Consider the following 113,270-nt stretch of genomic DNA (forward strand, 5'->3'; position numbering starts at 1 on the left):
TTAATATCAAGCAATGCCCCCAGCTCGATAGAGTTGGGGGCATTTTGCGTTTTGGACTAGTTTTTTAACTCTCTCGGGCGCCTTCCCGAACATGGCTTCGTAAGCGTCCGGCCAACCCATCTTGAATCAGCCCGTCCGGTCTGCAAGGATCGTGTCCACTTAGCAATAGATGGACATGATGACAACAGACAAGACAGTTAAACGGCGCCAGTACAGCGACGAACTCAAGGCCAGAGTCGTGGCCGAATGTGATGAAGCTGGAGCCTCAGTGGCTAAGGTGGCGATGTCCCATGGTATCAATGCCAACATCGTGCACGGCTGGAGGCAGCTGGCTCGGGCAGGCCATCTGGCCTTGCCGACCAAGATGGTCGGCTTCTTGCCCCTGCCGCTTGGTGCCATGTCCAAACCCACTGTGCCGACCGACATTCGCATTGAACTGCGGCGCGGCGACACGACGATCAGCATCGCCTGGCTGACCTCCGCAGCCGCAGAGTTTGCGGCCTGGACGCGCGAGTTGCTGCGCTGATGCAGGGCCTGATTCCTATCGAAGCCGTGTGGCTGGCGACAGCGCCGATGGACATGCGCGGCGGCTCCGAGGCCGCATTGGCGCGGGTCGTCCATGTCTTCGGCGCCGCGCGGCCGCACCACGCCTATTTGTTTGCCAACCGCCGCGCCAATCGGATGAAGGTGCTGGTACACGACGGCATCGGGGTGTGGTTGGCAGCGCGGCGCTTGAACGTCGGCAAGTTCGTTTGGCCGCAGCACGGCGACACGCTGGCCCTGACGCGTGCGCAGCTGGATGCCCTGGTGTTGGGCCTGCCGTGGCAGCGCATCGGCGAGGCCGGCGTCATCAGGGTTTTGTAGTTAGGAAGTAGATCAAGACTGGCGGCTTGCATCAATTGCGGGATGTGCTGATGCGCATTGGCGAGGCCTTCGGCATCATCTGTTCTGTGATGACCGCACCCTCCATTGAATCGCTGAACCCTGAGCAAATGCGCCAGATGCTGCTGGCCTTGACCCGCGACATGGCGGCCAAGGAAGCGATCATTCAACGACAGAACCACGACCTCACCTTCAAGCAAGCGCTCATCGACAAGTTCACACACGAGATGGCGGTGCTCAAGCGGCTGAAGTTCGCGGCCCAGTCGGAGGGCGTCAACGCCGAGCAGCGCAGCCTGCTGGATGAAACCATCGACACCGATCTGGCCGCGTTGGCCCAAGAGATCGAGGCCCTGATACCGGCCAAGGCGCCAACGCAAGACAAGCAAACCCCCAAGCGCCAGCCTTTGCCCGAGCACCTGCCGCGCCGCGAGTTCGTGCATGAGCCCGAGAGCACGACATGCCGCTGTGGCTGCCAGTTAAAGCGCATCGGCCAAGACGTGGCCGAGAAGCTGGATTACTAGCCCGGGGTGTTCACGGTGGAGCGCCACATCCGTGGCAAGTGGGTCTGCGACCAATGCGAGACGCTGGTGCAGGCGCATGTTGCCGCGCACATCATCGACAAGGGCCTGCCCACTGCCGGTCTGCTGGCGCAAGTGCTGGTGGCCAAGTTCTTAGACCATCTGCCGCTGTACCGGCAGGAACACATCTTCGAGCGTGCCGGGTTTGCGATCTCCCGCTCAACCTTGGCGCAATGGGTGGGCGAATGCGGCGCACAGCTGCAGCCCTTGGTGGATGCGTTGTCCGCCGAGCTGCTCAGCCACGGCGTGCTGCATGCCGACGAGACGCCGGTGGCGATGCTCAAGCCCGCAAACCTCAGAGATGGCAAGACACACCGCGCTTATCTTTGGAGTTACTGCACCACGCGCTTCAACGCCACCCGGGCGGTGGTGTTCGACTTCGCGGACAGCCGCGGGGGCCAGCATGTGCGCAGCTTCCTGGGCTTGCCCGATGCGGACGACCGTACCGACACAAGAAACACCAAGCCCGGCTGGCAGGGGCGTTTGGTGACCGACGACTTCAGCGGCTACAAGGCTTGCTATGCGATGGGCGTGATCGAGGTGGGCTGCATGGCCCATGCGCGGCGCAAGTTCCACGAATTGTGGGTGCACCACCAAAGCACGGTAGGCGAGCAAGCGCTGAAGCTCATCGGCATGCTCTATGACGTGGAGCGCGAAGTTCAGCAGTTCAGCCCGGCGCAGCGCCAGGCCGAGCGCCAATCGCGAGCCAAGCCGGTGGCTGACTCGCTGCACCAATGGCTGACGCTGCAGCGGCAAAAAGTGCCCGACGGCTCGGCCACCGCGAGAGCCATCGATTACAGCCTGAACCGATGGACAGCGCTCACGCGCTACATCGACGACGGGGAATTGCCAATAGACAACAACTGGGTCGAGAACCAGATTCGTCCCATCGCGCTGGGTAGGAAGAATTGGCTCTTCGCGGGCTCATCGCGCGCGGGCAAACGGGCGGCTGCGATCATGAGCTTGGTGCATTCCGCGCGTTTGAACGGGCATGAGCCATACGCCTATTTGAAGGATGTGCTGGAGCGCCTGCCGACCCTGCCGGCCATACGCATTGAGGAATTGCTGCCTCACCGCTGGCGACCCGGTGAGCTGCCTACCTGAACGGCACAGGCGTATTCAAGACGGGTTCGCCGGACGGATACATGGCTTCGGCAAATTTTTGCTCCCGTTCTTGTACTGTATGGAGAAATTCAGCGGCACCTTTCATCGCGCGAAAAGTGTCGAAGCCAGATTCTAGAAAAGCCTGCAATTCACCCATGCCCGCGCCTGTGGCCGGGCCGCGCATGAGCCGCAACGCATGCCTTAGTACTGGTTTGCGGGTGAGTCGCTCTAGCGACTCACCAACAGCGACCGTCAACTGAATCTGCAGTTGGCGTGACCCTTGCTCTTGGCAGGCCTGCCACGCATGCTGATAGCTTTGGGCATCGATGTACTCCGAGTTCAATTTGTCGGCCATCAAAGTGTCCAATCGCTCCGAAATCGCGTGCAGCCGGGCGAGGCGCGCGACCGTGTCGACTACTTCGGCGGGGAAGAGTTTGACCAGGGCCGGCACTACACGCGCAAATTGAGCGTCACGACGGGTGTAGTCGCCAGGGCCATAGAGCTCTTTCAAAAAAAACTCGGCCGCTCCTTGGTAGCGAGTGGAAATCAAGAGGTCGGCATAGGTGTTTGCGAAACGCTGTTGCTGATAGCGTTTCAATGCCTGAACCTTTGCCCCCAAGCCAGGTTGTTGTTCGCGCAGCAAGCGCTGCGCATCGACTTCGCGAAGGTGGTTCAGGATCTGTTCGTCTATTGCTGAATCCATGGCAACCGAGCTGGTTTGAATGGCTCGATTGTGACGCCACTACACTGAGCTGATGAATGCATGGATTCAACGCGGGCTGATGGGCTTGAAGCTGCTGTTGTGTATGCTCGCCCTGCTTTGGGGCTGGAACAGCGGCTCCGTGGCGCTCGGTATTTTCCTTGTCGCGCTCATATTCGGTCTTGGCGGCGCGGTCATATTTTTGAGCTTCGCTGCTCTTTCGCGAATCAATCGCCTCGCTGCAATATTTCGACCCGCTCCGTTGCTGCGTGCATGGTTGCGCGAATGGTTGGCATGCGAACGGGTTTTCTCTTGGCAGCAGCCTTTCGCGGAATTTCGCTATCCCGACAACTTGCCTGCCGGAGCAAGTGAACGGGGCGTGCTCTTGCTACATGGGTTCACTTGCAATAGAGGTTTGTGGAATCCCTGGATGAGGGGTTTACGTAAAAAAGGCACGCCATTTGTGGCGCTGACGCTTGAACCGGCGTTTGGTTCGATTGATGCCTATGCCGACCAGATCGAGGTGGGCGTGCAGGCTTTGCTGGCCCTGAGTGGCCTGCCTCCGGTGATTGTTGCCCACAGCATGGGTGGGCTAGCTGTGCGTGCATGGTTGAGGCGGTATGGGCATTCCCAGCAAGGCGCGGCCCCGGCCGCACATATCATGACCTTGGGCTCGCCACATTCCGGCACCTGGATGGCGCAGTTTTCGCCCGCAGTCAATTCGCGACAGATGCGTCGCGGCAGTATTTGGCTGGCAACGCTTGCTCGGGACGAGTCGCCGGAACTAGCGGCGCGGTTTACTTGTTACTTCAGCTATTTTGATCAAGTGGTTTGCCCGGCGAGAGCCGATGTCTTGCCCGGTTCCCGTTCGATCGAGGTGGCCGAAAGCGGGCATTTGTCCATGCTGTTTGATGATCAGATATTTTCAGACCTGCAGCATTTGCTGAGCGAAAAAAGCCCTGAAGCAAGTGGCTAACAGGGCTTTCTATTGCGGGCCGAATTTAGGCGGCTGATTCGTCCTTCAGCACGCCACGGCGGATCTGATCAAGTTCGATGCTCTCAAACAGGGCTTTGAAATTGCCTTCGCCGAAGCCTTCATTGCCCTTTCGCTGAATGATTTCAAAGAAGATCGGTCCGATCACTTCCTTGGTGAAAATCTGCAGCAATAACTCGTTAGGCGCGTCCAGATGGGCTGCGCCGTCGATCAGGATGCGCAGGCGGCGCAGTTCCTCGACGCTCTCGCCATGGCCGGGCAGGCGCTTGTCGATCAGGTCGAAATAGGTGTTGATGGTGTCTTGGAAATTGACGCCGGAGTCGCGCATGCGCTCGACCGTGCCGTAGACGTCATCGGTGCCCATGGCCACGTGTTGGATGCCTTCGCCGTGGTAGATGTCCAGGTACTCGGCGATCTGGCTCTTGTCGTCGCTGCTCTCGTTGATCGGGATGCGGATATTGCCGCAAGGGCTGGTCATCGCCTTGCTCTTGAGACCGGTCAACTTGCCTTCGATGTCGAAGTAACGCACCTCGCGGAAGTTGAAGAAGCGCTCATAGAAGTCCGCCCATTCCTTCATGCGGCCACGGAAGACGTTGTGTGTCAGATGGTCGATATAGGTCAGGCCCAGGCCGACCGGGTTGGACGGTACAGGCTTGCCTTCGCCGTCCAGCAGCGGCACGAAATCCACGTCGTAGATGCTGATGTTGCCGATGTCGCCGGGGGTGGCATCGTTCTTGCCTTGCCAGCGGTCGACGAAATAGATCAGCGAATCACCAATTCCCTTGATGGCCGGGATGTTCAGCTCCATTGGGCCGGCCTTGTTGTCAAAGCCCCAGGCACCCAGCTCCAGCGCGCGCTTGTAGGCGAAGGCTGCGTCGTTCACGCGGAAGCCGATGGCGCAGATGGACGGGCCGTGCAGCCGCGCGAAGCGCTGCGCGAAGGAGTCCAACTCGGCGTTGATGATGAAGTTCACGCCGCCCTGGCGATACAGCGTTACGTTTTTGTGCCGGTGCTTGGCCACGGCGGTGAAGCCCATGGTCAGGAACAGCTCGCCAAGTTCGGCCGGATTGGGGGCTGCGAATTCGATGAATTCGAAGCCAGCGGTGCCCATTGGGTTTTCCCAGGGAGTGAATGCCATATCTTGTCTCCAAAAAAGAGTCTTGCGATGGGTCAAGACTGTAGGTTGTTTGGGGCGCAGGATTCATGCGATCTCTGGCGCAAGGGCGCCCGTAGACGCAGGAGTCCTGCGAGAATCCGAAAGATGGGAATTGATCTACAGCTCGATACGATTGATAGACGCATTTTGAGGGCGTTGCAGATTGATGGCCGGGTGACCTATGACGCCTTGGCCGCACAGGTCAGTCTGTCCGCATCGGCGGTGCTGCGGCGGGTGCGACGGCTCGAGGAATCTGGCGCGATCTCGGCCTATGTGGCCTTGGTTCCGCCCGAAAAGGTCGGGCTTGGACTGACCGCCTATATCAATGTGCGACTCGAAAAACACACCGAAAGCCATCAACGCAATCCGATGGAGCTATTCCGGGTTGCCGTGCAAGCTTGGCCCGAAGTGGTCGAATGTGCGGCGCTGACTGGCGATATGGACTATTTGTTGCGTGTCTTGGTGCAGGACATGGCGCACTACGCGCGCTTCATCACCGAGACGCTGCTCAAGCACCCAAGTGTCCAAGATTGCAAGACCAGCTTTGTGCTTGATCGCTTGAAGAACACCACGGCCGTGCCGGTTTGACGAGTTTGCTTTGGATTGGCGGATTTGTCGGTGATTCAGCGTCGGGTCAGCACCACGGCCAACTCCGTCCAACCTTGCGCGTGGGCGTGGGCCGCATAGGGCGGGGCAGGCCAGTCCCAGCGATCAATCGGGAACAAGGCGCGTACCGCCTGAATATCGCAATGGTAAGGTGGGCCTTCAAGTACGCCGACTCCGGCACTCTCACGCCGGGCCTGCATCAGCAAGGCAAACAAGCGCCCGCCGGGCTTGAGCCAGCTGTGAAGTTGGTCGGCATAGCGGCGCCAATGATCCGGGTGCAAGGCGCATAGACAGGTTTGTTCGTAAATCGCATCGAGTGCAGCCTCGGCTTGCCAGGTCAGCACATTGGCCTGCTCCACTCGTGCCAAACCGGATGCATCGTGGGCCGCAAGTTGGGTGCGTGCCAAATCCACCGCAGCAGGCGCATAGTCAAGTCCGAGCACTTTGACGCCGGCCTTGGCCAGCAAGAGCAATTCATGACCGCGCCCGCAGCCGGGTACCAAGAGACTCTGCCCCGGCGTGATCAGCCCCTGTGCCAGCCATTGCTTCAGTTGGGGCTGGGCTTCGCCGCGGTCCCATGGGATTTGGCCGGAGACGAATCGCTGCTGCCAAAATTCTTGCGTGGGTCCGGCCACCTTAGCTATTCCGATGGAGCTGCATATTCAGTCGAACTCGTGCAAGAGCTTGAGCGTGGCTTCTTGGCTCAGATTGAGCAGCCTGGAGATGTCCAGCAAGTCATCGGGCACGGCTTCGTCGCTCCAATCCTCGGCGGTGTGGCGCGCCAAGCGTATCGCCAGTTTGACGCATTGCACCTGCGGGTCATTGGCTCGCTTGTCATTGGTGATGTGCTGAAGCAACTCGGGTAAATGCCAGGCTTGCATCAGCGCCTGCTCCAGATCGCTCAATTCAATATGCAAGATCTCGCGCTGCACCGCCGAGCTGCGCAGGTGTCGATCGGCCGCTTGCCGATCACGGATCTGCTGCGCCAAATCCGGCGCGTTGACCCATAGCAGCATTTCGGCGAAGTCATGCAGCAGGGCCGCACTGTGGATCACGGCCGCATCTGGATCGCGCCTGTGGATGGCAAAGCACAGCGCAAATCGGGCCGCACGCTCGGCACGGCGCAAGACCCGCTGCAGGCCATCCAGCGCATGAGCTTGGGCGGCCAGCCGGTCTTCAACCGTTGGCTGCGCGCCGAACTCACGGAAGAAGGGTGTGATGCCCATCAAGACCAAAGCGGCGGTGACGGTTTCGGCGTCGGTCAGTAAGCGGCTGGAACGATGGCTGGCGGCGTAGGCCAGCACCTTCAAGGTCATCAGTGGGTCTGTCGCGATCATTTCACCCAGGCTGTTCGCATCCACGGCATCTTCGTTGCCGCGCAAAAGCTCGAGTGACTCGGCCGTCTCGGCCAGCACCGGGATTTCCGCATTGCAGAACAAAGCTGTCCATGCGGCCAAGTCCGGAGGGGCTTGGCGAACGGCGGGGAGTGGTAGGGGCGCGGACATGATGCTGCTGCTTGTCGAGTGATGCGTAATCGTAAAGCGCCTCGGCCTTTTAAGTGCCAAGAAAAGCGGCAGAATTAGCCCGCTTGCCGTGGAAAAACACCGACCCGGCTCGCGGCTTGAACTGCAAATCGAGGTCGGTGTTTGCTTCGCTGAATTACAGGCGGGTGATGCCGGAAAGGGTGCCAATACGCCGCCCGTCCGCGTACAGCGCACCTTCCGGCGCGCCGGCCTCGGCATAGAACTCCAGTTCCGGTCTACGCGTTGGACGGGCGCTTCGTGTCAAGCGTGTCGCCAAGCGGGCCAATAGCGCGCTGCTGGTTCGCAGGGTTAGGGCAAGGCGCAGGCGCCAGGCTTCATGGGTCCATTCGTATTCGGCCGCGTTCGCGTCGGGCCCCCGCAATTCTGTCAATCGCATGATCTTTCTCCTTGCCGGCCCAGATTGCTGATGGGCCGGTTGATTCAGGCGCCGCCGTCCGGCCGCGTCATTTCCAGGGTTTGCTTGTGTAGTTCGCGGCGCGCTGTTTGGCGCTGGCCGCTATTGCTGCCGAAATGGCCGTGCTTGCCGGCCTGGCGCATCAATGCATGGGCCACCAGCGGATTGCGGGGCTTGCGCAGCTTCATATTGAGTGGGCGGGGGCTGGTGAATTGAGTCATATGCAATATTCCTTGGCGAGCTTGCTCGCTAGAGTCTTGAGGCATGCAGCGGCTCTACCTTGGGCGGTAATGCGCCACTGCGGCGTGATTAATGGCTGACAAGGGCCCAGGGGCGGCCTTGGAAAATGCAGCGGCTCCCAGATCTGTGTTGCTGATCCAGTGATTGGCTACGGATGACGAGGTTCTCGGCGGAGCCGAGTCGGGTGGGTGCAGGGCCGGCCTTGCTGAGTGCTCTGAAAAATTGTGTCGGCCGATGAGGCGGGCACAACTTCGAGTTTCAGTCCAGCGGGGTGCGCCCGGTTAAGGCGTTGAAGATAGGGCGTTCGCCGCAACGCAGAACGCCGCGACTTGTGCAAATGATAAACGTTTGTTTATCTTGCGCAAGTACTTTGTATCTTTTTTGATAAAGAAACCAAGGTCAGCGTTTCTTCGGTTTCAAGGGCGCAATGCCTTGCTGGATGCGTCGCCACTCGTCCAGCTCGGCCGCGCCGCCCGAGGCCGCTGGCTTGGGCTGAGAAGTCAGTGGCTGAACCGCCGCGGTCGAGCGCTTCGGCGTGGCGACCGGTGCTGGTGCTGGTGCCGGAGGCGTCAGCACCTCGCCCAGCAGGTCCAGCAAACGGGTGCGGGCGCGCTGCGGGTGACGGCGATAGTAGGTCAATACCAAGCCAACAATGAAGCGCTCGTCATCGTCCTGGGGCACGCTGGGCGTGCTGTCTTGCACCGGCACCGTCGCCAGTCCGGCCTTGCTCAGATGGGGAATGTCCATCCAGCCGGCCGGCTTGTGGAACAGCTGCTCAAACTGGCGCGCCAAGCGTTCGCCGATCTGCCTTGAGCGGCTCTTGATCTGGCTCCAATAGCTGGGCTGGATTTGCAGGCGCTCGGCAAAACGCCGCTCCAGCCCACGCAAGGCGGCTGCATCGGGATGTTTGACGGCGGCGGTGACGAACTCTTCGAACAGGAGCATCGCGTTGTCCAATCGGATCTGGGCGACGTCCACAGGGGCGGATGACATCTGCGTATGATAAAGCTTCGGTGCTCGCGGCCGCCTACGGCAACGCAATTCAGCGGCTAAAGATGTAGCCTCTTGCTCACATTCCGGCGCAGGTTTCCCTCCCCCTCGGCCACTCAGTCCTGCTCGTCAGCGGTTTTGTATGCGGCGATCAGCTGCGCCTGAGTATTCGGCGGCAGCACCTCATAGTGCGACAGCAGCAAGGTGTAGCGGCCTTGTCCGCTGGTCATCGCGTTGAGGCGGGTCTGGTAGCTGGACAGTTCGGCCAGGGGTGCCAAGCCCTGCACGATGAGGGTGCCGGGTACGGCCGAGCTGGTGCCGTTGACCTGACCCCGGCGGGCGGCCAAGTCGCCGGTGATGTCGCCTATCGCCGTGGCGGGCGAGCTGATTTCGATCTGCACCATGGGCTCCAGCAGCAACGGACGCGCTTCACGCACGGCGGCGATAAGCGCGCGCCGGCCGGCGGTGACGAAGGCGATTTCCTTGCTGTCGACGGAATGATGCTTGCCATCAAACACCGTGACACGCAAATCGACCAAGGCGAAACCGGCCACCACCCCGCTTTCCAGCGCGGAGCGCACGCCTTTTTCCACCGCCGGCATGTACTGAGCCGGAATGGTTCCACCCTTCACCGCATCGACGAACTCGAAGCCCGCGCCCCGCGCCAGCGGTTCCACCCGCAAATAGACCTCGCCAAATTGCCCGGCGCCGCCGCTTTGCTTCTTGTGCCGGTAATGGCCCTCGGCCGCCGTCGAGATGGTCTCGCGATAGGCGACGCGGGGCGGCTGCGTCAAGACCTCGAACTTGTAGCTCTCGCGCAGCCGCTCCAGCAACATGCGCAGATGCAGCTCGCCCAGGCCGTAGACGACGGTTTCATTGGTCTGGCCACTGTGCTCGAGCTTCAGGCAGGGGTCTTCGTCAACCAGGCGGCCGAGGATCTCCCAGAGCCTTTGTTCGTCACCATGGCGGGCCGGGCTGATGGCCAGTCCATGTACCGGCACCGGAAAGCCCAGCGGCTTCAAAAAGATATGCTCATCCTCGGGCGCGTCGTGCAGCACCGCGTCGTAATGCAGCTCCTCGACCTTGGCAATCGCGCAGAGGTCGCCCGGCAAGGCCTGCTCGACCTCGATGTGCCTATTGCCCTGCAGCATAAAAAGGTGGCCGACGCGAAAGGGCTTGCGGCCGTGGCCCACGAAGAGCTGGCTATTGCGCGTCAGCGTGCCCTGGTGCACGCGCAGCACACCCATCTTGCCCAGGTAGGGGTCACTCACCACCTTGAAGACATGGGCCAGCACATGGGCGCTGGGGTCGGGTCTTGCCTGCATGCGCTGGTTAGCCGGCTCGGCCTCGCCAGCGCCTGTGGCGCGCAGGAATTGTGGTGGATTGCCCTCGGCCGGATTCGGCAGCAGGCGTTCGATCACATCCAGCAACTCGGCCACGCCGGCCCCGCTGCGCGCCGAGGTGAAGCAGACCGGGATCAGATGGCCCTCGCGCAAGGCCTGCTCAAGCGGGCCATGCAACTCGCGCGGGTCGATATCGCCTTCGTTCAGGTAACGCTCTACAAAAGCGGCATCCACTTCAACCACCTGCTCGACCAAGGCCTGATGCGCGATTCCCACCGATGAAAAATCGGCCCGGCCGGTGATGTTGTAAAAGCAGTCCAGCACGCGGCTGCCGCCGGCCGCGGGTAAATTCAAGGGCAGGCATTGGCGCCCAAAGACCTCGCGCAGCTGCTCCAGCAAGGCGGGCAGATCCAGCTCGAGTGCGTCGATCTTGTTGATTACGATCAGCCGGCACAGGCCGCGCTGGGCGGCGGTCTCCATCATCTTGGAGGCCATCATTTCAATGCCGTTCTGGGCGTTGATGAGCACCACCGCCGTGTCCGCCGCCTCCAGGGCAGGCAGTGATTGGCCAATGAAGTCGGCCGCGCCGGGCGTGTCGATCGCGTGAATACGAATGCCGCCGTGGTCGATATGCACCAGCGCCGTGTGCAGCGAGTGCTGCAGCTTGCGCTCGAGCGGGTCGTAGTCGCTGATGGTCGTGCCGCGCTCGACACTGCCGGCCTGGGCAATGCTGCCGGCCTGCAGCAGCAGCGCCTCCAGCAAGCTGGTCTTGCCGGCCCCGGCCGGCCCGACCAAGGCCAGCGTGCGAATCGCCGCTATGCCAGGGCTGCTGCTACTCTGCGTTGAAGGACTGCTGGGACTGGGCATGACGCGCTCCTTTGCGATCGGATGCATGGACATCTATTCCAGTGCCGGGTCAGTCAAGCGGCTCCCCGGCGCAAACTCCAGCGTAGAGTAAGCGCGGCCAGCTTACAAGTACGGCTGCTCGCTATTTGAGCGGAATTGGCGTGCCGCGATCGACCGGCACGGCGCTGATGCTGTTCTGCGGCGAGCCTTCGATCACGCGGTCGGAGTAGGTCAGATAGACCAGCGTGTTGCGTTTCACGTCAACCATGCGAACTATGCGCAGCCTTTTGAAGATCAGCGATGCACGTTCATTGAAAACCTCCTCCTGCTGCGGCAATGCCTTGGCAAAAACGATGACGCCGGTTTGGCGGCAGGCAATCGAGGCCTCGGACTTATCTTCTGCCAGACCGAGGCCACCCTTGATGCCGCCGGTCTTGGCCCGCGATACATAGCAGGTGACGCCGGCTACCTTGGGGTCGTCATGGGCGTCGACGACGATTTTGTGATCGGGGCCTATGAATTTGAAGACGGTATCGACCTCGCCGATCGCGTCAGCCGCCACATAAGCCGGCCAAGCCAGCGCCAGCAAGACTATCAATTTCGCTCGCATAAGAGATCCTCCGTGGACCTTGAGCGTATCAGTCGTTCGGGGCTGAATGGACGCGGCGGCTATCGCTAGGCGCCTGTTCACGTTGATGCAGGCCGTAGTCGCGTTGCACCTCGGCCACGCGCAGTCGGTAGTCGGCGAACACATGGCCTCGTCCCAATGCCTGCGTGCTGCGGTGCTGTTCCAGATTGCGCCAGGCGGCCACGGCCGCCTCGTCGCGCCAGAAGGACAGCGACAGCAGCTTGCCCGGCTCGCTCAGGCTGCTGAAGCGCTCGATGCTGAGGAAGCCATCGATCTCTTGCAGCAAGGGGCGCAACTCGGCGGCCAGATCCAAATATTCTTGATAGTGTTCGGGTCGGGGGCTGACTTCGAAGATGACGGCGATCATGTCTGCTCCTGCTCGGATTCGAAGTTGTTCAAGATGGGAATGCGGGCATTGGCCAGCGCTTGAAAGCCTGCGCACCGCGGCGTTTGTTGAGGGGTAGGTTGCTGCATGGCGAGCCATAAAGCCACCGCGCCGGCGTTCAGGGTCAGCGTGATGCCGGGGCAGCGGTGGCGGCCGCTGCCAAAGCCCAAGGGCTCGGCTTTGGGGTCTGCTCCGCCGACCAAGATCACCAACAGGGCGTCACCGGCGCGCAATGGCTGGCCGGCCAGCACGCAGTCGCGCAAGGCCCAGCGACGGGTGTGATGAATGGCGCCGGGCTGGCGGCCGACGGTCTTGAGCAAGTCGGTGCAGGCCGCCAAATCTCGCGGGGCGGAGGCGCTTGAATGGGTGGCTGCCAACAGGCCAAGGCCGAGCAGGCCGGCTCCGGCCTCGTAGCCTTGCCACAGCAAGGCCAGCGCTTGCGCCTGCCACCAGTCGGCGGTCTCGGCCAAGCCCATTAGCCGCGCCTGGGCTTGCAGCGCCTGCGCCAAGGGGCCCGGCGCCGCGCCGTCAAGCAAGGCCAAAATAGCGGCCATGGCCCGGTCGCCTTGCTCCAGTGCGGCGGGGTCCGCTTGCGGCTTCAAGGCGAGCGCCAAGGCCGCCAAATTTGCCAGCAGGGCTTGCTGCTCGGTCGCGTGGCTGAAGGTGGTGCCAAGCAGGCCGGCCACCGTGCAGGGCAGGCTGGCCCATTGCCAGTGGCGCCAGTCCAACTGCAGCGCCAAGCCGGCTTGGCGCTCGGCGACTTGCCGCACCAGGGCAGGTTCAAGGCCATCAAGCGCCGCTTGCACGGCAAGCTTCTCGGCTTCGCGCGGTCCGTCATCACGCATGCGCAACCAGCGGGCGAAGACGGCGCCGAAAGGCCGGCCTTGCAGGTTGGGTGGAACGGCTTGTCCCGGCGGGCGTACGCCCAAATCATCGTGCTGCAGCGCGGCCAGCGCCAGTTCCGGGCTGGCGGCGATCCAGCAGCTTGACGCCGGATCAAACTGCAAGGTACTGCGCTTGCTCAGCTCGCGATAAAAGGATTGCATCGCGGCGGTGTCGGGCGACGCGGCGGCGGTCAGCGCGGTCAGCGCAGGGTGGGGGGCTTGGTAGGGGCAGGTCATGGAGTCAGTGTCATCTCTTTGGCAGCGCGACGCTTCGTTTAGCATCGAAGCATGGATGACAAGCAAAACTTTGCCGACATGGCCTTGGCCGAACTGGCCCAAAGCATGGCCGAGCCGGCGCGGGCGCGCATGCTCTGCTGCTTGATGGACGGCCATGCCCGTACGGCCACCGAGTTAGCGGCGGTGGGCGAGGTGGCGGCCTCGACCGCAAGCGCGCATCTGGCGCGCTTGAACAGCGCCGGCTTGATCGAATGCCAATCGCAGGGGCGCCACCGTTACTACAAGCTGGCCGGTGGCGAGGTTGGGGCGGCCTTGGAGGCGATGCTGGTGCTGGCAGGGCGTAGCGCCGGCAGCGCGCCGAAGGCGTTTGAGCCAAGCACGCCGCCAGCCATGCGTGAAGCTCGCCGCTGCTATGACCACCTGGCCGGCGAATGGGCCGTGCGCCTGCATGACCATGTTTTGGGCAAGGCCTGGTTGGAAGTCGATACCGAACTGCCGCGCGCCTACACGCTCAGCGGGGCCGGCGAAGCAGGTTTTGCCGCGCTGGGCCTGGATGTCACGGCCGCCCGGTCTACAAGGCGGCGGCTCGCCTGCGCCTGCATGGATTGGAGCGTGCGCAGCCCGCATCTCGGCGGGGCTTTGGGCGCCGCCTGGCTGCAGCTAATGCTCGCCGAGGCTTGGGTCGAGAGCGAGTTGGACAGCCGCGCCTTGCGCCTTACCCAGCGTGGCCGCAGCGGTTTGCAGCGTTTGCTTGGATTGAGTTCGCATGAATTCTAAAAAATATTTGTTGGGGATTTGCCTGCTGCTCGCAGCTTCCTGGTCCTGGGCGGCCGGTGATGTGCTGCGTATTGGCTCCAAACGTTTCACCGAGTCCTACATCTTGGCCCATGTGTTGGCGCAGACGGCACAAACGGCACAGGCGAATGGCGAGGCCGGCAAGGTCGAGGTGTTGGCCGGCCTGGGCAACACGGCCATCGTCTATGCCGCCTTGCAGGCCGGCAGCATTGACCTCTATCCCGAATATGCCGGCACCATAGACCAGGAAATTCTCAAGAACAAGACCCCGTCTACTTTGGCCGTCATGCGTGAGCAACTGAAACCGCTGGGTCTGGGTGTTGACATCGCTTTGGGTTTCAATGATGGCTATGCGCTGGCGATGCGGGCTGACCGGGCGCAGGCCCTGGGCGTGAGCAAGCTGTCCGATCTGGCCGGGCAGCCCGGCTTGCGTCTGGGCCTGAGCAATGAGTTCATTGGCCGCGCCGATGGTTGGCCCGGTTTGGCCAAGCGTTATGGTTTGCCGCAGCAGCCGACCGGCCTCGACCATGGCCTCGCTTACGATGCCTTGAGCGCCGGCCAGACCGACGTGATCGACATTTACACGACCGACGCCAAGATCTCGCATCTGGGCCTGCGTGTGCTGCAAGATGATGGCGCGTATTTTCCGCGTTATGACGCGCTTGTCTTGTACCGGCTCGATGTGCCTCGGCGCTTTCCCGTCGCTTGGCGCGCGCTGCAAGGCCTGGCAGGCAGCATCGACGAGGCCGCGATGATAGGCATGAATGCCAAAGCCGAATTGCAGGGTAAGAGCTTTGAGCTTATTGCGGCCGAGCGGCTGTTGCCGGCTGCGAAAACAGAGGCTGCCGAGGTCGGTTTTTGGAGCAAGTTGTTCGGGCCCGATTTACTCCGCTTGAGTTTGCAACATCTGAGCCTGGTCTTGTCCTCGGTTGGGCTGGCGAGCTTGGTCGGCTTGCCGCTGGCGCTGCTGGCGGCGCCGCATGCGCGTCTGCGTGGCTTGCTGCTGGGCGCTTGCGGCTTGCTGCAAACGGTGCCCTCGCTGGCGCTGCTGGCCGCGCTGATCTCCTGGGTCGAGCGCATCGGCAGCCTGCCGGCGATGCTGGCGCTGACGCTTTACGCCTTGCTGCCCATCATGCGCAACACTTGCACGGGCTTGGCCGAGGTGCCGGCGGGGCTCAAGCAGGCAGGCATGGCGCTGGGCCTGACGCCTTGGCAAAGCCTGCGCCTGATCGAGTTGCCGCTGGCCTTGCCGATGGTGTTGGCCGGCATCCGCACAGCGACCAGCATCGCGGTTGGCACGGCGACGATTGCTGCCTTCATCGGCGCCGGTGGCTTGGGCGAGCGCATCGTTACCGGCCTGGCCTTGAATGACCGCGATCTGCTGCTGGCCGGCGCCTTGCCGGCTGCCGCGCTGGCGCTCTTGTTCGAGGCGATGTTTGCCGCAATCTCGCTGGTACTGCGCCGGCGCAGCGGCTCTTGAGGTTTTTTGTCGGGGAAGCAAGGCTAGACTGCGCTGACTCTTTACTGATTCCCCGCCATGACCGGTCTCGCCCCATTGCTGAACATCGACGGCCACATCGCCCGCATCACCTTGCGCCGGCCGCGTTTGGCCAATCGCCTGGAGATCGAAGATTTGCGCACGCTGCGTGCACAGGTCGATCAGGTCAATCAGACGAGTGCGGTGCGGGTCTTGCTGCTGAGCGGTGAAGGCCGCTACTTTTGCAGCGGCTTCAATATTGCGGCAGTGCCCGGTGTGAATGCCGGTGCCTTGTTCGAGGCCTTGGCGGATGACTGGGAGGCGGCTAGACCGATCACGGTGGCCAAGATTCAAGGCGGACTTTACGGCGGCGCGACCGACTTGGCGCTGGCTTGTGACTTCCGCTTGGGTGCGGCCGCCTGCGAGATGTTTGTGCCGGCGGCACGCTTGGGCCTGCATTTCTACCGCGGCGGCCTGCAGCGTTATGTCAGCCGACTCGGCCTGCAATGGGCCAAACGGGTCTTGTTGGCCGGCGCCACGCTGGACGCCAAGCAAATGTTGGCCTGTGGCTTTCTTGACCAGATGTTGGCCGGCGGCGCCGAGCTTGATCAGGCGGCCGAGGCCTTGGTCGCCGATTTGCTGGCGATGGCGCCGCTCGCCTTGCTGGGCATGAAGAAGCATTTGAACGCGATTGCCTGCGGCGCCTTGGATGCGTCGGCGCTGCAGGCCGACATCGCCCATGCCAATCTTTCCCTCGATCTGGCCGAGGGCGTGGCGGCTTGGCAGGAGCGGCGAGTGCCGCATTTTATCGGCGGTTGAACCCGGGTCGGCGCCCGGTTGCCTCGTCGAATCAACTCTGAATTTGGCGCAACTAGGGAATCCCCTCCCTCGCTCTGAGGGGACTCGGAGCGAACTGGATGTGAGAACAGGCTCCAGATAGTGGAAAATAGGGGGTCTGCAAGATGCGCCGACTCGGATCGAGGAAAATCTGGGTGGGTGTTCAAGCTAGGCTCTTTCTAACTCACTATCAGGACCGACGTGGCCAAGGACAGTACTAAAACCACCATCGAAGCTGATGGACTGCGCTACCGCTCAAAAGCACCGGGTTCGCCATTTGCGGCGACCTCATCCTTTGGTGCCGCGACCATGTCGTGCTTTTTGTGCGGCAAACATCGTCCGCGCGCGATGCTCAAGTCCAAGAAGCTTTTGGGCAAATCTCAACCAGTGTGCTCCCCGACCTGCAAGGAGCTGGATGAGCTGTTGACCAAGCCGTGACGGCTTGACGATTGAACAAAACGGCCCGGCGAGGCCGTGTTCAATCAAAGCTGCCTGAAGCAGCGCCCACAGACGGCCCGGTAGCGGGCATTTCCGCCAATTTCGACCTGGTCCCCGACGGTGACCTTGCGGTTGTTGGCGTCGACACGCATATTCATTGTTGCCTTGCGCCCACAGTCGCAGATGGTCTTCATCTCGTCCATCTCGTCGGCCAAGGCCAAAAGGCTGGCCGATCCGGGGAATAACTCGCCCTGGAAATCGGTCCGCAGGCCATAGCAAATCACCGGCAGATTGTTGATATGTGCCAACTCATGCAGCGCCCAGACTTGCGCCTTGTTGAGGAACTGCGCTTCGTCTATCAACAGGCAGGCGACGCCGGGCCGCGCTGCATTGAGCGCCAGGAAATCGGTCTCGGGTCCAAACAACTCGGCCTCGCGCTGCGGCCCTAGCCGGGAGGTGATATGGCCGCCGCCATAGCGGTCATCTACTCGGGCGGTAAACAGGCGCACGCTATGCCCGCGCTCTTCGTAGTTGTGGGCCACCTGCAGCAGGGCGGTCGACTTGCCTGCATTCATTGCTGCATAACGAAAAAATAGCTTGGCCATGGAGGGGGTTCTAGGGGCTCAGGGAAGGGGGGGCGGTTCGAATATCTTTGCTGCCTACTTGCAAATTCGCTCGCAAAACAAGCCCCTCCATTGTGCGTGTAAAGGCGCAATGGCGGGACTTGGGCTTGCACTCACTCGAACCGCCGTAGTAATCCCCTAAATAGGCGGTATGACTTACCCGAATTGTGACAAAACATGGGGCAAGCGAGGTAGTCAATTGCCATATCTGCCGCCTACTATTGTGTTGAGGGATGGGAGTAGTCAACGCATATCGGGCCCGTCGCGCCCCTCGCGCCGCGGGTCGGCAAGGCTAAGGAGTGACAACAATGAGTAAAGACACCTACACCAGCGTCAGCGACAACGGCCTGCGCTATGAGTCGAAACTGGGCGGGTCGCCGTTTCTGGGCAGCGGTCATACCCGCTCTTGCTTTAAATGCGGCAAGCACCGCACGCCAAATAATCTGCAGTCCAAGCGTGTATTGGGTCGCACCGAGGTGGTTTGCAAACCCGGTTGCGCAAAACCCAAGGACAGTATTTAACCCGACCCACCACTGGGTTGTGGTGCGCAGGCGGGGCGCTTTGTCCTGCGAGCCGTCAGGCGCCTGCGCTGATCACCCGTTTAATGCCGGACTTGCGCAGACGCTCCAGCATGGCCGGCTCGGCTTGGTGGTCGGTCACCAAAGAGTCAATCGACGCAGCCGTGCAAATTTGCACCCGGCTGCCTTGGCCGAGCTTGTGAGCATTGGCCAGCATGATGCTGTGGCGCGCATGAGCGAGCATGGCTCGGGCCACGCTGGCCTCATGCCAGGCGTAGTTCAGCGCGCCATGCTCCGGGTTCAAGGCCGTGGGTGAAATCACCGCGTAATCGGCGTGAAAGCGGGCGATTTCGCTGACGGTGAATTCACCGCTGGTGGCGGGCACATCGGTTTGCAATTGGCCACCGAGCAGGTGAACCTCAATCGCGGTGCTGCTCGCCAGCGTTCTCGCCACCTCGACCGAATTTGTGATGACGCGGATCCCTTTGCTGCCCAGCATTGCCTGGGCCAAGGCGTTGGTGCTTGAACCCGCATCGATGAAGCAAGTGCTACCCGCCTCAATCAGTGCAGCGGCGGTGCGTGCGATGGCGCGCTTTTCGGCTTGATGCAGTCGCCCTCGCTCAAGGTAGCTGGCCTCGGCCAAGGTCTCGACCGGCTGCACGCAGGGCACGGCACCGCCATGCATGCGCTTGAGCTTGCCATTCGATTCAAGTTCAATCAGGTCCCGCCGAACGGTTTCCTTGGATACGCCCAGCTCAAGCGCAAACGCGTCGGTGGTCAGGCGCTGGCGTTGCTGCAAAAGCGAGATGATGCGGTCGTGACGTTCAGGAGTCCACATGAGAGCCGGTTTGCGCGAGCGGATGGAGGCGTCCACCGATTCAAGCGGCCGACGCAGGGCAGTCTGCCATTAGGGCGCAATTTGATGACGCGGTGATGACTCGCCGCTCGGACTCCGCTTAGTCGTCAAGCAGGCAGGCCAGCGGCGTGGGCTGCAATGGCGCCCGAACGCCGCGCCCCATTTGGGCTGCCGGCCAGCCGAGCAGGGTCTGCGTGATTGGCCCGCAAATACGGCCTTGGCAGGCGCCCATGCCGCAGCGCGTTTGCAGCTTGGCATCGCGCCAACTGCGCTGACTTTTCAGATCTCCCAGGCTGACATCCTCGCAGCGGCAGATCATTGTCTTGGCATCGGCCAATTGAAGCAGTTCGGGGCGCAGGGCAAAGGCCTTTTCCAAGGCCGCAGCGAAACGCCCGACCTGAATTCGGCGTCGTCTCAGGCTGCCGGATGTGTCTAACCGAGCAAGCAGGGCCAGGGCCACGCTTTGCCCCTCGACCAGCGCTTTGTCGACACCGCCAATGCCGGTGCATTCGCCGGCCGCGTAGACGCCTGCCATTGAAGTCTGAAAATTGCTGTCAATGGCGATCGCGCCGGCCTCGACGCGGCAACCCAGCAGCTCGGCCAACTCGGTGTTCGGCAGCAGGCCGAAGCCGACGCCGAGTGCCTCGCAGGGCAACTCCCATTGCTTGGCGCCGTCGCTCAGCAGCACGGCTTCGAGCTTCGCTTGACCGAGGGCACGGACGACCCAGGTGCCGGGCAAATAGGGCGTGCCGCGCAGCCGCCAAGCCAGGCCGGCCGCTTGTCCGAGCTTGGCCAAGGGGAGCCGGGCGGCAAAGCCGGCCAAGGACTTGCGGCTTGCCTGTTCGGCAACCAAGATCAGCTTGGCGCCGGCCGCGCGGGCGGTATCGGCGGCCGCCAGCAACAAGGGCCCGGAACCGGCCAACACGACGCGTTTGCCGGTTATCGGCCAACCGTTTTTGATCAAGGCTTGCAGGCCGCCCGCGCCGCTGACGCCGGGCAAAGTCCAGCCAGGAAAGGGCAAAAAGCGTTCCCTTGCGCCGAGTGCCAGCAGCGTTTGCGGCGCCTGCACCAAGACCGCGGCGGCGCCGGGATCAAGCAGATTTTGCAAACGCAGGCGCCCGCCGCCCTCGGCCGCGATGACCGCGTGGCCGAACAAGCAGCGCAGGGACGAATGCGGCAGCAGGGCGGCGAGTTGTTTCGCCCAGGGTTGGGCGACGCCGGCGCGCCAAATTTGCCCGCCCGGCCTGACGCCTTGATCGATCCAGATGACGCTGCGGCCGGCCGCTAGCAGCGGGCCAATGGCGGCAATTCCGGTCGGCCCGGCGCCCACGATGATCACATCTGCGCGCAGGGTCTTCATGTTTCGGTTTCGATCTTCATGCCGTCTTTCACCGGCGTTAGGCAAGCGAGTCGGTTAGCCATGCCGTCAATGCTGACGCGGCATTCCTGGCATTGCCCCATGCCGCAGAAGGCCGAGCGCGGCTGGCCCGTGAGCGAGCGGCGTGTGCCGTTCTGGCCCGCGTGGGCGAGTGCGGCGGCGACGCTGCAACCGAGTGGAACCCGGCTGGCCTGACCGTTGACGTGGACGGTGATTTGGGTAGTTAACAAGGGCTGATTCATGCGAAGCGACTCGGCGAAAACGGCGTCGCGTCAATTTGCGGCGCGGTGCCCAAACTCAACTCCGCCAGCATCTCGGCCGTGGCCAGCGAGGTCGTGATGCCCAGGCCTTCGTGGCCGGTGGCTAACCAGACGCGTTTGAGCTCGGGATGGGCGCCGATGATGGCTTGACCATCCCGGCTGGCGGGGCGCGCGCCGGTCCAGCAGCGCAGCAGACTCAAGTCGCGCAGACCCGGCAAATAGCCGCAGGCCTGGCGCAACATGTCTTGCAAGATGGCCGGGTCAAGCTCGCGGTCGCTGCGGCCAATCTGGCGTGAGGATCCAATCAGCAATTGCCCACCCGGGCGTGGCTGGACATTGAAGGACACCGTGTCTTGATCAGTCAAATGGGCTTTTTTGATATAGCCCAGCTCGACCAATTGATGACTGACCAGGCCCGGATAGCGCTGGGTAATGGCCAAATGGCCTTTCTTTGGCGTCAGCCAGCCGGGCGGCAACCAGGCTTGGCTGGCCAGTCCGGCGCATAAGACAGTCATCGCGCCCCACAGGCGACGGCCATCGGCCAGCAAGACGCTGGCGCCATCAAAGGACAAGACCTGACCCTCTATCACTTCGGCGCGGGCCTCGGCCAGCCAGCGAGCCGCCACCTTGGGCGGATAGACGCGCGCATCGCCGGGCACATGCAGCGCGCCGGCCAGGCCCTGGCGCAGCATCGGCTCGGCACGCGCCAAGTCGGCCGCGCTCCATATCTCGGCGGCCAAGCCACGCGCGGCCAACCAGGCTTGTTTGCGTTCGGCCAAGGCCAGCTCTTCGGCGTCGGCGGCAATCCACAAGGTGCCGCAGGCCTGATGCTCGGACTGCGCCGGGTGATCGGCGTTTTCGTCCAGCCATTGCTGCCAGAGTTGCTGGCTGCGCCGGGTCAGCTGGAATTCGGCGTCAGTGCCGCCAGCCTCGTCGTCGACGACCAGCAAATGGCCCATCGCTGCGGCCGTCGCGCCGCCGCCGATCGCGCCGGGCTCGATCACGCAGACCGACAGGCCAAGCCGCGCATAGGCGCGCGCGCAGGCAGCGCCGATGATGCCGGCGCCGACGATCAGCGCATCGGCCGTGCGGCGCTGCTTGATGCCGGCGCTGCTACTCAAACGGCGATGCCCCAGGCGAAGGGGTCACCGGCTTGGAACACCAGATTCGCATCCATATTGACGTAGGCGCGGCCCTGGATGCAGGGCAGGATTTCGGTCCCGCTGCCAGGACGGTAGTCGGCTACAAACACGCTGCCGATCACGCTCTCCTGGCGCCAGACCTGACCCGGTGCCAATTTGCCGTCAGCCGCAAGGCAAGCCAGCTTGGCGCTGGTGCCGGTGCCGCAGGGCGAGCGGTCATAGGCCTTGCCGGGGCAAAGCACAAAATTGCGGCCATCATTGGCCGGGTCTTGGGCCGGGCCGGTCAGCTCGATATGGTCAATTTCTTGGCCGTCGGCGCCGCAAATCCCTTGGGCTTGCAGTGCCTGACGGATGCGCCAGGCGAGGTCGGTCAAGTCCTCGGCATGGGCCAGACTGAGCGTCAAGCCATGGTCGGCGCAGAGAAAGAACCAGTTGCCGCCCCAGGCCACATCGCCATGCAGCAAGCCATGGCCGGGTACATCCAGCGCCACGCGACTGGCATGCCGATAGGACGGCACATTGGCGACGCTGACGCTGCCGTCGGCGGCCAGCGTGGCCGTGACGACGCCGACCGGGGTTTCGATGCGGTGCTCGCCCGGGCTGACGCGGCCCAAATAGGCCAGCGTGGCGATCAGGCCAATCGTGCCGTGGCCGCACATGCCCAAATAGCCGACGTTGTTGAAGAAGATCACGCCGCAGGCATTGGCCGGATCCACCGGCTCACACAAGAGCGCTCCGACCAAGACATCGGAGCCGCGCGGTTCGTTGACGACCGCACTGCGCCAGCGGTCATGCTGCTCGCGAAATATCGCCAGGCGCTCGGTCATGCTGCCCTGGCCCAGATCGGGGCCACCGGAGATCAAGATGCGGGTCGGCTCGCCGCCGGTGTGGGAGTCAATGAAGCGCATGGGTGTAGGTTAATTCATGGTTAGGCAATGACGGCCTGCGCGTATTTACGCAGATAGTCCATCAGCGCGTCGGACGCGGCGGCGGCCTTGGTCGGCTCACCGGCAGCGATGGCTTGCGCCAGCGCCAAATGGCAGCGTGCGCCCTCGCTCATATCGCCCTGGTGTTGATAGGCGTACCAAAAACGCCGGCATTGAATCGTCATCGGAATCACCGCCGCGACCGCAAACGGGTTGCGGCAGGCGGCATGGTTGACATGGTCAAGCGCCTGATCGGCCTGCATATAGGCCGTCAAATCCGAGGCCTGGGCCGCGGCCGCCATCTGCTGCGCGCAGGCGAGCAAGTCCTCGCGCTGCTGCGGCGTGGCGCGGCGCGCCGAGGTGCCGGCGATCAAGCGCTCCAGCACCCGGCGGGCTTCGATCAGGTCGAGGTGCTCGGCCAATCGAATGTCGCTGACTAATAAACCCCGGCGCGGTTGCTGCACGATCAGACCGCAGGCAACCAAGCGCATCAAGGCCTCACGCGTGGGCGTGCGGCCCAGGCCCGTGTGTTCGATCAACTCGGACTCGACGATGGGCGCACCGGGCCGCAATACCAGAGTCGAAATCATCGACTCAAGTTTGTCATAGGCCTGATCGGCATAACGACGCTTGTCGGGGGTGTCGCTCGTGTCGCTCATGTCGTGGGTGGGGGAGTTGCTTGCGGCTGATTTCATCGTGGCGACATCATCGCAGGCTCCGACCCACCCAAGGCAAGGCCGAGCTTAGGACAAACCTTAGAACAAACGGCTCAGGTCGGGCCTTGTATCGAGGCCGCGCTGAATGATGGCCGACACGCGTGCGCGCTCCTCGCCGACCAGGGGCAGGCGCGGACGGCGCACGTTTTCGTTGCCGACACCGGCCATCGCCTCGGCCAGCTTGATGTTCTGCACCAGCTTGGCATGCACGTCCAGATGCAGCAGCGGCATGAACCATTGATAGATCTTCAGCGCCTCGTCATAGCGCTTGGCGCGCATCAGCTTGTAGATGGCGACCGTTTCGGCCGGGAAGGCATCGCACAGGCCGGCCAACAAACCGTCGCAACCCAGTGCCAAGGCTTCGAAGCTGAGGTCGTCCACGCCGATGAAGAGCTGGTAGCGATTGCCCAGGACGTTGCGCAGGTCGGTGACGCGGCGGATGTTGTCGGTCGACTCCTTGATCGCGACCAGCCATTCGCAGTCGGCCAACTCGACCATGTCCTCCGGCTTCAGATCGACCCGGTAAGACACCGGGTTGTTATAGAGCATGGTCGGCAGCGCGGCGGCGGCGCAGATGGTGCGCACATTGGCGATCGCCTCGCGGGTATCGGCCGGGTACAAGACGGCCGGCATCAGCATCAGGCCCTCGACGCCGATGCGCGCAGCGCCCTCGACATAGCGCAGCGCGTTGCGGGTGCTGGTTTCCGACACATTGGCCAGGACAGGCACGCGGCCGGCGGCGACGCGGACCGCAATGGCCGCGACCTCAAGCTTTTCTTCCAGCGTCAGGGTGCTGGCTTCGCCGAGCGAGCCGCCGGTGACGAGACCGTCAACGCCGTTGGCGATCTGGAATTCGAAATGACGTTCCATCTCGGCGACGTCCAGATCCTCATTGGGCTTGAACTTGGTCGTGACGGCGGGGAAGACGCCGGTCCAGCGGGGCAGATTGGCTTTGGCTTGGGGCAGTGACATGATTTGCTCGCAGGTATGCTGTTGATATATTTAACTGTAGCCTTGCCGAATGCCTCTGTCAACCGCATATTGCTGCGGGTAAGTCGGGGTCTGAGCTTGGCCGGTCGACGGCCGCTCGCGCGCTTACAATCCGCCGTTCTTTCGCCTGCGGGCGGTGATCGCTGATCATTGCCCGTTCGGGGCGCATTTATACATAAGGGATCCGTCGTGTTTATTTCCAATGCTTTTGCCCAGGTCGCTCCGGCCGCTTCAGGTGGCACCGAGTCCAGTTTGCTGAGCATGCTGCCGCTGGTGCTGATGTTTGTGGTGCTGTACTTCGTGATGATCCGTCCACAGATGAAGCGCCAGAAAGAGCACAAGGCCATGATCGAAGCGATCGCCAAGGGCGACGAAGTCGTGACCACCGGCGGTCTGCTGGGCAAGATCACCAAGCTGGGTGAGAGCTTCATCTCGATCGAAGTCGCCTCCGGTGTCGAGCTGCAAGTGCAGCGCGGCGCGGTGGTGCAGGTCTTGCCCAAGGGCACCGTCAAGTAAGACCTTTAGCCATGCTGCCCGAATGCCGCTTGATCGGCCGGGCAGCGCCCCCAGCAACGCATGGTTTGGTGCAGCAGCGCCAAGCAGCCAGCGTGGCAGGGTCAGAGAGGAAGCACCATGAACCGTTATCCGCTGTGGAAGTACGCGATCCTTGTCTTCGCGTTGCTCGTTGGCACCATCTATACCTTACCCAATATTTTTGGTGAGGCGCCGGCTGTGCAGGTGTCGAGCGCCAAGGCCACGCTGAAGGTCGACTCGGGCCTGCAAAGCCGGGTTAGCGCCGCCTTGGCCGAGGCCAAGATCACGCCCGATTTTGTGCAGATGGAGGGCAACTCGATCAAGGCACGTTTTGCCGACCTCGACGCTCAGATCAAGGCCAAGGACGCGATCAGCAAGGCGATCAACACCGACCCGGCCGACCCGAGCTATATCGTCGCGCTGAACCTGCTGTCGCGCTCGCCGCATTGGTTGTCCAGCCTGCATGCCTTCCCGATGTATCTGGGCCTGGACTTGCGCGGCGGCGTGCACTTCTTGATGCAGGTCGACATGAAGTCGGCGCTGACCAAGAAGGCCGAGTCGCTAACCGGCGATGTGCGCACGATGTTGCGTGACAAGGGCATTCGCCACTCCGGCATCAGCCGTGACGGCAACAACGTGGTGGTGGCCTTCCGTGACGCCGCTGTGCTCAAACAAGCGCAAGACCTGCTTAGCGCGCAGCTCGGCGATGTGCTGTGGGCCGCTTCGACCGAAGGTCTGGAGCAACGTCTGACCGGCAGCCTCAAGCCCGCTTCAATGGTGGCCGTTCAGGACGCCGCGCTGAAGCAAAACATCAGCACCTTGCACAACCGGGTCAATGAGCTAGGGGTGTCGGAGCCGACGATTCAACAGCAGGGTCGTGACCGCATCGTCGTGCAACTTCCCGGCGTGCAAGATACCGCCAAGGCCAAGGACATCATCGGCCGCACCGCGACGCTGGAGTTGCGCATGGTCGACGACAGCGCCGAGGCGCAAGCCGCGCTGGCCGGCAGTGGCCCGGTGCCGTTCGGCACCGAGCGCTTTATCGACCGCGGCTTCGGCCCCATCATCGTCAAGAAGCAAGTGGTGTTGACCGGTGAGAACCTGACCGACGCACAGCCCGGTTTTGACGAGAATCAGCAAGCGTCGGTCGACCTGACGCTGGACGCCAAGGGCGCCCGCATCATGAAGGACATGTCGCGCGAGAACATTGGCAAGCGCATGGCCATCATCTTGTTCGAAAAGGGCAAGGGCGAGGTCGTCACCGCGCCGGTGATCCGCAGCGAGTTGAGTGGCGGACGGGTGAAGATTTCGGGCGCGATGAGCACGCAAGAAGCCAGCGACACCGCTTTGCTGCTGCGCGCCGGCTCCCTGGCCGCGCCGATGGAAATCATCGAAGAAAAGACCGTCGGCCCAAGCCTGGGTAAAGAGAATATCGAGAAGGGCATTCTCTCGGTGACCTGGGGCTTTGTCGCCGTGGCGATCTTCATGACGCTTTACTACCGTTTGTTCGGCGCGATTTCTTCGCTGGCGCTGGGCTTCAACCTGCTCTTGCTGGTGGCTTTGTTGTCGATGCTGCAGGCGACGCTGTCGCTGCCGGGTATCGCCGCGATCGCGCTGGTGCTCGGTATGGCGATTGACTCGAATGTACTGATCAATGAGCGCATTCGCGAGGAGTTGCGCGCCGGTGCCAGCCCGCAAGGGGCGATTACGATCGGCTACGAGCGCGCCTTCGCCACCATTCTTGACTCCAACGTCACCACCTTGATCGCCGGCTTGTCGCTGCTGGCTTTTGGTTCCGGCCCGGTGAAGGGTTTCGCCATCGTGCATTGCCTGGGCATCTTGACCTCGATGTTCTCGTCGGTCGTGTTCTCGCGTGCGCTGGTCAACCTCTGGTATGGCCGTCAGAAGAAACTCAAATCGCTGTCGATCGGACAGATTTGGATCCCACCCACCGAGGTTCTCGCGGCCGACCAGCCCGTGGCCAAGACCTGATTAGACGGAGCTAGAAAAATGGAACTGTTCCGTATCAAGCGGGATCTCCCGCTGATGAAGCATGCGTTGATTTTCAACGTCATCTCCTTCCTGACCTTTGCCGCTGCGGTGTTCTTTTTGATCACCCGCGGTTTGCATTTTTCAATCGAGTTCACCGGCGGTACGGTGATCGAGGCCGAGTACGCGCAGGCGGCCAATATAGAGAAGACCCGCTTGCTGGTCGAAAAGCTCGGCTTTGGCGAGGTGCAGGTGCAGAACTTCGGCAGCACGCGTGATGTGATGATCCGCCTGCCGCTGCGCGCCGACATCAAGCAGACCGAGCAGGTCGATCTGGTTTTCGGTGAGTTGTGCAAGGCCGAGGCGGGCACGATCAGCCAGCGTCAAAGCGTCAGCGACAAGGGCGAGTCCATCAGCAAGCAGGTCTGTTCGACGGCGGCCGGGGTGGAGCCCATCAAGCTGTCGCGCAGCGAAGTGGTCGGCCCAGCGGTCGGCGCCGAGTTGGCGCAAGACGCCGCCAAGGCCTTGCTGGCCACGGTGGTCGGCATCATGATTTATCTGGCCTTCCGTTTTGAATGGAAATTTGCCGTCGCCGGCATCATCGCCAACCTGCACGACGTGGTCATCATCCTGGGCTTCTTCGCCTTCTTCCAGTGGGAGTTTTCGCTCTCGGTGCTGGCGGCGGTGTTGGCCGTGCTCGGTTACTCGGTGAATGAATCGGTGGTTATTTTTGACCGGGTGCGCGAGGCCTTCCGCAAATACCGCAAGCTGACCACGCATGAGGTGATTGACCACGCCATCACCAGCACCATGAGCCGCACCATCATCACCCACGGCTCGACCCAGATGATGGTGTTGTCGATGCTGATCTTTGGCGGCCCCACGCTGCATTACTTTGCGGTTGCACTGACCATCGGCATCTTGTTCGGTATCTACTCCTCGGTTTTCGTGGCCGCGGCGATTGCGATGTGGTTGGGCGTCAAGCGCGAGGATCTGGTCAGCACGCCGGTCAACAAGGGTGATCCTGATGATCCAAACGCCGGGGCCTTGGTGTAGAGTGCTTTCAGCTTCATTCACCTTGCTTCGCTGCCCCCACTGAACTATGACCGTCGTCGCTCGCAACAAGGCTCTAGCTACTCAAGCGCGGCGAATCTACGTCGAGGCCTTGGTAAACGGGATCGTGACGTTGGGGCGGATGATCAATGAATCGGCCGCGAAGTTGCTGTTGCAGTCGGCCGAATATGCGGTGATGGTCGCGCGCCGTGATGGCATTCAGTCCTGGAATCGCCACGGCCCGGCTTGGCAGGCGGGGGTCATCAGCGGCATTCGTCATGCGGCCGTGTATGGCATCGTTGATGTGAGCAAGCCTGCCGATGGGGCGTCGTCCGCCGGCCCACTGAGCCTGGTCGACGACGACACCATTGAGCGGGAGATCACCGCCTCGCGCTTGGCGCTGGCGATGATGGACAAGGCAAGCTGGGAGTTCACGGATTTGCGTACGCGTATGCAAATCCTGGAGCAGCAAGACGAGTTGGCGCCGCAGGATTTGTTTCGTGCCAATGTGGTGGCCAAGCTGGTGCTGGATGCCTGGACCCGCAGCGGCCTGAGCAACTCCGACTGGCAAATGCTGCGCAATGATTTGCACCTGGAATTTGCCCAACTTTTGGGCGAGGCCTATCACGAGGTCAATGCTTGGCTGCTCGCTCAGTCGGTGATGCCCGAAGTTGATCTGCGGCCCTTTATCCGCCGTGCCGCTCAGGCGGCCGGCACCGCCGCTTATCCCGGGCAGTCGGCCGAGGCGCAATTCCGTGGCGGGGTAATTCGAGCCAATTCAGGCTTGGCGGCCGCCGCAGCGGACGCCCACCCGGCGGCGGCCGCCGCGCGCAGTCCGGTCAGCAGCCAAGCGGAAGAAGTATTGCAACTATTGCAGAGGATTGTGGGCGGGCAGGTGCCGGCCTTTGCGGCCACCCGACTGGACAACCCCGCCTCCTCGATAAGCGGTGGTGGGTCGGCCTTGGCGCCTATACCTGGATCGGGAGCGGGAGCGGGAGCTGGAGCTGGAGCGACCGGTCGCGGTCTTGCTCCGCGCCTGACTTCGGCCATCAAACATGCGCAAGAGGCCTTGCAACGCGCGCCGCTGCAGACGCCTGGTGCGCCGGAAGCCGCAGCGCCACAGATTCTGGAGGAGTTGCAGACCCGCAATCAAGCCTTCAAGCAAGTCCTCAAGCAGGCTGCGGAGACACCGGCCGAGCGCGCAACCATCGAATTGGTGGCGATGATGTTTCAAAGCATCTTGATGGAAGAGCGGATTCCGGCCACGGTGCGTGTGTGGTTCGCGCGCCTGCAGATGCCGGTCTTGCGGGTTGCGGTCAGCGAGCCCGATTTCTTTGCCACCATCGACCATCCTGCGCGTCAGTTGATCGATCGAATGGGTTCCTGCGTGATGGGCTTCAGCGCGGGTGGTGGAGTCGCCACCACCTCTGGCGCTGGTGCCGGGCCGGACCCGCTGGAGCGTGAAATCAAACGCGTCGTGCAGGTGGTCGAGGCCTACCCCGACACGGGCAGGCGCGTGTTTCAGACCGTGCTGACCGAATTCGAGAAGTTCCTCGACAACTATTTCGAGAACGAAAACCAGACCACCAAGCATGGCGTGTCCTTGGCTCAGCAGGTCGAACAGCGCGAGACGTTGGCGATTCAGTACACGATCGAGTTGCGCAAGATGCTCAGTGCGGTGCCGGTGCAAGACGGCGTGCGAGAATTTTTGTTCCACATCTGGGCCGATGTGCTGGCCGTGACGGCCGTGCGCGCCGGCGCGCAGTCGGAGCCGACACGTTTGATGAAGCGCGCCGCCGCCGACCTGATCTGGTCGGCCAGTGCCAAGGTTTCGCGCGAAGAACGCGCCGAGGTGATTCGCCGCCTGCCGCCTTTGCTCAAAACCCTGCGCGACGGAATGGGCCAGGCCGGCATGGCCATCGAGCGCCAGGACGAACAGGTGCGCACCCTCAATAACGCCTTGGCAGCCGCCTTCACCGCCAAGAGCGCGCAGATTCCACGCGAGCGTCTGGATGAGTTGATGGACCAACTGGAGACGCTTGAGGCCATGCTGCCCGAAGGCGGCGACGAGATCAACATCGACCAATCGATGGTGCGCGACCTGTCTGGCCATGAATCCGAGGGTATGGAAGTCGTGGCCGAAGGCGGCTCGGAGCCCAGCCCGGCGATGCTGGCCTGGGCCAAAGAGTTGCAGGTCGGCGGTTGGTATATGTTGGACTATCGCAATCGCAACGAGGCGGTGCAACTGGCTTGGCGTGGCAGCCGTCGCCAGATGGCCTTGTTCGTCACAGCCAGTGGGCGTGGGGTCTTGTTCCAGCTGAGTCGTATGGCTGGTTTCCTGCAGGCGGGTTTGTTGTTGCCGGCGCAGGATGAGTCCTTGACCGTCAAGGCAACCCGCAATGCGCTGGCCAAGCTGGATGTCGACCCTGCGCGCCTGCTGAGCTGAGCCGGGCTAGGCTGGGCCTCTCAGTGGATCAGCCTGTCCTCGGGCGCCACAAACAATTCGTCCAGAATCAGCGCATCGGGCTCTTCGCCGCGGCTCCAGAAGACCATCAGGACGATGATCTTGAGATCCTCAAGGTCCATGGGTGCGCCGGGGATGGCCATGCCGCGGTCAATCACCATTTCGCGCATCGGTGGAGGCAGCACGCCGGCCGACTCCAAAAAGCTGATGAAACCGACCGAGGGCTCGCCCAGATGGTCAAGTTCGGCTTCCGAATAGACCCGCAGACTCAAGGCACCTTGCTGGCCTTGATAGGACGCGGCGCCCTCGGCCAAGCCTTCCAGCCAAGACAGCGCCTCTTGAATTTCGTCGCTTTCGAAGCCAACGGCCGACAATTTGCGTGTCAATTGGGCATGATCCGGGCAGGCATCCGGACGCCAATAGGTTTCGTAGAGATAGACCAGCACGTCAAACATGGGCCAACTATACCGCAGGCCTTTTAGACCTTTTGCCCGAAAAATACCGTCTCAGCACGGTTAGATTGGCTTGAATTTGGGCTATCGATGAGTTTTATGCCTTCTTGCGACGTTGAAAAAGTTGCCCGGCCAAGCGCGCTATTTCTCCAGTCAATTCCAGCTCCAGCAAATGCCCGCTCAAATCGGCCACGGGCCAGCCACCACGCTGCGCCAGACCGTCCAATGAAATCGGATCGAAGCCCATCAGCTTCAAAATCTGCCCCTGCTGCGGGCTCAAATCGGCCTCGTGAGCAGGTGCCGAGAGTGGCTTGTTCGTCGCGTCCGGGCGGCTCGGCAGTTCTTCCAAAATGTCTTCCAGCCGTTCCACCAGCTTGGCGCCTTGTCGTATCAGCGCATGGCAACCCTGGCTCAAGGGGGAGTGAATCGAGCCGGGAATGGCGAATACCTCACGCCCGGCTTCGCTGGCGAGCCGCGCGGTTATCAAAGAACCAGACTTCAGCGCCGCCTCCACCACCAAGCAGCCAAGCGACAGGCCGGCAATGAGCCGATTGCGACGCGGAAAATTGGGCGGCAAGACCGGTGTGCCGAGCGAATATTCGCTGAGCAACAGGCCGCGCTCGATGATCTCTTGGCCCAGCTTCAGATGGCGTTTGGGGTAGATCTGGTCGAGCCCGGTGCCCAGCACGGCGATGGTGCTGGCGCCGCCTTCAAGCGCGCCATCCAAGGCGCCCTGGTGAGCGGCCCCGTCAATACCCAGGGCCAAGCCGGAAACGATGGTCAAGCCGGTCATGCTCAAGGCTTGCGCAAATTGGAGGGCATTGTCCGACCCTTGTGCCGTCGGGCTGCGGCTACCGACGACGGCCAAGGCCGGCGTCCCCAAGAGCTCTCGGCGCCCGTGCAGATAGAGCAAGAGTGGCGGGTCGGCCGTTTGCAGCAGGGCGCTTGGGTAGTCGGCATCTCCCAGCAGCATGATGTCGTGCGAGGAGTCGGCGTTCAACCATTCCCAGGTCAGCTCAAGCAGGGCGTCCAAATGCTCCGGCGGCCGGCTCAATGCTTCGCGCTGCGCCGAGTTCAAGGCGGTCTGCCAAGCATCGCCGGGCAGATCAAAGACAGCTTGCGCCGAACCGGCTCGAGCCAGCAACCGGCGCGCCGCTTCCAGGCCAATGCCCTGGGTCTCCAGCAGTCGAAGCCAAGCCGCTAATTCATCGCGAGCAAGCATGGCTTAGGTCAAAAGGTCAGGCTCTTGGGTCTCGTCAAGGCTGGCTGAACGAGTCCCCCGCCTTGACGGGGTCTTTGACCGAGATGATCAATGCGTACGAGACCCGCTCATAGACCTGAAACACGAACAAAACACCGTGGCGCTCGTCGGGGAGTTTGATGATTTCACGCTTGTCGCTGGTGCTGTCGACCATGCTGCGCCCCTGTTGCCATAGCGCCAGCACATGGCCGCGCTCCAGCCCATCACGGCGACCGCGGTTCAGGGCCACGATTTGGTTCTGCCCCGCATTCAAACCCTCGCCATAGATCGAAATAACCTGACCCTTGATCGGCGCGTTGGGCGCATGCGGTATATAGCGCGAGAAGCTGCGCTGAGGCATTGGCGATAGGCGGTCGCCAATGCCGATCTCCTGACGCACCGCCTTGATCATCAAGGTGGCGGGCACGATTTCGATCTTGCCGTCGGCCTGCTCACTATTTTGTTGCGGCCTTTTGAGCTCCGCCGTGCCCAAATAAGGGGCCTCGTAGCCGAGGATTTCTTGACTGATGGGGTCCAAAAGCGGACGAGTGTTGCGGAACACCCTGTAATCGGTGGCTTGGCTCAGATCGCCGCGCGCATAGGCCAAATCGCCACGCGACAACAGCACCCGGCCTTCTGGTGTGGCCACGATGCGCGGCGCGGTCGCCAATTCATCGGTGTCGAACACCACCGCATCGTTCAGAAAGGGCTCGATCAAATTGAGCGGAATCGCGGTAATCGCGTTGCCGTCAAAGTCACCGACGCGGATGCGTGGCGACAGCTTGCCCGACCCATCTGCGTCACTGGCCTGAGCGCCGACTCGCTGCTGCGCCAACTGGAGTTGCGCGCGGCCATCTATTTTGACCAGCACCAGCATTTGGCCCGGGTAGATCAGATGTGGGTTGCTGATCTGATCACGGTTCATCCCCCATAGCTCAGGCCAACGCCAAGGGTTGGTGAGAAACAACTTGGAAATATCCCACAGAGTGTCGCCGGGCTTGACGGTGTGCGAATCGGGTGCGTTGGGCGCCAACTCGCTCAAGGGTACGCCGGCCTGGGCCACCCGATCGGCGGTGGCACGTTGTTGCTCGGTGATGGGGAAGGATGAGGTTTGCGCCCAGACTGAGGGTGCGGAGCCCAAAAAACAGATGACAGCTGCTCGCAGGCTTAGGGCCAACAAAGAGCGACGGGGGAGATTCGTGTTTTCACAAAAAGGCATTGAGCACTCTCTACCGCTACAAATGCGGACCTGGTTAATTTGTTCGGTTGCGCAAACTGTGGGTGAATTGCCGCCCGCATAGACCTCGGAGCGGCCAAGCTTTCGCTTTTCAGCGAAAATCCGTCTGGCCGCGGTGATTCTGCCCCCAAAAACAGAGCATCGCAACGAACAAAACAAGGGCTTTCGCCCTCTTGCAAGCACTTACAAAAGACGTTGTGCCCCGTCCACAACGCAAGAACCATGGCGATATTGAATATTTTGCGTTACCCCGATCCCCGTTTGCACACCGTGGCGACCGCCGTTGTGGGCGTTGATGCGCGCATTCAGCGCCTGGTCGATGACATGTTGGAGACCATGTACGGCGCCGAAGGCGTTGGTTTGGCGGCCAGCCAGGTCGATGTGCATGAGCGGGTTGTCGTCATCGACACCTCGGAAGGCCGCGACGATCCGCGCGTTTTGATCAACCCCGAGCTGATCAAGACCAGCGCCGAGTTCACCGAAGGTGAAGAGGGCTGCTTGTCGGTGCCGCAGATCTACGACAAGATACCGCGTTACTCGCGCGTCACCGTGCGGGCCCTGAATCGGGAAGGCCAGAGCTATGAGTTTGAGGCCGAGGGGCTGCTGGCGGTCTGTGTCCAGCATGAGATGGATCATCTGATGGGCAAGGTCTTCGTGGACTACCTGAGCCCACTCAAGCGCGAGCGCATCAAGACCAAGATGCTGAAGAAGGCACGCGAAGAAGACGGGCGCCGGCGCTGAACCATGGCTGCTCCGCTGCGCCTTATTTTTGCCGGCACGCCGGAGTTTGCGGCGACCGCCTTGGCAGCCCTGTTGCGAGCCGGTTTCGATGTGCCGCTGGTGCTGACCCAGCCCGATCGCCCGGCCGGGCGCGGCATGAAGCTGCAAGCCTCAGCCGTCAAGGAGCTGGCGCTGCAGCACGGCATTGCCCTTGCACAGCCACGCAGCCTGCGTCTTGACGGCAAGTACCCGGAGGACGCCGCAGCGGCTCGCCAAGCCATGCTCGATGCAAGCGCCGATGTGATGGTGGTGGCGGCTTACGGGTTGATCCTGCCGCAATGGGTGCTGGACGCCCCGCCGCTTGGCTGCTTGAATATCCATGCCTCGCTGCTGCCACGCTGGCGGGGTGCGGCGCCGATTCACCGTGCGATCGAGGCCGGCGACGCCGAAACCGGCATCACCATCATGCAGATGGACGCGGGCTTGGACACCGGCGCGATGCTGCTGATGACGCGCGAGGCGATTCGCCCGTCCGACACCACGGCCAGTTTGCACGACCGTTTGGCCTCGCTGGGCGGGCGCATGATTGTTGACGCATTGCAGGCGGCTCCGGGCGCGCTTGTCGCCATTCAGCAGCCCAGCGAAGGCGTTAACTACGCGCACAAGATCGAAAAAGCCGAGGCACAAATTGACTGGACGCAAGCGGCCGTCGAGATTGAGCGTCGTTTGCGCGCGTTTGACCCGTTCCCGGGTGGCTTGGCGCAGTTGGACGGTGAGCCGATCAAATGCTGGCGCGGCGAGGTCTGCGCAGGCCAGGGCGCGCCGGGTTTGGTCCTGAGCGTGGATGAGCATGGCGTCGTCGTGGCTTGCGGCGAACAGGCCTTGCGCTTGACCGAAATGCAGCGCGCCGGGGCCAAGCGTTTGCCGGCGCAGGCTTTTCTCCAAGCGCGGCCGATTGCGGCCGGTGCGCGCTTCAAGGCTTGAAATTCACGCCCTTGGCCCGATGTAATTACTCGTTATCATCCCTTGAGGTGTTGAAGGAGTCATATGTTCAATTTGATGAAGACCGCTATTTTGATGGCTGCCATCACCGCTTTGTTCATGGCGCTGGGGAGCTTGATGGGTGGCCGAAGCGGCATGATGATGGCCTTGATGGTCGCGCTGGGCATGAACTTCTTCAGCTATTGGTTCTCCGACAAGCTGGTGCTGAAGATGTACAACGCGCGCGAGGTCGACGAGACTTCGGCGCCGCAGTTCTACGCCATGGTCAAGGAGCTTGCCGCCAAGGCCGAGTTGCCGATGCCGCGCGTCTACATCATCGATGAAGACGCGCCTAACGCCTTTGCTACCGGGCGCAGCCCCGAGCATGCGGCGGTGGCGGCCACCAGCGGCATCATGCGGGTGCTGTCCGCCGCCGAGTTGCGTGGGGTAATGGCGCATGAATTGGCGCATGTCAAGCATCGCGACATCTTGATCAGCACGATCAGCGCGACGATGGCCGGTGCGATCTCGATGCTGGCCAATTTTGCGATGTTGTTTGGCGGGCGCGATAGCGAAGGGCGTAGCAGCAATCCGCTGGTGGGGCTGCTGGTGATGATCTTGGCGCCGCTGGCGGCCAGCGTGATCCAGATGGCCATCAGCCGCGCGCGTGAATTCGAGGCGGACCGAGGCGGCGCCGAAATCGCCGGTGACCCGCAGGCGCTGGCCTCGGCGCTGACCAAGATTCATAACTTTGCCCAACGCATCCCCATGGCCGCGGCAGAGCGGCACCCCGAGACGGCGCAGATGATGATCATGAATCCGCTCTCCGGCAAAGGGCTGGCGGGCTTGTTCAGCACCCATCCGGCAACCGAAGAGCGGGTGGCGCGTCTGATGGCCATGGCGCCTCGGCGTTGAGTCGTGGTCAGGCGCGGACTCAAGCAGGCGGCAAATGAGCCGATACATAGCGCTATGAAACCAGTGTTCGCGTTCCGCGCCCTGCCTTTGTTCGCGCTCGTCTTGCTGACGGGCTGCGAGCAATTGGGCATTGAAGACCCGGCCAAGCTGCTCGCCATCAAGGAAGCCGAGGGCAAGGCGATAGGCAGTGCTTGCCGCCATGCCTTGCGTGCGATTGAGGATTGCTACACCCTCAACCCCAAAGCGCAGAAGGCTGCGGTCTTCAACGGCTGGAAGGAGATGGACGAGTACATGCGGGAGAACAAGCTGGAGGGTGTGGCGCCGGTGGTGCCGCGCGTACCTGTGGTCAAGCCGGGTGCCGAGCCGGAAGAGGAGGAAGTCAAGCCCAAAGCCAAGAGCGGCGCCTCAGACAAGGCGGCAGACAAGACCGCTGGCAAAGAAGGCAAGCCCAAGGCTGCGGCCCATTGAAGCCGCCGCCGATTGCTTCGACAGAAGCCGCTGCGACCGTTCGCTGCGGCTTTTTTGCTTTCTGAACCCCGCGGCTTGCAGTCCGTCGCTTGTCTGGCATCTTGCATTTCCGAATCAGAGAGGATGAGTCCATTGCAACGCTGTGCCTCGCCCAGCAGGAGTCTCTTTATGTTGAATCGCCGTCTGCTTATTGCTCTCGCCTCCGTCGGCGTCATTGGGCTTGCCGCCCCCGCCCAAGCATGGTCTTGGGGCTTCAAGGAACAGGTCAAAGCGTCGGGCGAGATCGTTAGCGAGAGCCGTGACTTGGGTGCATTCGACGCCCTGAGCCTCGCCGGCAGCTACAAGGTGGTGGTGCGCCAAGGTGCCACCGTCAAACTCGAGTTGAAGGCGGACAAGAACTTCTTGCCGCTGATCGAAACAAGGGTGGTCGAGGGCAGCAAGGGCCGCACCTTGGAGGTCAGCACCAAAAAGGGCTTCAGTTTCTCCAGCAAGAACGATCCGCAGATCACGCTGGTGCTGCCGCAGTTGCGGGCGGTGGCGATTGCGGGTTCGGGCGACGTGAGAGTCGAGACCATGAAGACGCCCGCGGTCAATGTCAGTGTCAGCGGTTCGGGTGACATCGAGTTTGTCGATCTCAGCAGCGACAGCTTGAGCGTGCAGGTCAGTGGCAGCGGCGACATCAAGGCCAGCGGACGCACCGGCAAGTTCAGCCTGTCGGTGGCCGGCAGTGGCGATATTGATGCGCGTGGCCTGCAAGCCGATGAGGTCAAGGCCAGCATTGCCGGCAGCGGCAACGCGACCGTGCATGCGGTGAAGACGCTGAAGGTTTCGATCGCCGGCTCCGGTGAAGTTGCCTACCTGGGCTCGCCCGAGCTCAGCAGTTCGGTGGCCGGCCATGGCACGATCACCAAGCTGAATTGACCGGCATGTGACAGACGGGTGCCCGCCACCCGGTGACAATTGGGGCATGACTAGAACTGAATTGCCCGGGGCGTTATGGCGTCAGCCCGAATTCCGGCGCGGCGCGCGCGAGATGATGGGCGTGAGCCTGGGTATTTCGGCCTGGGGTCTGGTGACCGGCGTGGCGATGGTCAAAAGCGGCTTGTCGGTGCCGCTGGCGCTGCTGATGAGCCTGGTGGTTTTTGCCGGCAGTTCGCAATTGGCGGCCTTGCCCTTGATCGCCAGCGGCGCGCCGATGTGGGTGCTGTGGGCGACCGCCTTTTGCGTCAATCTGCGCTTTGTGATTTTCAGCGTCCAATGGCGCATGTACTTCGGCCACCTGCCGCTGCTGCAGCGCATGAGCGTGGGCTACTTTGCCGCCGATTTGAACTATGTGGCGTTCTTGAAGCGCTTCCCCGAGCCCAAGCCGGAGCCCGCGCAACTGCCTTATTACTGGGGCGGAGTGGCGTGGAACTGGGCTTCTTGGCAAATCCCGTCCATCGTCGGTATTCTGGCCGCCAACCATGTGCCGACGCAATGGGGCCTGGGCTTCGCCGGCGTCTTGGCGTTGCTGGGTCTGGCCTACACGCTGCTGAAGGACCGCAACACCTGGGTCTCGGCGGCGGTGGCGGGTTGCGCGGCGGTGGCCGCTTACGGGCTGCCGCTGCGACTCAATATCCTGGTCTCGATCGCGGTGGCCGTCACGGTCGGTTTGCTGATGGAGCATTGGCTGCCCGAGCGGAGGGTGTCCCAATGAGCGACTGGGAAACCGTTCTCGCCATCTTCGGCATGGGCGCGATCACCTTGCTGACGCGCAGTTTCTTCCTGCTGCCCAAGCATGACTTGCCGCTGCCCGACTGGGTCAAACAAGGGCTGCGCTATGCGCCGCTGGCCGCGCTGGCGGCCGTCATCGTGCCGGAAATCGTGATGACGCAGGGGCATTTGATCGCGACTTGGAAGGATGCCCGTCTCTATGCGGTGGCGGCCGGGACGGCCTATTTTTTCTGGAAGCGCGGCATTCTCGGCACCATCATCAGCGGCACGGCGGTGATGTTGCTGCTGCGCATTGGGCTTGGCTGGTAACCCGCTTGTTCGGAATTGTGCAATTGACTTGGTAAGCTAGCGGCCATTGCATTTACATACCCGGGCTCAATTTCATGAACGTCATTCGTTTCTCCGATCTGATCGCCGCTGGCAAGGTGGCCGGCCAGCGTGTTTTCATCCGCGCCGACCTCAATGTGCCGCAGGACGATGCCGGCAATATCACCGAAGACACCCGTATCCGCGCGTCCATCCCCTGTATCGAGCAGGCCTTGAAGGCCGGCGCGGCCGTGATGGTGACTTCGCACCTGGGCCGCCCGACCGAGGGCGAGTTCAAGCCCGCAGATTCCCTCGCTCCCGTGGCCAAGCGCATGGGTGAGTTGCTGGGCCGTGAGGTCAAGGTCGTCGCCAACTGGGTCGATGGTGTCAGCGTCGCTGCCGGTGAGTTGGTCTTGCTGGAGAACTGCCGCGTTAACAAGGGCGAGAAGAAGAACGACGAGGCGCTTGCCAAGAAGCTCGCTGCCTTGTGCGATATCTTCGTCAATGATGCCTTCGGCACCGCCCACCGCGCCGAGGGCACGACCTACGGTATTGCCCAATTTGCCAAGATCGCCTGCGCCGGCCCCTTGCTGGCCGCCGAAATCGACGCCATCACCCAGGCTCTGGCGACGCCCAAGCGGCCGCTGGTCGCCATCGTGGCGGGCTCCAAGGTGTCCACCAAGCTGACCATTCTGAAGGCGCTGTCCGACAAGGTCGACGGGCTGATCGTAGGCGGCGGCATCGCCAACACCTTTATGTTGGCGGCGGGCCTGAAGATCGGCAAATCGCTGGCCGAGCCCGATCTTGTGGCCGAAGCCCGTGCCGTCATCGACGCCATGAAGGCGCGCGGCGCGGCGGTACCGATTCCTGTTGATGTGGTGGTGGCCAAGCGCTTTGCGGCCGACGCCGAGGCGACGGTCAAGGCCGCCGCCGATGTGGCCGACGATGATCTGATTCTGGACATCGGCCCGCAAACGGCCGCCATGCTGGCCGAGCAATTGAAGGCCGCCGGCACCATCGTCTGGAACGGCCCGGTCGGTGTGTTCGAGTTCGACGCCTTTGCGCATGGCACCGAGACGATTGCGCGCGCCATTGCGGCGTCCAGCGCCTTCAGCATTGCCGGCGGTGGCGACACGCTGGCCGCGATCGCCAAGTACGGCATCGAGAAGGATGTCGGCTATATCTCGACCGGCGGTGGCGCCTTCCTGGAAATCCTCGAAGGCAAGACGCTGCCGGCGTTCGAGGTCCTCGGCAAGCGCGCCCAAGAGGCCTGATCGGTTTCACGCGAGCCCGGCAAAGCCGACTAGCCCGTGATACTTCGCCGCCTTCTGCTGGGTTTACTGTTGTTAACCTTGTTGGCCTTGTATGCCAACGAGCATTGGATGACGCGGACCTTGCGCATTGATGCGGCTTCGCATCCAGCGGACTTGGTCAAGGCAGTCAACGACAGCATCGATGGCGGGCTTAGCGAAGGGCGTTTGGAGCGTCGGGGCAATGGCTGGATCTTGCATTGCGAGATCCGGCCGGGCTACGAATGGCCATTCTGTGATTTGCAAGTGCGGCTGGCCGAGCTCGGGCGGGGCGTGGATTTGACCCAGTTTGACAGCGTGCGCCTGTGGGTGCGCGCCAGCGGTCCAGAGCCGGTTCAGCATGTGCGGGTGTTCTTGCGCCATTTCGACCCCGCCTATTCGAATTCCGGCAAAGAAGCGGACATGAAGCCCCATGAGGTGGTGTTCGCTCCTAGCGCGGAGTCGGTGCCGGTGGAGTTCCGATTGGCGCAATTCATGGTGGCCTCCTGGTGGGTGCAGGAGCACCCGCTTCCGGTGCATTTGCTGGGGCCTCAACTCGACAACACGGTGCTCCTGAGTCTTACCACCTCGGGTTTGGTGACGCCGGGTGCGCACAAAATCGAGCTGGACGCGATTGAGTTCGTCGGCGTCTGGGTCGATCCAGCGACCTTTCGCTTGGCCATCATCGCGGTCTGGTTTGCCTGCATGGGCGCCTTTCTGTTCTGGGACTGGCGGCGTTCACGGCTGCGCCTGGGGCGCACCCTGCGTCATAAGCGCGAGTTGCAACAAGCCAATGCGCGCTTGGTCGTTCGCTCGGGCGAGTACGAGGCCAAGGCCCATCACGACCCGCTGACCGGCGTTTCCAATCGTCTGGGCCTCAAGCACGACCTGAACCTGCTGATGCGTGCGCAGGAAGAGCAGATGTTCCCTTTGGCTGTCGTGTTTGCCGACATCGACCATTTCAAGAGCATCAATGACAGCTTGGGCCATGACGCGGGCGACGAGGTGTTGAAACAGTTCGCGCAACACCTGAAGGCCAATATCCAGCGCGAAGATTTGCTCGCGCGCTGGGGGGGTGAAGAGTTTGTGCTACTCATGCCGCTGACCCGAGCCGAAGAGGCCGTCGCCGTGGCCGAGCGCTTGCGCCTGATGCTGACCGAGCAGGCTTGGTCGGGGGGTATAAAGGTAACGGCCAGCTTCGGCGTGGCGCAGGCGACCCGCCATAGCGAGGGCGAGGCTGGCATTGAGGCCGCCATGCGGGCGGCCGATCAGGCCATGTACAAGGCCAAGCGCGAAGGGCGCAACCGCGTCGAGTGCAACTTCAAGGACTTGGGCAAGGAGGCCTAGGTTTTGCCATCTTTGCATGACGCCTAAAGCACTCGGCATCAGAATGCAGGAATTGGCGCGGTAACCTCCGGCCAGTTTGTGAAAACATGGAGACCTCGATGAATAACAAGGACAGCTTGTCCCCGGCCGAAGCCGCCTTGCGCGAAGCCGCGCTCGAATATCACCGCGCTCCGACGCGCGGCAAGATCGCCGTCACTCCTACCAAGGCCTTGTCCAACCAGCGCGACCTGTCGCTCGCCTACTCGCCCGGCGTCGCCTATGCCTGCCTGGCGATCGAGCAGGACCCGTCCCTGGCGGCCGAGTACACCTCGCGCGCCAATCTGGTCGGCGTGATCACCAATGGCACGGCCGTGCTGGGCCTGGGCGATATCGGCCCTTTGGCCAGCAAACCGGTGATGGAAGGCAAGGGCTGCCTGTTCAAGAAATTTGCCGGCATTGATGTGTTCGACATCGAGTTGGCCGAGCGCGATCCGGACAAATTGGTCGACATGATCGCCGCGATGGAGCCGACCTTGGGCGGCGTCAATCTGGAAGACATCAAGGCGCCCGAATGCTTCTATATCGAGAAGAAGCTGAAGGAGCGGATGAATATCCCGGTCTTCCATGATGACCAGCATGGCACGGCCATCATCTCCAGTGCCGCGCTCTTGAACGGCCTGGAACTGGTCGGCAAGGACATCGCGACGGTCAAGTTGGCCGTGTCGGGCGCGGGTGCAGCGGCGATCGCCTGCCTGGACGTGATGGTGGGCCTGGGTGTGCGGCGCGAGAACATCTTTGTCTGCGACTCCAAGGGCGTGATCCAGGACCAACGCGAAGATGCCAAGGCCGGAAAACTGGATGAATCGAAGCAGCGCTATTGCCAGCATACTGAGGCGCGCACGCTGGCCGATGTGGTCGACGGCGCCGATGTCTTCCTCGGTTGCTCGGCCGCCGGCGTGTTGACGCAAGAGATGATCATCAAGATGGCCGCCAAGCCCATCATCCTGGCGCTGGCCAACCCGGAGCCGGAGATTCGCCCGGAACTGGCCAAGGCGGTGCGGCCCGATTGCATCATCGCCACCGGCCGTTCGGACTATCCGAATCAGGTCAACAACGTGCTCTGCTTCCCCTACATCTTCCGTGGAGCGCTGGACTGCGGTGCGTCGAAGATCACCGAGGAAATGAAGCTGGCCTGTGTGCGCGAAATCGCGGCTCTGGCCAAGGCCGAAACCAGTGACGAAGTGGCGGCGGCCTATGCCGGCGAGGAGTTGCACTTTGGCCCCGAATACCTGATCCCCAAGCCCTTCGACGCCCGGCTGATTCTGCGCATCGCGCCGGCAGTGGCGCAGGCCGCCGCCGACTCCGGTGTGGCGCTGCGCCCGATTGCCGATCTGGACGCTTATCGTCAGTCGCTGGAGCGCTATGTCTACCAGACCGGCATGTTCATGCGGCCGGTGTTCACGGCGGCCAAGGCCAATCCCGCACGGGTCATCTACGCCGAGGGCGAGGATGAACGGGTGCTGCGCGCGGTGCAAGTGGCGTTGGATGAGGGCATCGTCAAGCCGACGCTGATCGGCCGGCCCGAGGTGATTGCCGCGCGGCTTGAGCGTGCGGGCCTGCGGATGAAGCTGGGCGTCGATGTGGCCGTGATCGACCCGGACAACGATGCGCGCTTTCGCCAATATTGGGAGGCCTATCACGAGGTCTTGGGTCGGCGCGGCGTCACGCCCGATATGGCCAAGGCGGCGGTGCGCCGCTCGGCCACCACCATTGGTGCGCTCGCGATCAAGCTCGGCGACGCCGACGCGATGATCTGCGGCATGGTCGGCCGCTTTGATAACCACCTCGAGCATGTGTCCGACCTGATCGGGTTGAAGCCGGGCGTGCGCAACTTCGCCACCATGAACGCGCTGATGCTGGAGCAGCACACGCTCTTCATCACCGACACCTTCGTCAACGACCAGCCCGATGCCGAGCAATTGGCCGAGATCGCCGCGATGGCCGCCGAGGAGGTCAAGCGTTTTGGCCTGCCGCCCAAGCTGGCTTTTGTTTCGCATTCGATGTTCGGCTCCAGCAAGCGGCCGTCGGCCGTCAAGATGCGCCGGGCTCGCGAGTTATTTACCCAGCATGCGCCGGATGTCGAGTGCGACGGCGAGATGCATGGCGACGCGGCGCTGTCCGAATCGGTGCGGGCCGCCTTCCTGCCCGGCAGCACGCTCAAGGGCTCGGCCAATCTGCTGGTCTTGCCTTCGCTGGACGCCGCCAACATCCTCTTCAATGTCTTGAAGGTGACCTGTGGCCACGGTGTGACGGTGGGCCCCATCCTGCTCGGCGCGGCGGCGCCGGTGCATATCCTGACGCCGTCGGCGACGGTGCGGCGCATCGTGAATATGACGGCCTTGGCGGTCGCGGATGTGTTGGCGGCGAAGGCTTGAAGCTGTAACCGCGTGAAACTGGTTTGGGGCCTTGAAAGCGCCCCATAATCGGCGCCTGTAACTTTATTTCAGCGAGAGCCCGTCATGACCCGTGCCACCAAGATCGTTGCCACCCTCGGCCCAGCCTCTTCATCGCCGGAGATTCTGGAGCGGATGATCCGGGCCGGCGTCGACGTGGTGCGGCTGAACTTCTCGCATGGCAAGGCGCAGGACCATATCGACCGCGCTCGCATGGTGCGTGAAGCGGCAATGGCTGCCGGCAAGGCGGTCGCCATCATGGCCGATATGCAGGGCCCGAAGATCCGCGTCGGCAAGTTCGAGAACGGCAAGATCGAGCTGATCAACGGCGAGCGCTTCATCCTCGATGCCGACCGCACCGAGTTGGGCAATGAGGAAGCCGTCGGCCTTGATTACAAGGAACTGCCGCGCGATGTGAAGCCCGGCGACACGCTGCTGCTCAACGACGGCCTGTTGGTGCTGACGGTCGAGGCGGTGCGCGGGGCAGCGGTGCACACCATCGTCAAACTCGGTGGCGAGCTGTCCAATAACAAGGGCATCAACAAGCAGGGCGGCGGGCTGACCGCCCCCGCGCTGACCGCCAAGGACATGGAAGACATCAAGACCGCGATGAGCTTCCGCTGCGAGTACTTGGCGATCAGTTTCCCCAAGAACGCGACCGATATGGAGATGGCTCGCCAACTCGCCAATATGGCCGGCGAGCCCTATAACCACAAGCCGAGCATGATCGCCAAGATCGAGCGCAGCGAAGCCATTCCGCATCTGGAATCGATTCTGAAGGCCAGCGACGGCATCATGGTCGCGCGCGGCGACTTGGCCGTTGAAGTTGGCAATGCGGCGGTGCCGGCGCTGCAAAAACGCATGATCAAGATGGCGCTGGCCTTGGACAAGGTGGCCATCACCGCGACGCAGATGATGGAGTCGATGATCGTCAACCCGGTGCCGACGCGCGCCGAGGTGTCGGACGTGGCTAACGCGGTACTTGATGGCACCGACGCGGTGATGCTGAGCGCCGAAACGGCGGCGGGCAAGTTCCCGGTCGAGACCATCGAGCAGATGGCCGCGATTGCGCAAGAGGCCGAGCGGGCCGAGTTCGTTACCTTGGACACCGACTTTGCCGGCCGCCAGTTTGGCCGTATCGATCAGTCGATCGCGATGGGCGCCTTGTTCACCGCCCATCACCTCGGCTGCAAGGCGATTCTGGCGCTGACCGAGTCGGGCTCCACCGCCTTGTGGATGAGCCGGCATCGCATTCAGGTGCCTATCTATGCCTTGACCACGCAAGAAATCAGCCAGCGCAAGATGACGCTGTACCGCAATGTGCGCCCGCTGCTGATGCCCAAGTTCGAGGACCGCGACACCGCGCTGGCCGCGGCCGAGAAGATCCTGGTCGACAAGGGCGTGCTGATGCCCGGTGACACTTATGCCATCACCTGCGGCGAGCCGATGGGCTATCCGGGTGGCACCAATATGCTGAAGGTTTGCCGCGTCGGCGGGTAATCCGCTCACTTTGGCGAGCCAAGGGCCCGCTATAGTCGGCGCAATGAGCCTAAGCCTGCGTCCAATATTACTTGCTGTTTATTCGGCTTGTTTGGTGTTGGCCGGTTCGTTGTCGGCTCGGGCCGAGACTCAAGTTGATCCTCCGGCGATTCGCTGGCTCTTGCTGGATTTTGTGCCCTATCACATGGTGGATGGGCCAAACAAGGGCACGGGGCTGAGGGATCAATACCTTAACGCGCTGATCAAGCGCATGCCCGAATACCGCCATGTGCTGGAGGTCAGCAGTACCGAGCGGATTTTCCAGTACATGCAGAGCGGGCAGCCGGTATGTACGCTGTCGATGTTGAAGGTGCCGGAGCGTGAGGCCTATACGGTTTTTGGCACGGAAGCCTTCTTTATTCAGCTGCCGCCGGTGTTGATCGTGCGGCGTGGCTATGCGCCGCCGGGTGGTTGGAAAAAACGCGCGCGGGGCGACATCTCGTTGGCCGATTTGCTGCAGTCCGGTGAGGTGCGCTTGGGTACGCTGCCAAAGCGGCGCTTTGGCCTCGGGATTGATGAGGCCTTGAAACAAGCCCGCACCAACCGGCCGGATCAGGTGCTTGACTTCAGCGAATACGGTTTGCTGTCCGGCCTCCTGCACACCTTGGGGCGAAATCGTTTTGACGTCACCCTGGGTTATGCGATCGAGGTCGAGCAACTGCGCAAGACACAGGCCGACCTCGGCGACTTCGAGTATCTGGCGCTGAGCGAGGCGCCGGGCTTGATCATTACCTACCCGTCCTGCAGCCGCACGCCTTGGGGCAAGCAGGTGATGCAGACGATCGACCAATTGCATGGCATGGAGGCCGAGCGGACACTTCTGCGTGAACGCTACGAAGCGCTTTTGCCGGCCGGGGAGCGGCAGGTCTACCGGGCTCGCATGGCTGCTTTGAACGCCAGTGCGGCGAGTCAATTGGCTCCGGCGGCGGTCGTAGAGCCGAAGTCCGGGTCGCGCTGATCTGCTGATGCGCGTTGCGCCATGAGTGCAGGAGCCGATTTGCTGATGTGGCGGCGCAGGCTGCTGGCACTGCCGTTACCAAGTATTTCCGGTCTTGCTGGTTTTGCGGCCTCCAATGCGGTCGGGTCTGATGCCTTGTTGCCGGTTCCTGTCGCGGTCAGCGAGTCCAGCCGTCGCCCTTTTGTGGCGCAGATGCTGGCGCTGATCGGGCAAGCGGCTGGGATTGACTGGCAAGTTCACCGCGTGCCCTGGGCGCGTGTGCTGCTGATGGCCGAGCGCGGCCACGCCTTGGCCTTTGGGGTGTCGCGCAGCGCCAGTCGCGAGCAGTTATTCGAATTCAGTAACCCGGTATTTGACAACCATGTCTGGATGGTGGTTCGGCGCGATCAGTCGCTGAATTACCGCGACCTCAATGATCTGCAGGGACGAACTCTTTGCGTGACCCGAGGCATCAGTTATGGCTCGGCTTTCGATGCGGCCAAAGGAGTCGTCTTCCGGGTTGAGCTGGTGGACGGCGATCTTGGTGCGCGCACGCGAATGTTGATGGCCGGCCGCTGCGATGTGATGCTGACTTCGCACCGTCACCCGCAGCCTTGGGCGGTAGAGCAGGTCTTGCGCAGGGAGTCTGGTCATGCGGCGGGCATCGCGGTCGTGCCGACACCGATGCAGCTTGATCCGGTGCATTTCGTGGCCGCCCGAGGCCACGCACTGGCGCAACTGCTGCCGCGCCTGAATGAGGCCATGCGGGCTCAGTCCAAAACGATGCAGGCGCTGATCAACAGCGAGTTGTGAGCGATGGCCGCGGCGGCGAGTTAGGCGGCCATTGGCCAATCGGCGCGCTCAGGCGAATGCCGCGAACTGGCTTTTGATGCGGTCCCATTCTTCTTTCGACAGATGCAGTTCCACCACTTCGGGGTGTCGCGGCTCAAGTCCCTTGCGGCGATCTAGCGCCTTGGGGACCTCTTTATCCTGTTGTCGCCTGTCGATGCCCTTGCGCCGATCGCCGCCGCTCCAAGGATCATTTCTAAAGGGACTTTTCATGGGGATTCCTTGGGCCGCTGGACCGCAGCCTGTGCCTAAATTTTACGAGGAATCCGGGAATACCCTGCGTGAATTAATGACACATGGGTGTTGTTTGTGCCGTTTTGACACTATCCGTTCTGCGCGCTTTTCACCAGGGCCGCGATGCGCGGCGTCATATGGGTCGGCATCAGTTCTACCTCCTGATGTGCCTTTGCAAAAACGCGGAACAACTCATCGGTGAAGCCGTGGCCCACATCAACGACGCCGTCGAAATTGATCTCGGCGCGACGGAACATCGGCAGGCGGGCCGCCACGCGGCGGGCCTGCGCACGCGAGTCCAGCGGCTGGCCCGGCCCGGCCAATAGCCGCAGCGCGATCGTGGTGTGGTCGAACTCGATGCCGCTGCCGTCCAGGCTCCAGGCCTCCAAAACCTGGTCCAGCGTGCGCTTGGTGTCGAGCGAGATCGACATATAGATCGAGCTGCCCTGGCGCGGCATCGGCCGGCCCGGCTGCCAGCCGCCGCTCTCCCAGGCGCGGCGCTGGAAGGCGGTGCCGTTGGCGTGGATGTCGAACACATCGGCCAGCTGCGAGCTGAAGAAGAGGCCGCGGCCGGTGTGCATCTCGGGCTGACTGGTCAGCCTGCCCTTGCTCAGTTCCAGCATCGCGTGCTGGGCGTTGGCGATGTCAAAGGCCGAGCAAATCTTGTCGAACACGCCGCAGCCATCGTCGGAGACCAGCAGTTGCGCGTGGCTGGGCGTCTGGCGCAGCGAAACGGTGACGCTGCTGCCGCCGCTGTGGTCGGCGGCGTTATTGACCAGCTCGGTGAAGCCATGCTGGATCATCCGTGCGACATGGGGCGGCAGGTCGAAATTGGGCGCGAAGTCGCGTTGCCAGGGGATGTCTTCTTGCAGGCCGTACAAGGTGTAGCTGCGGGCGACCTGACGGAGTAGGCCGGGGCCGTAGAGGGGGCGGCGGTCGCTGCCGCTGCGGCTCAACCAATTGGCGTCGACCAGCCGGCGCAAGGCGGCCAGCGAGGCGCGCCGGCTGGCGCCGGTGCGCTCCTCCAGATGGCTGGCCAAGTCATGCGAATGCTCGCGCGCGGCGGCGGTGATCCAAAGCGTCAACTGATCGATGGCTAAACGTGTCATGCGGCGGGCTCCTGAACAGCGAGTGTCGACGGCATCAAACTTGCCTAAGCCGTGAAAAATGGGGCACAGAGAGCCTAAATGCTTGGCGGCGACCGCACAAGCGAGGCAGCCCTTGCATTGTTGCTACAAGGTCGCCGCTAGAATCGCCGCCAGTTACAACGCGGTTACATCGCCCAAGTCGATGATTTGGCGCTAGGCTGCGTTCGCAGAGATTTATCAAGGTTTTTAACTTCCCAAGGGACTCTCTCATGGCTCTCGTTTCAATGCGCCAATTGCTGGATCATGCTGCCGTCAATGGCTATGGCATCCCGGCCTTCAATGTCAACAATCTGGAGCAGGTGCAGGCCATCATGATGGCCGCCGATGAACTGAATGCGCCGGTCATCATGCAGGCCAGCGCCGGTGCACGCAAATACGCGGGCGAGCATTTTCTGAAGCACCTGATCCAGGCCGCGGTGGAAAGCTACCCGCATATCCCCGTCGTGATGCACCAGGATCATGGCCAGAGCCCGGCTGTCTGCCAGGGTGCGATCGACCTGGGCTTCTCTTCGGTGATGATGGACGGCTCGCTCGAGGCCGACGGCAAGACCATCGCCAGCTATGAGTACAACGTCGACGTCACCCGCAAGGTCGTCGACATGGCGCATGCCTTGGGCGTGACGGTGGAAGGCGAGTTGGGCTGCCTGGGCTCGTTGGAGACGATGCAGGGCGACAAGGAAGACGGCCACGGCACCGACGCGGTGATGACGCACGCCGAGTTGTTGACCGACCCCGAGCAGGCGGCCGATTTCGTCCAGCGCACCCAACTCGACGCGCTGGCCATCGCCATCGGCACCAGCCACGGCGCCTACAAATTCACCCGCAAGCCCACCGGCGACATCTTGGCGATTGGCCGGGTCAAGGAGATCCACGCCCGCCTGCCCAATACCCATCTGGTGATGCATGGCTCGTCGAGCGTGCCGCAGGACCTGCTGGCCAAGATCCGCGAGTTCGGTGGCGATATGGGTCAGACCTTCGGCGTGCCGGTCGAAGAGATCCAGGAAGCGATCAAACATGGCGTGCGCAAGATCAATATCGACACCGACATTCGCCTGGCGATGACGGCGGCGGTGCGCGAGTTCTTTGTCAAGAACCCGAGCAAATTCGACCCGCGAGAGTTCTTGAAGCCGGCCCGCGACGCCGCCAAATCCATCGTGCGCCAGCGTTTTCAAGAGTTCGGCTGCGAAGGTCAGGCCGGCAAGATCAAGGCGCGCAGCCTGGTCGATGTGGCCGCAGCCTATGCGCGGGGTGAGCTGAATCAAATGATCAAGTAATAGGGCGGAACTTTCGCCGCTAACCCGCTCGGTTTGTAACCAGCGGGTTTTTTTACGCCCGCATTGCCGCCTAAAATCGCGCCTTATCTTTCGGACGACCGTCATGACTACCGCTGCCCTGCTGAACTCCACCATCACCTCGCTCCCCCTGATTGCCCGCGGCAAGGTGCGCGAAAACTATGCGGTTGGCGAAGACCGCATCCTGATGATCGCGAGCGACCGCCTGTCGGCCTTCGACGTCATCATGGGTGAGCCGATTCCTGGCAAGGGCGCCTTGCTGACGCAGATGGCGCTGTTCTGGTTTGCCAAGCTCGAAGGCATCGTGCCGAATCATTTGACCGGTGACGACCCGCTGTCGGTGGTCAGCAGCGAGGCCGAGAAGGCGCAGGTCAAGGACCGCTCCATGCTGGTCAAGCGCCTGAAGCCGCTGCCGGTCGAGGCGGTGGTGCGCGGTTATCTGGCCGGCAGCGGCTGGGCCGAGTACAAGGAGAAGGGCGAGGTCTGCGGCGTCAAGCTGCCGGCCGGTTTGCAGAACGCCTCCAAGCTGCCCGAGCCGATCTTCACGCCCGCCACCAAGGCCGAGATGGGTGATCACGATGAGAATATTTCCTTTGACGTGATGGTCGGAATCATCGGCGAGGACTTGGCGACGCGCGTGCGCGATATCTCGATCCAGCTCTACAAGCGAGCCGCCGATTTTGCGCTGACCAAGGGCATCATCATTGCCGACACCAAGTTCGAGTTCGGCCTGGACGCCGATGGCACGCTGACCTTGATGGACGAGGTCTTGACGCCGGATTCTTCGCGTTACTGGCCGGTCGAGAGCTACCAGGTCGGCATCAATCCGCCCAGCTACGACAAGCAGTTTGTGCGCGACTGGCTGGAGCAGGCCGAGGTGGACGGCAAGCCCTGGGGCAAGACCGCGCCGGCCCCGGCACTGCCCGAGGCCGTGATCGCCAACACCGCCGCCAAGTACCAGGAAGCTCTGCAGCGCTTGACTCAGGCATGAGCATCAAGAGCCGACTGCTGAAGCGGCTTGATGCCGACATCGCGGCGTCGGCGGGTGTCGCGCAGGCTGCCAGCCTGAAGGTGCAACGGGCCTTGCTGATGCTGCGTCATGGTCATATGGCCGCGGCTCGCGAGCAATTGACGGCTCTGCATGTTCAGGCCTTTCAACACCCTCATCCCGAAATCGGCGCATGGCTGCATTTCGCCGAGGGTTTGATGAGTTACTACACCGACTTCAGCAGCGCGGCGCAAGAGAAAATTGTGCATGCCCAAGCGATGGCCAAGGCATCGGCGCTGGCCGAGCTGGATGCCATGTGCTCGGCATGGCTGGCGCAGTTGGCTTACCTCAGGCACGACCTTGACGGGATGCTGGCGCAGGCGGCGGCCTGTGATGAGCGAGCCAAAGCGGACGATCACGACGCGCGCTACCGGCTTTGCACGGTGCTGGGTCTCGCGCATGACCTGACCAGCCGACCCGATCTTTCGCGTGATTGGTATGCCAAGGCGCGCGCCCATGCGCAGGCCGACGGGGATGATGCCTCCTTGTCGGCGCTGATGTACAACATGGCAGCGACCCGCACCGCGCAAGTGCGGCGAGACTCACTGTCCAAGGGTTTGGTTTTACGGGCGGAATTGCTGCTCAGCGCCGATTCGATCTCGCATTACGACGCCGCGGTCGGAGGTTCGGTCCAGCCGGAACTGACCCCCATTCTGCGTGCCCAGATTCTGACCGTTGAAGGTGACTACGAGCGGGCTCGAGGCCTGTTTGAGGCGCACCTGCCGAGCACCATGGCGGCCGGCTTGGCGCGCTGGAGCAGCAGTCTATTGGCCGACCTGGCTTGGTGCAGGGTCAATTTGGGGCAAGTGGAAATGGGCCTGCAGCAGGCGCATGAGGCCGAGTCGGAACTCGATGCATTGTGCGATGTCGATGATAGAGCCGCCACTCACAGCCGTTTGGCCCAAATCTATGCGGCCCTGGGTGATGCGGCCGGGGCAGCTCGGCATGAAGAGCAGGCCACCGCCGGCTGGCTCGAGTTTGCCGAGCAGCAGCGTTTGTGGGCGCAGGCCTTGAGTCAATCCGGACTGCGGCCCCGCTGATGGATCAATTCAGCGCCATGCTCAGCTTGCGCCGATATTGATCCAGCAGCGGGTCGCGCGGGACCACCGCCGCCTGACCCGCCAGCTCGAGCGTGCCCTTGGTCTCGGCCGTGGCCGACTTGGGCGCGGGCTTGCTCATCAGTTCCAGTATGGCGATATAGCTCTTGCGCGCCAGGCCGTTATTCCAGGCCTTGTCGCGCATGATGATTTCCAGCAGCTCGTCCATCGCCTCGGTATAGCTCTGGCTTGCGAACAGGCCCTGCGCCAAGGCGTAGCGAGCATCGAAGTCGCGCTTGTTGGCGGCGATGCAGGCCTGCAATGCGCCGACATCCAGACCGGCGGCGGCACGCTCGCAAGCGGCCAGCCAATGGCCCAGCGCCGCAAAGCGGGCATGCGGGGTGATGGTGTCGACCGCCTTGGCCGCCACCGGCTCGAAGGCTGCCTTGGCCTCGGCCAGTAGGCCCAGCTCCAGCAGCGCTTTCACATAGTCAAAGCGCGCAGCCTCATTGGCCGGGTCGGACTCCAGCGCGCTCTGCAGCTTGACGAGTGCCGCTTCCAAGTCGCCCTCGGCCATCAAGTCCTCGGCCTCGGCGACTTCTTCTTGCGCCTCCAGCACCTCGCCGGGGGGCACATGTTTGTCGAGGAACTCCCGAATCTGCGCCTCCGGCACCGCGCCGACGAAGCCGTCAACCGGCTGGCCGCCGACAAACATCACGCAAAACGGGATGCTGCGCACGCCGAACATCTGGCTCAGCTGGGTGGATATCTCCGGCACCTCATCGGCATTCACCTTGGCCAGCTTGAAGCGGCCCGCATAGGCGACCTCGAGCTTCTCCAGCAGCGGGCCGAGGGTGCGGCAGGGACCACACCAAGGCGCCCAGATGTCCAGCAGCATCGGCTGCTGCATCGAGCCGGCGATCAGTTCGGATTCGAAATTTTGTAGCGTGATATCTATCATGGCGGCGGAGCTTGTTAGCGGTTCAACGGCGATTCAGTGCCCGTAAAAACGGGCGGGTGGCGAGCAAATGGCGCTCGCCGCCTACAATTCAAGGTTTTCTAGTCATGCAAGCGAGTCTTTACGGGCTCACCGGACTTGCCGAGCGTCTCAATGAACATAGCGACAACAGCAAAAGCAACTCCCTTGGTTGGCGTGGTGATGGGTTCCAGCAGTGACTGGGACACCATGAAGCATGCGACCGACATTCTCGCCGAGTTCGGTATCGCCTTTGAGGCGAAGGTGGTGTCCGCGCACCGCATGCCCGACGATATGTTCGCCTATGCCGAAACGGCGGCCTCGCGTGGCCTGCAGGCCATCATCGCCGGTGCCGGCGGAGCCGCCCATCTGCCGGGCATGTTGGCCGCCAAGACCGAGGTGCCGGTGCTCGGCGTGCCGGTCGCCAGTCGCCATCTGCAAGGCGTCGATTCGCTGCATTCGATCGTGCAAATGCCCAAAGGAATTCCGGTCGCCACCTTTGCGATCGGCAATGCTGGCGCCGGCAATGCGGCCTTGTTTGCCGTCGCGATGCTGGCCAACCATGACGCCGATTTGCGCGCGCGCTTGACGGCCTACCGGGCCCGCCAGACCGAGGTGGCGCGGGCGATGACGCAGGATTTGGTCTGATGAAGGCGAGCTTGCTGCCTGGCGAGGCCAGTCTGGGCGTGATGGGCGGCGGCCAGTTGGGCCGCATGTTCGTGCACGCGGCGCAAAGCCTGGGTTTTCGCACCGTGGTGCTGGACCCGGACGCCGACAGCCCGGCCGGGTTGGTCGCCCATCAACATATTCGCAGCGACTATCTGGACGTAGCCGGACTGACTCTGCTGGCCCAGCAATGTGCGGCCATCACGACCGAATTCGAGAACGTGCCGGCGCAAGCGCTGGAGCGGTTGGCGCAGACGCGTTTTGTGGCGCCGGCCGGCGCGGCGGTGGCGATCTGCCAGGACCGCGTCGCCGAAAAAGCCCATTTCGCGGCCAGCGCGGTGGCGTGCGCGCCCTATGCGGTGATCGTCAGCGAGGCCGATTTGCTGGCCGTCGGCGACGACTTGTTGCCCGGTATTTTGAAGACCGCCACGCTAGGCTATGACGGCAAGGGCCAAGTGCGCGTGCGCAGCCGAGCCGAGTTGGCCGCCGCCTGGAGCGAACTCAAACAGGTGCGCTGCGTGCTGGAGCAGATGCTGCCGCTGGCGCTGGAGATCTCGGTCATCAGCGCCCGCAATGCGCAGGGCGAGATCGTGCAGTTTCCGGTCCAGCAGAACCTGCATATCGACGGCATCCTGGCCGTCACGCAAGTGCCGGCGCCCGGCGTCAGCGCGGCGCTGCAAGAGCAGGCCTTGGCCTCGGCAGCTCGCATTGCGGCGTCGATGAACTATGTCGGCGTGCTCTGTGTCGAATTCTTCATCCTGCAAGATGGCCGTTTGATCGTCAACGAGATGGCGCCGCGCCCGCACAACTCGGGCCATTACACGATGAACGCCTGCGATCTGTCGCAGTTCGATTTGCAGGTGCGCGCGATGACCGGCCTGCCGCTGGTGCAGCCGCGTCTGCATTCGCCAACGCTAATGCTGAATCTGCTCGGCGATCTGTGGTTCAGTCCGGCCGAGCCCGGCGTTGAGCGCACGCCGGCTTGGGATCAAGTGCTGGCGCTGCCCGGCACGCATCTGCATCTCTACGGCAAAACCAGCGCCAGGCCCGGCCGCAAGATGGGCCACCTGAACATCACCGCCGCCAGCGCCGAGCAGGCCGAGAGCGTTGCGCGACAAGCCGCCGCCCTGCTGGGTCTGGCGATGGATTGGTGAATGTTTTGAGCGTTTTCGCATGTTGCTGAACGGCGCCGACCCCCTCGCAATCGAACAGGCTGCGCGCCGTTTGGCGGCCGGTGAGCTGGTCGCCTTGCCGACCGAAACGGTCTACGGCCTGGGCGCGCGCGCCGATGACGACGCCGCGGTGGCAAAAATATTTGCCGCCAAGGGCCGGCCCGCCGATCACCCGCTGATCGTCCATGTGCTGGACGCCGCCGATGCCGCCCGCTTCGCCACCGAGTTGCCGGCCTTGGCCCTGCGCTTGATGAACGCTTTTTGGCCCGGCCCGCTGACGGTGATCGTGCCGCGGGCGCCGGCGATGGCTGGGGCCGCCGCCGGCGGGCAGAACAGCATTGGCCTGCGTTGCCCGGCGCACCCGGTGGCGCGCGCCTTGTTGGCGGCAGCAAGAGCGCAGGGCGTGCTCGGCGTGGCGGCACCGAGTGCGAACCGCTTTGGCCGTGTCAGCCCGACCCGGGCCGAGCATGTCGCGAGCGAGTTTGACGCCGATTTGCTGGTGCTGGATGGCGGCGAATGCGCGGTCGGCATCGAGTCCAGCATCGTCGATTGCAGTCGTGGCGGCGCCGTGTTGCTGCGGCCGGGCGTGTTGACGGCGGCGCAGATTGAGGCCGCTCTGGGCCAACCCTTGCAGGCGCCCGACGCCCAGGCGCCACGCGCTTCCGGCACCTTGGCCGCGCATTACGCGCCGCGTGCGACGGTTCGGCTGCTGGATGCGACGACATTGACGGAACGCTTGGCCCGGCAGTTACCTTTGGGCCTGGCGGTATATTCCCGTACGGTCGACGCGTCAAGAGTCGGCGGCTTGGCTAGGCCGATGCCGGCGGATGCCTTGGCGGCGGCGCAACAGTTGTTTGCCGTGCTGCGTGAGTTGGACAAGGCCGGGGCGCAAGAAATCTGGATTGAATTGCCGCCGCAAGGCAGCGAGTGGGATGGGGTCAGGGATCGCCTGACCCGAGCTGCGGCGGCGTTTGAAGCCTAGCCGTAAGTTTTTGCTTGGAATTTTTGGACGGAGTTTTCATGAAGAGTATTCAACGTAGCGCCGGGCGCTACGGCCGCGCCTTGTTGTCGATGGCCGCTTTGGCGATGCTGGCGGCCTGTGGTGGCGGCACCGAGCAGATCGAGCCGTTTGCTCCGACCCGCATCATCGCCCTTGGCGATGAGTCGAGCCTGATCACACCCGAAGGCAAGAAGTACACGATCAATGCCGTCAACGCCACCACCGGCGCATTGGAATGCAATAGCAACCCGATCTGGGTGCAGACGCTGGCCTCGTCCTTTAGCATGGTGTTCCCCGAATGCAATCCGGACAAGGTGGCGGCACCGCAAGGCCTGATGCGCGCTCAGGCTGGTGCCAAGGTGGCCGGCGTGAAGTCGCAGATCGACACGCTGCTGGTGGCGGGCATCGGCCCCAAGGACTTGATTTCGGTGCTGGTGGGCGCTAATGACGTGCTGGAGCTTTACGCCAAATACCCGGCGCAAAGCAAGGAGGCTCTGCTCGCCGAGGCGCGCGCGCGCGGCAAGGCCTTGGGCGGCCAAGTCAATCGGCTGGCGAATGCCAATGGCCGCATCATCTTGTCGACCTTGCCGGACATGGGTTTCTCGCCCTTGGCCGTGATTGATGGCAAGCGTGACGCTACTTTGCCAAAATTCATGAGCGATTTGACGCGCGAGTTCAACCTTGAAATGCGCGTGGAAATCATCAACGATGGGCGTTTGATCGGACTGGTGTTGACCGACGAAAATACCCAGGTCATTGCGAAATATCCGAGCAGTTTCGGTATTTCCAATTTCACCGATGCGGCCTGCCTGGCGACCCCCGCCATGCCTGCTTGTACGAATGCGACCCTGACTCCCGAGGCCACCAAGGACAATAGCTGGAACAGCTATCTGTGGGCGAGCGACCGTTTGTATGCGCCCGCCGGCCATGTCCAAGTGGGGCGAATGGCGGCCACCCGCGCGCGCAACAACCCGTTCTGATCCATCTCGGATGCGAGCAAACCCGGCCGCTGCAAACCGGCCGGGTTTTTTCGTTCTGGATGGCCCCAATTACACTGCCGACATGACCGTATTGCTGTCCCTGGATAGTTCCACCGAAACGATGGCTCTGGCGCTGACAAGCCCGGCCGGCCGCTGGCTGTTTGAAGCCGAAGGCGGACCGCAGGCCTCGGCCCGTTTGGTGCCCGAAGCGCTGGCCTTGTTGGCACGCGCCGGCCTGAGCTTGGGCGCGGTGGATGCGATCGGGTTTGGCTGCGGCCCCGGTGCTTTCACCGGTCTGCGGGCGGCCTGTGCGGTGACGCAGGGTCTCGCGTTTGGGGCGGCCAAGCCGGTCTTGTCGATAGACAGTTTGATGCTGGTGGCCGAGGCCGCTCGCCAGCAAGCCGACACTGCGGGTGAGCCGCTCTATGGCTCGATCTGGGTTGCCATGGATGCCCGTATGGGTGAGATTTATGCCGCCCAATATGCCTGGGAATTGGGCGTTTGGACAGTTGTGAGCGCCCCCGCTCTCTATACGCCGGCGGCCCTGTGTAACGCTTGGGGCTTGCTGCCGCCGACGGCGGTGACCGGCTCGGCGTTGACGGTGTTTGCCGAGCAACTCGCAATCGGCGATGCGCCGGCTTGTCGGGTGTGGCCGCAATCGCAATCGCAATCGCAAGGGCGCGCGGCGGCACTGGCGGTTTTGGCGCAGCAGGCTTGGGATGCGGGAGCGCAAATGGACGCCGCCGAGGCGATGCCGATCTACATTCGCGACAAGGTTGCGCAAACAACTGCGGAGCGCTTGGCGGCGCGGGCCGGCTGATGAGCGCCCAACTTGCGCCCAATTCAGCCCGCTTGTGGCCGATGCGGGCCGCCGACGTGGCCGAAATCCTGGTTCTGGAGCGGCAGGTTTATGCGATGCCTTGGTCCGAGGGCAATTTCATCGATTCGCTGGCGGCCGGCTATGAGGCTTTTGTATTGCGCAGCGCACCGGTATTGCGGGATCCGCGGACTCAGTTGTTCGGCTACTTCCTGGCGATGAAGGGGGTTGACGAGATGCATCTGCTTAATCTTTCGGTAGCGCCCGAGCAGCAGGGCAGGGGCTTTGCTCGGTTGATGCTGGACGCCTTGTGCAAGATCTGCCGCGAGCAGGCTTGCCCGCAGCTATGGCTGGAGGTCCGTGTCGGCAATCAGCGAGCCCGCGAGGTTTATCGACGTTATGGCTTCACCGAGTTGGGGCTTCGCCGCGCCTATTACCCGGTGGCTGCAGGCCCGCGTGAAGACGCGGTGCTGATGAATCTGGCGGTGACGCCATGAGCTGGGATGAGCGCCAGCGTCTGATGTTGGCCGAAATGGGCTTGCGGGTGTGGTCGCCCTTGCCCGCCGCCGTCAAGCTGGCGGCCGAGGCGATCGAGGTGAGCCAGCCGGTTTCTGCGCCCCCTCCCCATGTGCCGGCACTGCCGATAGCTGCTGCGCAAGCCCTGCCCGCTGCCTTGCGGCCAAGCGCTCCGGCCGCCGCCCCGGGCGTCTCCCATCGGCCTGCCGATCTTCCCGCGCGCTTGCCCGCGATTGCCCGCATGGACTGGGACGAATTGCGCCACAGTGCCGCCGAATGCCGGGCTTGTGCGCTTTGCGGCGGGCGCAGCAACAGTGTGTTTGGTGCCGGGCAAACCAGCGCGCAATGGCTGGTCGTGGGCGAGGCGCCGGGCGAGCAAGAAGATGCGCAGGGCGAACCTTTCGCCGGCCAAACCGCGCAGTTGTTGGTCAATATGCTGCGCGCCATCGACTTGTCAGCGGATGCCTCGCCCGCTGCGGCCGTGCCAGCGCAGCGCTTGGTCTATCTGAGCTCTGCTTTGAAGTGTCGGCCTGCGCCGGGCAGCACGCCGGGGCCGGATGAATTGCAGCAATGCCGACCTTATTTGGAGCGGCAAATTGAGTTGCTGAAGCCACGCATTATTTTGGCCATGGGTCGGTTGGCGGTGCAGGCTTTGCTGGGCAGCAATGAGCCGCTGGGACGCCTGCGTGGTCGTGTGCATGACTATCAAGGTACGCCGGTGATTGCGACCTTCGCGCCCTCCTATTTGTTGCGCAATCTGGCCGAAAAGGCGCGCGCCTGGGAGGATCTCTGTCTGGCGCGGGCGACCTTGCAAGCCCGCGGCCCGTGATGGCTCCGATGCCCGCTCCGGCATTTGGCCTTGATGGAGCTTTGCTGCCTTGTGCGGCCGCATTGCTTGATGCCGAGGGCAAGGTTTTGCGCGCCAATGCCTTGTGGCCAGCAGAGCTGGGGGGGGACTGGGCCGGCTTGGCTCCGGCCGAACGGGCGCGTTTGCTGGCGGCGCTGGCCGGTGCGGCCGATTTCGAGTTGTGCTTGCTCGGGCGTTACATGCTCCGTGCGCGCTGGGACGCGCTGCAGACCATGTTTGTCTGCATCGGGCTCAGCAGTGCGGAAACCGAGCAGCGGGTCGCCATCAATCGGGCGGTGATCGAATCGGAGGCGCGGCTGGAGAAATTCATGCAGGCCTCGATGGAGGGCATCGTCTTTCATCGCGACGGCCTGGTCGCCGATGTCAACCCGCCCTTGTGCGATTTGCTTGGCTACCGGCTGCAAGATTTGCTCGGCCGGTCCGTGCTTGATTTCGTCAGCGCCGAGGAGCGCGCCAAGGTCATGGCGGTGATGAACGCCGGCCGCGAGTTGACCTATGAAACCGTCATGCTGCACCGGGAGGGCCACAGCATTGGGGTCGAGTTGATTGTGCGCACGCTTGAGCTCGGGGGAGAGCCGCTGCGCATGGTGATCGTGCGAGACATTCGCGAACGACTGGCCGCGCAGGCCCGCATCCACTATCTCGCGCATCACGACGATCTGACCGGCCTATTGAACCGCAGCGCCTTCATGGAACAGGTGCAGGAACTGATCGCGGCGGCCACGCTGGAGCAGCGCAGCTTGGCCCTGCTCTTCATCGATCTAGATAATTTCAAACGGGTCAATGATTCGCTCGGTCATCTTGAGGGCGACAAGGTTTTGAAGACGGTGGCCGAGCGCATCAGCGATTGCCTGCGTGCGACCGATTTGGTGGCGCGTTTCGGCGGCGATGAGTTCGTCATTCTGCTGGAGCATGTGCAGGATCGTGCCGATGTGCTGGTGGTGCTGATGGCCTTGTTGGCGGTCGTCGAAGTTCCGGTGGATGCGATTGGCTGCGTGCTGACCGTCACGCCGTCCATTGGTGTGGCGATGTATCCGGCGCATGGTGCGAGAGCCGAGGACTTGATCCAGCATGCCGACATGGCCATGTATCTGGCCAAGGCAAAGGGCCGCGCCAGCTATTGCTTTTATGAGCCCAGCCAAATGGACAGCGCTTTTGCTGAGCTGGTGCTTGAAGGCCAGTTGGTGCAGGCGATAGAGCGTGATGAATTTGTCTTGTACTTTCAGCCGCAGGTGGCGGCCGGCAATGGCGATTTGATCGGTGCCGAGGCCTTGCTGCGCTGGCAACATCCGCAGCGCGGCTTGATCGGCCCCGATGCTTTTATCGATGTGGCCGAGCGGCACCGGCTGATGCTGGATCTGGGTGCCTGGGTGATGCGAGCGGCGGCGCTGCAGGCGCGTGCCTGGCATCTGCGCGGTATCGCTCCGGTACGGATTGCCGTCAATCTGTCGCGCATGGAATTTCGCTTGGACGGTTTTGCCGAACTGGTCGCCAAGGTGTTGCGCGAATTGGAAGTGCCCGGTGAATGGCTGGAGTTGGAGTTGACCGAGCGCATGTTGATGGACGAGATCGCCAGTGCGCCGGCGACGCTTGCCGCCTTGCGGGCGTTGGGGCTGACGGTGTCGGTGGATGACTTCGGCACCGGCTACACCTCCTTGGCACATCTGACCCGCTTGCCGCTGGACAAGCTCAAGATCGACCAGAGCTTTGTGGCGCCTTTGCCGGCAGACCAGGGCGCGGCGGCGATCGTTCGGGCGGTGATTCAAATGGCCGCGGGCCTTGGGCTGCAAGTCAGCGCCGAGGGCGTCAGAACGCCGGTCCAGCGGCAATTGCTGGTCGAATGGGGGTGCGACGGCCTGCAGGGCGAAATGATTGGCGAGCCGATGTCGGTGCAGGCGTTCGAGCATTGGTTGGCGCAGCGCGCTCGTTAGGCGGCAGGGGTTTTTACAATCGAGCCATGAACGCAATCAATGCCGCTGCGGCGCAGCCATCAGCTCTCGATAATTTGATCCGCCAGGCCATCCAAGATGCCGGCGGCTGGTTGGGTTTTGATCGATTCATGGCCTTGGCCTTGTATGCGCCCGAGTTGGGCTACTACAGCAATCAGCGGCGCAAGTTCGGCCTGATGCCGGGCGGCAAAGACGGCGGGTCGGACTTTGTCACCGCGCCCGAGTTGTCACCCTTGTTTGGACGAGCCTTGGCCGCCCAGGTGGGCCAGGCTTTGCAGGCCACATCAACCAGCGAAGTGTGGGAGTTCGGCGCCGGCACCGGCGCCTTGGCCGAACAAATACTGAAGGCGTTGGACGCGCAAGGCCAACAGCTAAGGCGTTACAACATCGTCGATTTGTCCGGCAGCCTGCGGCAACGCCAGGCCGAGCGACTGCAGGCTTGGGGCGACAAGCTGCGTTGGCTGGATCAACTGCCCGAGGCCTTCGATGGGGTGGTGCTGGGCAATGAGGTGTTGGATGCGATGCCGGTTCAATTGCTGGCCTTTGATGGGCGGGTCTGGGCCGAGCGCGGTGTGACGCTGGATGAAAGTTCGGGCCGCTTTGCCTTCGCCGATCGCCCGAGCGCCGCGCGGCCGCCCGTCGATGATTTCTTGCACTTCGCCCCCGGCACGGTGACCGAGATTCATCCGCAGGCGGAAGCCTTTGTGCGCACCTTGGCCGAGCGTCTGCGGCGCGGCGCGGTGTTCTTGATCGACTATGGTTTCCCCGAGGCCGAGTACTACCATCCGCAGCGCGCCGGCGGCACGCTGATGTGCCATCACGAGCACCGTGCCGATGCCGATCCGCTGGTCTTGCTGGGGCAAAAAGACATCACCGCGCATATCAACTTCAGCGGCATTGCCTTGGCCGGTCAGGACGCGGGTCTGAGCGTGCTCGGCTACACCAATCAAGCCAACTTCCTGTTCAACTGCGGCCTGGTCGGCTTGCTGGAGGCGGCCGATTTGACCGAACGCGTGATGGCGCACAAGCTGATCGCCGAGCACGAGATGGGCGAGCTGTTCAAGGTGATCGGCTTTGCAACCGGCGAGGGCTTTGACGCCATCGGCTTTGCGGCCGGTGACCGCTCACATACCCTGTAAATCGAGCAGGGCGCTCAAACGCGCCGCCTGTACGGCCCGTCCTATCGCCGGCCCGCTCTTGCCTTCAGCCAAGGCCGCTGCGCTGACCGCGCCCAGGTCAATCGCCTGCACCGCCCGCAGATCCCTCAGCAGGCGCTCGCGCTGCGGATAGGGCCTGTGTTCCAGTCCCAAGCGGCCTCGCGCGTCGCATTCGCAGGCCCAGAGCAATTGCTCAAAGCGCTCCGGGCGCCGCCAAGCGTCGCAGCGCTCCAGCAGGCGCAGCCGCGCCTCCGGGCCGAAGCTCTCGCTCTGGTGCACATGGGTGTGCTCGCGCGTCACCATCTCGGCCACCTCGCGGCAATCGGTCGGCACGCGCCAGCGCTCGCTCAGTCGCTTGACCAGCGGGACGCCGCGGCCTTCATGGCCAATATGGCGCGGCAGCAAGTCGGCCGGTGTCAGCGCCTTGCCCAGGTCGTGGCAGAGGCTGGCAAAGCGCACCGGCAGCGGCGCGCCCTGTGCGGCGCATTGGTCCAGCACCATCAGCAGGTGAATGCCGGTGTCGATCTCGGGGTGATGTGCCTCGGGTTGCGGCACGCCGAACAAGGCATCGACCTCGGGGCACAAGCGGGCCAAGGCACCGCAGTCACGCAAGACTTGCAACATCCGCGACGGCCGCGCTTCCATCAGCCCGCGCGAGAATTCCTGCCAAACCCGCTCGGCCACCAGCGCGTCGACCTCGCCGTCCGCCACCATCTGCCGCATCAGGGCGAATGTTTCGGGAGCGACGCTGAAGTCGGCAAAGCGTGCCGCAAAGCGGGCCAGTCTGAGGATGCGCACCGGGTCTTCGGCAAAGGCCGGCGAGACATGGCGCAAGACCTTGGCGGCCAAGTCCTGTTGGCCACCATAAGGGTCGATCACCAGGCCGTCGTCGTCCTGCGCCATCGCATTGATCGTCAGGTCGCGGCGGGCCAGGTCGTCTTCAAGCGTCACCTCGGGTGAAGCCTGGAAGTCGAAGCCGTGATAGCCGGGTGCCGTCTTGCGTTCGGTACGCGCCAGCGCGTATTCCTCATGCGTCCGGGGATGCAAGAAGACCGGGAAATCGCGCCCGACCGGGGTGTAGCCAGCCCTCAGCATCGCTTGCGGGTCGGCGCCGACCACGACCCAGTCGTGGTCCTTGACGGGAAGGCCCATCAAGCGGTCCCGCACCGCGCCGCCCACCAAATATTGCTTCATCGCCAGTTGCCCTGTTGTAGAACTGTCATACATTCCGCTTAGAGTCGCACTCGGGTCTTTGCCTCCCCCAGATGAGGGGTTGTTAAGTGTTGGGTGCAGCGGCTATATTGTCACTTGGTATTTAATTGGTACGTGCCCGCCTTGGGTGAGCCGCTACTAAAAAGGGAAAAAACAATGTTGAAATTTGCTAAGTCCGCGCTGGCGGTTGCCGTTCTGGGTCTGGGTTCGGTGGCTGCGCAAGCCGCAACTACTGACTGGAATGTGCATGGCGCTTTGCAGTTTGGTGTTGGCTTCCAGGGCCCAGTGGGTGCGTTCACTGACTACTTCTTGTTCGAGATCAACCCAGCCAGCACGGTGTCCAGCACAGCGGTCGCAAACAATCTGGGCGATGGCGTGGTGTTGAATATTCTGAACGGTAAGTATTCCGTCTGGGATGCTGGTACGGACGGCGTGGTTGGTGGTGTGGGCGCTGCGGCAGACACCCAAATTTCGGCGGACTTTCTGTTCAATGGCCTTTCGGGTAATGTGACAAATAGCGTTAGCTTGACCGCCGGCAACTACTTCTACAAGGTGACAGGCAATGCGGCGGGCATCTCTGGTGGCGCGTACACCTTGACCTCGACCTTGCAGCCGATTCCTGAGCCCACCACCTACGCCCTGCTGTTGGCCGGTCTGGGTGTTGTTGGCTTTGTGGCTCGCCGCCGCAACGCCGCCTAATCCAAGGCAAGTCGAGTTTCAGGTCGCAGGGCCTGATGTGAAAAGAGCGCCCTGGTGGCGCTCTTTGTCATTGGCGGGTCAAAGCCATCAGGCTTGCTGGCGATAGGGCTCTTCAAAGTCCAGAAAGTCTTGTTCGGCCATGGCGTCCTTGACCCAGGCGGCAACGGCCGGGTGTTGCTCGATCGCCGCGACATAGGCGGCCGCAGGGGCGCTGACGGGCAGGCCATAACGCGTTACTCGCATCACCAGCGGGGCAAAGTAGGCATCGGTGGCACCGAAGGCGCCGAACAGGAATGGCCCGCCGCTGGCCGCCAGCGCCTCGCACCAGAGCGCGTCTAGGCGCGCCAAATCGGTGTGCAGGCCCGGTTCGGTGCTCAGCAGCTTGGCCCCGACTGCGCGCAAATCCACATCGACATTCATCGGGCAAAGGCCGCGCAGCTTGCCAAAACCGGCATGCATCTCGGCGCACAGGCTGCGCGCACGGGCGCGTTGCTGGCGCTCAAGCGGCCAGATCGCATGCTCGGGGAATTGCTCGGCGATCGCCTCGGTGATGGCCAAGGTGTCCCAGACCGCGAAGCCATCGTCCTCGACCAAGACCGGCACCTTGCCCGTTGGAGTGATTGGCTTCAGGGCTTGGTAAAAGGTCGAGCCCGGCGTGAAATCAAAACGCAGCTTGACCTCTTCAAAGGGGATGCCGAAAGCCTTCAGCAGCACCCAAGGCCGCATCGACCAAGACGAGTAGTTTTTGTTGCCAATATAGAGTTTCATCCCAGCCAGCCTCCGTTAAACATGAGGCATGAGCATAGCCAAGTGGCGGGTTCTTGTGGATGAGTTCTATGCAAGCCGGCGATGCGCTGGGCGCATCAATCCCATGTCAATTCCGTTTTGACCGCCAGGCGTCCAGCTTGGCGCAGCCTTCGCCTGCGCCCAGGTAAGCAGGTGCCACGGCGGCGATCGACTGAGGCTTGATGCCCAAGGTTTCAAGGCCGGGCAGCAGCCCGCTGGCCACGTTGGCGACGCGCATCGAAGCCAGGTTGTCGCGTGACATCAAGGGCTCACCCGGCAGCAACTCCATCATCAGCGCCTGTGCCCAGGCCAAGGGTGCGGGCAGGGCCAGGATAGGCCGTTGATGGCCGCTCAGTTGGCCGGCCAGGCGCGCAATGTCGGCCAGGCTGAGCACTTGCGGGCCGGCCAGCTCAAAGGTTTGCCCGGCCGTGTTGGGGTCTTGCACGCAGGCCACGATGGCTGCCGCGACATCTTCGACCCAGACCGGCTGAAATTTGACCTTGGCCCCCGCCAGGGGCAAGACGGGAAAGAGAGTTTGCAGCTTGGCAAACAGGTTCAAGAAGCGGTCGCCGGCACCGAACACCACCGAGGGGCGCAGCAGGGTCAGGTCCAGGTCGGCGCCGCGCAGAACGGCCTCGCCGGCGGCCTTGGAGCGCAGGTAAAGCGACGCGGCGGGCTTGCCGCTATCGGGCACTCCGAGGGCGCTGACATGGATCACGCGACGCACGCCGGTGGCGGCGCAGGCCTCGGCCAAGCTGCGCGGCAGGGTCACATGGGCGCGTTCGAATCCAGCCGCATCGCCTTGCAAGATGGCGATCAGATTGATCACCAGATCATGGCCGGCAAGCAGGCTTCGCAGTTGCGCAGGATGATGGACATCGGCCTGCAAGACCGTCAGACCCGGCAGGCCCTGGATGGCCTGTGCGTGAGGCAGGCGGCGGGTCGGCACGGTGATGCGTGCGCGTCCACCCAGGGTGCGCGTTAGCTGCTCGCACAGGCTGCGGCCAATAAAGCCACTGCCGCCGAGGATCAGGATATTCGGATTCACTGTGCTCATTGCTGTTCCGCCGGGGTGATGTTGGCGCTGCTGTCGCGCGGGCCGATCTGCTGGCCCAGGCGCGCTCGCAGGCTGCTGCTGTCCAGACCGAGCACTTGGGCATAAAGGGCCGAATTGGTCAGCACCTTCTTGACATAGTCGCGGGTCTCATTGAAGGGGATGTTCTCGGCCCAGATGGCAGCGTCCAGCACCGGCCCTTCGCGCCAGCGCCGAGGCCGTCCGGGGCCGGCGTTATAGGCGGCGGCGGCCATCGCCATCGAGCCGCCAAAGTCGTCCAGCACCAGCTTCAGATAGCTGGCGCCGATCTTGATATTGAAGTCACGATCGGTCATGTATTCGGGGCGGAAATCGGTGCCGATCTTCTTGGCGGTCCAGCGCGCGGTGGCCGGCATTACCTGCATCAGGCCCGATGCGCCGACATGCGAGCGCGCGTCCATCACGAAGCGAGACTCTTGCCGAATCAGGCCGTAGACATAGGCCGGGTCAACCCCGACCTCGCGCGACTTCGTCAGCAGTTGCTGGCGATGCGGCGTTGGGAAGCGCTGGCCGATATCGATTTCGACGCGGGTGCGGTCGCTGGTGTTGATGCAGCGGTCCCAAATCTCGCGGTCACAGGCCTCTTGGGCGGCCGCGCGCAGCTCGCGGTCGCTCATGCGCATGAGGCTGAAGTTCCACTCCCTGACACCCTCGTTGCGCAGGCCGATATCAATCAGCAGCAGCGCACTGGTCAAGCCGGCATGACCCTGTGCCTGTTTGCGCTCGGTCGGCGTCAAAGGGCTGGGCGTGGCGGGAAGTTGCAAGGGCAGGCCGAGCTCCTCGCCGGCCAAGCGGCCATAGAAGGTGAGGGGCGAGATGATGGCTTGCAGCAGACCGCGCGCCTCGGCACGAATCGGCTCGCCTGCGGCGCCCTCGGCGGCGGTGGCCAGCAGCGCCCGCGCGCGCCAGAACTGCCAAGCGGGATCGGCTTGGTCGGCAGGGCTCAATTTGCCGATGGCACGCAGCACCAGCTGCCATTGGCCGCCGCGCAAGGCGGCCCTGGCGAGCCAGCTCAGGGTGTCGCTGCTCCATTCGGGCGCTTGCTTGTGTTTGGCCTGCTGCTTGAAGGCCCGCTCGAAATAATCGTTAGCTTCGGGCTGCAACTTGAACGCCGCTTGACGGCCGATCTGTGCCCAGACCCAGGCCGCCAAGTCATGTGGGAGCTCGGCTTCCCAGCGCTTGAACATCAGCTCGGCCGCCTGAGCCGGGTCATTGGCCGCCACCCGCATCAGCGCCAGGGTGGCCAGCTCGGTATGAGTGCGGGCACCGCCCTTGGCCTTGCGGCCGATATAGCGCGTCGGGTTGTCTTGCAGCTCGGACAAGGCCAGCTCGACCGGCTTGCCCAGCAAACCGGCGGCTTGCTTGATGGCGCGTGGCCGCTGCAACTCGACCGCCAGGCGCAGCTTCAGCCAAACATCGGCGGGGCTGAATTGTTTGGCGTCGAGCAGGGTAGTGGCGAGCAATTGGCAGCCGTCGTCGCCATCGCGCTGAGCCAGCCAGCTCGCGCGCGCCTGCTCGGCCACATTGCGGCCGCCCACATGCTCGCTCAACAGCAGGTAACAAGCGACCTCGCGGTCATCGCGCATCTGATAACGCTGATGGTCGACGGCAAAGTTCTTCCAGTCGCGCCGCCGCCCCAGCTCCAGCAGCCAGTCATTGCGCAATCGGTCCTCGACATAAGTGCCCGGCCAGCGTAAATAAAAAGCCGTCACCTCGGGCTGGCTGACCTCGCCCAAGCGCAGGCCCAGTTCCCAATAATCGATCCAGGGCGCCAGCGGGTGACGCTGCGCCTGCGCGACCTCGTTGATGGCGCCCAAGCGTTTGCGATCTTTGCGGCGCTGTGCGTCGTGGGCCTCAAGGACGATATCGGGCTGAGTCAGCGCTGCGCTTGTTTGCGCCTGAGCAAGGTCAGGGGCGCCAAGCGCTAGGCTCAGCGTCAGGGCGATTGCGCTCAGCGCTCCATATACTGCCAAAACATTCCTCTTGCACATCAAAGGGTACCGTGTCCAATTCTCAATCATCATCTACATCATCGCTTCCACATGAGCGGCCGGCATTGCGAACTCATTTGCTGGCTCAGCGTGCGGCCTGGGTCGCCACGCCTGCTGCTCATGCCGCGGCCGCCAGTTTGGGGCATAACTTGCGCGTTCTGCTTGAACAGCTGGAGCCGCAATGCCTGGGTCTGTTTTGGCCGCTTGAGGGGGAATTTAACGCAGCCGAGCATTTGTTGGGCTTGTTGGGGCATGGAAACCCGGGCGCGCAGCAAGATTCCCTGCCGATTCACGCCCAAACGCTCGGCGCTGAGCCTGACGAGGACGATCTGGATGACGGGGGCGATGTTCCTGCCGGGCCCATTCAATGGGCCTTGCCCTTCGCCTACAAGGCGCCGCGCCGGATGGACTACCGGCGCTGGGATGGCAGCACGCCGAGCGTGCAAGACGAGTGCGGCATCGGCAGCAGCAAGGGCGCGGTGGTGGTGCCGGATGTGGTGCTGGTGCCTTGCGTGGGTTTCACGCGCGAGGGCTACCGGCTTGGCTACGGCGGCGGCTATTACGACCGCTGGCTGGCCGCCCATCCTGGCGTCACCAGCATCGGTCTGGCTTGGTCTCAGGGTGAATGCCATTTCGCGGCCGAGGCTCATGATCAGCCGTTGACCTTGATCTTGACCGAGCACGAAACAATCTCTCCCTGAGCCCCATCAAGCCGGGGCCGTTTCGCCGATGTCTATACGCGCCTGTGCCGCCTGCGCCAGCAGCCAGTCATTGAACAAGACCACCTCGGGGCGGTTCTTGCTGTGGCGTGACAAGAGCAGCCAGTAGGCGATCGGGCTGCTCATGCGGCCGGCCGGACCGAAGGGTTCGATCAGGTCGCCGCGTTGCAGCTGTTCGCTGACCAGCGCCACCCGCGCCAGCGCCACCGCCTGCCCGCCCAAGGCCGCTTGAACTTGCTGGTAGGTGAAGTTCAGATACATCCAGCGGCGCGGTTGCAAATCGGGCACGCCATGCTCGCGCAGCCAGCGCCGCCAGCCGAGAAACTCCGCCGTCGGTCGGCTGTCGTCCTCCTCGGCCAAGGTGTAATGGGCCAAGTCTGCCGCTTGGCGCAGCGGCGGGCGCTCGCCCTGCTCGCCTTGGGCCGACAGCCAGCGACTGACCGCCGGCGTCAGCGTCTCGCCGAACAATCGCTCGGCACCCGGCGGAATATTGCCCGCCGCCGTGTAGCGCAGCGCAATATCAAACTCGCTGTCATCCAGATCAATCACCTGGTCATTGGCCGACACGCGAATGTCGATGTCCGGATGCTGGTGCTGGAAGGCCTCTAACCTCGGAATCAACCAGAGCGAGGCGAAGGACGCAAAGGTGGTGACGTTGACGACCCGGCGTCCGCGCGCTTGGCGCAGCTGGCGCACCGTTTGGTCGAGCCGCTCCAGCGCCGCGATCGCCGTCGTTTGCAGGGCCGCGCCGTCGCTGGTCAATTCGACATGGCGGGTGCCGCGCAGAAACAGGCTGAAGCCGAGTTCCTCCTCGAGCGAACGGATCTGCCGACTGATCGCCGATTGGGTCAAAAACAATTCATCGGCTGCGCCGCGAAAGCTCAAGAGCCGCGCCACCGCCTCGAAGGCGCGCAAGGGGCCGACCGAGAGTGGCCGCTGGCGGGTCGGTTTTTGATTGGGGACGGCGGGCGCTTGATTCATGCGCGAATGGTATCAATCCTGTGCGCCCATCTCACTGGACGCTGCCGCGGGTAGTCCCTAGTATTCATCCCTATCGGCGGCACCCTGTTGTCGCCTTCTGGAGTCGAAATCATGAGTCATTCGCAAGCATTGTGGGCCCTGGCGCAGGGCGAGGCCTTGAGCCTGGAGATCGGCCCGGGACCGCGCGAGTTGGTCGTTACCAAGGGGCGGGTCTGGTTGACGCAGCAGGGCAGCGCCTCGGCGCCGCCCGAGGATGTGTGGTTGGAGGCGGGCCAGAGCCTGGCCTTGGCCTCGGGCAGTCGGGTGGTGATGGAGGCCTGGCCGCAGGCAGATTTTCAGTTGCTGGTGCCGCCGGCAGCTTGCCGGGCCCGCAGCGGCCGGCAGCTGGCTAAACCGATCAAACCGGTTTTGGCGAAGGCCTTCGGGCTGGCTTGCTGACTTGCTTTTTGGCTGGTTTGGCCGGTTTGGCTGCCTTGCTGAGCCGCGTGCGCAGCGAGGCCTGCAAAGCCAGCCGCGCCCAGGGTTGCATCAGCGCGGGTGAGTCGAGCGTCTCTTCGGGCGGCTGAAAGTAGTTCAGCGTCATCCATTCGCCTTCTTTTTGATAGCGAAAAGGCTGACAACCGGCCGCCTCGAATTGAGCCCGAGTCTGGGCATCGGCCTTCAAGTAGAGCTGCTCGGCCGAAATGATCGCGATGAAGAGATCGTCCACGTACAGGCCGTGGCCGCCAAACATGCGCCGCACCCGCACCGCACCGGCGCTTCCCAGCAACTCCGCGCAATGGCGGGTGAATTCATCTTTGATCAACATGACTCACTCTAGCTAAAACCCGCGCACGGGATGGGCGTGCCTGCCTGCACAATCGGGCTCTCACCCTTCGCTGGAGTTTCGCGTGGATTTGAATGATCGTGCCGCCTTACGCCGAAAGTTGATTCAAGACCGGTTGGACCTGCCCGGGCGTTTGGCGCTCGCGGAGGAATTGCAAAGCGTGCTGCGGGTCTGGCTGGTGCACCGTAGCGAATTGACGATAGGCGCCTACTGGCCGATCAAGGGCGAGTTCGACCCGCTGCCTGCGCTATACCGCTGGAGCGAGGCCAATCCGCTGCGCCGCATCGGCCTGCCGGTCGTTGACAAGGAGCATGGCACCCTGCGCTTTCAGGTCTGGTATCCGGGTTGCCCGATGGAAGAGGACGCCTATGGCATCCCCAAACCCAAGGACACCGAGGTCTTTGAGCCGCAGCTTTTGCTGGTGCCCTGTGTTGGATTCGGCCCCTGCGGGCTGCGCCTGGGTTATGGCGGCGGCTTCATGGACCGAACGCTGGCGGCGCTACGGCCGCGCCCGGCAACCCTGGGCGTCGGCTATGCGCATGGGTTTCAGCCGATGTTGAAGGCCGAAACGCATGATGTGCCGTTGGATGCAATGATTACCGAGGAGGGTGTGGTGTGGGAAGTGCGTGCCTGACAATCGCGCCATGAACTCATATGCACAACACCTGACCCTTTTGCAAACGCAGGCCGAGGCGGCGCTGGCGCGCTGCGGCTTCGACGCGATGCTGATCGCCTCCGGCATAGAGAAATATGCGTTTCTGGACGACCGACCTTATCTGTTTCAGACCAATCCGCATTTCAAGCATTGGTTGCCGCTGAGCAGTCACCCGAACAGCTGGCTGCTGGTGCGGCCCGGCCACAAGCCGCGCGTCGTCTACTACCAGCCCGATGACTACTGGCATGTGCCGCCGAGTGCACCGACCGGCGAATGGGTAGAGCAGGTCGAGCTGATCATCATCAGCCGCGCCGAAGATGCGGCCGCGCATTTAAAGGTGCCCGGCCGCTTGGCCATCATTGGCGAAGCGGATGCGGCGCTGGACGGGGTGGTGCCGAATAACCCGCCCGACTTGCTCAATCTCTTGCATTACCAGCGCGCCCGCAAGAATGGCTATGAGTTGGAACAGATGCGTGCCGCCTCACGCCGCGCCGCGCCTGCCCACCTTGCGGCCCGTGACGCGTTTCTGGCCGGTGCGTCCGAGGCTGAAATTCACCGCGCCTACTTGACCGCTGCTGGCCATACCGACCGCGATCTGCCCTACGGCAATATCGTCGCCTTGAACGAGCATTGCGCCGTCTTGCACTACCAGTACCAGGACTTGCAACGCCCGGCCGAGAGCCGTTCTTTTCTGATCGACGCTGGCGCTCAGGTCAATGGTTATGCCTCCGACATCACCCGTACCTGGAGTCAAGGCGGGGATGCCGAGTTCGATTCGCTGCTGGCGGCGATGGAACAGGCTCAGCTGGCGCTGGTGGATGAGGTGCGCGACGGCGTTGACTACCGCGATATCCACCTCAGCACGCACCGCCATATCGCGTCGATCCTGCAAGCGCAGGGCATCGTCAAGATGAGTGCCGAGGCGCTGGTCGAGCAAGGCGTGACGTCGATCTTCATGCCTCACGGCATCGGCCATTTGCTCGGCTTGCAGGTGCATGACATCGGCGGCTTCATGGCCGACGAGAGTGGCGCGGTGGCGCCCAAGCCAGAAGGCCACCCTTATCTGCGCCTGACCCGCAAGCTGCAGGCCGGCATGGTGGTGACGATAGAGCCGGGCCTGTATTTCATTCCGACGCTTTTGCGTCAGTTGCGTGCCAGCCCCGCCGCTGCGGCGGTTAATTGGCCCTTGGTCGAGCATCTGAGTCGCTTTGGCGGCATCCGCATCGAGGACGATGTGGTGTGCCGAGCCGAGGGTGGGCCGGAAAATATGACGCGGGATGCGTTCTCGGCGCTCTGACAAAGGAAGAAGCCGCTGCGCCTGACTCAGGCTGCAGCGGCTTGCATGCTTGCTTGTCTAAGCGGGCTTAGAAGCGCATACCCAGGCCAACGCCGACCAGCAGCGGATCAACCTTGAACTCGCCAATACCCGCACCGTTGGAATAGACGGTGGTCTTGATCTGAACCTTCTTGATGTCGATGTTCAGATACAGGTTCTTGGCCACTTCGATGTCGGCACCGATCTGGGCTGACAGGCCCCAGCTGTTGTGCTTCAGGCCCAGTTTCAGCGCCGCGACGTTGGCGTCAAACTGCACGTCCGAGATATTGGTGTAGTTGACGCCGAGGCCGACATAGGGGCGGAACATGCTGGTGGGGCTGAAGTGGTACTGCGCGCTCAGGGTTGGCGGCAGGTGCTTGAAGCTGCCGATCTTGCCGACGCCGGTGACGGACAGATCCTGCTTTTGCGGGTAGGTCAGGACCAACTCGGCCGCAATATTGGGCGTGATGAAGTAGCTGATGTCCAGCTCGGGCAACCACTTGTCGTTGATCGATGCATCAGCAGGTTTGCCGACCACGCTGCTCAGCGTGGTGTGCAGCTTGTCGCTATTGGTGTTGGCCGACTGCAGGTGCACGGCGCGCACACGCACCAACCAGGGCCCTTCTTGAGCGCTTTGGGCTTGGGCGGCGAAAGAGCTGCAGGCCAGGGCGGCGGCAGCGGAAACAGTGATGACAGCCTTGCTGAAATTCTTCGACATTGAACTACTTCCAAAACTCCGGGAACAGCCCCGATGAAAGAGATTTGAAAGCGGCCGAGCGGGTAAACCCTTGACTTAGCGCAAGTTCAAAAAAGCCCTCACTAGGAGGGCTTCATGGTTTTGACTTGGCGCAAGAAACTCAGCCGAGTTTGAGGCGTTTACACAACTCCAGCGTCAGCCCGGATTGGTTCAGCGTATAGAAATGGATGCTGGGCGCGCCGCCGGCGATCAGGCGTTCGCAGACGCGCGTCATCACGTCGAGCCCAAAGGCGCGGATCGAGGCCGCGTCGTCCATATAGCCTTCCATCTTCAAGGCCACCCAGCGCGGGATCTCGATGCCGTCACGGGCCGCGAATTGGGCGATGCGGGCGTAGTTGTGGAAGGGCATGATGCCGGGCACGATCGGGGCCGTAACGCCGAGCTTGCGAGCCTCGTCAACAAAGTTGAAATAGGCGTCCGGGTTGAAGAAGAACTGCGTGATCGCCGAGCTGGCGCCCGCGCGCATCTTGTCGGCAAAGTGCTGCAAGTCCTTGGCCGCATAGCGTTGCTGCGGGTGGTATTCGGGGTAGGCCGCCACTTCGATCTGCCAGTCGGCGCCTTGGGTTTCGCGGATGAAGGCAACCAGTTCGGCCGCATAACGGAATTCACCGGCGGTGGCGGTGCCGCTGGGCAGGTCGCCGCGCAGGGCGACCACGCGACGGATATTCTGGGCCCGGTAGGTGGCCAGAATCTCGGCGATGTTCTCGCGGGTGGAGCCGACACAAGACAGATGCGGCGCGGCCTCGAAGCCGGCGCGGGCAATGTCCATCACCGTGCTGAGCGTCTTGTCGCGGGTCGAGCCGCCGGCGCCATAGGTGACGCTGAAGTAATGCGGATTCAAGACGCTGAGGTCTTGCACCACGGTCTTGAGCTTCCCGGTGCCGACCGGCGTGTTGGGCGGGAAGAACTCGAAGCTGACAGGTAGGGATGATGTTGTGCTGCTCATGGCTTGTCTTTCGATGTTCCCGGCGCTTGTGCCCAAAGGAAGAATTCTTTATTGCCATCACCGCCGGTGATGGCGCTCTCAAAATAGCCCAGGACCTTCCAGCCCAGGTCTTTGGCCGCGTTGCGGGCTTGCGTTTCCAGCAGCGGGTATTGCTTGACGTCCTTGATCAGGCCGCCACGCGCCAGCGCTTTCTTGCCCAACTCGAACTGCGGTTTGATCAGCAGCAAGACCTGACCCTCGGGTGCAGCCCAAGCCGCCAGATGGGGCAGGGCGCCCAGCATCGAGATGAAGCTCAGGTCGCCAACGATCAAGGCAAAGCCGACGGCAGGCGCATGCTCGGTCAAGGCCGAGCCGGCCAGCTCCCGCACATGCAACTGCTCCAGCGCCACCACTTGCGGGTGATGGCGCAGGGACTCGTGCAGCTGGCTGTGGCCGACATCGACGCCGACCACCTTGGCCGCACCCGCCTTGAGCAGGCAGTCGCTGAAGCCGCCGGTGCTTTGGCCCATGTCGAGTACGGTCAGGCCGGCCACGTTCAGGCCGGTCTGCTTCAGCGCGCCTTCGAGCTTGAGCCCGCCGCGCGAGACAAAGCGCAGTTCCGCGTCATCGCTGACGCGCAAGTCGCCATGCTCGTTCAGATCCTCACCCGCCTTGCGGATCGCCTGCCAGCCCGCCGGACCCTGCCATTCGGCCGCGCCCGCGGCGATCAGCCGCGCGGCGGCCGAGCGGGTTGGCGCGAGGCCTTTGGAAACTAACAGTTGATCTGCGCGCATCGGGAATTAATAGCGGTAAGTGTCTTGCTTGTAGGGGCCGGTCTTGGGCACGCCGATATACGCCGCCTGCTCGTCGGTCAGTTCCGACAGTTGCGCATTCAGCGTCGTCAGCTGCAAACGCGCGACCTTCTCGTCCAGATGCTTGGGCAGCACATAAACCTTGCCGATGTCATAAGCGTCCTTGTGCGCGAACAGCTCGATCTGGGCGATCGTCTGATTCGCGAAGCTCGACGACATCACATAGCTCGGGTGGCCGGTGCCGCAGCCCAGGTTCACCAAACGGCCCTTGGCCAGCAAGATGATGCGTTTGCCGTCCGGGAAGATCACATGATCGACCTGCGGCTTGATCTCTTCCCACTCGTATTGTTCCAGCGACGCGACTTCGATTTCATTGTCGAAATGGCCGATGTTGGACACGATGGCGTTGTGCTTCATCGCCAGCATATGTTCGTGACGGATCACGTTCTTGTTGCCGGTGGTGGTGACGAAGATGTCGGCCTTGTCGGCCGCGTATTCCATCGTCACGACGCGGAAGCCTTCCATCGCCGCTTGCAGCGCGCAGATCGGGTCGATCTCGGTCACCCAGACCTGCGCCGACAGCGCGCGCATTGCTTGCGCCGAGCCCTTGCCCACGTCACCATAACCGGCGATCACGGCGACCTTGCCGGCGATCATCACATCGGTGGCGCGCTTGATGCCGTCCACCAAGGACTCGCGGCAACCATAGAGGTTGTCGAACTTGCTCTTGGTGACCGAGTCATTGACGTTGATGGCGCGGAACAGCAACTCGCCCTTGACCGACATTTCCTGCAGGCGGTGCACGCCGGTGGTCGTTTCTTCGGTGACGCCGAGGATCTCGGCGCTCTTGCGGGTGTACCAAGTGCCGTCGACGGCGATCTTTGCCTTGATGGACGCGAACAGCACGCGCTCTTCTTCGCTGCCCGGCTTGTCCAGGACGCTCAGATCCTTCTCGGCCTTTTGACCCAAGTGCATCAGCAGCGTGGCGTCGCCGCCGTCGTCCAGAATCATGTTCGGGCCTTCGCCGGGCGAACCCTTGGCGCCGAAGTCAAAAATGCGGTGGGTGTAGTCCCAGTAGTCGGCCAGCGTCTCTCCCTTGTAGGCGAACACCGGCGTGCCGGCGGCGACCAAGGCAGCGGCGGCCTGGTCTTGGGTCGAGTAGATATTGCACGAAGCCCAGCGCACTTCGGCGCCCAGCGCCTGCAGCGTTTCGACCAGCACGGCGGTCTGGATCGTCATGTGCAGCGAGCCGGTGATGCGCGCGCCCTTGAGCGGCTTCGTCGTCGCGTATTCCTTGCGGATGGCCATCAGCGCGGGCATTTCATGCTCGGCGATATTGATTTCCTTGCGGCCCCAGGCGGCAAGGCTCAGGTCGGCGATATGGAATTGGTCTTTGGACAGGGATGTGGTGGCAGTCATTGCGAGCTCCTTCATGCAATCTATGAAGCCGCTGTGCTGTCGCATGAGGGAGTTTGGCAAGCTCAAAGAGGGGCTTGCAGCGTTCACCCACGCGAAAACGTCAGCGGGTGAGCGCGGTTGCAGGTTCGGCGGGCTGCGAGCAGCCTGGGGTGCAGAACTTTTCCGAGCCTGGCCTGAGTAATTGATGAAAACTCAGGTTGCAACGCTCCTCGGAACAGGCGCAATTCTAGCCGCAAGCAAAAGTTCGATGCCGAAAACAAGGGCAACAATACGGATAATCCCGCGCTATGCAGCCCTTCAGTCTTTGCCCACCCGAGCACCTACGCAGCCTGCGCGGCGTGCTGACCGATATCGATGACACCTTGACGGCGGAGGGCTCGATTGCGCCGGCCGCTCTGGCCGCGCTGCAGGCACTCAATGAAGCCGGCCTGCCGGTGATCGCCATCACGGGCAGGCCCAGCGGCTGGAGCGAACCCTTTGCCTTGGCCTGGCCGGTGCGGGCCATCGTGGCCGAAAACGGTGCGGTGATGTTGCGCCGCGAGGCTGCGGAACTGCGGCTGGACTTTAGCCAAGATGAGCCGACACGAAGCGCGAATTTCGCGCGCTTGCGTGCCTGTGCCGCCGATGTCTTGCGGCGCGTGCCGGGTGCCTGCCTGGCCACCGATTCGGCCGGGCGCTTGACCGATATCGCCGTTGATCACAGTGAATTCGCGCGGCTGGACGAGACTCAGATTGAGGCGGTTTGTGCGGTGATGCGCGAGCATGGCCTGGTGGCGACGGTCAGCTCCATCCATATCAACGGCTGGATCGGCGAGCACAACAAATGGACGGCCGCGCAATGGGCGGTGCAGTCCTTGCTGGGTGAGGTGTTCGAGCCCGGGCGGTGGCTCTATATTGGCGATTCGACCAATGATCAACAAATGTTCGAGCGCATGCCCTTGAGCATAGGCGTGGCCAATATTGCCCGCTTTTTGCCAGCTTTGCAGCATCTGCCGAGCTATGTCACCGAGGCCGAACGAGGCGATGGTTTTGCCGAGGTGGCGAAGGCAATCCTGGGCGCGAAAAACGATCTTTAAGGCGCCTCGGCACCAAGGAATAGGGCCATCTTCTGCAGCTCCGATTCCTGCGCATTGCGAAAGCCTGCGTCGCTCGGGGCCTTGCCATTGACATAGCCCAAGTCGGCCACCAGTCGGCCGTTCTCGACGCTCAGATTGCCCCAGCCGATGACGGTGCCGCGCCAGAGCATGGGCAGCGCGTAATAGCCGAGCTTGCGTTTGGCCGGCGGCGTGTAGGCCTCGAATCGATAGGCCCAGTTCCAAAATAACTCGAAGCGCAGGCGGTCCCAGACGATCGGGTCAAATGGCGCCAGCAGGCGCAAGTCATCGTCGAGTTGCCATTTTCTGGCCCCTGGGTTTTCGCCCTCGGGCCAAAACCAACGGATGCCGTCGACCTCGGCATTGGGCAGCGTTTGCGGGGCTTGTTTCAGTGCGCGCTTGATCTCGACGCCGAGATGCGGGGCGCCGTAACTCAGCAGGCTGCACAGTTGGCCCAGGCTGCGCGAGGGCAGCGGCGCGTACTTGGCCAGCACCAAATGCAGCAAGGCGTCGGCCTTGGCTTGCGGGCTGCGCTCGTCTTCCGCATGTTCAACCGCCGCATAGATGCGCTGGCCGGCTTCGCGCCGCTGTACCCGCAGCAGGCCGCGGTAATGCATGCCGTCGAGCAAATGGGTGGTGGCGCTGCTGCTGCCGCCCCAGGCATTGCGGGTGCTGCCGAGGTCGAAATGAGCCTGGATTTCGCGCGGGTGACAGGGGCCATGGGCGCTGACAAAGCTGAGCAGCGCTTGGGCATGCGCTTGTGTCTTGGCGTCCCAGGCGCGCTTGGCCACGCGTGGATGCATCAGTTTGAGGTGCTCGCGCGGCAGAAACCCATAGTTGACCAGGCAGTCTTCCTCGACCGCCAACTTGGCATAGCGCCGCTCCAGATCGCCAGCCCGGTAGTCCTTGACGCGCAGGCGCAGGGTCAGGTCTTGCGCGCGTGCCGGGGCGCGGATCGGGTCGGCCTGCACAAAGCCAAGCCGCTTGATGGCGGCCGCCAAGCTGCAAGGGGCGAACAGGCTGCGCGCGACGGCGTAGCGGCGCAGGTCGGCAAGGGTGGGCTGGGACATGGGCGCCCATTGTGCTGCCATCGGCGTCGGCGGCTTGCCGGCATCGGGCACAAAGTCGCTATAGAAAGCCGGCAAGATGCCGATACCCAAAGAAGTCCCGGCCCCGGTGGGTCGGCGAGGGCGGCTGCCTTGTGCGCCGTATAGCTATGACAGATGCATCCCTACTCGAAGCCAAGGTCCTGCTGCTAGAGCATGATCCGGAGCAATACCAAGTGCTGACCGACTTCTGCCGGTCCATCGGCCTGATGGCCTTGCCGCGCTCGGCCAGTGACGCCTTGGCCACGCTGGGCAAGCACAAGGATCTTGGCGGCGTCCTGCTGGCGGAAGATCTGCCCTGCGATGAAGGCAATGCCTTGCAATTGGCCCGAGCGATTCACAAGCTCAGACCGGAACTGCCGATTTTTCTGCGCCGCAGCAGCGATATTGAGCTGAGCGCGGCCGAACAAGCGGCCGTGCGCCATCGTTGGGTCAGCGGTGATCTGACGCATTTGCGTGCGGTCATCGACCACACCATTTTCAGTCTCAGCTACCCGCGCAGTCTGGTGCAAGGGATTGCCGATCTGACCTGCGCCTCCTTGATGGCGATGTTCCCGAATGCCAAGGTGGTGGCGGAGTCGCCTTATGTTGTGCATGACCGCATCATTCACGGTGAGGTCTCGACGCTGATTCCGATCGAAAGCACCTGGTGCCGTGGCTACATGATGCTGCAGACCGAGGAGAACGCGCTGCGGCAGGGCTTGATTCAAGGCTTCAGCTACGAAGGCGTTGGCGGTGATTTGAACTTCCGGGAGCTCAACAATATGTTGGGCGAGACGACCAATCTGATCTGGGGGGCTTTCAAAAATCGCTATATTCCTCCGCAGGCCTTGAGCAAGCAGCAAACGCAGGTGCCCATCGTCATCAACCACGCGCACAAATACATCTCTTTTGGCTCGGAGGATTCACAGCTCTGTGTGCGCTATCAGTTGTCTGACCCGGCAAGGCCCGGGATGCCGCCATTGGTGATCGTGCAGCGGGTGATTTTCAATCTGCATTGGTCGGCGGAGGAGTTCGCGGATTTCGAGGCGCACGCGGTGAAGGCAGGCCCGACCGGCGAATTGGACTTGTTTTGAAGCGACGGGCCATGGTCGCTATTGGGAGGGGTTTTTGATATGGCGAATGTTCTTGTGGTTGACGACTCCAGCACCATGCGCGAGATCGTCTCCAGCTTTCTGAGCAAGAACGGTTTTGAGGTGGCCGTCGCCACCGACGGGCGTGATGGCTTGCTGCAGTTGCGCAGCGACCCAGGCATCAAGCTGGTCGTCAGTGATTTCAATATGCCCAATATGGACGGCTTGACCATGGCCGAAAAAATCCGCACCGAGTTGGGCAATCAAGCGGTAAGAATCGTCATGCTGACGACCGAAGACAATGCCGAGATCCGGGCGCGCGGCAAGGCCATTGGCGTGACCGGCTGGATCGTCAAGCCCTTCCGCGGTGACGCGGTGCTGGGACCGTTCAAGAAGCTGTGCGGGATGAGTTGACTGACTTCAAGATGCGAAAGGGCCGCCCAGCTGACTGGGCGGCCCTTTCGTTTTAGCGGTTAGCGCCTTGCCTTGTGGGCTTACAGACCAGCCGCCGCGCGCAGCGCCGCAGCTTTATCCGTACGCTCCCAAGTGAACTCGGGCTCTTCGCGGCCGAAGTGACCATAGGCGGCCGTCTTGGTGTAGATCGGGCGCAGCAGGTCCAGCATCTGGATGATGCCCTTGGGCCGCAGGTCGAAATGCTCCTGCACCAAGGCGGCCAGCTTGTCGTCGGAGATCACGCCGGTGCCTTCGGTGTAGACGGTCACGTTCATCGGCTTGGCCACACCGATCGCGTAGGCGACCTGAATCTGGCATTGACGAGCCAAGCCGGCGGCGACGATGTTCTTGGCGACATAACGCGCAGCATAGGCGGCCGAACGGTCGACCTTGCTGGGGTCCTTGCCGGAGAAGGCGCCGCCACCATGCGGGCAGGCGCCGCCATAGGTGTCGACAATGATCTTGCGGCCGGTCAGGCCGCAATCACCTTGCGGGCCACCGATGACGAAACGGCCGGTCGGGTTGATCAGGTAATTGGTGTCTTTCAACCATTCCTTGGGCAGCACCGGCTTGATGATTTCTTCGATCACCGCTTCGATGAATTCGGCCTTCATCTTGTGACCGTCGCTCATCTCGGGGCTGTGCTGACTGGACAAGACCACGGTGTCGATCGAGTGCGGCTTGCCATTCACATAACGCATCGTGACCTGGCTCTTGGCGTCCGGGCGCAAGAAGGGTAGGCGGCCGTCTTTGCGCAATTGCGCCTGGCGCTCGACCAGGCGGTGCGCGTAATAAATCGGCGCCGGCATCAGCTCGGGCGTCTCGTCGCAGGCATAGCCGAACATCAGGCCTTGGTCGCCGGCGCCGATATTCAGATGGTCATCCGACGCGTGGTCAACGCCCTGGGCGATGTCATTGCTCTGCTTGTCATAGGCGACCAGCACCGCGCAACCCTTGTAGTCGATACCGTACTCGGTGTTGTCGTAGCCGATGCGTTTGAGCGTGTCGCGCGCCACCTGGATGTAGTCCACATGGGCGTTGGTGGTGATCTCACCGGCCAACACGACCAGGCCGGTATTGCAAAGAGTCTCGGCGGCAACGCGGGAACGCGGGTCCTGCGTGAAGATTGCGTCGAGAATCGCGTCCGAGATCTGATCCGCACATTTGTCGGGGTGACCTTCGGAGACAGATTCAGAAGTAAATAAGAAATCGTTGTTCGCCACTTTTACACTCCAGTTAACAGTTGATCGGCGTTGCCGTGCTGTCGAGTGACGCGGCGAACGCTTTAGCAGCATTTGTTGAGCATCGCTGCCCAGCGGGTTTTCATTCAATCGAATAAGGCCCGCATCGCCCCGCAAGTTGTCCAATTTAACTCGGCGATGTTTGGATTATAGAAATATGTTGATGTTGTTTCGCTTGCTCTCTAAATTTCCCTTGCGGCTTCTCCATGCCATCGGGGCAGTCGCCGGCTGGCTGGTCTACGCAGCATCGCCCAGCTATCGCGAACGCTACCGGGCCAATGTGCAGATTGCCGGCTTGCCTTGGGCCGCGGCGCGCGGAGGCATTGCCGAGGCCGGGCGCATGATTGCCGAAATACCTTGGTTATGGATGCGTCCGGCCTCGGTTCCTTTGGGCAATAAATTGCAATGGCGCGGCATCGAATTGATCGAACAGGCCTTGGCGCAGGGCCGTGGCTTGGTGCTGCTGACGCCGCATCTGGGTTGTTTCGAAATTTGCGCGCAAGCCTATGCCGAACGCTTCGCGTCGGCGCAGGCGCCGATCACGGTCTTGTTTCGGCCCGCCAAGCAGGCTTGGCTGCGCCGAGTGGTCGATGACTCGCGCGGCCGCCCCGGCGTGGCCACCGCACCGGCAAGCTTGGCCGGCGTGCGGCAGATGATTCGGGCGCTGCGCCAGGGTCAGTCGATTGGGCTGCTGCCCGACCAAGTGCCGCCTCATGGCCTGGGTGTTTGGGCGCCGTTCTTTGGTCGGCCGGCCTACACCATGACCTTGGCCGCTCGTTTGCTTCAGCAAACCGGCGCGACGCCGCTGCTCATTTGGGGCGAACGCCTTCCCAAAGGCGAGGGTTATGTGGTGCATGTGCTGCAGGCGCCGCCTATGCCCGCCGATTTGCCCGCAGAATCCGCGGCCAGCCTCATCAATCAAGCCATGGAACAAATGATCCGACTCGCCCCTCACCAATACCTATGGGGCTATAACCGCTACAAGCATCCACGCGGCCTGGATGTCGGCGCAGCGCCGGCAGCGTCGAGCAAGCAGGAGGCTTGAGCATGGGGGCACGCATAGGCGCTCGTCTCGCCATTGGTTTGTTGTGGCTGCTGCATTTCCTGCCGCTGCGGCTGTTGGCGGCGCTGGGTCAAGGTTTGGGGAGCTTGTTGTGGTTGATGGCCAAAAGCCGCCGACGCATCGCCCTGCGGAATTTGGAGCTGTGCTTCCCGGAGAAGTCGCCCGCCGAGCGGGAGCAACTGGCGCGTGAGCATTTCGGCTGGATGGGCCGCAGCATCCTGGAGCGCGGCCTGCTTTGGTTTGCTTCGCCCGAACGCCTGCGCCGACTGATCCGCATCAAGGGCGACATCAAGGTGGCCGAGAACAGTGCGGCGCCGGTGATGTGGTGGGTGCCCCATTTCGCTGGGCTTGATGTGGTGGGCAACGGCCTGATGCTGAATCAGCAAACGCCCGGCGTGTTCGTCTATCAGCGCCAAAGCAATCCGGTTTTTGACGCGCAAATGCTGGCCGGCCGCAGCCGTTTCGGCGTCACCACCTCGGTTATCCGGGAAGAAGGCATTCGGCCCGTGTTGCGCCTGATCAGAGAAGGGTATGCGTTCTTCAATCTGCCGGATATGGACTTTGGCCGCAAAGATTCGGCCTTTGTGCCCTTCTTTGGCGTCCCGACCTGCACCTTGCTGGCGCCGGGCAAGATCGCCAGCAGCATGGGTATGCTGGTGGTGCCGCTGGTGGCGACCATGCTGCCGGGCGGGCAAGGCTATCAGGTTGAAGTTTGGCAGGCGCCTCCCGGCTACCCCAGTGGCGATCTGGAGGTCGACGCGCAGCAGATGAATGCTTGGTTGGAGGCGCGCATTCGCGAGAATCCGGCGCAGTATCTATGGGTGCACAAGCGCTTCAAGACCAGACCCGAAGGCGAAGCGTCGTTTTATCGCTAGTCAACGCGGATCGAAATTCCCCCGCAGCGATAATCCGCCGATGAAATTGAGCTTTACCAAAATGCATGGCGCCGGCAATGACTTCGTGGTCATCAATGCGCTGCAGCATCCGCTTGCATTGACGCCCGCGCAGATTCGCCGTTTGGGTGACCGCCGTTTTGGTGTGGGCTGCGACCAGATCCTGGTGATAGAGCGCAGCGATGCAGCAGGGATCGATTTCCGCTACCGAATCTTCAATGGAAGCAGCGGGGAGGAGGTCGAGCATTGTGGCAATGGTGCCCGCTGTTTCGTGCGTTACGTGGCCGAGCATGGTTTGTCGGCCAAGCACAGCATTCGCGTGCAGACGGTTAACGCGGTGCTGGAGTTGCACTTGCGCGATGACGGGCGCGTCACCGTGGATATGGGCGCGCCCAAGTTCGAGCATGCCGCCTTGCCGTTTGATGCCAGCGGATTGAACCCAAGACGGGTCAATGGCTTTGAATTGTGGCCACTTGAGGGTACCGGCTGCGAGGTCGCTGTGCTGTCGATGGGCAATCCACATGCGCTGCAGCTGGTCGATGATGTGGACGCAGCGCCGGTGTTGACGGTCGGCCCCTTGGTCGAGGCGCATGCGCGGTTCCCGCGCAAGGTGAATGCCGGTTTCATGCAGATTGTGTCGCGCAGCGAGGTTCGACTGCGCGTGTTTGAACGCGACGCCGGCGAGACGCTTGCCTGTGGCACCGGTGCCAGCGCGGCGGTGGTCGCCGGCATTCGATTGGGGCTGCTGGATGAAGCCGTCGAGGTGCATGCGCGCGGCGGTGATTTGAAAATTGAGTGGGCCGGCCTTAGCGTCGGCTTGGCCGCGCCGGTCTTCCTGTCCGGCCCGGCTCAAACCGTATTTGATGGAGAGATCGAGCTGTGAGCAATCAAGAGGCAAGGCAAGCAATTACCGAGCAGGACATCGCCGATTTTCTGGCCAAGACGCCAGGCTTTTTTGAGCGCCATGCCGAGTTGTTGGCGACCGTGCAGCTGAGTCACCCGCATGGCGCCAGAGCGGTGTCGCTGCAAGAGCGCCAGGCCGAGATGCTGCGCGACAAGATCAAGGGCCTGGAGTCAAAAATCATCGAGATGATCCGCAATGGACAGGAGAACGTGGGCATCGCCGACCGCCTGCATCGCTGGACCAAGAGCCTGATGTTGACGGCCGATGCGGCGCAATTGCCGACCGTGTTGCTGCAGGAGTTGCGCCACCAGTTCATGATTCCGCAGGCAGGCTTGCGGTTGTGGAGCGTGGCGCCCGAACATGCCGAGGCCGAGTATGCTCGGGCCGTCAGCCCGGACGTGAAGAGCTTTGCGGCCAGCTTGAGCCAGCCCTATTGCGGGATCAACTCGGGATTTGAGGCTGCGCAGTGGTTGCGTGGCGAAGAGGGCGGCAATAACGGCGCGGCCACCTCGCTGGCCTTGATTCCATTGACGCATGGCAAGCCTAGTCAGAGCTTCGGTCTGCTGGTACTCGGCTCGCCCGATCCGACCCGCTACACGGCCGAAATGGGCACCGAGTTCCTGGCGCGCGTGGGCGATATCGCCAGCGCTGCTTTGGCAAGGTTGCTGGCTGTCAGCGGTGAAGCAAGCGCGCCGGTCTGAGGCTGAGGCCGACGCCGAGCAGCCGCAGCCATTGGCTGCTCAGTTGAGTACTTACCTCGACCATGTGCGGGTGCAGCGCCGCTTGGCGCCCCGCAGCCTGGTCATCTATGCGGATGCCTTGCTGCGGCTGCAGAATTTGGCCGCGCAAAGCGGCGTGGCCTTGCTGACGTTGCGCCCGCATCAGGCTCGCCGCCTGGCGGCGAAATTGCACGCTGACATCGAGTTGGGCCCGCGCAGCATGGCGCTGCATTTATCGGTCTGGCGCGGCCTGTATCGCTGGCTTGGCGCCGAACGCTTGGTCGAACTCAATCCCTTTGACGGACTGCGGGCACCGAAGGCGGCCAAGCCTCTTCCCAAGGCCTTGGCCGTCGACGATGCGGTGCAACTGGCCAATTTCAGCGGCAGCGCCATCGATGCAGATCGGCCGCTGGATGAGCGGATCGAAGCGCGCGATCGCTGCGTGGTCGAGCTGCTTTATGGCTGCGGCCTGCGCGTGTCGGAGTTGGTTGGGCTGGATGCCCAGGCGGGCCCGGCTTCGCAAGGTTGGGTCGATATGGCAGCGGCCGAGGCGACGGTTTTGGGCAAGGGTGGCAAGCGCCGTTCGGTGCCGGTCGGCGCCGCAGCCATGGCCGCCTTGCAACAATGGTTGAGCCTGCGCGGCCAGTTGGCGCGCGCCGATGAGTCGGCGCTCTTGGTCGGTCAGCGCGGTGCCCGCCTGGGGGCGGTGCAGATTCGTGCCAGCCTGAAGGCGCGGGCGCTGGCGGCCGGCATGCCGGCCCATGTCCACCCGCATATGTTGAGGCATTCGTTTGCCTCGCACATCTTGCAGTCCAGCGGGGACTTGCGTGCGGTGCAGGAGTTGCTGGGCCATGCGCATATCACCACGACGCAAATCTATACGCAGTTGGATTTCCAGCACTTGGCCAAAATCTATGATGCTGCGCATCCCAGGGCCAAAAAGAAATGACTGGATTTTGTCTGCGGCCCACCGCTGCGCGGCTTCACGTCGCTGCGCGACATGAGCCTGCGACGCAAGCTCGCGGGCGAGCTTGTCAGCACTTGGCCAAAATCTATGATGCTGCGCATCCCAGGGCCAAAAAGAAATGACTGGATTTTGTCTGCGGCCCGCCGCTGCGCGGCTTCACGTCGCTGCGCGACATGAGCCTGCGACGCAAGCTCGCGGGCGAGCTTGTCAGCATTTAACGAATATTTATGATGCCGCGCACCCGCGGGCAAAGAAAAAACAATGACGGTGATTCGCTTTACTCTTTTTCCGCCCTTCTCGGCATGTCTGATGGCGTTTGCCCTTGCAGCGGCTGCGCCGGCGCGAGCCCAAGGCAGCCTGACCGAATTCGCTCGACCCGGTCCCGTCCGACCTGCCACCGTTGAAAGCAGTTGGACGCCTTTGCGCTTGCCCAATGGCGATCGCATTGCTTTGCTGGGCCTGAGCTACTTGATGGCGGTGGACGAAGACTGGGGTTTTGGCCCCGGCGTCTACGGTGCGGCCAAAGGCAACTATGGTGGGCTCTTCACGATGGGCTTCACCGGCCAAGGGCGCTGGCGCCTGAATTCCTCGACCCATCTGGCGGCCGGGCTGTATGCCGGCGCGGGCGGCGGCGTGGGCTCGGATCAAGTGCGCTTTGGCGGTGGGCTGATGTTGCGCCCGGAATTGTCTCTGCGCATGGAGTCGGGCAGCTGGTACGGCGGCGCCGCACTTGCCCATGTGCGCTTCCCCAGTGGCAATGTTTCCGACACCAGCCTGGGCCTGGTGCTAGGGCGGGCGAGCAACTTTGTCAGCTTTTCGCCCGGTGATGCTGGCAAGCCGGGTCGAGCTAGCCAGCGCACCGGCTTGGGCTTTGATGAGATCGCCTTGCAAGGGGGCTTTGCCTATCCGCGCTCGGGCACGCGTGATCGCAGCGACAAGCCGAACACCCGGCGCATCGGCTATGCCGGGGCCGATCTACGCCAATACATTGCCGACGGCAGTTGGTGGGGCGTGGAGGCGGCGGGCGCGGCGCAAGGCGGCGTTGACGGCTATATGGAACTGCTGGCTACCGCCGGCCAAGACTGGCCGCTGCTCGGCCCGAAGCTGCGCGTGGGTGGCCAGCTTGGTGTTGGCCTGGGTGGTGGCGGCAATGTTGACACCGGCAATGGCTGGCTGCTGCGTGCCGGCCCGACACTGCGCTGGATCAGCCCTTGGGGCGCCACCTTGCGGCTTGATGGCGGCTTCAGCTACGCGCCGGATGGGCAGTTCTCGGCCCGCTTTGTGCGCTTGGGTCTGGCCCTGCCTTTGGATCAAACCCCCTCGGTCAGCAGCAGTTTTGAGCAGCAGTCCGGGACGGTCCGGACGCAGCAGATATTCGCCAGCTACCAGTACCTGCCCAAGGTTCGCTTCAAGGATGGCAGCGATGATGCGATCGGCCAGATTGCCTTCGTCATGACGCGCGAGCTGACGCCAAGCCTGTACGGTGTTGCGCAGGCCGGCAGTGCCGCCACCGGCAAGGCCGGCGCCTATGCCTTCGGCTTGTTCGGCGCGGGCCTGCAGTCGCCGCAGCTGCTCGGCGGCGCGCGCTTTGGCGCCGAGTTGCTGGCGGGGGTGGCCGGCGGGGGCGGTGTCGATGTGGGCAGCGGCGCCTTGTTGCAGGCCGAAGCCTATGCGCAATGGGAGCGCGAGCATTTGCGTGTGCGGGCCGGCCTGGGGCAATGGCAGACCTTGCACACCACGCGTATTGGCGCGCGGTCGGCCCAAATCTTCAACCTGTCGGTCGGCTATGCCTTTGGCAGCCTGGCCCGCTAGAAAACGTCAGCAACGGTCATCAAGGATTGCCATGAAAACCATCGTCATACGCGCCGGCAAGGAGCGCTCCTTGCAGCGCCGCCACCCCTGGATCTTTGAAGGCTCGATTGCGCGCGGCGGTGCCGATGGCGGCGAAACGGTCCGTGTCGAGTCGGCCGAAGGTGCCTTTCTGTGCTGGGGGGCATTCAGCCCGTCCTCGCAAATCCGCGTGCGCGCCTGGAGTTTTGACGAGGCGCAGCGCATCGACGCGGCCTTTTTCGAGCAGCGCATCAAGCGTGCGCTGGCCATGCGCGCGCGGCTATCGATTCAGTCCGACGCGCTGCGCCTGATCCATGGTGAAGCCGATGGTCTGCCGGGTCTGGTGGTGGATCGATATGGCGACACCTTGGTGGCTCAGTTTCTGGCCAGTGGCGTCGAGCGCTGGAAGGATGTGATCGCCGATCTGCTGCTGGCCGCCACCGGCCTGACTCGTTTGTATGAGCGCTCCGATGCGCAGGTTCGCAGTCTTGAGGGTTTGGAACAAAAAACCGGCTGGCTGCGTGGCGGCGGCGCGACAGAAGTGGTGATCAGCGAACATCAGTGGCGCCTGACGCTCGATGTGGCCGAGGGCCACAAGACCGGTTACTACCTGGATCAGCGCGACAACCGCAAGAAATTTGCCGAAGCGGTGCGACAGTTCGACTGCAAGACGGTGTTGAATTGCTATAGCTACACGGGGGGATTTTCGGTGGCCGCGCTGGCCGGCGGGGCCGAGCAAGTGATCAGTATTGATTCCTCCGGGCCGGCGCTGGCGCGAGCCAATGCCCATGTGGTCTTGAATGGGTTTGAGCCCGCGCACCATCAGGCGATGGACGCCGATGTCAACGCCACGCTGCGGGCTTTCATCAAAGAAGGGCGCCAGTTCGATGCCATCGTGCTTGACCCGCCCAAGTTCGCGCCCACCGCTGCGCATGCCGAGCGCGCCGCGCGAGCCTACAAAGACATCAACCGCTTGGGTTTGATGCTTTTGAAGCCGGGCGGCCTGCTGTTCACCTTTTCTTGTTCGGGCGGCGTCGGCCCCGAGTTATTCCACAAAATCGTTGCCGGCGCGGGCCTGGATGCACCTTGCGATGGCTTCATCATCGACCGGGTCGGCGCCACACCGGATCACCCCCAGACCATCTGTTTCCCCGAGGGCGAGTACTTGAAAGGGCTATTGATTCTGAAGTCTTGATGGGTCGACTAATGGTTTACCTCTACGCATTATTCGGGAGGAGATCCGTGCTTGCAGCGTGGCATATTCACGTTATCGATTGTTCTGAGAGCATCGAAAAATAAGCGCGACCCAGCAGCAAAACGGCGGGTGTCGCAAGGTGGAGGGCGGCGGCATAGATGGTGTCGCTGCAAAAATTTAGGAGTAGGACCTTGGTCAAGAATTTGAATCTTATTGCTGCAGCAGCCTTGCTGTGCGTCGCCGGAGCTGCCCATGCCAGCAATGGTCAGGCGATCGCCGATATGCGCGCAGCGACCGCGTCGCTCGGCAATTTGGACCCTTTGACGGGCAATACCAGCGCCCCTTCGAACTGGCGTTTCGCACCCGGCCAGACGATTGGCGGTGTAGCCGGTGCCCTGGACGGCGTGGCCAAGCTGAGTTTTACAACTAGTGCGGGCCAGAACTATGCTTGCTCGGGCTCGCTGCTGGCCGGCGGCCAGTATGTGCTGACCGCCGCTCACTGTGCCGATGACTTCACGTCCATGAAGGTGCAGTTTGGCTTCTACGGCGGTGTGGCCCAGGTCACCCGCAATGTGGCCGTCGGTGGTGCCACCGTGCACAGCGGGTGGGCCGCAACCGGCGGTGCGCTGGATACCGGCGCCGATATCGCTATCTTGAAGCTGGATCAAGCGGTCACCTCCATCAACGGTTACAAACTCAGCACCACCAATGACCTGGGCAAGCAGCACCTGATGGCCGGCTACGGCACGACACAGACGGCCACCACCAACGCCGCCACCAATTGGAACGATGGCAGCTACGGCCACTACGCCTTCAACACCTTCGACATCGACAGCAAGACGCTGAATAGCTTTGCCGACCCTGCCTACGACGCCGATTACTTCAAGTACGGCATCACCTATATGGTGGACTTCGACAATGGCACGGCGGACAAAAACACGATCGGGCGAGTTGGCGCGAAGTATGGCCAAAATTGGAGCGGCACCGGCATTGCCCCCTTGACCAATGAAGGCTTGATCGCCGGCGGTGACTCGGGCGGCGGTGACTTCGTCTGGAACGGCAGCGAGTGGCTGCTTTCCGGCGTGCATTCCTGGGGTTGGGGCGGCAGCGATGCTTGCGGCTATTACGGAGTCACGACTCCTGCCACCTGTGACAACGCCACCGCCAATGGCTCCAGCTACGGCGATCTGTCAGGCTCTACCGCTGTGTTCTCGCATCTGAGCTTCATCAACGGCGTCACCGCGGTTCCAGAGCCAGCTAGCTACGCCTTGATGGCGCTGGGCCTGTTTGCCGTGGGTGCGGTAGCGCGCCGCCGCAAGGCCTGAGCCCGACTCGGCTTAGCTAAAACCTGCAAAAAAGGCGACTCGCAAGGGTCGCCTTTTTTGTTTCAAGTCGTCGGCAGGGCGATGCGCGGCTCGAATTTGCCGCGCCGCACGCTAAAAAACGCCTTCACATTGCGCACATTGGCGTCCTGCGTGAACAAGCGTGAGACCAGCGCCTGGTAAGCGGGCATATCCGGCACCTGCAAGATCAGCACAAAGTCCGGCCCCGGTGAGACCTGGTAACACTGCTGCACCGCCACTTCCACCACGACCTTGGCCTCGAACGCCGACAGATGTTCGGCGCCCTGGCGGTCCAGCGTAATCTCGACGATGGCGCTCAAGCCGGCGCCCAATTTTTCGGCCGACAGCAAGGCTACGCGGCGTTCGATGATGCCGCTGTCGACCAGCCGTTTGACCCTCCGTAGACAGGTTGCGGGCGAAACATGGGTTTGGCGAGCCAGATCCTGATTGGACAAGGATGCGTCACTTTGCATGCAATCAAGAATGCGCAAATCAGCCGCATCCAATATCAGGCCATCGGTTGATTCATTCATATATTCGCGATTCGTGAAATATTGAGTCGTCAAAACTGACTGTTGGCTGATTATTTCATTTGCTCGTCAATTTTGAAAGCAATGATTTTGCGCGAATGCCTACGATGCGCTCCTGCCCAAACCCTTGTCGGAGCAATCAATCATGTGTGGAATCGTCGGTGCCGTCAGTCAGCGCAATATCGTCCCTGTTCTGATCGAGGGCCTGAAGCGGCTCGAATACCGCGGCTATGACTCCTGCGGCGTGGCCGTGCACCAGAACGGCGGCCTGATGCGCGCCCGCAGCACCTCCCGCGTGGCCGAGTTGACCGGCTTGGCGGCCGAAGACGGCATCGCCTCCGGCACCGGCATCGCGCACACCCGCTGGGCCACCCATGGCGCACCGGCCGTACACAATGCCCACCCGCATTTCTCCCCCGGCCCGAATGCCGCCGCCGATGCGATTGGGCGGATCGCGTTGGTGCACAACGGCATCATCGAAAACCACGATGAGTTGCGTGCTGAATTGAAGACGCGTGGCTATGTTTTCACCAGCCAGACCGACACCGAGGTGATCGCCCATCTGGTCGACCATCTCTACAACGGCGACCTGCTCGAAGCGGTGCAGCAAGCGCTGCCGCGCCTGAAGGGCGCTTATGCCGTGGCGGTGTTCTGCCGTGATGAGCCGCACCGCGTGATCGCCGCCCGCGAGGGCTCTCCGCTGGTGCTGGGTGTCGGCATGGATGTGGCTCAAGGCGAGCATTTCGTGGCGTCCGATGCGATGGCGCTGGCCGGCGTCACCGATCAGATCGTCTATCTGGAAGAGGGTGATGTCGTTGACCTGCAACTGGGCCGTTACTGGATCAGCAAGCTGAGCGCTGAAACCGGCCGTTATGAAGCGCAACAGCGCGAAGTGCGCACCGTCCATGCGCACAGTGGCGCGGCCGAGTTGGGCCCGTACCGCCACTATATGCAGAAGGAAATCTTCGAGCAGCCGACCGCGATTGCCAACACGCTGGAGGCCATCACCAGCATCAGCCCGGAGCTGTTTGGTGACGGCGCCTACGGCATCTTCAAAGAGGTTGACTCGGTCTTGATTCTGGCCTGTGGCACCAGTTTCTATTCCGGCTCAACCGCCAAATACTGGCTCGAGTCGATTGCCAAGATCCCGACTTCGGTCGAGATCGCGAGCGAATATCGCTACCGTGATAGCGTTCCGAATCCGCGCACTCTGATCGTTACGATCAGCCAAAGCGGCGAGACGGCCGACACCTTGGCCGCGCTCAAACATGCCCGCGCCCAAGGCATGAAGCACACCTTGACCATCTGCAACGTCTCCACCAGCGCGATGGTGCGCGAATGCGAGTTGGCCTATATCACCCGTGCTGGTGTCGAGATCGGTGTGGCCTCGACCAAGGCCTTCACGACCCAGTTGGTGGGCCTGTTCCTGCTGACCTTGGCCTTGGCACAAACCCGTGGTCATCTGAGTGAAGAGCAAGAAGCCGAGCATGTCAAAGCTTTGCGGCATTTGCCGGTGGCGGTGCAAGCGGTGTTGGCATTGGAGCCTCAGGTGATTGCCTGGAGCGAAGAATTCGCCCGCAAGGAAAACGCCTTGTTCCTGGGGCGTGGTCTGCATTACCCGATCGCACTCGAAGGCGCCCTGAAGCTGAAGGAGATCAGCTACATCCACGCCGAGGCCTACCCTGCGGGTGAGTTGAAGCATGGCCCGCTGGCGCTGGTTACGGCCGAGATGCCGGTGGTCACGGTAGCGCCGAACGACACCTTGCTGGAAAAACTCAAGAGCAATATGCAGGAAGTGCGCGCTCGCGGCGGTCAGCTCTATGTGTTTGCCGATGGCGACACGCAGATCGAAAGCGAGCCCGGCTTGCACGTGATTAGGATGCCCGAGCATTACGGCGCGCTAAGCCCCATCCTGCACGTCATCCCCTTGCAGTTGCTGGCCTATCACACCGCTTGCGCGCGCGGAACCGACGTAGACAAGCCTCGCAATTTAGCCAAATCGGTCACTGTGGAATAGGGGTTATGTATTTTCTATTTTTGCTATTCCGACCAATTGGAGTTGTAATCGTCACAATGAGACGATAACAAGAAAAGGGCGTCAGACGCCCTTTTGTTTTGTTCGCGGGCGGGTGGGTGGGGTGGACGTTGGTATTTGAAGTTATGCCTATCATGAGTCAGGGCGGTGAAACGATCCGCCATGTTCCACTAGGCCAGCCAAATTGCATGTTCAGCGCGCCCTTGTGGCCGTTGCTCGGCAGCAGGGTCGGGTGACAAAAAGGAGTCAATGTTGAAAGTAGTCCGCAGCAAGGAATTCAAGGCCAGTCGGGCCTGGGGCGCCTTGGATATTGCCAATATGAACGGCACCACCACCCGCCTCCATTGGACCGACCGGCCCTACAAATGGCATGTGAACGATGGCGAAGAGGTGTTCGCCGTATTGGATGGCACGGTCGACATGCATTACCGCGAAGCGGGTGTCGAGCATGTGGTCACATTGGCGACCGGTGATGTCTTTTTCGCAGGGCTGGGTTGTGAACATGTTGCCCATCCCAGAGGCGAAGCGCGCATCCTGGTGGTCGAACGCGAAGGCAGCGTGTGAGCGGTGGCCCACGCGCTTGGGTCTATTTCAAGCCTTAGGGCTAAGGGGGCAGGCCTTGTCTTCACTTGATCTCAAAGTTCCGCCGCTGATCGTATGGGCCATTTTTGTCGCCATATCCATGGGCGTGGCGACCTTGCCGTCGCTCGCCGCTTTCAACTTCAGCTTCACAGGCCAGTCTTTGGCATCGGCTTTTGTGGCCGCAGTCGGGGCGGCCATTGCAAGCGCTGGCGTGATGGAGTTCCGCCGATCAAAAACCACGGTCAATCCGCTTAAGCCGGACGCTGCGTCCACCGTAGTCGCGTTGGGAGTTTTTCGCTACAGCCGAAATCCGATGTATGTCGGTATGGCGATGTTGTTGCTGGCGGTGGTCATCTTGATGGGCTCTGTGGCGGCGCTTGCCTGCGTGCCTGCCTTCTGCGGCTACATCACAAGGTTCCAGATCAAGCCCGAAGAGCGCATGCTGCAGCAGGTGTTTGGTGCGCAGTACGCCGCCTACTTGGCTCAAGTGCGTCGCTGGCTTTGAGGCTGGGCAGCTATGCCAATCGGACAAGGCCGCGAAGGCTAGTGGTTCTTCAAGGCTCCGGCCGCCAAGCTTGAAGAACCGCACCTGCTTCTGACCGCTAGCCCTGTGAATTTCACTCGAAGAGATATCGGCTCCGGCCTGATCTTGTCGCCATCAGCCGTGCATTTGCCCTCATAGGCCAGCAGCGAATCCAATCGGGCCGCCTTTTCCTCTGCCCTCTTGGCGGCTACACGATTGGCGGCGCTCATGATGATGATCCAGTCGCAGGAACCTAATCCTGCGCCAAGCAAGGGTTTTCGAAACGGCCGAACAAGCCATGTATTTGTCGCGGCCAAGGCCGAGGTGATCGGTCTAAGTTCGCCAGGCCGAATTGGGTTTGAGCCGTTTCGGCAAGCCGGCCGCAGCATGCCGCCAGTCGCGCGGGCCCTCCCGAGAGTTTCCGGGTAATCACGTATCTTCGATGCTCGAATTTGCATGGCAAAGCCGAAAAATGTGATTGGGCAGGCATCACTCGAAAAACTAATATTCGCCTCGATGAAGCAATATGGCTTCGTCAAGATGCAGACAGACATCAAATCAGCCGCGATCAATCGATGGGTGCATTGGGGCCCGCTTGAGTCAGATGAATCGCGAGCAAAACTAGATTGGAGACAATATGAGCGCCTTGCGCACCACGCCCTTTGCGGCCGAGCATTTGAATCGATTCGCCCTGCGCAGCACGGTTTCTGCCGTCCTCATATTGGGCGGCCTGCTGGCAAGCGGCTTGGCTGCGGCACAAGCCGCAGCCGACAAGACGGAGACGCTTGACACGGTGGTGGTCACCGGCGCCCGCAAGTCGGCCGAAAGCGCGCAGCTGATCAAGATGAGGTCGGACCAGGTGGTTGACTCCATCGTCGCCGAAGACATCGGCAAGTTCCCGGACAAGAACGTGGCCGAAATTCTCGGCCGCGTCACCGGCGTGCAAATCCAGCGCGGCAATGGCGAGGCCGGCAATGTGCTGATCCGCGGCCTGGGTGGTGTCGTCACCTTGCTCAATGGGCGCGAGTTCTTCTCCGATTCGGGCCGCAGCCTGTATCTGGCCGATGTGCCGGCGACGATGCTGCAGCGCATCGACGTTTATAAAACTCAGGAGGCGTTTTTGCCCGAGGGTGGCACGGCCGGCGTGATCGATGTGCGCACCAACCGCCCGTTCGACTTCAAGGGCCCGCAGCTGTTCGTCAACGGCCGGCTTGAGCGTCGCGACAAGGCCGAGGTCAACAACCCCGATCTCAGCACGATGGCCTCCAACCGCTGGAAGACCGACCTGGGCGAGATCGGCGCTTTGGTCGGCTTGTCCTACCAGCGCGGCCAGTACCATGACGAGCGTGCCTGGCTGGGTGACCCGGAATCCTTCAAGAATGCGGATGTCGTCAACGGCAACCCGAGCATCAAGACCGATGTGCTTGGCTCATGCTGTGTCGGCCGGGTGCTGGACCTGGGTGACCGCAAGCGATTGGCCGGCAATCTGGCCCTGCAGTGGAAGCCGCGCGCCGACATGGAGTTTTTTGCGGAAGGCTTTGCCACCAAGATCGACCATGAGTATCAGCAGTCCTTCATGGTGGCCGGCGTGCCTTGGTGGGGGCTCAACAACACGGTGATCACCACCAAGCCGGGCACCAGCAATCTGGACACGATTTACAACACCAAGTATGAGGGCTGGGGCTTCACGTCGACGCAGGCCAAGCATGACGAGGCCAGCAATAGCCAGTTCGCGCTGGGCGGCCATTGGGATGCGACCGAGCGGCTGCGCCTGAGCACCGAGCTGGCTCATACGAGCAGCAAGATCGATTGGGTCAACCGCATTCTGGATACCGGCTACACGCCGACCAACACCATCGCCAAGGTACAGGACGGCGGCGGCTTCATCGACTATCCCGGCATGGACCTGACCCAGGCCTCCAACTTCCGCATCAATGGCGGCGTGGACGTGCGCGGACGCCGCACCGGCGACTCCACCGACTGGCGGGCCGATGCGGTCTATGACCTCGGGGACGGTTTCTTCAAGGAGGTCAGCGGCGGCCTTCGTCTGGCCGAACGCAAGGCGATGTCCATCAACACCAGCATGCCCTGGACCACCAGCTTCGCCGCGGTGGGCAAGAGCTTGGCCAATTACCCCGGCATCTATTCGGTCTCGCCGGCCACCTGGGGCGATTTTGGCGTCAAACAATATGCGTACGCCGACCGCAGCTGGCTGCTCGGCAATGGCGAAGAGTTCCGCAAGATGCTGACCGGCAGCACCGCGCTGACCGCCTATGACCCGATGACCTTGTTCGACGACAAGGAGAGCACCAGCGCGGTCTACGGGCGCAGCAAGTTCGGCTTCAACGCCTTCGGCACACCCATCACCGGCGTGGCCGGCCTGCGCGTGGTGCGCACCGAGCAGCATCTGAAGGGCAACTCCAGGGACGCTTCTACCGGCGTGATCACCCCGGTCGACATTGACACCGCGCGCACCGATGCGCTGCCCACGCTGGCCATGAAGGCCGAGCTGACGAGCAAACTGATTGGTCGCCTGGTCTGGGGCAAGGCGATCGAGCGGCCCGGTTTTGGTGACTACAACCCGGGCCAGACCAATACTCCTCCTGGCGGCGGCGTTGTCTATGGCACCTTGGCCGGTGGCAACCCGGGCCTGAAGCCGACCGAGTCCAACAACCTGGATGCGGCGCTGGAGTGGTACTTTGCCCGCACCGGTTCGCTCACCGGCACCGCGTTCTCGCACAAGTTCAAGAACCGTGTGATCACCACCACCGCAGACACCACCATCAACGGCGTGCCCTACCGGGTCACCAAGCCGATCAATATCAGCGATGCCAGTCTGCATGGCTACGAGTTGGGCTACCGCCAGTTCTATGACTTCCTGCCGGGCTGGTTGGGAGGCTTCGGCTTGGAGGCCAACTTCACCTATATGAGCGGCACGCAGACGAACGAGAAGGGTGTGGAGGGCGAGTTCCTGGGGCAGTCCAAGACCTCCTACAACCTGGTCGGCCTGTACGAGCGTGACTCGATGTATGCGCGCCTGGCCTACAACTGGCGCTCCAAGTTCCTGGCCGAGAAGCCTTACCGCTCGACCGGCCGCGAACTCTGGGTCGCACCGTTGAGCACGCTGGATGCATCGCTGGGCTACAACCTCAACAAGAACACGACGATCTCGGTCGACGTCAGCAATTTGTTGAATCAGGCCTATCACGACTACTTCGATCAGAACCCGGCCATGGTGCGCGACGTGCGCTACTACGACCGCACGATCGGCTTGTCGATGCGCTGGAAGATGTAAAGCGCCGCGGTCAGCAAGACCGCGCGATCCAGACAGGGCGTTGCTCGGCTCACACCCGCAACGCCCTTTTTCATTTCACAAGGCGGCCCGCTGTGGCCGCGCCTTGAGCACAAGTCATGAGCACAGTCATCACCCCCTTGATCGAGCAGCGGGCCGACCCGCATATCTCGAGGCAAGCGGACGGCCAATACTATTTCACCGCCTCGGTCCCGGAATACGACCGCATCGAGCTGCGCCGTGCGGCCAGCATCGAGGGCTTGCGAGATGCCGAGCCGCTTGTCATCTGGCGCAAGCCGGAGAGCGGCCCGCTGTCCGAGTTGATCTGGGCGCCCGAGTTGCATTTCAACCAGGGTGCCTGGTATATCTATTTCGCCGCCGCCCCCAGCCGCGAGATCAAGGGCGGCTTGTTTCAGCACCGCATGTATGTGTTGCGCAACCCGTCCGCCGATCCCTGGCAGGGCGGGTGGCAGCTGATGGGTGAGGTCGAGACCGGGCTGGACAGCTTCTGCCTCGACGCCACCACCTTCAGTCACCGCGGCGTTCTCTACTATCTGTGGGCGCAAAAGGACCCGGCCATCGCCGGCAACTCCAATCTCTATATCGCGCCGATGCGCACACCCTGGGAGTTAGCGGGCGCACCGGTGCTGCTCAGCCGCCCGGAGTTCGACTGGGAATGCCGCGGCTTTCTCGTCAACGAAGGCCCCTCGGTGTTGCAGCGCCATGGCCGCATCTTCATCAGCTACTCGGCCAGTGCGACCGACGAGAACTATGCAATGGGCCTGCTCTGGGCCGATGAGTCGGCCGATCTGTTGGCGCCGTCCTCCTGGCGCAAGGCAGCTCTGCCGGTGATGAGCACTTGCTACGAGCGCGGCATTTACGGCCCCGGCCACAACAGCTTCACCATGGCGGCCGATGGCGAATCGGTGCTCTTGGTCTATCACGCCAGGACCTATACCGAGATCGTCGGTGACCCGCTCTGGAACCCCGACCGCCACACCTTCGTCAAGCCCTTGCGCTGGGACGCGGCCGGCATGCCGGTGTTCGGCATTGCTTCGGTCGCCGACTGAACGGACGAATCGCGAAGCGCTGAACCCTTCCGTTATTGATGCCAATTCGAATATCGATAGCGTCGGAACTTTGATTGGATTTGTATCAGCGCGAATTCTAGGATCGCATCCATCGGTGCTCGATAAACAAGCGCCTTGCGAGCCTCTCGGCAAGCCGCCACAGGAAAGAATCTATGAGTGATACGAACAAGAAGAACGTCAAGCTGCGCTCGGCCGAATGGTTCGGTACGCAGGACAAGAATGGTTTCATGTACCGCAGCTGGATGAAGAACCAGGGCATCCCCGATCATGAATTCCAGGGTAAGCCCATCATCGGCATCTGCAACACCTGGTCCGAGCTGACGCCCTGCAACGCGCATTTCCGCAAGCTGGCCGAGCATGTCAAGCGCGGCATCATCGAGGCCGGTGGCTGGCCGGTCGAGTTCCCGGTCTTCTCCAACGGTGAATCGAATCTGCGGCCGACGGCGATGCTGACGCGAAACCTCGCCAGCATGGACGTGGAGGAGTCGATCCGCGGCAACCCGATGGATGCGGTGGTGCTGCTGGTCGGCTGTGACAAGACCACGCCTGCGTTGCTGATGGGCGCGGCCAGCGTCGATGTGCCGACCATCGTCGTCACCGGCGGGCCGATGCTGAACGGCAAGCTCAAGGGCAAGGACATTGGCTCGGGCACGGCGGTCTGGCAGTTGCACGAGGAGGTCAAGGCAGGCACTTTGTCGATGCATGAATTCATGGCCGCCGAGGCCGGCCATTCGCGCTCCGCCGGCACCTGCAACACCATGGGCACGGCCTCCACCATGGCCTGCATGGCCGAGGCGCTGGGCACCTCGCTGCCGCACAATGCAGCCATTCCTGCTGTTGACGCAAGGCGTTATGTCTTGGCCCATATGTCGGGCATGCGCATCGTCGAGATGGTCTGGGAGGATCTGCGCCTGTCCAAGGTCTTGACCCGCGAGGCCTTCGAGAATGCGATCCGCGTCAATGCGGCGATCGGCGGTTCGACCAATGCGGTGATCCACCTGAAGGCGATCGCCGGCCGCATCGGCGTCGAGCTGGAGCTGGAAGACTGGACCCGCGTCGGCCGCGGCACGCCGACCCTGGTCGATCTGCTGCCTTCGGGGCGTTTCCTGATGGAAGAGTTTTTCTACGCCGGCGGCCTGCCCGGCGTGCTGCGCCGCATGGGCGAGGGCGGCCTGCTGCCGCATAAGGACGCCTTGACGGTCAATGGTCAGAGCATCTGGGCCAATGTGGTCGATGCGCCGATCTATGACGACGAGGTGATTCGCCCGCTGAGCAATCCGCTGATCCAGGACGGCGCGATCTGCGTGCTGCGCGGCAATCTGGCGCCACGCGGTGCGGTGCTCAAGCCCTCGGCGGCGACGCCGGCGCTGATGCAGCATCGCGGCCGGGCGGTCGTGTTCGAGAACTTCGAGCATTACAAGTCGCGCATCAATGACCCCGAGCTGGCCGTCGATGCCAACTCGGTGCTGGTGATGAAGAACTGCGGCCCCAAGGGCTACCCCGGCATGGCCGAGGTCGGCAATATGGGTCTGCCGCCAAAGCTGCTGGCGGCCGGCGTCAAGGACATGGTGCGCATCTCCGATGCCCGCATGAGCGGCACCGCTTATGGCACGGTGGTGCTGCATGTGGCGCCCGAGGCGGCGGCCGGTGGGCCGCTGGGCGCGGTGCAGGACGGCGACTGGATCGAGCTGGACTGCGCCGGCGGGCGCTTGAATCTGGACATCCCCGAGGCCGAGTTGGCCGCGCGCCTGGCTGCCCGCGAGCAGGCGGGTGGCAACGCGATGAAGGGCGGCTATCAGCGCCTGTATGTCGACCATGTCTTGCAGGCCGATGAGGGCTGCGATTTCGACTTCCTGGTCGGCTCGCGCGGCTCGGCCGTGCCCCGCCATTCGCATTGAAGAACTAGCCGGATTGATCGGACCAATAACCATGAATATAAACGGATATGCATTGATCGGCGGCGAGTCGGTCAAGGGCAGCGAGCCCGGGCTCTATGCCTTCAACCCAAGCTTGTTTGAGGCCATCGAACCGGAATTCTTCACCGTCGGCGCGCAGCAGATCGAGCTGGCCTGCGGCCTGGCCCAGGCGGCTTTTGATGAATACCGCGCCACCGGCGACGCGCAGCGGGCCGAGTTTCTGGAGGCGATTGCCGCGCAGATTCTGGCCTTGGGCGACGAGCTGATCCTGCGTGCAATGGCCGAAAGCGGCCTGCCACGCCCGCGCCTGGAAGGCGAACGCGGCCGCACGGTCAATCAGCTGAAGCTGTTTGCCGAGTTGCTGCGCGAGGGGAGCTGGCAGGACCCTCGCTTTGACAGCGCCTTGCCCGAGCGCGTGCCGCCACGGCCCGATCTGCGCCTGCGCATGATTGGCCTGGGGCCGGTGGCGGTGTTCGGCGCCAGCAATTTCCCGCTCGCCTTCTCGGTGGCGGGCGGCGACACGGCGGCGGCCTTGGCGGCCGGCTGCCCGGTGGTGGTGAAGGCGCATTCGGCGCATCCCGGCACTTCGGAGCTGGTCGGCCGCGCGGTGCAGGCGGCGCTGCGTCAATGCGGGTTGCCGGCCGGTGTGTTCGCGCTCTTGACCGGCACCGGCAATTCGGTCGGCAAGGCGCTGGTCAGCCATCCGGCGATTCAGGCGGTCGGCTTCACCGGCTCGCGCGCCGGCGGCACGGCGCTGATGGCGGCCGCCGCGGCGCGGCCACAGCCGATTCCCGTCTACGCCGAGATGAGCAGCATCAACCCGGTCTTCATCCTGCCCGCCGCCCTGAGCGCAAGAGGCGAGGAAATCGCCAAGGGTTTTGCGGCCTCGCTGGTGATGGGCGTCGGCCAGTTCTGCACCAATCCCGGCCTGGTGCTGGCGCTCGAAGGCCCTGCATTTGATGCCTTCGCCGAGGCGGCATCCGCGGCGCTGGCCCAGGTGCCGGCAGCGACCATGCTGACGCGCGGCATCGCCGCCAGTTATCAGCAAAGCGAGCAATTGCTGGCCGCGCAGCCGCAGGTCAAGGCGCTGCGCCGGGGTCAGAGCCAAGCCTGCCAGGGCAGCCCGAGCCTGTTCATCAGCAGCGGCGATGCCTTCCTGGGCAACCATGCTTTGGCGGCCGAAATCTTCGGCCCGGCCTCCTTGCTGGTGGCTTGCCGCGACATGGCGCAGCTGCTGCAAATCGCCGCCGGCCTGGAGGGGCAATTGACTGCCACCTTGCAGTTGCAGGTGGAAGACGATGGTGATCTGGCGTTGGCCGCGCAACTGCTGCCGCTGCTCGAGCGCAAGGTTGGCCGCATCCTCGCGAATGGCTTCCCGACCGGGGTCGAGGTATCCACCGCGATGGTGCATGGCGGGCCGTTCCCGGCCACCTCGGACGGCCGCAGCAGCTCGGTCGGAACGGCCGCAATTGCACGCTTCTTGCGCCCGGTCAGCTACCAGAACCTGCCGCAAGCGCTCTTGCCCGAAGTCTTGCGCGACGCCAATCAGCGCGCGCTGTGGCGGCGCCGTGACGGCGTGCTGACGCAGCAGTAGATGCAGCAATAAACGCAGCAACAAGACAGCCCGCGGCAATGTACCGCTAGGCATCAAAAGAAAGTACGGAGACAAAACATGAACAAGCATTTGACCTTTGCCGTCGGGCTGACGGCGGGCTTGCTGGCGGGCCTGGCGCTCCACGAGAGGGCTCACGCTGCCGCCAGCGATGCGCCGCAGGTGCAGTTGCTGATCGAGGCCGACAAGCCGGGCGTCGTCATCAACAAGAACATCTACGGCCAGTTCGCCGAGCATCTGGGCACCGGCATATACGAAGGGCTCTGGGTCGGCCCCAAGTCCAAGACGCCCAATACCCGTGGCTGGCGCAATGACGTGGTCGGCGCGCTGAAGAAGCTGCAGGTGCCGCTGGTGCGCTGGCCCGGCGGCTGCTTTGCCGACGAATACCATTGGCGCGACGGCATCGGTCCGCGTGCCAAGCGGCCGGTCAAGGTCAACACGAACTGGGGCGGCGTCGAGGAGAGCAATGCCGTCGGCACGCATGAGTTTTTCGACCTGATCGATCTGCTCGGCGCCGAGGCCTATGTGAACGGCAACCTCGGTTCGGGCAGCGTGCAGGAGATGTCCGAATGGCTGGAGTACATGAGCTCGGACAGCAAGTCGACCTTGGCCAACTTGCGCCGCCAGAACGGCCGCGAGCAGCCCTTCAAGGTTCCCTACTTTGCCGTCGGCAATGAGGCCTGGGGCTGCGGCGGCAATATGACGCCCGAGCATTACGCCGATCTGTACAAGAACGCGGTCAGCTTCCTGAAGACACCGGAAAAGTCCAAGCCCAAATTCATCGCCAGCGGCGGCAATGACCACGACACCAAGTGGACCGATGTGCTGAGCAAGTCCATAACTTGGAATATAGACGCCATCAGTTTCCACTACTACACCATCCCGACCGGCAAATGGGAAGGCAAGGGCGCGGCCACCGGCTTTGGCGAGCAAGAGTGGATATCGACGCTGGCCAATACCTTGAAGCTCGACCAGATGATCGCCAACAACAAGGCGGTGCTGGATAGAAACGACCCCAAGAAGAAGATTGGCTTCTACGTTGATGAATGGGGCACTTGGTACGACGTCGAGCCCGGCAGCAACCCGGGCTTCTTGTTCCAGCAGAACACCTTGCGCGACGCGGTGGTGGCGGCACTCAACTTCAATATCTTCCACGCCCATGCCGACCGGGTGCAGATGACGAATATCGCGCAGATGGTCAATGTGCTGCAGGCGATGATCCTGACGGACGGCGACAAGATGCTGCTGACGCCGACCTATCACGCCTACGAGATGTATGTGCCTTTCCAGGGCGCGACGCAGTTGCCGCTGAGCATCGGCAACAACCCGGCCTACACGCTGGGCGCCACCAGTGTCCCCGGCCTGAGCGCCTCGGCCGCGCGAGCCAAGGACGGCAAGGTCTATCTGTCGCTGGTCAATAGCAATCCTAATCAAGCGCTTGAGCTGAACCTGGTGGTCAATGGGGACTCGTTCAGCGCCGCCAATGGGCGGGTGCTGACGGCCGCGACCATGGATGCGCGGAACAGTTTCAATTCGCCCGAGGCGATCAAGCCCCAGCAATTCAAGGCCAAGGCGGTCGACGGCAAGCTGACGCTGCGAGTCCCGGCCAAGGCCGTGGTCGTGCTGGCATTGGAGCGCTGAAGCCATGACGACCAATCAATTGAGGCGGCAGTTCGTGCTGGCCTCGTCGGCGGCGGCAACGTTGGGCCTGGTGGCCTGTGGTGGTGGCGGCGGCAGCGAGGCCGCTGCGCCAGCCCCAGCCCCAACACCAGCACCAGCACCAGCACCTTCGCCGGCCCCCGCTCCCGCCACACAGGCGCCGCTGAGTTTCGCCAACACCGCCGTGCATGACCCCTCGGTGATCCGGGTCGACGGCGTCTATTACGTCTTCGGCTCGCATCTGGCGGCGGCCAAGTCCACGGACTTGATGAACTGGACCAAGCTTGCCGACGGCGTCAATGATGCCAACCCGCTGTTCAACAAGGTCAGCACCGCCTTGGCCGACACCTTTGCCTGGACCACGGTGACGGGCCTCTGGGCGGCCGATGTGGCCAAGCTTGACGACGGCAAGTACTACTTCTATTACAACTCCTGCAAGGGCGATTCGCCCCGCTCGGCGCTAGGCGTGGCCGTGGCCGACAAGGTCGAAGGCCCTTACGTCAACAAGCAGATCATCCTCAGGTCTGGCATGTGGGGCCTGGCCAGCGAGGACGGTACGGTCTACGACGCGCTCAAGCACCCCAATGTCGTTGACCCGAATGTGTTCAGAGACGCCGACGGCAAACTATGGATGGTCTACGGCAGCTACTCGGGAGGTATCTTCGTCCTGGCCATGGATGGGAGCAGTGGCCTGCCCGTGGCCGGTCAGGGTTATGGCAAGCACCTGATGGGCGGCAACCACTCGCGCATCGAAGGCCCTTATGTCTTGTACAGCCCGGTCTCCAAGTACTACTACCTGTTTACTTCCTTTGGCGGGCTGGACGCCAATGGCGCCTACAACCTTCGGCTGGCGCGCTCGCTGAAGCCCGACGGCCCCTATCTGGACGCCGCCGGCAAGGACATGGCTGCGGTCAAGTCCGACCCGGCCAAGCCCTTGTTCGATGACGCCAGCATCGCTCCCCATGGGCAGAAGCTGATGGGCAATCATCAGTTTGCGCTGGCCTCGGGCGAGTCCGGCACGGCGCTGGGCTATGTGTCGCCGGGCCACAACTCGGCCTATTACGACGCGGTGACCGGCCAGTACTTTCTGATCTTTCATACCCGCTTCCCCGGCACCGGGGAGGCGCATGAGATCCGCGTGCACGAGATGTTCCTCAACGAGGACGGCTGGCTGGTGGTGGCGCCGTTTCGTTACGCACCGCTGAGCCTGGCCACGCCGGCGCAGACCGCAGCGGTCAGCAGCGCCGAGGCGGCGGGCAGCTACAAGATGATCAATCACGGCAAGGACATCAGCGCGACGCTGAAGCCCTCGTCGGCGATCAAGCTATCTGGCGACGGCACGGTCAGCGGCGCGGTCAGCGGCAGCTGGCTGCACAAGGGCAGCAACAAGCTGACGATCACGCTGAGCACCGGCGGCAGCTTCAGCGGCGTGCTGAGCCGGCAGTGGAACAGCAATGCCGGTGCTTTCGTCGTCAGCTTCACGGCGCAATCGGCCGAGGGCATGTCGATCTGGGGTGCACGCACCGGCGAATGATGCGGCGCCTTGCTGTCTTGCTGCTGGCCAGCGCTTGCACCCTGACCCCGCGGGCGCGGGCCGCCGAGCTGTTTCCGCTCGCCGATGTGCGCTTGAGCGAGGGCCCGTTTTTGCAGGCCCAAGACACCGATCTGCGCTATCTGCTGGCGCTGGACGCCGACCGGCTGCTGGCGCCGTTTTTGCGCGAAGCCGGCCTGCCCGCCAAGGCGCAGAGTTATGGAAATTGGGAGTCCAGCGGGTTGGACGGCCATATGGCCGGGCATTATTTGTCGGCACTGGCGCTGATGGTGGCCTCTACAGGCGACGCCCAGGCCTTGCAGCGCTTGAACTATGTGGTCGCCGAATTGAAGCGCTGCCAGGAGGGCAATGGCAATGGCTATCTGGGCGGCATCCCCGCAGGCGCCCAGGCCTGGGGGCAGTTGGCCGAGGGCAAGATGGCGGTCGACAACTTCTCGCTCAACGGCCGCTGGGTGCCCTGGTACAACCTGCACAAGACCTACGCCGGCCTGCTGGACGCTTGGCGCCATGCGGGCAGTGAGCAGGCCCGCGAGTTGCTGATAGCGATGGCTGACTGGGCGCTGGCGCTGACCGACCCGCTCAGCGACGCGCAGATGCAGCAGATGTTGCGCAGCGAGCATGGCGGCATGAACGAGGTGTTCGCCGAGCTGAGCGCCTTGAGCGGCGAGAAGAAGTTTCTGGTCTTGGCCCAGCGCTTCTCGCACCAGCAAATTCTGCAGCCCTTGAGCGCGGCCCAAGACAAGCTCAGCGGCCTGCATGCGAACACGCAGATCCCCAAGGTGATCGGCTTCCAGCGCATCGCCGCTTTGGGCGGGGATGCGGCCGGCGCCCGCGCTGCCGCGTTCTTTTGGCAGACCGTGGTGAGTCGGCGCACGGTGGCGATTGGCGGCAATAGCGTCAAAGAGCATTTTCACGCCGACAGTGATTTCACGCCGATGCTGAACGAGGTGGAAGGGCCGGAGACCTGCAACACCTACAACATGCTCAAGCTGACCGAGGCGCTGTTTCTTGGTGAATCCGATGGCCGAGCTCAGGCACGCTATGCCGACTATTACGAGCGCGCGCTGTACAACCACATCCTGTCCTCGCAGCGGCCGGGCAGTGGCGGCTTTGTCTACTTCACGCCGATGCGGGCGAATCATTACCGGGTCTATTCCCAGGCCGACCAGGGCATGTGGTGCTGTGTCGGCTCGGGGCTGGAGAGCCATGCCAAATACGGCGAGTTCATCTACGCCCAGGATGGTGACGCGCTCTACGTCAATCTGTTCATCGCCTCGACGCTGAACTGGCGCGACAAGGGTGTGCGCCTGAGCCAGCGCACAAATTTCCCGGATCGGGGCAGCAGCCTGATCCGCATAGACCAGGGTGGCCGCTTTGCGCTGAAGGTCCGTTATCCCTCCTGGGTGGCGGCCGGCCAGTTGCGCGTCAAGCTGAACGGCCGGGCGCTGAAACTGTCAGCCAATCCTGGAGATTATGTCGAGATCCCGCTGCGCGACTGGCTGGCCGGCGATAGCGTCGCGATCACGCTGCCCATGCGCACGCAACTGGAGGCTTTACCGGAAGGGGCGGGAGAGGCGGGGGAGGCCGCCAAGGCCGGCAAACATTACGCGGTCCTGCACGGCCCCATCGTGTTGGCGGCCAAGACCGACCCCTTCCCGGGCGAGCGGCTGAACTTTCTGGCCGATGACTCGCGCATGGGCCATATCGCCCAGGGGCCGGTCTGCCCGCAAGCGGCCTCGCCGCTGTTCGTCAGCGACAGCCGGGATTTCATCAAACGATTCAAACCGGTGGCGGGGCAGCCGCTGACCTTCAGCGCCGGCTCGCTGCTGCAGGGCAAGGGCGCTCAGGGGCTGCGCTTCATCCCATTTTTCCGCCTGCATGACTCGCGCTACACGATGTATTTTGCGCATTCAACCCCGGCCCAGCTGAGTCAATGGCGCCTGGGCCTGGTGGCGGCCGAGCGTGAACGCCTGCTGCTGGATGCTCAGACCATCGACCAGGTGGCGCCGGGCGAGCAGCAACCGGAAAGCGACCATGGTTTCAAGGGCGAAGGCGTGGAGGCTGGCCTGAACAAAGACCAGCGCTGGCGCCATGCGCGCGGCTGGTTCAGCTATGAATTGGGCGACAAGGCCTTGCAGGCCAAGGCGCTGCGCCTGAGTTTTTCCAGGCTGGATGCGGGGCGGCAGTTTGATCTCTTCGTCAATGAGCGCCTGATCGCCGAGCTCACGCTGGGCGCCGACGCCGAACAGGAAATCTACTCCCGCGACTTTGCGTTGCCCCCCGACCTGGTGCAGGCCTCGGCCGGCAAGTTGCTCGTCAAGCTGGTGGCCAGGCCGGGCAGCGTGGCCGGCGGCCTCTATGGGCTGCGCTTGCTGCGCTGAAGCCATGCCGAAATTGGCATGGAACGCGAGGTAAATGTGATTAGTCAGTTATCTGAGCTGACCCTAGCATTGCCCTTACAAAAACGAGTTGGAGACCGATGATGAAAATGAATATTTTGGCCCGCAGATCCTTGTTGTTGCTGGCGTCGTCGGCCGCGTTCGGCGCAGCTGTTGCGGCCCCCGCCGCGCCGCTGGTCATGGGCTTCTCCCAAGTCGGCGCCGAGAGCGAATGGCGCAGCGCCAATACCGCCTCGATCAAGGCCGCCGCCAAGCAGGACGGCGTGACGCTGAAGTTCGCCGACGCGCAGCAAAAGCAAGAGAACCAGGTCAAGGCGATCCGCAGCTTTATCGCGCAGAAGGTTGATGTGATCGCCTTTTCGCCGGTCGTGGAATCGGGTTGGGACACGGTCCTTCGCGAGGCCAAGGCGGCCAAGATTCCGGTCATCCTGACCGACCGGGCGGTCAATGTGTCCGACCCTTCGCTATTCGTCAGCTTCATCGGCTCCGACTTTGTCGAAGAGGGTCGCAAGGCCGGCCGCTGGCTGCTCGAGCGAGCTGCCAAGAATCCAGGCGCCGACTTGAACATCGTCGAGCTGCAAGGCACGGTCGGATCGGCCCCGGCGCTGGACCGCAAGAAGGGCTTCGAGGAAGTCATCGCTGGCAACCCCAAGCTGAAGATCAGCCGCTCGCAGTCCGGCGACTTCACTCGCGCCAAGGGCAAGGAGGTGATGGAAGCCTTCTTGAAAGCCAAGGACAAAAAGATCGATGTGCTCTACGCCCACAACGACGATATGGCGATCGGCGCGATCCAGGCGATCGAAGAGGCCGGGCTGAAACCGGGCAAAGACATCCTCATCATCTCGATCGACGGCGTCAAAGGCGCGTTCGAGGCGATGCTGGCGGGTAAATTGAACGTTACGGTCGAATGTAATCCGCTGCTCGGCCCGCAGCTGATGCAGCTGGCCCGCGAGGTGGTGGCCGGCAAGACGGTGGCCAAGCGAATCACCACCCTCGAGGGCGTGTTCCCCGCCGAAGTGGCCGCCAAGGAATTGCCGAACCGACGTTATTGAGCAATGGACGCAGCAGCGAATGTGCCGCAGCCTGTATTGGAGCTGTCCGGCATCGATAAAGGCTTCCCCGGCGTCAAGGCGCTCAGCGATGTGAGCCTGCGCCTGTTTCCCGGCGAGGTGCATACCTTGATGGGGCAGAACGGCGCCGGCAAGTCGACCTTGATCAAGGTGTTGACGGGGCTTTACCAGGCCGACGCGGGCAGCATCCGGCTGGACGGGCGGCCGATCGCGCCTCGCTCGACGCTGGACGCGCAGGCGCTGGGCATCAGCACCGTCTATCAAGAAGTCAATCTTTGCCCGAACCTGTCGGTGGCGGAAAACATCTTCATCGGTCGCTATCCGCGCGCCGGCCTGTTCGGCGCCATCGACTGGCGCTTGATGCAGTCCGAGGCGCGGCGCTTGCTGGCGCAGATGCACATAGACATCGATGTGCGGGCGCCCTTGTCACGCTATTCGCTGTCGATCCAGCAGATGGTCGCGATCGCGCGGGCGTTGAATATTTCGGCGCGCGTGCTGATTCTGGATGAGCCGACCTCCAGCCTCGACGAGGCCGCGGTGCAGCTGCTGTTCGGCGTCTTGCGGCGCCTGCGCGAGCAGGGCATGGCGATCCTGTTCGTCACCCATTTTCTGGAGCAGACCTACGCTATCTCGGATCGCATCACGGTGATGCGCAATGGCGAGACCGAGGGTGAATACGCCTGTAGCGCACTCAGCCGGCTGGCCTTGGTCAACAAAATGGTCGGCGCGCCGGCCGAGTCGGCCCAGCCGCTGGAACAGCCGGCGCAGGCCGGCCCCGGGGCGGCCCGGGGCCGGCCGGTCTTGCGCGCCGAGGGGCTGGGCCGCCGGGGCATGTTGAAGCCGCTGGATCTTGAAATCCGCGCGGGTGAGGTCTTGGGTTTGTGCGGCCTGCTTGGTTCGGGCCGCACCGAAACCGCGCGCCTGCTGTTCGGTGCCGATGCGGCGGACAGTGGCAGCATCCAGACCGGTGGGCAAGCAGCGCGCTTGTTCGCATCGCCTCGCGATGCGATCGCCGCCGGCATCGGCTTTTGCTCCGAGGATCGCAAGCATGAGGGCGCGATTCTTGAGCTGTCGGTGCGCGAGAACATCGTGCTGGCGCTGCAGGCGCGCAAGGGCTTGCTGCGCGCCATTCCGGCCGCCGAGCAGCGCGAGCTGGCCGATCATTACATCGCGCGCCTGGGCATCAAGACGCCCGACGCCGAGATGCCGATCGGCCTGCTCTCGGGCGGCAATCAACAAAAAGCCCTGCTGGCGCGCTGGTTGGTGACCAGCCCCAAGCTGCTGATCCTGGATGAACCGACACGCGGCATCGACGTGCGGGCCAAGGAAGAAATCATGGACTATGTGACGGCGCTGAGCCGACAAGCCGACGGCCAGGGCATGGCCGTTTTGTTCATCTCCTCCGAGCTGCCCGAGGTGCTGCGCTGCAGCGACCGGCTGCTGGTGCTGCGTGACCGCCAGGCCGGCGGCGAATATGCGCGCGGCGAACTGAGCGAAGCCTCGTTGCTGGCGGTGATCGCCGGTGAAGCGCTGGAGTTGGCGGCATGAGCGCGGCCAGCCTGCCGGTGGCGCGCCGCCCGAGTGCAGATAGGGCAGTGCCGCGCCAGTTCTTGCAGCAAACCTTGCTGCGGCCGCTGGCGGCGCTGGCGCTGCTCTTGCTGATCGACCTGCTGTGCATTCCGGGCTTTTTCGCGCTGGAGATCAAGGAAGGGCATCTTTACGGCAGCCTGATCGACATCATCAACCGTGCCGCACCCTTGATGCTGGCCGCGCTGGGTATGACGCTGGTTATCGCCACGCGCGGCATCGATGTGTCGGTGGGCGCGGTGGTGGCGATCGCCGGCACGGTGGCGGCGCTGCTGGTCGGCGGGCGGCTGACGATGGAGGGCGGCCTGCCGGTCTATGTCAGCCATATTCCGATGGCCTGGGCGCTGCTGGCGGCCTTGGGCGCGGCGCTGCTGTGCGGTGTCTGGAACGGTTTGTTGGTGGCCGGCCTCGGGCTGCAGCCCATCATCGCCACCTTGATCCTGATGGTGGCCGGGCGCGGCCTGGCCCAGCTTTTCACCGATGGGCAGATCGTCACCGTCTACTACCCGCCGTTCTTCTTTCTCGGCAGCGGCTATTTGTTCGGCCTGCCGTTCGCGCTCTGGCTGGTGCTGGCGGTGTTCGGGCTGACCAGTTTGCTGATGCGCAAGACGGCGCTGGGCCTGTTCATACAAGCGGTCGGCATCAACCCGGTGGCGGCGCGCCTAGCCGGCATCAAGACCGCCGCCTTGATCTTTTTTGTCTATGTGTATTGCAGCCTTTGCGCCGGCCTGGCGGGCCTGATGATTGCCTCCAACATCAAGAGCGCCGACGCCAATAACGCCGGCCTGGCTCTGGAGCTGGACGCGATCCTGGCGGTGACGCTGGGTGGCGGTTCGCTCAATGGCGGCAAGTTCAGCCTAATTGGCAGCCTGATCGGTGCGTTGATCATCCAGACTCTGACCTACACGATCTACTCGCTGGGCGTGCCGCCCGAGGTCAATATGGTGGTCAAGGCTGTTGTCGTCTTTCTGGTCTGCCTTTCGCAATCGAGCGAGTTCAAGCGGCTGGGCCGGCGCCTGTTGAGGGGCAAGGCATGAGCGCGCCTGCCTTGTTGTCGCTGCGCCGTCTGACGGCAGCACCCGGCTTCGCCTCGCTGGTCACCGTCGGCTTGTTGCTGGCTTTGTTCGGCCTGGGCGGCGCCAGCTATGCGGGCTTTGCCTCGGTGCAGGTGCTGCTCAATCTGCTGATCGACAACGCCTATTTGCTGGTCATCGCGGTGGGCATGAGCTTTGTGATTCTGTCCGGTGGCATTGATCTGTCGGTCGGTTCGGTGCTGGCCCTGACGACCATGCTGACGGGCTGGCTGTTGCAGGTCGCACATTGGCCACCGCTGTTGGTGCTGGCGCTGGTGTTGCTGGCCGGCGGCTTGTTCGGTGCGGCAATGGGCGCGCTGATTCACTATTTCAAGCTGCAGCCCTTTATCGTCACGCTGGCCGGCATGTTTTTGGCGCGCGGCCTGTGCTTTCTTGTCAGCATCAACTCGATCACGATTGACGAGCCCTTGTTCGTCGGTCTGTCGCAAACCCAATTGCATGTGCCGCTGCTGGGTGGCTTTGTTTCGCCGGCTGCCTTGATCGCCTTGGCGGTGCTGGCCCTGGGCATCTGGCTGGCGCATTGGACCGGCTTTGGCCGCGCGGTCTACGCGATCGGCGGCAACGAGCAGTCGGCGCTGATGATGGGCCTGCCGGTGGCGCGCACCAAGGTGCTGACCTATGCCTTCAGCGGTTTTTGCGCCGCCTTGGGTGGCGTGCTGTTTTCCTTTTATATGCTGTCAGGATATGGTCTGCATGCGCAGGGCACCGAGCTGGATGCGATTGCGGCCGTGGTGATCGGCGGCACCGTATTGACAGGGGGTTATGGCTATGTGGCCGGCGCCTTGTCCGGTGTCTTGACGCTGGGCCTGATCCAGACCCTGATCGCCTTTGACGGCACGCTCAGCAGCTGGTGGACCAAGATCGTCATCGGCGGTCTGCTGTTTGTGTTTTGCCTCGTGCAGCGGCTGCTCGCCCTGCGTGCTAAGCCCTGAAATCCCTTTCGAAGAAAATGCGTCAAGAAAGCAAACCTCCCATGTCCGTCAAATTCGTCGCGCTGCTGGCCCTTGCCCTGGCCTGTCTGCTGGAGTTCGCGCCGCCCGCGCGGGCCGCCAATCCGATCTTCCCCAAGCTGTTTACCGCCGACCCGGTCGCCTTGAGCGACGGCGGGCGCGTCTATGCCTATGTCGGCGTCGACGAGGCCAAGCCCGATGACAAGGACTATGTGATGAACGAGTGGAGGGTCTACTCCAGCTGCGATATGCGGCATTGGGTGGATCACGGCTCGCCGATCCAGGCCAAGACATTCGCTTGGGCCAAGGGCCGGGCCTGGGCCGCGCATGTGGTCAAGCAGGGCAATAAATACTATTTCTATTCGACCGTCGAACATGCGACGGTGCCGGGCTTGTCTATCGGTGTGGCGGTGTCGGACAGCCCCACCGGCCCCTTCGTTGACGCGCGCGGCACGGCGCTGATCACCAATGACATGACCAAACAGACCGACATCCATTGGGACGATATCGACCCGGCGGTGTTCGTTGATGACGACGGCTCGGCCCATTTGTACTGGGGCAATACCTTCCTCAAATACGCCAGGCTCAAACCCAATATGACCGAGTTGGACGGTGATTACAAGGTGATGCCGGTGGAGCCCTTCACCGAGGCGGCCTATATGCACAAGCGCGGCGCTACCTACTATCTCAGCTACTCGCAGGGCTTCCCTGAGGAGACCGCTTACCAAACCGGCCCCAGCCCGACGGGACCCTGGATGCCGCGCGGCGTCATCATGGCGATGAACAGCGGCGTCAAGACCATCCACACCTCCATCATCGATTTCAACGGCAAGAGCTATATTTTTTATCACAACGCCAAGCTGCCCGGCGGCTCCGAGTTCCGCCGCTCGGTGGCGGTCGAAGAGTTGCACTACCGGGCCGACGGCACGATTGTGCCGATCGAGCAGACATTGGCCGGCCCCAAGGCGAACCCGTCGCCGGGCTGCAAGGTGAAGAAGAAGTAGGGCCGCGACTGACAGATGGGCGTCCGGCGCCGAGCAGCGGGCCTTGCCGCATTTGCCGCAGCCTTGGTGGCCTTGGTGATTGGACCAAGGCAATTGGGAAGCAAGTCCCTCGATATCGCGATCGGCGCCTCCGTCTATTTGGGGGGTAGGTGGCTGAGCCCATCGATAGTAGAGTCCGGCATCCCCATCGCGAGTGTTTCGGTGGTTCTTCACCCGAACAAAACCTTGTCAAAAGGACTCGCCATGTTTCTCCGTTCCAAACTCGCCATCGCGGCGCTGCTTGCCTCATGTTTGATTTCAAACAATGTGGCAATGGCCGCAGGGCAATTCGACACTTTGACCGGTCTGGCTCAAGGCGCAGTCGCCGGCACGAATGTAGGCAGCGCGGTAAGCGGGTTCGAGTTGCTCGTGCTTCAAGGCGGGCAGTCGATCTATCACCAGTCTTTTGGTGTTTGGACGCAGGGACAAAATGCCGGCATCGATAGCAGCACCAAGACCATCAGCGGCGCGC

The 113,270-nt window shown here is 62.7% G+C and carries 107 protein-coding genes, 3 pseudogenes and 1 riboswitch (1 of these 111 running past the window's edge); of the genes and pseudogenes, 72 read left to right on the forward strand and 38 right to left on the reverse strand.

The window, feature by feature from the left end:
* Positions 1–169: 169 nt before the first annotated feature.
* The 3 genes and pseudogenes from tnpA (at position 170) to tnpC (ending at position 2,564) form a co-directional block, all read left to right on the forward strand.
* Positions 170–526 (forward strand): IS66-like element accessory protein TnpA, encoded by a 357-nt coding sequence (tnpA, locus tag LNV07_RS15535; protein WP_263572081.1) that lies wholly within the window; start codon positions 170–172, stop codon positions 524–526.
* The gene (gene tnpB / locus LNV07_RS15540) at positions 526–864 is read left to right on the forward strand and encodes an IS66 family insertion sequence element accessory protein TnpB (protein ID WP_263572082.1); all 339 of its coding nucleotides are present in this window, start codon (positions 526–528) and stop codon (positions 862–864) included. Before tnpA ends, tnpB begins: the two co-directional genes overlap by 1 nt.
* Positions 865–950: 86 nt before the next feature.
* Positions 951–2,564, forward strand: a pseudogene (gene tnpC, locus LNV07_RS15545) (IS66 family transposase).
* Here the strand turns inward: tnpC and LNV07_RS15550 are convergent.
* Positions 2,557–3,267: an FFLEELY motif protein gene (locus LNV07_RS15550; RefSeq protein WP_263572083.1), complete on the reverse strand. Its 711-nt coding sequence runs from the start codon at positions 3,265–3,267 to the stop codon at positions 2,557–2,559. The pseudogene tnpC and the gene LNV07_RS15550 sit on opposite strands and share 8 nt — an antisense overlap.
* 52 nt (positions 3,268–3,319) lie before the next feature.
* Between LNV07_RS15550 and LNV07_RS15555 the strand changes: the two genes are divergently transcribed.
* Positions 3,320–4,240: an esterase/lipase family protein gene (locus tag LNV07_RS15555; protein ID WP_263572084.1), complete on the forward strand. Its 921-nt coding sequence runs from the start codon at positions 3,320–3,322 to the stop codon at positions 4,238–4,240.
* Between the two features lie 25 nt (positions 4,241–4,265).
* Here the strand turns inward: LNV07_RS15555 and hppD are convergent, their stop codons facing one another.
* On the reverse strand, positions 4,266–5,396 hold the full coding sequence (gene hppD, locus LNV07_RS15560; RefSeq protein WP_263572085.1) for a 4-hydroxyphenylpyruvate dioxygenase: 1,131 nt from the start codon (positions 5,394–5,396) through the stop codon (positions 4,266–4,268).
* A 123-nt stretch (positions 5,397–5,519) separates the two neighbouring features.
* Here hppD and LNV07_RS15565 point away from each other — a divergent pair, with 123 nt between their 5' ends.
* Entirely contained in the window at positions 5,520–6,002 is a 483-nt protein-coding gene (locus LNV07_RS15565) for an Lrp/AsnC family transcriptional regulator (RefSeq protein WP_263572086.1), read from the forward strand.
* Between the two features lie 35 nt (positions 6,003–6,037).
* Here the strand turns inward: LNV07_RS15565 and LNV07_RS15570 are convergent, their stop codons facing one another.
* The 9 genes from LNV07_RS15570 to LNV07_RS15610 form a co-directional block, all read right to left on the reverse strand.
* Positions 6,038–6,655 (reverse strand): TPMT family class I SAM-dependent methyltransferase, encoded by a 618-nt coding sequence (locus LNV07_RS15570; protein WP_263572087.1) that lies wholly within the window; start codon positions 6,653–6,655, stop codon positions 6,038–6,040.
* A 27-nt stretch (positions 6,656–6,682) separates the two neighbouring features.
* Positions 6,683–7,525 (reverse strand): HDOD domain-containing protein, encoded by an 843-nt coding sequence (locus LNV07_RS15575; protein WP_263572088.1) that lies wholly within the window; start codon positions 7,523–7,525, stop codon positions 6,683–6,685.
* A gap of 154 nt (positions 7,526–7,679) precedes the next feature.
* Positions 7,680–7,940, reverse strand: a complete 261-nt coding sequence (locus LNV07_RS15580; RefSeq protein WP_263572089.1) for a hypothetical protein — start codon at positions 7,938–7,940, stop codon at positions 7,680–7,682.
* Between the two features lie 44 nt (positions 7,941–7,984).
* Complete coding sequence (locus LNV07_RS15585) at positions 7,985–8,179, reverse strand: hypothetical protein (RefSeq protein ID WP_263572090.1); 195 nt, start codon at positions 8,177–8,179, stop codon at positions 7,985–7,987.
* A 418-nt stretch (positions 8,180–8,597) separates the two neighbouring features.
* A complete protein-coding gene (locus LNV07_RS15590) occupies positions 8,598–9,191 on the reverse strand; it encodes a hypothetical protein (protein WP_263572091.1) in 594 nt (197 codons plus the stop codon).
* 113 nt (positions 9,192–9,304) lie between these two features.
* Positions 9,305–11,398 carry an elongation factor G gene (gene fusA, locus LNV07_RS15595; RefSeq protein WP_263572092.1) on the reverse strand — a complete coding sequence of 698 codons (2,094 nt, stop codon included), beginning with the start codon at positions 11,396–11,398 and terminating at the stop codon, positions 9,305–9,307.
* Between the two features lie 121 nt (positions 11,399–11,519).
* Positions 11,520–11,987: a CreA family protein gene (locus tag LNV07_RS15600; RefSeq protein WP_263572093.1), complete on the reverse strand. Its 468-nt coding sequence runs from the start codon at positions 11,985–11,987 to the stop codon at positions 11,520–11,522.
* Positions 11,988–12,015: 28 nt separating this feature from the next.
* Positions 12,016–12,372 (reverse strand): antibiotic biosynthesis monooxygenase family protein, encoded by a 357-nt coding sequence (locus LNV07_RS15605; RefSeq protein ID WP_263572094.1) that lies wholly within the window; start codon positions 12,370–12,372, stop codon positions 12,016–12,018.
* A complete protein-coding gene (locus tag LNV07_RS15610) occupies positions 12,369–13,511 on the reverse strand; it encodes a cytochrome P450 family protein (protein ID WP_263572095.1) in 1,143 nt (380 codons plus the stop codon). Before LNV07_RS15610 ends, LNV07_RS15605 begins: the two co-directional genes overlap by 4 nt.
* A gap of 51 nt (positions 13,512–13,562) precedes the next feature.
* Between LNV07_RS15610 and LNV07_RS15615 the strand changes: the two genes are divergently transcribed.
* The 4 genes from LNV07_RS15615 (at position 13,563) to LNV07_RS15630 (ending at position 17,058) form a co-directional block, all read left to right on the forward strand.
* Positions 13,563–14,288 (forward strand): ArsR/SmtB family transcription factor, encoded by a 726-nt coding sequence (locus tag LNV07_RS15615; RefSeq protein WP_263572096.1) that lies wholly within the window; start codon positions 13,563–13,565, stop codon positions 14,286–14,288.
* The gene (locus LNV07_RS15620; protein ID WP_263572097.1) at positions 14,278–15,786 is read left to right on the forward strand and encodes a glycine betaine ABC transporter substrate-binding protein; all 1,509 of its coding nucleotides are present in this window, start codon (positions 14,278–14,280) and stop codon (positions 15,784–15,786) included. Before LNV07_RS15615 ends, LNV07_RS15620 begins: the two co-directional genes overlap by 11 nt.
* 57 nt (positions 15,787–15,843) lie before the next feature.
* A complete protein-coding gene (locus tag LNV07_RS15625; protein ID WP_263572098.1) occupies positions 15,844–16,602 on the forward strand; it encodes an enoyl-CoA hydratase/isomerase family protein in 759 nt (252 codons plus the stop codon).
* A gap of 219 nt (positions 16,603–16,821) precedes the next feature.
* Positions 16,822–17,058, forward strand: a complete 237-nt coding sequence (locus LNV07_RS15630) for a hypothetical protein (RefSeq protein WP_263535753.1) — start codon at positions 16,822–16,824, stop codon at positions 17,056–17,058.
* 44 nt (positions 17,059–17,102) lie between these two features.
* On the opposite strand, the gene LNV07_RS15635 is transcribed toward LNV07_RS15630, so the two are convergent.
* Positions 17,103–17,663: a thymidine kinase gene (locus LNV07_RS15635; protein WP_263572099.1), complete on the reverse strand. Its 561-nt coding sequence runs from the start codon at positions 17,661–17,663 to the stop codon at positions 17,103–17,105.
* A 326-nt stretch (positions 17,664–17,989) separates the two neighbouring features.
* Between LNV07_RS15635 and LNV07_RS15640 the strand changes: the two genes are divergently transcribed.
* On the forward strand, positions 17,990–18,202 hold the full coding sequence (locus tag LNV07_RS15640; RefSeq protein ID WP_263535755.1) for a hypothetical protein: 213 nt from the start codon (positions 17,990–17,992) through the stop codon (positions 18,200–18,202).
* A 55-nt stretch (positions 18,203–18,257) separates the two neighbouring features.
* Here the strand turns inward: LNV07_RS15640 and LNV07_RS15645 are convergent, their stop codons facing one another.
* The 7 genes from LNV07_RS15645 to LNV07_RS15675 form a co-directional block, all read right to left on the reverse strand.
* A complete protein-coding gene (locus LNV07_RS15645; RefSeq protein WP_263572100.1) occupies positions 18,258–19,037 on the reverse strand; it encodes a DeoR/GlpR family DNA-binding transcription regulator in 780 nt (259 codons plus the stop codon).
* 118 nt (positions 19,038–19,155) lie between these two features.
* Positions 19,156–20,415 carry an NAD(P)/FAD-dependent oxidoreductase gene (locus LNV07_RS15650; protein WP_263572101.1) on the reverse strand — a complete coding sequence of 420 codons (1,260 nt, stop codon included), beginning with the start codon at positions 20,413–20,415 and terminating at the stop codon, positions 19,156–19,158.
* On the reverse strand, positions 20,412–20,675 hold the full coding sequence (locus tag LNV07_RS15655) for a (2Fe-2S)-binding protein (RefSeq protein WP_263572102.1): 264 nt from the start codon (positions 20,673–20,675) through the stop codon (positions 20,412–20,414). The genes LNV07_RS15650 and LNV07_RS15655 overlap by 4 nt, the downstream gene beginning before the upstream one ends.
* Positions 20,672–21,796, reverse strand: a complete 1,125-nt coding sequence (locus LNV07_RS15660) for an NAD(P)/FAD-dependent oxidoreductase (protein ID WP_263572453.1) — start codon at positions 21,794–21,796, stop codon at positions 20,672–20,674. Before LNV07_RS15660 ends, LNV07_RS15655 begins: the two co-directional genes overlap by 4 nt.
* A 14-nt stretch (positions 21,797–21,810) precedes the next feature.
* The gene (locus LNV07_RS15665; RefSeq protein ID WP_263572103.1) at positions 21,811–22,743 is read right to left on the reverse strand and encodes a 4-hydroxyproline epimerase; all 933 of its coding nucleotides are present in this window, start codon (positions 22,741–22,743) and stop codon (positions 21,811–21,813) included.
* Between the two features lie 20 nt (positions 22,744–22,763).
* Complete coding sequence (locus LNV07_RS15670) at positions 22,764–23,420, reverse strand: GntR family transcriptional regulator (protein ID WP_263572454.1); 657 nt, start codon at positions 23,418–23,420, stop codon at positions 22,764–22,766.
* 96 nt (positions 23,421–23,516) lie between these two features.
* Complete coding sequence (locus LNV07_RS15675) at positions 23,517–24,449, reverse strand: dihydrodipicolinate synthase family protein (protein WP_263572104.1); 933 nt, start codon at positions 24,447–24,449, stop codon at positions 23,517–23,519.
* A gap of 207 nt (positions 24,450–24,656) precedes the next feature.
* On the opposite strand from LNV07_RS15675, the gene yajC reads away from it, so the two are divergent.
* From yajC to LNV07_RS15695, 4 genes are all read left to right on the forward strand, one after another.
* Positions 24,657–24,983, forward strand: coding sequence for a preprotein translocase subunit YajC (gene yajC, locus LNV07_RS15680; RefSeq protein ID WP_263572105.1), 327 nt, complete (start codon positions 24,657–24,659; stop codon positions 24,981–24,983).
* A gap of 117 nt (positions 24,984–25,100) precedes the next feature.
* A complete protein-coding gene (secD, locus tag LNV07_RS15685) occupies positions 25,101–26,993 on the forward strand; it encodes a protein translocase subunit SecD (protein ID WP_263572106.1) in 1,893 nt (630 codons plus the stop codon).
* Positions 26,994–27,011: 18 nt separating this feature from the next.
* On the forward strand, positions 27,012–28,046 hold the full coding sequence (gene secF / locus LNV07_RS15690) for a protein translocase subunit SecF (protein ID WP_263572107.1): 1,035 nt from the start codon (positions 27,012–27,014) through the stop codon (positions 28,044–28,046).
* 46 nt (positions 28,047–28,092) lie between these two features.
* Positions 28,093–30,489: a DUF1631 domain-containing protein gene (locus LNV07_RS15695; protein WP_263572108.1), complete on the forward strand. Its 2,397-nt coding sequence runs from the start codon at positions 28,093–28,095 to the stop codon at positions 30,487–30,489.
* 20 nt (positions 30,490–30,509) lie between these two features.
* On the opposite strand, the gene LNV07_RS15700 is transcribed toward LNV07_RS15695, so the two are convergent.
* From LNV07_RS15700 to LNV07_RS15710, 3 genes are all read right to left on the reverse strand, one after another.
* Positions 30,510–30,962, reverse strand: a complete 453-nt coding sequence (locus LNV07_RS15700; protein ID WP_263572109.1) for a Smg family protein — start codon at positions 30,960–30,962, stop codon at positions 30,510–30,512.
* A 94-nt stretch (positions 30,963–31,056) separates the two neighbouring features.
* Complete coding sequence (gene dprA / locus LNV07_RS15705) at positions 31,057–32,181, reverse strand: DNA-processing protein DprA (protein ID WP_263572110.1); 1,125 nt, start codon at positions 32,179–32,181, stop codon at positions 31,057–31,059.
* A 34-nt stretch (positions 32,182–32,215) separates the two neighbouring features.
* Positions 32,216–33,418 carry a LysM peptidoglycan-binding domain-containing protein gene (locus LNV07_RS15710; RefSeq protein ID WP_409993994.1) on the reverse strand — a complete coding sequence of 401 codons (1,203 nt, stop codon included), beginning with the start codon at positions 33,416–33,418 and terminating at the stop codon, positions 32,216–32,218.
* Between the two features lie 240 nt (positions 33,419–33,658).
* Here LNV07_RS15710 and def point away from each other — a divergent pair, with 240 nt between their 5' ends.
* From def to LNV07_RS15775, 13 genes are all read left to right on the forward strand, one after another.
* Complete coding sequence (gene def, locus LNV07_RS15715) at positions 33,659–34,177, forward strand: peptide deformylase (RefSeq protein ID WP_263572112.1); 519 nt, start codon at positions 33,659–33,661, stop codon at positions 34,175–34,177.
* A 15-nt stretch (positions 34,178–34,192) separates the two neighbouring features.
* On the forward strand, positions 34,193–35,140 hold the full coding sequence (fmt, locus tag LNV07_RS15720; RefSeq protein ID WP_263572455.1) for a methionyl-tRNA formyltransferase: 948 nt from the start codon (positions 34,193–34,195) through the stop codon (positions 35,138–35,140).
* A 63-nt stretch (positions 35,141–35,203) separates the two neighbouring features.
* Positions 35,204–36,052 carry a zinc metalloprotease HtpX gene (gene htpX / locus LNV07_RS15725; protein WP_263572113.1) on the forward strand — a complete coding sequence of 283 codons (849 nt, stop codon included), beginning with the start codon at positions 35,204–35,206 and terminating at the stop codon, positions 36,050–36,052.
* Between the two features lie 54 nt (positions 36,053–36,106).
* Positions 36,107–36,520 carry a hypothetical protein gene (locus LNV07_RS15730; protein WP_263572114.1) on the forward strand — a complete coding sequence of 138 codons (414 nt, stop codon included), beginning with the start codon at positions 36,107–36,109 and terminating at the stop codon, positions 36,518–36,520.
* Between the two features lie 168 nt (positions 36,521–36,688).
* The gene (locus LNV07_RS15735; RefSeq protein WP_263572115.1) at positions 36,689–37,441 is read left to right on the forward strand and encodes a head GIN domain-containing protein; all 753 of its coding nucleotides are present in this window, start codon (positions 36,689–36,691) and stop codon (positions 37,439–37,441) included.
* Between the two features lie 46 nt (positions 37,442–37,487).
* Complete coding sequence (locus LNV07_RS15740; protein ID WP_263572116.1) at positions 37,488–38,216, forward strand: AzlC family ABC transporter permease; 729 nt, start codon at positions 37,488–37,490, stop codon at positions 38,214–38,216.
* Positions 38,213–38,542 (forward strand): AzlD domain-containing protein, encoded by a 330-nt coding sequence (locus LNV07_RS15745; protein ID WP_263572117.1) that lies wholly within the window; start codon positions 38,213–38,215, stop codon positions 38,540–38,542. The genes LNV07_RS15740 and LNV07_RS15745 overlap by 4 nt, the downstream gene beginning before the upstream one ends.
* 74 nt (positions 38,543–38,616) lie before the next feature.
* Positions 38,617–39,813: a phosphoglycerate kinase gene (locus LNV07_RS15750; RefSeq protein WP_263572118.1), complete on the forward strand. Its 1,197-nt coding sequence runs from the start codon at positions 38,617–38,619 to the stop codon at positions 39,811–39,813.
* Positions 39,814–39,882: 69 nt separating this feature from the next.
* A complete protein-coding gene (locus LNV07_RS15755) occupies positions 39,883–41,175 on the forward strand; it encodes a GGDEF domain-containing protein (RefSeq protein WP_263572119.1) in 1,293 nt (430 codons plus the stop codon).
* Positions 41,176–41,273: 98 nt separating this feature from the next.
* On the forward strand, positions 41,274–43,589 hold the full coding sequence (locus LNV07_RS15760) for an NADP-dependent malic enzyme (protein WP_263572120.1): 2,316 nt from the start codon (positions 41,274–41,276) through the stop codon (positions 43,587–43,589).
* Positions 43,590–43,673: 84 nt separating this feature from the next.
* Complete coding sequence (pyk, locus tag LNV07_RS15765; RefSeq protein WP_263572121.1) at positions 43,674–45,107, forward strand: pyruvate kinase; 1,434 nt, start codon at positions 43,674–43,676, stop codon at positions 45,105–45,107.
* A gap of 43 nt (positions 45,108–45,150) precedes the next feature.
* Entirely contained in the window at positions 45,151–46,104 is a 954-nt protein-coding gene (locus tag LNV07_RS15770) for a TIGR02285 family protein (protein WP_263572122.1), read from the forward strand.
* 21 nt (positions 46,105–46,125) lie between these two features.
* Complete coding sequence (locus LNV07_RS15775; RefSeq protein WP_263572123.1) at positions 46,126–46,896, forward strand: substrate-binding periplasmic protein; 771 nt, start codon at positions 46,126–46,128, stop codon at positions 46,894–46,896.
* 48 nt (positions 46,897–46,944) lie between these two features.
* On the opposite strand, the gene LNV07_RS15780 is transcribed toward LNV07_RS15775, so the two are convergent.
* On the reverse strand, positions 46,945–47,145 hold the full coding sequence (locus tag LNV07_RS15780) for a hypothetical protein (RefSeq protein ID WP_263572124.1): 201 nt from the start codon (positions 47,143–47,145) through the stop codon (positions 46,945–46,947).
* A 110-nt stretch (positions 47,146–47,255) separates the two neighbouring features.
* On the reverse strand, positions 47,256–48,275 hold the full coding sequence (locus LNV07_RS15785; RefSeq protein WP_263572125.1) for an ATP-binding protein: 1,020 nt from the start codon (positions 48,273–48,275) through the stop codon (positions 47,256–47,258).
* A 248-nt stretch (positions 48,276–48,523) separates the two neighbouring features.
* Here LNV07_RS15785 and fba point away from each other — a divergent pair, with 248 nt between their 5' ends.
* From fba to LNV07_RS15800, 3 genes are all read left to right on the forward strand, one after another.
* Positions 48,524–49,588, forward strand: a complete 1,065-nt coding sequence (gene fba, locus LNV07_RS15790) for a class II fructose-bisphosphate aldolase (RefSeq protein WP_263559460.1) — start codon at positions 48,524–48,526, stop codon at positions 49,586–49,588.
* A 103-nt stretch (positions 49,589–49,691) separates the two neighbouring features.
* Complete coding sequence (locus LNV07_RS15795) at positions 49,692–50,597, forward strand: phosphoribosylaminoimidazolesuccinocarboxamide synthase (RefSeq protein WP_263572126.1); 906 nt, start codon at positions 49,692–49,694, stop codon at positions 50,595–50,597.
* Complete coding sequence (locus tag LNV07_RS15800) at positions 50,594–51,694, forward strand: hypothetical protein (protein ID WP_263572127.1); 1,101 nt, start codon at positions 50,594–50,596, stop codon at positions 51,692–51,694. Before LNV07_RS15795 ends, LNV07_RS15800 begins: the two co-directional genes overlap by 4 nt.
* 4 nt (positions 51,695–51,698) lie before the next feature.
* On the opposite strand, the gene LNV07_RS15805 is transcribed toward LNV07_RS15800, so the two are convergent.
* On the reverse strand, positions 51,699–52,652 hold the full coding sequence (locus tag LNV07_RS15805) for a tetratricopeptide repeat protein (protein ID WP_263572128.1): 954 nt from the start codon (positions 52,650–52,652) through the stop codon (positions 51,699–51,701).
* A gap of 150 nt (positions 52,653–52,802) precedes the next feature.
* On the opposite strand from LNV07_RS15805, the gene purE reads away from it, so the two are divergent.
* The 9 genes from purE (at position 52,803) to LNV07_RS15850 (ending at position 61,774) form a co-directional block, all read left to right on the forward strand.
* On the forward strand, positions 52,803–53,315 hold the full coding sequence (purE, locus tag LNV07_RS15810) for a 5-(carboxyamino)imidazole ribonucleotide mutase (protein ID WP_263572129.1): 513 nt from the start codon (positions 52,803–52,805) through the stop codon (positions 53,313–53,315).
* Positions 53,315–54,487: a 5-(carboxyamino)imidazole ribonucleotide synthase gene (locus LNV07_RS15815; RefSeq protein WP_263572130.1), complete on the forward strand. Its 1,173-nt coding sequence runs from the start codon at positions 53,315–53,317 to the stop codon at positions 54,485–54,487. The genes purE and LNV07_RS15815 overlap by 1 nt, the downstream gene beginning before the upstream one ends.
* Positions 54,488–54,506: 19 nt before the next feature.
* On the forward strand, positions 54,507–55,487 hold the full coding sequence (locus tag LNV07_RS15820; protein WP_263572131.1) for an L-threonylcarbamoyladenylate synthase: 981 nt from the start codon (positions 54,507–54,509) through the stop codon (positions 55,485–55,487).
* A 38-nt stretch (positions 55,488–55,525) separates the two neighbouring features.
* Positions 55,526–56,485, forward strand: a complete 960-nt coding sequence (locus LNV07_RS15825; RefSeq protein ID WP_263572132.1) for an SGNH/GDSL hydrolase family protein — start codon at positions 55,526–55,528, stop codon at positions 56,483–56,485.
* Between the two features lie 82 nt (positions 56,486–56,567).
* Positions 56,568–57,305, forward strand: coding sequence for a tRNA (adenosine(37)-N6)-threonylcarbamoyltransferase complex dimerization subunit type 1 TsaB (gene tsaB, locus LNV07_RS15830; RefSeq protein WP_263572133.1), 738 nt, complete (start codon positions 56,568–56,570; stop codon positions 57,303–57,305).
* Positions 57,305–57,799: a ribosomal protein S18-alanine N-acetyltransferase gene (gene rimI, locus LNV07_RS15835; RefSeq protein ID WP_263572134.1), complete on the forward strand. Its 495-nt coding sequence runs from the start codon at positions 57,305–57,307 to the stop codon at positions 57,797–57,799. The genes tsaB and rimI overlap by 1 nt, the downstream gene beginning before the upstream one ends.
* On the forward strand, positions 57,796–58,647 hold the full coding sequence (locus LNV07_RS15840; protein ID WP_263572135.1) for a uracil-DNA glycosylase: 852 nt from the start codon (positions 57,796–57,798) through the stop codon (positions 58,645–58,647). Before rimI ends, LNV07_RS15840 begins: the two co-directional genes overlap by 4 nt.
* An 8-nt stretch (positions 58,648–58,655) precedes the next feature.
* Complete coding sequence (locus LNV07_RS15845) at positions 58,656–60,617, forward strand: putative bifunctional diguanylate cyclase/phosphodiesterase (RefSeq protein ID WP_263572136.1); 1,962 nt, start codon at positions 58,656–58,658, stop codon at positions 60,615–60,617.
* A 26-nt stretch (positions 60,618–60,643) separates the two neighbouring features.
* Entirely contained in the window at positions 60,644–61,774 is a 1,131-nt protein-coding gene (locus LNV07_RS15850; protein WP_263572137.1) for a class I SAM-dependent methyltransferase, read from the forward strand.
* On the opposite strand, the gene LNV07_RS15855 is transcribed toward LNV07_RS15850, so the two are convergent.
* Positions 61,760–62,986, reverse strand: coding sequence for a multifunctional CCA addition/repair protein (locus tag LNV07_RS15855; protein WP_263572138.1), 1,227 nt, complete (start codon positions 62,984–62,986; stop codon positions 61,760–61,762). The two genes, LNV07_RS15850 and LNV07_RS15855, sit on opposite strands and share 15 nt — an antisense overlap.
* Positions 62,987–63,160: 174 nt before the next feature.
* Here LNV07_RS15855 and LNV07_RS15860 point away from each other — a divergent pair, with 174 nt between their 5' ends.
* Positions 63,161–63,703 carry an FxDxF family PEP-CTERM protein gene (locus tag LNV07_RS15860; protein ID WP_263572139.1) on the forward strand — a complete coding sequence of 181 codons (543 nt, stop codon included), beginning with the start codon at positions 63,161–63,163 and terminating at the stop codon, positions 63,701–63,703.
* A gap of 87 nt (positions 63,704–63,790) precedes the next feature.
* Here the strand turns inward: LNV07_RS15860 and LNV07_RS15865 are convergent, their stop codons facing one another.
* The 3 genes from LNV07_RS15865 to LNV07_RS15875 all read right to left on the reverse strand — a co-directional run bounded on the left by LNV07_RS15865 (position 63,791) and on the right by LNV07_RS15875 (position 67,573).
* Entirely contained in the window at positions 63,791–64,471 is a 681-nt protein-coding gene (locus LNV07_RS15865) for a glutathione S-transferase family protein (protein ID WP_263572140.1), read from the reverse strand.
* A gap of 106 nt (positions 64,472–64,577) precedes the next feature.
* Complete coding sequence (locus LNV07_RS15870) at positions 64,578–65,546, reverse strand: complex I NDUFA9 subunit family protein (RefSeq protein ID WP_263572141.1); 969 nt, start codon at positions 65,544–65,546, stop codon at positions 64,578–64,580.
* Positions 65,543–67,573 carry a lytic transglycosylase domain-containing protein gene (locus tag LNV07_RS15875; protein ID WP_263572142.1) on the reverse strand — a complete coding sequence of 677 codons (2,031 nt, stop codon included), beginning with the start codon at positions 67,571–67,573 and terminating at the stop codon, positions 65,543–65,545. The genes LNV07_RS15870 and LNV07_RS15875 overlap by 4 nt, the downstream gene beginning before the upstream one ends.
* A 65-nt stretch (positions 67,574–67,638) precedes the next feature.
* On the opposite strand from LNV07_RS15875, the gene LNV07_RS15880 reads away from it, so the two are divergent.
* The gene (locus LNV07_RS15880; RefSeq protein WP_263572143.1) at positions 67,639–68,274 is read left to right on the forward strand and encodes a 5-formyltetrahydrofolate cyclo-ligase; all 636 of its coding nucleotides are present in this window, start codon (positions 67,639–67,641) and stop codon (positions 68,272–68,274) included.
* Positions 68,275–68,280: 6 nt separating this feature from the next.
* Here LNV07_RS15880 and LNV07_RS15885 read toward each other — a convergent pair whose 3' ends face one another.
* Complete coding sequence (locus LNV07_RS15885; protein ID WP_263572144.1) at positions 68,281–69,273, reverse strand: LysR substrate-binding domain-containing protein; 993 nt, start codon at positions 69,271–69,273, stop codon at positions 68,281–68,283.
* Between the two features lie 111 nt (positions 69,274–69,384).
* Here LNV07_RS15885 and LNV07_RS15890 point away from each other — a divergent pair, with 111 nt between their 5' ends.
* Positions 69,385–69,711, forward strand: coding sequence for a DUF2917 domain-containing protein (locus tag LNV07_RS15890; protein ID WP_263572145.1), 327 nt, complete (start codon positions 69,385–69,387; stop codon positions 69,709–69,711).
* Here the strand turns inward: LNV07_RS15890 and LNV07_RS15895 are convergent.
* A complete protein-coding gene (locus tag LNV07_RS15895; RefSeq protein WP_263572146.1) occupies positions 69,671–70,081 on the reverse strand; it encodes a TfoX/Sxy family protein in 411 nt (136 codons plus the stop codon). The genes LNV07_RS15890 and LNV07_RS15895 overlap by 41 nt on opposite strands.
* An 82-nt stretch (positions 70,082–70,163) precedes the next feature.
* On the opposite strand from LNV07_RS15895, the gene LNV07_RS15900 reads away from it, so the two are divergent.
* Complete coding sequence (locus LNV07_RS15900; RefSeq protein WP_263572147.1) at positions 70,164–70,733, forward strand: 5-formyltetrahydrofolate cyclo-ligase; 570 nt, start codon at positions 70,164–70,166, stop codon at positions 70,731–70,733.
* Between the two features lie 10 nt (positions 70,734–70,743).
* Positions 70,744–72,051: a Xaa-Pro dipeptidase gene (pepQ, locus tag LNV07_RS15905; protein WP_263572148.1), complete on the forward strand. Its 1,308-nt coding sequence runs from the start codon at positions 70,744–70,746 to the stop codon at positions 72,049–72,051.
* Between the two features lie 67 nt (positions 72,052–72,118).
* Here the strand turns inward: pepQ and LNV07_RS15910 are convergent, their stop codons facing one another.
* The 4 genes from LNV07_RS15910 to ahcY form a co-directional block, all read right to left on the reverse strand.
* Positions 72,119–72,787: an OmpW/AlkL family protein gene (locus tag LNV07_RS15910; RefSeq protein WP_263572149.1), complete on the reverse strand. Its 669-nt coding sequence runs from the start codon at positions 72,785–72,787 to the stop codon at positions 72,119–72,121.
* A gap of 139 nt (positions 72,788–72,926) precedes the next feature.
* Positions 72,927–73,772, reverse strand: a complete 846-nt coding sequence (gene metF, locus LNV07_RS15915) for a methylenetetrahydrofolate reductase [NAD(P)H] (protein WP_263572150.1) — start codon at positions 73,770–73,772, stop codon at positions 72,927–72,929.
* Positions 73,769–74,545, reverse strand: a complete 777-nt coding sequence (locus tag LNV07_RS15920; RefSeq protein ID WP_263572151.1) for a TlyA family RNA methyltransferase — start codon at positions 74,543–74,545, stop codon at positions 73,769–73,771. The genes metF and LNV07_RS15920 overlap by 4 nt, the downstream gene beginning before the upstream one ends.
* 6 nt (positions 74,546–74,551) lie before the next feature.
* The gene (gene ahcY / locus LNV07_RS15925) at positions 74,552–75,982 is read right to left on the reverse strand and encodes an adenosylhomocysteinase (protein WP_263572152.1); all 1,431 of its coding nucleotides are present in this window, start codon (positions 75,980–75,982) and stop codon (positions 74,552–74,554) included.
* A 102-nt stretch (positions 75,983–76,084) separates the two neighbouring features.
* A riboswitch (S-adenosyl-L-homocysteine riboswitch) is annotated at positions 76,085–76,199 on the reverse strand.
* A 70-nt stretch (positions 76,200–76,269) separates the two neighbouring features.
* Between ahcY and LNV07_RS15930 the strand changes: the two genes are divergently transcribed.
* A complete protein-coding gene (locus tag LNV07_RS15930; RefSeq protein ID WP_263572153.1) occupies positions 76,270–77,058 on the forward strand; it encodes an HAD-IIB family hydrolase in 789 nt (262 codons plus the stop codon).
* On the opposite strand, the gene LNV07_RS15935 is transcribed toward LNV07_RS15930, so the two are convergent.
* On the reverse strand, positions 77,055–78,146 hold the full coding sequence (locus LNV07_RS15935) for a DNA glycosylase AlkZ-like family protein (RefSeq protein ID WP_263572154.1): 1,092 nt from the start codon (positions 78,144–78,146) through the stop codon (positions 77,055–77,057). The genes LNV07_RS15930 and LNV07_RS15935 overlap by 4 nt on opposite strands.
* A gap of 146 nt (positions 78,147–78,292) precedes the next feature.
* On the opposite strand from LNV07_RS15935, the gene LNV07_RS15940 reads away from it, so the two are divergent.
* Complete coding sequence (locus LNV07_RS15940) at positions 78,293–79,258, forward strand: chemotaxis protein CheX (RefSeq protein WP_263572155.1); 966 nt, start codon at positions 78,293–78,295, stop codon at positions 79,256–79,258.
* 39 nt (positions 79,259–79,297) lie between these two features.
* Complete coding sequence (locus tag LNV07_RS15945) at positions 79,298–79,669, forward strand: response regulator (protein WP_263572156.1); 372 nt, start codon at positions 79,298–79,300, stop codon at positions 79,667–79,669.
* Between the two features lie 80 nt (positions 79,670–79,749).
* On the opposite strand, the gene metK is transcribed toward LNV07_RS15945, so the two are convergent.
* Positions 79,750–80,931: a methionine adenosyltransferase gene (gene metK / locus LNV07_RS15950; RefSeq protein ID WP_263572157.1), complete on the reverse strand. Its 1,182-nt coding sequence runs from the start codon at positions 80,929–80,931 to the stop codon at positions 79,750–79,752.
* A gap of 175 nt (positions 80,932–81,106) precedes the next feature.
* On the opposite strand from metK, the gene LNV07_RS15955 reads away from it, so the two are divergent.
* The 9 genes and pseudogenes from LNV07_RS15955 to LNV07_RS25570 form a co-directional block, all read left to right on the forward strand.
* Positions 81,107–81,994, forward strand: coding sequence for a lysophospholipid acyltransferase family protein (locus tag LNV07_RS15955; protein WP_263572158.1), 888 nt, complete (start codon positions 81,107–81,109; stop codon positions 81,992–81,994).
* A 2-nt stretch (positions 81,995–81,996) separates the two neighbouring features.
* Positions 81,997–82,887 carry an LpxL/LpxP family acyltransferase gene (locus tag LNV07_RS15960; protein WP_263572159.1) on the forward strand — a complete coding sequence of 297 codons (891 nt, stop codon included), beginning with the start codon at positions 81,997–81,999 and terminating at the stop codon, positions 82,885–82,887.
* Between the two features lie 40 nt (positions 82,888–82,927).
* A complete protein-coding gene (gene dapF, locus LNV07_RS15965; protein WP_263572160.1) occupies positions 82,928–83,788 on the forward strand; it encodes a diaminopimelate epimerase in 861 nt (286 codons plus the stop codon).
* Positions 83,785–84,510 (forward strand): DUF484 family protein, encoded by a 726-nt coding sequence (locus tag LNV07_RS15970; protein ID WP_263572161.1) that lies wholly within the window; start codon positions 83,785–83,787, stop codon positions 84,508–84,510. Before dapF ends, LNV07_RS15970 begins: the two co-directional genes overlap by 4 nt.
* Positions 84,511–84,553: 43 nt before the next feature.
* Complete coding sequence (locus LNV07_RS15975; RefSeq protein ID WP_318013739.1) at positions 84,554–85,477, forward strand: tyrosine recombinase XerC; 924 nt, start codon at positions 84,554–84,556, stop codon at positions 85,475–85,477.
* A gap of 327 nt (positions 85,478–85,804) precedes the next feature.
* Positions 85,805–87,307: a hypothetical protein gene (locus tag LNV07_RS15980; protein WP_263572162.1), complete on the forward strand. Its 1,503-nt coding sequence runs from the start codon at positions 85,805–85,807 to the stop codon at positions 87,305–87,307.
* Between the two features lie 31 nt (positions 87,308–87,338).
* Positions 87,339–88,520, forward strand: coding sequence for a class I SAM-dependent rRNA methyltransferase (locus LNV07_RS15985; protein WP_263572163.1), 1,182 nt, complete (start codon positions 87,339–87,341; stop codon positions 88,518–88,520).
* A 281-nt stretch (positions 88,521–88,801) separates the two neighbouring features.
* Positions 88,802–89,272, forward strand: a pseudogene (locus tag LNV07_RS25565) (trypsin-like serine protease); the annotation flags it as partial.
* A gap of 480 nt (positions 89,273–89,752) precedes the next feature.
* Positions 89,753–89,845, forward strand: a pseudogene (locus LNV07_RS25570) (PEP-CTERM sorting domain-containing protein); the annotation flags it as partial.
* 62 nt (positions 89,846–89,907) lie between these two features.
* On the opposite strand, the gene LNV07_RS15995 reads toward LNV07_RS25570, so the two are convergent.
* Positions 89,908–90,396: an Lrp/AsnC family transcriptional regulator gene (locus LNV07_RS15995; RefSeq protein ID WP_263572165.1), complete on the reverse strand. Its 489-nt coding sequence runs from the start codon at positions 90,394–90,396 to the stop codon at positions 89,908–89,910.
* A 142-nt stretch (positions 90,397–90,538) separates the two neighbouring features.
* Between LNV07_RS15995 and glmS the strand changes: the two genes are divergently transcribed.
* From glmS to LNV07_RS16075, 16 genes are all read left to right on the forward strand, one after another.
* The gene (glmS, locus tag LNV07_RS16000) at positions 90,539–92,410 is read left to right on the forward strand and encodes a glutamine--fructose-6-phosphate transaminase (isomerizing) (protein ID WP_263572166.1); all 1,872 of its coding nucleotides are present in this window, start codon (positions 90,539–90,541) and stop codon (positions 92,408–92,410) included.
* Positions 92,411–92,680: 270 nt separating this feature from the next.
* On the forward strand, positions 92,681–92,992 hold the full coding sequence (locus tag LNV07_RS16005) for a cupin domain-containing protein (protein ID WP_263572457.1): 312 nt from the start codon (positions 92,681–92,683) through the stop codon (positions 92,990–92,992).
* Entirely contained in the window at positions 92,931–93,515 is a 585-nt protein-coding gene (locus LNV07_RS16010; RefSeq protein WP_263572167.1) for a methyltransferase family protein, read from the forward strand. Before LNV07_RS16005 ends, LNV07_RS16010 begins: the two co-directional genes overlap by 62 nt.
* 655 nt (positions 93,516–94,170) lie before the next feature.
* The gene (locus LNV07_RS16015; protein ID WP_263572168.1) at positions 94,171–96,828 is read left to right on the forward strand and encodes a TonB-dependent receptor; all 2,658 of its coding nucleotides are present in this window, start codon (positions 94,171–94,173) and stop codon (positions 96,826–96,828) included.
* A 116-nt stretch (positions 96,829–96,944) separates the two neighbouring features.
* On the forward strand, positions 96,945–97,895 hold the full coding sequence (locus LNV07_RS16020) for a glycoside hydrolase family 43 protein (protein WP_263572169.1): 951 nt from the start codon (positions 96,945–96,947) through the stop codon (positions 97,893–97,895).
* Positions 97,896–98,068: 173 nt separating this feature from the next.
* Positions 98,069–99,814 carry an IlvD/Edd family dehydratase gene (locus LNV07_RS16025; protein ID WP_263572170.1) on the forward strand — a complete coding sequence of 582 codons (1,746 nt, stop codon included), beginning with the start codon at positions 98,069–98,071 and terminating at the stop codon, positions 99,812–99,814.
* A gap of 31 nt (positions 99,815–99,845) precedes the next feature.
* Complete coding sequence (locus tag LNV07_RS16030; RefSeq protein WP_263572171.1) at positions 99,846–101,426, forward strand: aldehyde dehydrogenase (NADP(+)); 1,581 nt, start codon at positions 99,846–99,848, stop codon at positions 101,424–101,426.
* Between the two features lie 78 nt (positions 101,427–101,504).
* On the forward strand, positions 101,505–103,085 hold the full coding sequence (locus tag LNV07_RS16035; protein WP_263572172.1) for an alpha-N-arabinofuranosidase: 1,581 nt from the start codon (positions 101,505–101,507) through the stop codon (positions 103,083–103,085).
* Between the two features lie 4 nt (positions 103,086–103,089).
* Positions 103,090–104,637 (forward strand): glycoside hydrolase family 43 protein, encoded by a 1,548-nt coding sequence (locus tag LNV07_RS16040; RefSeq protein ID WP_263572173.1) that lies wholly within the window; start codon positions 103,090–103,092, stop codon positions 104,635–104,637.
* Positions 104,634–107,036, forward strand: coding sequence for a glycoside hydrolase family 127 protein (locus LNV07_RS16045; RefSeq protein WP_263572174.1), 2,403 nt, complete (start codon positions 104,634–104,636; stop codon positions 107,034–107,036). Before LNV07_RS16040 ends, LNV07_RS16045 begins: the two co-directional genes overlap by 4 nt.
* 101 nt (positions 107,037–107,137) lie before the next feature.
* Positions 107,138–108,106: an ABC transporter substrate-binding protein gene (locus LNV07_RS16050; RefSeq protein WP_397545573.1), complete on the forward strand. Its 969-nt coding sequence runs from the start codon at positions 107,138–107,140 to the stop codon at positions 108,104–108,106.
* Between the two features lie 3 nt (positions 108,107–108,109).
* Positions 108,110–109,672: a sugar ABC transporter ATP-binding protein gene (locus tag LNV07_RS16055; RefSeq protein ID WP_263572175.1), complete on the forward strand. Its 1,563-nt coding sequence runs from the start codon at positions 108,110–108,112 to the stop codon at positions 109,670–109,672.
* Positions 109,669–110,748 carry an ABC transporter permease gene (locus LNV07_RS16060; RefSeq protein ID WP_263572176.1) on the forward strand — a complete coding sequence of 360 codons (1,080 nt, stop codon included), beginning with the start codon at positions 109,669–109,671 and terminating at the stop codon, positions 110,746–110,748. The genes LNV07_RS16055 and LNV07_RS16060 overlap by 4 nt, the downstream gene beginning before the upstream one ends.
* Positions 110,745–111,737: a galactofuranose ABC transporter, permease protein YjfF gene (gene yjfF / locus LNV07_RS16065; RefSeq protein ID WP_263572177.1), complete on the forward strand. Its 993-nt coding sequence runs from the start codon at positions 110,745–110,747 to the stop codon at positions 111,735–111,737. Before LNV07_RS16060 ends, yjfF begins: the two co-directional genes overlap by 4 nt.
* A 41-nt stretch (positions 111,738–111,778) precedes the next feature.
* On the forward strand, positions 111,779–112,759 hold the full coding sequence (locus LNV07_RS16070; protein ID WP_263572178.1) for a glycoside hydrolase family 43 protein: 981 nt from the start codon (positions 111,779–111,781) through the stop codon (positions 112,757–112,759).
* A 93-nt stretch (positions 112,760–112,852) separates the two neighbouring features.
* A protein-coding gene (locus tag LNV07_RS16075; protein WP_263572179.1) for a serine hydrolase family protein crosses the window boundary here: on the forward strand, positions 112,853–113,270 show its 5' portion. The gene runs 113 nt beyond the window's last position; only the first 418 of its 531 coding nucleotides appear in the window; it begins with the start codon at positions 112,853–112,855; its stop codon lies beyond the right edge, outside the window.

It is taken from the genome of Roseateles oligotrophus, assembly GCF_025717515.1.
In the GTDB taxonomy this organism is placed as follows: domain Bacteria; phylum Pseudomonadota; class Gammaproteobacteria; order Burkholderiales; family Burkholderiaceae_C; genus Paucibacter_A; species Paucibacter_A oligotrophus.

Coding starts and splice junctions, on each gene's coding strand:
- tnpA (WP_263572081.1), top strand. CDS start 170: ATGGACATGATGACAACAGACAAGACAGTTAAACGGCGCCAGTACAGC.
- tnpB (WP_263572082.1), top strand. CDS start 526: ATGCAGGGCCTGATTCCTATCGAAGCCGTGTGGCTGGCGACAGCGCCG.
- LNV07_RS15550 (WP_263572083.1), bottom strand. CDS start 3,267: ATGGATTCAGCAATAGACGAACAGATCCTGAACCACCTTCGCGAAGTC.
- LNV07_RS15555 (WP_263572084.1), top strand. CDS start 3,320: ATGAATGCATGGATTCAACGCGGGCTGATGGGCTTGAAGCTGCTGTTG.
- hppD (WP_263572085.1), bottom strand. CDS start 5,396: ATGGCATTCACTCCCTGGGAAAACCCAATGGGCACCGCTGGCTTCGAA.
- LNV07_RS15565 (WP_263572086.1), top strand. CDS start 5,520: ATGGGAATTGATCTACAGCTCGATACGATTGATAGACGCATTTTGAGG.
- LNV07_RS15575 (WP_263572088.1), bottom strand. CDS start 7,525: ATGTCCGCGCCCCTACCACTCCCCGCCGTTCGCCAAGCCCCTCCGGAC.
- LNV07_RS15580 (WP_263572089.1), bottom strand. CDS start 7,940: ATGCGATTGACAGAATTGCGGGGGCCCGACGCGAACGCGGCCGAATAC.
- LNV07_RS15585 (WP_263572090.1), bottom strand. CDS start 8,179: ATGACTCAATTCACCAGCCCCCGCCCACTCAATATGAAGCTGCGCAAG.
- LNV07_RS15590 (WP_263572091.1), bottom strand. CDS start 9,191: ATGTCATCCGCCCCTGTGGACGTCGCCCAGATCCGATTGGACAACGCG.
- fusA (WP_263572092.1), bottom strand. CDS start 11,398: ATGCCCAGTCCCAGCAGTCCTTCAACGCAGAGTAGCAGCAGCCCTGGC.
- LNV07_RS15600 (WP_263572093.1), bottom strand. CDS start 11,987: ATGCGAGCGAAATTGATAGTCTTGCTGGCGCTGGCTTGGCCGGCTTAT.
- LNV07_RS15605 (WP_263572094.1), bottom strand. CDS start 12,372: ATGATCGCCGTCATCTTCGAAGTCAGCCCCCGACCCGAACACTATCAA.
- LNV07_RS15610 (WP_263572095.1), bottom strand. CDS start 13,511: ATGACCTGCCCCTACCAAGCCCCCCACCCTGCGCTGACCGCGCTGACC.
- LNV07_RS15615 (WP_263572096.1), top strand. CDS start 13,563: ATGGATGACAAGCAAAACTTTGCCGACATGGCCTTGGCCGAACTGGCC.
- LNV07_RS15620 (WP_263572097.1), top strand. CDS start 14,278: ATGAATTCTAAAAAATATTTGTTGGGGATTTGCCTGCTGCTCGCAGCT.
- LNV07_RS15625 (WP_263572098.1), top strand. CDS start 15,844: ATGACCGGTCTCGCCCCATTGCTGAACATCGACGGCCACATCGCCCGC.
- LNV07_RS15635 (WP_263572099.1), bottom strand. CDS start 17,663: ATGGCCAAGCTATTTTTTCGTTATGCAGCAATGAATGCAGGCAAGTCG.
- LNV07_RS15640 (WP_263535755.1), top strand. CDS start 17,990: ATGAGTAAAGACACCTACACCAGCGTCAGCGACAACGGCCTGCGCTAT.
- LNV07_RS15645 (WP_263572100.1), bottom strand. CDS start 19,037: ATGTGGACTCCTGAACGTCACGACCGCATCATCTCGCTTTTGCAGCAA.
- LNV07_RS15650 (WP_263572101.1), bottom strand. CDS start 20,415: ATGAAGACCCTGCGCGCAGATGTGATCATCGTGGGCGCCGGGCCGACC.
- LNV07_RS15655 (WP_263572102.1), bottom strand. CDS start 20,675: ATGAATCAGCCCTTGTTAACTACCCAAATCACCGTCCACGTCAACGGT.
- LNV07_RS15665 (WP_263572103.1), bottom strand. CDS start 22,743: ATGCGCTTCATTGACTCCCACACCGGCGGCGAGCCGACCCGCATCTTG.
- LNV07_RS15670 (WP_263572454.1), bottom strand. CDS start 23,420: ATGAGCGACACGAGCGACACCCCCGACAAGCGTCGTTATGCCGATCAG.
- LNV07_RS15675 (WP_263572104.1), bottom strand. CDS start 24,449: ATGTCACTGCCCCAAGCCAAAGCCAATCTGCCCCGCTGGACCGGCGTC.
- secD (WP_263572106.1), top strand. CDS start 25,101: ATGAACCGTTATCCGCTGTGGAAGTACGCGATCCTTGTCTTCGCGTTG.
- secF (WP_263572107.1), top strand. CDS start 27,012: ATGGAACTGTTCCGTATCAAGCGGGATCTCCCGCTGATGAAGCATGCG.
- LNV07_RS15695 (WP_263572108.1), top strand. CDS start 28,093: ATGACCGTCGTCGCTCGCAACAAGGCTCTAGCTACTCAAGCGCGGCGA.
- LNV07_RS15700 (WP_263572109.1), bottom strand. CDS start 30,962: ATGTTTGACGTGCTGGTCTATCTCTACGAAACCTATTGGCGTCCGGAT.
- dprA (WP_263572110.1), bottom strand. CDS start 32,181: ATGCTTGCTCGCGATGAATTAGCGGCTTGGCTTCGACTGCTGGAGACC.
- LNV07_RS15710 (WP_409993994.1), bottom strand. CDS start 33,418: ATGCCTTTTTGTGAAAACACGAATCTCCCCCGTCGCTCTTTGTTGGCC.
- def (WP_263572112.1), top strand. CDS start 33,659: ATGGCGATATTGAATATTTTGCGTTACCCCGATCCCCGTTTGCACACC.
- htpX (WP_263572113.1), top strand. CDS start 35,204: ATGTTCAATTTGATGAAGACCGCTATTTTGATGGCTGCCATCACCGCT.
- LNV07_RS15730 (WP_263572114.1), top strand. CDS start 36,107: ATGAAACCAGTGTTCGCGTTCCGCGCCCTGCCTTTGTTCGCGCTCGTC.
- LNV07_RS15735 (WP_263572115.1), top strand. CDS start 36,689: ATGTTGAATCGCCGTCTGCTTATTGCTCTCGCCTCCGTCGGCGTCATT.
- LNV07_RS15740 (WP_263572116.1), top strand. CDS start 37,488: ATGACTAGAACTGAATTGCCCGGGGCGTTATGGCGTCAGCCCGAATTC.
- LNV07_RS15745 (WP_263572117.1), top strand. CDS start 38,213: ATGAGCGACTGGGAAACCGTTCTCGCCATCTTCGGCATGGGCGCGATC.
- LNV07_RS15750 (WP_263572118.1), top strand. CDS start 38,617: ATGAACGTCATTCGTTTCTCCGATCTGATCGCCGCTGGCAAGGTGGCC.
- LNV07_RS15760 (WP_263572120.1), top strand. CDS start 41,274: ATGAATAACAAGGACAGCTTGTCCCCGGCCGAAGCCGCCTTGCGCGAA.
- pyk (WP_263572121.1), top strand. CDS start 43,674: ATGACCCGTGCCACCAAGATCGTTGCCACCCTCGGCCCAGCCTCTTCA.
- LNV07_RS15770 (WP_263572122.1), top strand. CDS start 45,151: ATGAGCCTAAGCCTGCGTCCAATATTACTTGCTGTTTATTCGGCTTGT.
- LNV07_RS15775 (WP_263572123.1), top strand. CDS start 46,126: ATGAGTGCAGGAGCCGATTTGCTGATGTGGCGGCGCAGGCTGCTGGCA.
- LNV07_RS15780 (WP_263572124.1), bottom strand. CDS start 47,145: ATGAAAAGTCCCTTTAGAAATGATCCTTGGAGCGGCGGCGATCGGCGC.
- LNV07_RS15785 (WP_263572125.1), bottom strand. CDS start 48,275: ATGACACGTTTAGCCATCGATCAGTTGACGCTTTGGATCACCGCCGCC.
- fba (WP_263559460.1), top strand. CDS start 48,524: ATGGCTCTCGTTTCAATGCGCCAATTGCTGGATCATGCTGCCGTCAAT.
- LNV07_RS15795 (WP_263572126.1), top strand. CDS start 49,692: ATGACTACCGCTGCCCTGCTGAACTCCACCATCACCTCGCTCCCCCTG.
- LNV07_RS15800 (WP_263572127.1), top strand. CDS start 50,594: ATGAGCATCAAGAGCCGACTGCTGAAGCGGCTTGATGCCGACATCGCG.
- LNV07_RS15805 (WP_263572128.1), bottom strand. CDS start 52,652: ATGATAGATATCACGCTACAAAATTTCGAATCCGAACTGATCGCCGGC.
- purE (WP_263572129.1), top strand. CDS start 52,803: ATGAACATAGCGACAACAGCAAAAGCAACTCCCTTGGTTGGCGTGGTG.
- LNV07_RS15815 (WP_263572130.1), top strand. CDS start 53,315: ATGAAGGCGAGCTTGCTGCCTGGCGAGGCCAGTCTGGGCGTGATGGGC.
- LNV07_RS15820 (WP_263572131.1), top strand. CDS start 54,507: ATGTTGCTGAACGGCGCCGACCCCCTCGCAATCGAACAGGCTGCGCGC.
- LNV07_RS15825 (WP_263572132.1), top strand. CDS start 55,526: ATGAAGAGTATTCAACGTAGCGCCGGGCGCTACGGCCGCGCCTTGTTG.
- tsaB (WP_263572133.1), top strand. CDS start 56,568: ATGACCGTATTGCTGTCCCTGGATAGTTCCACCGAAACGATGGCTCTG.
- rimI (WP_263572134.1), top strand. CDS start 57,305: ATGAGCGCCCAACTTGCGCCCAATTCAGCCCGCTTGTGGCCGATGCGG.
- LNV07_RS15840 (WP_263572135.1), top strand. CDS start 57,796: ATGAGCTGGGATGAGCGCCAGCGTCTGATGTTGGCCGAAATGGGCTTG.
- LNV07_RS15845 (WP_263572136.1), top strand. CDS start 58,656: ATGCCCGCTCCGGCATTTGGCCTTGATGGAGCTTTGCTGCCTTGTGCG.
- LNV07_RS15850 (WP_263572137.1), top strand. CDS start 60,644: ATGAACGCAATCAATGCCGCTGCGGCGCAGCCATCAGCTCTCGATAAT.
- LNV07_RS15855 (WP_263572138.1), bottom strand. CDS start 62,986: ATGAAGCAATATTTGGTGGGCGGCGCGGTGCGGGACCGCTTGATGGGC.
- LNV07_RS15860 (WP_263572139.1), top strand. CDS start 63,161: ATGTTGAAATTTGCTAAGTCCGCGCTGGCGGTTGCCGTTCTGGGTCTG.
- LNV07_RS15865 (WP_263572140.1), bottom strand. CDS start 64,471: ATGAAACTCTATATTGGCAACAAAAACTACTCGTCTTGGTCGATGCGG.
- LNV07_RS15870 (WP_263572141.1), bottom strand. CDS start 65,546: ATGAGCACAGTGAATCCGAATATCCTGATCCTCGGCGGCAGTGGCTTT.
- LNV07_RS15875 (WP_263572142.1), bottom strand. CDS start 67,573: ATGTGCAAGAGGAATGTTTTGGCAGTATATGGAGCGCTGAGCGCAATC.
- LNV07_RS15885 (WP_263572144.1), bottom strand. CDS start 69,273: ATGAATCAAGCGCCCGCCGTCCCCAATCAAAAACCGACCCGCCAGCGG.
- LNV07_RS15890 (WP_263572145.1), top strand. CDS start 69,385: ATGAGTCATTCGCAAGCATTGTGGGCCCTGGCGCAGGGCGAGGCCTTG.
- LNV07_RS15895 (WP_263572146.1), bottom strand. CDS start 70,081: ATGTTGATCAAAGATGAATTCACCCGCCATTGCGCGGAGTTGCTGGGA.
- pepQ (WP_263572148.1), top strand. CDS start 70,744: ATGAACTCATATGCACAACACCTGACCCTTTTGCAAACGCAGGCCGAG.
- LNV07_RS15910 (WP_263572149.1), bottom strand. CDS start 72,787: ATGTCGAAGAATTTCAGCAAGGCTGTCATCACTGTTTCCGCTGCCGCC.
- metF (WP_263572150.1), bottom strand. CDS start 73,772: ATGAGCAGCACAACATCATCCCTACCTGTCAGCTTCGAGTTCTTCCCG.
- LNV07_RS15920 (WP_263572151.1), bottom strand. CDS start 74,545: ATGCGCGCAGATCAACTGTTAGTTTCCAAAGGCCTCGCGCCAACCCGC.
- ahcY (WP_263572152.1), bottom strand. CDS start 75,982: ATGACTGCCACCACATCCCTGTCCAAAGACCAATTCCATATCGCCGAC.
- LNV07_RS15930 (WP_263572153.1), top strand. CDS start 76,270: ATGCAGCCCTTCAGTCTTTGCCCACCCGAGCACCTACGCAGCCTGCGC.
- LNV07_RS15935 (WP_263572154.1), bottom strand. CDS start 78,146: ATGTCCCAGCCCACCCTTGCCGACCTGCGCCGCTACGCCGTCGCGCGC.
- LNV07_RS15940 (WP_263572155.1), top strand. CDS start 78,293: ATGACAGATGCATCCCTACTCGAAGCCAAGGTCCTGCTGCTAGAGCAT.
- LNV07_RS15945 (WP_263572156.1), top strand. CDS start 79,298: ATGGCGAATGTTCTTGTGGTTGACGACTCCAGCACCATGCGCGAGATC.
- LNV07_RS15955 (WP_263572158.1), top strand. CDS start 81,107: ATGTTGATGTTGTTTCGCTTGCTCTCTAAATTTCCCTTGCGGCTTCTC.
- LNV07_RS15960 (WP_263572159.1), top strand. CDS start 81,997: ATGGGGGCACGCATAGGCGCTCGTCTCGCCATTGGTTTGTTGTGGCTG.
- dapF (WP_263572160.1), top strand. CDS start 82,928: ATGAAATTGAGCTTTACCAAAATGCATGGCGCCGGCAATGACTTCGTG.
- LNV07_RS15980 (WP_263572162.1), top strand. CDS start 85,805: ATGGCGTTTGCCCTTGCAGCGGCTGCGCCGGCGCGAGCCCAAGGCAGC.
- LNV07_RS15985 (WP_263572163.1), top strand. CDS start 87,339: ATGAAAACCATCGTCATACGCGCCGGCAAGGAGCGCTCCTTGCAGCGC.
- LNV07_RS15995 (WP_263572165.1), bottom strand. CDS start 90,396: ATGAATGAATCAACCGATGGCCTGATATTGGATGCGGCTGATTTGCGC.
- glmS (WP_263572166.1), top strand. CDS start 90,539: ATGTGTGGAATCGTCGGTGCCGTCAGTCAGCGCAATATCGTCCCTGTT.
- LNV07_RS16010 (WP_263572167.1), top strand. CDS start 92,931: ATGTTGCCCATCCCAGAGGCGAAGCGCGCATCCTGGTGGTCGAACGCG.
- LNV07_RS16015 (WP_263572168.1), top strand. CDS start 94,171: ATGAGCGCCTTGCGCACCACGCCCTTTGCGGCCGAGCATTTGAATCGA.
- LNV07_RS16020 (WP_263572169.1), top strand. CDS start 96,945: ATGAGCACAGTCATCACCCCCTTGATCGAGCAGCGGGCCGACCCGCAT.
- LNV07_RS16025 (WP_263572170.1), top strand. CDS start 98,069: ATGAGTGATACGAACAAGAAGAACGTCAAGCTGCGCTCGGCCGAATGG.
- LNV07_RS16030 (WP_263572171.1), top strand. CDS start 99,846: ATGAATATAAACGGATATGCATTGATCGGCGGCGAGTCGGTCAAGGGC.
- LNV07_RS16035 (WP_263572172.1), top strand. CDS start 101,505: ATGAACAAGCATTTGACCTTTGCCGTCGGGCTGACGGCGGGCTTGCTG.
- LNV07_RS16040 (WP_263572173.1), top strand. CDS start 103,090: ATGACGACCAATCAATTGAGGCGGCAGTTCGTGCTGGCCTCGTCGGCG.
- LNV07_RS16045 (WP_263572174.1), top strand. CDS start 104,634: ATGATGCGGCGCCTTGCTGTCTTGCTGCTGGCCAGCGCTTGCACCCTG.
- LNV07_RS16050 (WP_397545573.1), top strand. CDS start 107,138: ATGAAAATGAATATTTTGGCCCGCAGATCCTTGTTGTTGCTGGCGTCG.
- LNV07_RS16055 (WP_263572175.1), top strand. CDS start 108,110: ATGGACGCAGCAGCGAATGTGCCGCAGCCTGTATTGGAGCTGTCCGGC.
- LNV07_RS16060 (WP_263572176.1), top strand. CDS start 109,669: ATGAGCGCGGCCAGCCTGCCGGTGGCGCGCCGCCCGAGTGCAGATAGG.
- yjfF (WP_263572177.1), top strand. CDS start 110,745: ATGAGCGCGCCTGCCTTGTTGTCGCTGCGCCGTCTGACGGCAGCACCC.
- LNV07_RS16070 (WP_263572178.1), top strand. CDS start 111,779: ATGTCCGTCAAATTCGTCGCGCTGCTGGCCCTTGCCCTGGCCTGTCTG.